At 64.6% G+C, this 115,343-nt stretch carries 89 protein-coding genes, 5 tRNA genes, 3 rRNA genes and 1 riboswitch (1 of these 98 only partly in view); of the genes, 56 read left to right on the forward strand and 41 right to left on the reverse strand.

Features of this window, described 5'->3' with window-relative positions:
* Positions 1 to 10 precede the first annotated feature (10 nt).
* From EWM63_RS04865 to glyA, 5 genes are all read right to left on the reverse strand, one after another.
* Entirely contained in the window at positions 11 to 571 is a 561-nt protein-coding gene (locus tag EWM63_RS04865; RefSeq protein WP_130185527.1) for a PilX N-terminal domain-containing pilus assembly protein, read from the reverse strand.
* A 2-nt stretch (positions 572 to 573) separates the two neighbouring features.
* On the reverse strand, positions 574 to 1,497 hold the full coding sequence (locus EWM63_RS04870; RefSeq protein WP_130185528.1) for a PilW family protein: 924 nt from the start codon (positions 1,495 to 1,497) through the stop codon (positions 574 to 576).
* Positions 1,494 to 2,039, reverse strand: a complete 546-nt coding sequence (gene pilV / locus EWM63_RS04875) for a type IV pilus modification protein PilV (protein WP_130185529.1) — start codon at positions 2,037 to 2,039, stop codon at positions 1,494 to 1,496. Before pilV ends, EWM63_RS04870 begins: the two co-directional genes overlap by 4 nt.
* A 244-nt stretch (positions 2,040 to 2,283) precedes the next feature.
* Positions 2,284 to 2,751, reverse strand: coding sequence for a transcriptional regulator NrdR (gene nrdR, locus EWM63_RS04880; protein ID WP_130185530.1), 468 nt, complete (start codon positions 2,749 to 2,751; stop codon positions 2,284 to 2,286).
* A 74-nt stretch (positions 2,752 to 2,825) separates the two neighbouring features.
* A complete protein-coding gene (gene glyA, locus EWM63_RS04885; RefSeq protein ID WP_130185531.1) occupies positions 2,826 to 4,070 on the reverse strand; it encodes a serine hydroxymethyltransferase in 1,245 nt (414 codons plus the stop codon).
* Between the two features lie 109 nt (positions 4,071 to 4,179).
* Positions 4,180 to 4,302: riboswitch (ZMP/ZTP riboswitch) on the reverse strand.
* A gap of 193 nt (positions 4,303 to 4,495) precedes the next feature.
* Here glyA and EWM63_RS04890 point away from each other — a divergent pair.
* From EWM63_RS04890 to EWM63_RS04955, 14 genes are all read left to right on the forward strand, one after another.
* Complete coding sequence (locus EWM63_RS04890) at positions 4,496 to 5,248, forward strand: SDR family NAD(P)-dependent oxidoreductase (RefSeq protein ID WP_130185532.1); 753 nt, start codon at positions 4,496 to 4,498, stop codon at positions 5,246 to 5,248.
* A 165-nt stretch (positions 5,249 to 5,413) separates the two neighbouring features.
* Positions 5,414 to 5,821 carry a tol-pal system-associated acyl-CoA thioesterase gene (gene ybgC, locus EWM63_RS04895; RefSeq protein ID WP_130185533.1) on the forward strand — a complete coding sequence of 136 codons (408 nt, stop codon included), beginning with the start codon at positions 5,414 to 5,416 and terminating at the stop codon, positions 5,819 to 5,821.
* Positions 5,822 to 5,905: 84 nt separating this feature from the next.
* Positions 5,906 to 6,598: a protein TolQ gene (tolQ, locus tag EWM63_RS04900; protein WP_130185534.1), complete on the forward strand. Its 693-nt coding sequence runs from the start codon at positions 5,906 to 5,908 to the stop codon at positions 6,596 to 6,598.
* A 17-nt stretch (positions 6,599 to 6,615) separates the two neighbouring features.
* The gene (locus tag EWM63_RS04905) at positions 6,616 to 7,056 is read left to right on the forward strand and encodes an ExbD/TolR family protein (protein WP_229487733.1); all 441 of its coding nucleotides are present in this window, start codon (positions 6,616 to 6,618) and stop codon (positions 7,054 to 7,056) included.
* Positions 7,057 to 7,059: 3 nt separating this feature from the next.
* Entirely contained in the window at positions 7,060 to 8,043 is a 984-nt protein-coding gene (tolA, locus tag EWM63_RS04910) for a cell envelope integrity protein TolA (RefSeq protein ID WP_130185535.1), read from the forward strand.
* Between the two features lie 8 nt (positions 8,044 to 8,051).
* Positions 8,052 to 9,314, forward strand: a complete 1,263-nt coding sequence (tolB, locus tag EWM63_RS04915; protein WP_130185536.1) for a Tol-Pal system beta propeller repeat protein TolB — start codon at positions 8,052 to 8,054, stop codon at positions 9,312 to 9,314.
* A 51-nt stretch (positions 9,315 to 9,365) separates the two neighbouring features.
* Positions 9,366 to 9,896 (forward strand): peptidoglycan-associated lipoprotein Pal, encoded by a 531-nt coding sequence (gene pal, locus EWM63_RS04920; RefSeq protein WP_130185537.1) that lies wholly within the window; start codon positions 9,366 to 9,368, stop codon positions 9,894 to 9,896.
* A gap of 92 nt (positions 9,897 to 9,988) precedes the next feature.
* On the forward strand, positions 9,989 to 10,735 hold the full coding sequence (ybgF, locus tag EWM63_RS04925; protein ID WP_130185538.1) for a tol-pal system protein YbgF: 747 nt from the start codon (positions 9,989 to 9,991) through the stop codon (positions 10,733 to 10,735).
* 119 nt (positions 10,736 to 10,854) lie between these two features.
* Positions 10,855 to 10,930, forward strand: a tRNA-Lys gene (locus EWM63_RS04930).
* 58 nt (positions 10,931 to 10,988) lie between these two features.
* A tRNA-Lys gene (locus EWM63_RS04935) sits at positions 10,989 to 11,064 on the forward strand.
* A gap of 23 nt (positions 11,065 to 11,087) precedes the next feature.
* Positions 11,088 to 11,163, forward strand: a tRNA-Lys gene (locus EWM63_RS04940).
* Positions 11,164 to 11,352: 189 nt separating this feature from the next.
* Entirely contained in the window at positions 11,353 to 13,563 is a 2,211-nt protein-coding gene (locus tag EWM63_RS04945) for an OsmC domain/YcaO domain-containing protein (protein WP_130185539.1), read from the forward strand.
* 233 nt (positions 13,564 to 13,796) lie between these two features.
* The gene (locus EWM63_RS04950) at positions 13,797 to 14,504 is read left to right on the forward strand and encodes a hypothetical protein (RefSeq protein WP_130185540.1); all 708 of its coding nucleotides are present in this window, start codon (positions 13,797 to 13,799) and stop codon (positions 14,502 to 14,504) included.
* A gap of 71 nt (positions 14,505 to 14,575) precedes the next feature.
* Entirely contained in the window at positions 14,576 to 14,974 is a 399-nt protein-coding gene (locus EWM63_RS04955) for a hypothetical protein (RefSeq protein ID WP_130185541.1), read from the forward strand.
* A gap of 19 nt (positions 14,975 to 14,993) precedes the next feature.
* Here EWM63_RS04955 and EWM63_RS04960 read toward each other — a convergent pair whose 3' ends face one another.
* Positions 14,994 to 15,824, reverse strand: coding sequence for a sulfurtransferase (locus EWM63_RS04960; RefSeq protein ID WP_130185542.1), 831 nt, complete (start codon positions 15,822 to 15,824; stop codon positions 14,994 to 14,996).
* 489 nt (positions 15,825 to 16,313) lie between these two features.
* On the opposite strand from EWM63_RS04960, the gene EWM63_RS04965 reads away from it, so the two are divergent.
* The 4 genes from EWM63_RS04965 (at position 16,314) to EWM63_RS04980 (ending at position 22,044) form a co-directional block, all read left to right on the forward strand.
* A complete protein-coding gene (locus EWM63_RS04965) occupies positions 16,314 to 19,319 on the forward strand; it encodes a reprolysin-like metallopeptidase (protein WP_229487734.1) in 3,006 nt (1,001 codons plus the stop codon).
* A gap of 144 nt (positions 19,320 to 19,463) precedes the next feature.
* On the forward strand, positions 19,464 to 20,036 hold the full coding sequence (locus EWM63_RS04970; protein WP_165390753.1) for a cohesin domain-containing protein: 573 nt from the start codon (positions 19,464 to 19,466) through the stop codon (positions 20,034 to 20,036).
* 145 nt (positions 20,037 to 20,181) lie between these two features.
* A complete protein-coding gene (locus EWM63_RS04975) occupies positions 20,182 to 21,369 on the forward strand; it encodes a DesA family fatty acid desaturase (RefSeq protein ID WP_130185544.1) in 1,188 nt (395 codons plus the stop codon).
* Positions 21,370 to 21,444: 75 nt separating this feature from the next.
* A complete protein-coding gene (locus tag EWM63_RS04980; RefSeq protein ID WP_130185545.1) occupies positions 21,445 to 22,044 on the forward strand; it encodes an IMPACT family protein in 600 nt (199 codons plus the stop codon).
* Between the two features lie 18 nt (positions 22,045 to 22,062).
* Here the strand turns inward: EWM63_RS04980 and EWM63_RS04985 are convergent, their stop codons facing one another.
* The 3 genes from EWM63_RS04985 to EWM63_RS04995 all read right to left on the reverse strand — a co-directional run bounded on the left by EWM63_RS04985 (position 22,063) and on the right by EWM63_RS04995 (position 26,646).
* The gene (locus tag EWM63_RS04985; RefSeq protein WP_130185546.1) at positions 22,063 to 23,184 is read right to left on the reverse strand and encodes a DUF418 domain-containing protein; all 1,122 of its coding nucleotides are present in this window, start codon (positions 23,182 to 23,184) and stop codon (positions 22,063 to 22,065) included.
* 236 nt (positions 23,185 to 23,420) lie between these two features.
* The gene (locus EWM63_RS04990; protein WP_130190195.1) at positions 23,421 to 25,358 is read right to left on the reverse strand and encodes a helicase-related protein; all 1,938 of its coding nucleotides are present in this window, start codon (positions 25,356 to 25,358) and stop codon (positions 23,421 to 23,423) included.
* Between the two features lie 67 nt (positions 25,359 to 25,425).
* Positions 25,426 to 26,646 (reverse strand): MFS transporter, encoded by a 1,221-nt coding sequence (locus tag EWM63_RS04995; RefSeq protein WP_130185547.1) that lies wholly within the window; start codon positions 26,644 to 26,646, stop codon positions 25,426 to 25,428.
* 218 nt (positions 26,647 to 26,864) lie between these two features.
* On the opposite strand from EWM63_RS04995, the gene EWM63_RS05000 reads away from it, so the two are divergent.
* From EWM63_RS05000 to EWM63_RS05025, 6 genes are all read left to right on the forward strand, one after another.
* Entirely contained in the window at positions 26,865 to 27,407 is a 543-nt protein-coding gene (locus EWM63_RS05000) for a DUF5625 family protein (protein ID WP_130185548.1), read from the forward strand.
* Positions 27,408 to 27,609: 202 nt separating this feature from the next.
* A complete protein-coding gene (locus tag EWM63_RS05005) occupies positions 27,610 to 28,029 on the forward strand; it encodes a hypothetical protein (RefSeq protein ID WP_130185549.1) in 420 nt (139 codons plus the stop codon).
* Positions 28,030 to 29,499 carry an ATPase domain-containing protein gene (locus EWM63_RS05010; RefSeq protein WP_130185550.1) on the forward strand — a complete coding sequence of 490 codons (1,470 nt, stop codon included), beginning with the start codon at positions 28,030 to 28,032 and terminating at the stop codon, positions 29,497 to 29,499. It abuts the gene before it with no gap.
* Positions 29,500 to 29,503: 4 nt separating this feature from the next.
* The gene (locus tag EWM63_RS05015) at positions 29,504 to 30,784 is read left to right on the forward strand and encodes a hybrid sensor histidine kinase/response regulator (RefSeq protein WP_130185551.1); all 1,281 of its coding nucleotides are present in this window, start codon (positions 29,504 to 29,506) and stop codon (positions 30,782 to 30,784) included.
* A gap of 361 nt (positions 30,785 to 31,145) precedes the next feature.
* A complete protein-coding gene (locus EWM63_RS32000) occupies positions 31,146 to 31,730 on the forward strand; it encodes a PEP-CTERM sorting domain-containing protein (RefSeq protein ID WP_207221243.1) in 585 nt (194 codons plus the stop codon).
* 12 nt (positions 31,731 to 31,742) lie between these two features.
* The gene (locus EWM63_RS05025) at positions 31,743 to 32,336 is read left to right on the forward strand and encodes an FxDxF family PEP-CTERM protein (RefSeq protein WP_130185552.1); all 594 of its coding nucleotides are present in this window, start codon (positions 31,743 to 31,745) and stop codon (positions 32,334 to 32,336) included.
* Between the two features lie 50 nt (positions 32,337 to 32,386).
* On the opposite strand, the gene EWM63_RS05030 is transcribed toward EWM63_RS05025, so the two are convergent.
* Entirely contained in the window at positions 32,387 to 34,636 is a 2,250-nt protein-coding gene (locus EWM63_RS05030; protein WP_229487735.1) for a xanthine dehydrogenase family protein molybdopterin-binding subunit, read from the reverse strand.
* 20 nt (positions 34,637 to 34,656) lie between these two features.
* Positions 34,657 to 35,133, reverse strand: a complete 477-nt coding sequence (locus EWM63_RS05035) for a (2Fe-2S)-binding protein (protein ID WP_130185554.1) — start codon at positions 35,131 to 35,133, stop codon at positions 34,657 to 34,659.
* Positions 35,134 to 35,262: 129 nt separating this feature from the next.
* Between EWM63_RS05035 and EWM63_RS05040 the strand changes: the two genes are divergently transcribed.
* The gene (locus tag EWM63_RS05040; RefSeq protein ID WP_130185555.1) at positions 35,263 to 37,053 is read left to right on the forward strand and encodes an amidase; all 1,791 of its coding nucleotides are present in this window, start codon (positions 35,263 to 35,265) and stop codon (positions 37,051 to 37,053) included.
* Between the two features lie 21 nt (positions 37,054 to 37,074).
* Here the strand turns inward: EWM63_RS05040 and EWM63_RS05045 are convergent, their stop codons facing one another.
* From EWM63_RS05045 to EWM63_RS05055, 3 genes are all read right to left on the reverse strand, one after another.
* Positions 37,075 to 40,281: a calcium-binding protein gene (locus EWM63_RS05045; RefSeq protein WP_130185556.1), complete on the reverse strand. Its 3,207-nt coding sequence runs from the start codon at positions 40,279 to 40,281 to the stop codon at positions 37,075 to 37,077.
* Between the two features lie 179 nt (positions 40,282 to 40,460).
* Positions 40,461 to 45,170 (reverse strand): beta strand repeat-containing protein, encoded by a 4,710-nt coding sequence (locus tag EWM63_RS32270; protein ID WP_130185557.1) that lies wholly within the window; start codon positions 45,168 to 45,170, stop codon positions 40,461 to 40,463.
* Positions 45,171 to 45,338: 168 nt separating this feature from the next.
* Entirely contained in the window at positions 45,339 to 45,854 is a 516-nt protein-coding gene (locus tag EWM63_RS05055) for a hypothetical protein (protein ID WP_130185558.1), read from the reverse strand.
* A 116-nt stretch (positions 45,855 to 45,970) separates the two neighbouring features.
* Between EWM63_RS05055 and EWM63_RS05060 the strand changes: the two genes are divergently transcribed.
* From EWM63_RS05060 to EWM63_RS05075, 4 genes are all read left to right on the forward strand, one after another.
* A complete protein-coding gene (locus tag EWM63_RS05060) occupies positions 45,971 to 47,401 on the forward strand; it encodes an L-cystine transporter (protein WP_130185559.1) in 1,431 nt (476 codons plus the stop codon).
* A gap of 120 nt (positions 47,402 to 47,521) precedes the next feature.
* The gene (locus EWM63_RS05065) at positions 47,522 to 48,286 is read left to right on the forward strand and encodes a histidine phosphatase family protein (RefSeq protein ID WP_130185560.1); all 765 of its coding nucleotides are present in this window, start codon (positions 47,522 to 47,524) and stop codon (positions 48,284 to 48,286) included.
* A gap of 14 nt (positions 48,287 to 48,300) precedes the next feature.
* Entirely contained in the window at positions 48,301 to 49,215 is a 915-nt protein-coding gene (locus EWM63_RS05070; RefSeq protein ID WP_130185561.1) for an NAD(P)H-hydrate dehydratase, read from the forward strand.
* Between the two features lie 104 nt (positions 49,216 to 49,319).
* Entirely contained in the window at positions 49,320 to 49,655 is a 336-nt protein-coding gene (locus EWM63_RS05075; RefSeq protein ID WP_130185562.1) for a hypothetical protein, read from the forward strand.
* 88 nt (positions 49,656 to 49,743) lie between these two features.
* Here the strand turns inward: EWM63_RS05075 and EWM63_RS05080 are convergent, their stop codons facing one another.
* The 4 genes from EWM63_RS05080 to EWM63_RS05095 form a co-directional block, all read right to left on the reverse strand.
* Complete coding sequence (locus EWM63_RS05080; protein WP_130185563.1) at positions 49,744 to 51,159, reverse strand: OmpP1/FadL family transporter; 1,416 nt, start codon at positions 51,157 to 51,159, stop codon at positions 49,744 to 49,746.
* Between the two features lie 374 nt (positions 51,160 to 51,533).
* Positions 51,534 to 54,755 (reverse strand): efflux RND transporter permease subunit, encoded by a 3,222-nt coding sequence (locus EWM63_RS05085; protein ID WP_130185564.1) that lies wholly within the window; start codon positions 54,753 to 54,755, stop codon positions 51,534 to 51,536.
* A gap of 17 nt (positions 54,756 to 54,772) precedes the next feature.
* The gene (locus EWM63_RS05090; protein WP_130185565.1) at positions 54,773 to 55,918 is read right to left on the reverse strand and encodes an efflux RND transporter periplasmic adaptor subunit; all 1,146 of its coding nucleotides are present in this window, start codon (positions 55,916 to 55,918) and stop codon (positions 54,773 to 54,775) included.
* Between the two features lie 289 nt (positions 55,919 to 56,207).
* The gene (locus EWM63_RS05095; RefSeq protein WP_130185566.1) at positions 56,208 to 56,630 is read right to left on the reverse strand and encodes a divergent PAP2 family protein; all 423 of its coding nucleotides are present in this window, start codon (positions 56,628 to 56,630) and stop codon (positions 56,208 to 56,210) included.
* A gap of 131 nt (positions 56,631 to 56,761) precedes the next feature.
* Between EWM63_RS05095 and EWM63_RS05100 the strand changes: the two genes are divergently transcribed.
* A complete protein-coding gene (locus EWM63_RS05100) occupies positions 56,762 to 57,802 on the forward strand; it encodes a DUF475 domain-containing protein (protein ID WP_130185567.1) in 1,041 nt (346 codons plus the stop codon).
* A 48-nt stretch (positions 57,803 to 57,850) separates the two neighbouring features.
* Entirely contained in the window at positions 57,851 to 58,225 is a 375-nt protein-coding gene (locus EWM63_RS05105; RefSeq protein ID WP_130185568.1) for a DUF8785 domain-containing protein, read from the forward strand.
* 109 nt (positions 58,226 to 58,334) lie between these two features.
* Here the strand turns inward: EWM63_RS05105 and EWM63_RS05110 are convergent, their stop codons facing one another.
* Complete coding sequence (locus tag EWM63_RS05110) at positions 58,335 to 60,527, reverse strand: coiled-coil domain-containing protein (RefSeq protein ID WP_130185569.1); 2,193 nt, start codon at positions 60,525 to 60,527, stop codon at positions 58,335 to 58,337.
* A 110-nt stretch (positions 60,528 to 60,637) separates the two neighbouring features.
* On the reverse strand, positions 60,638 to 61,627 hold the full coding sequence (locus EWM63_RS05115) for a serine/threonine protein kinase (RefSeq protein ID WP_207221246.1): 990 nt from the start codon (positions 61,625 to 61,627) through the stop codon (positions 60,638 to 60,640).
* Positions 61,628 to 61,720: 93 nt separating this feature from the next.
* On the opposite strand from EWM63_RS05115, the gene EWM63_RS05120 reads away from it, so the two are divergent.
* A complete protein-coding gene (locus EWM63_RS05120; protein WP_130185571.1) occupies positions 61,721 to 62,413 on the forward strand; it encodes a UPF0149 family protein in 693 nt (230 codons plus the stop codon).
* A gap of 94 nt (positions 62,414 to 62,507) precedes the next feature.
* On the opposite strand, the gene orn is transcribed toward EWM63_RS05120, so the two are convergent.
* A complete protein-coding gene (gene orn / locus EWM63_RS05125; RefSeq protein ID WP_130185572.1) occupies positions 62,508 to 63,104 on the reverse strand; it encodes an oligoribonuclease in 597 nt (198 codons plus the stop codon).
* A gap of 47 nt (positions 63,105 to 63,151) precedes the next feature.
* Between orn and EWM63_RS05130 the strand changes: the two genes are divergently transcribed.
* The 14 genes from EWM63_RS05130 (at position 63,152) to EWM63_RS05195 (ending at position 79,962) form a co-directional block, all read left to right on the forward strand.
* Positions 63,152 to 64,444 carry a M48 family metallopeptidase gene (locus EWM63_RS05130; RefSeq protein WP_130185573.1) on the forward strand — a complete coding sequence of 431 codons (1,293 nt, stop codon included), beginning with the start codon at positions 63,152 to 63,154 and terminating at the stop codon, positions 64,442 to 64,444.
* Complete coding sequence (locus tag EWM63_RS05135; protein ID WP_130185574.1) at positions 64,441 to 64,785, forward strand: 4a-hydroxytetrahydrobiopterin dehydratase; 345 nt, start codon at positions 64,441 to 64,443, stop codon at positions 64,783 to 64,785. The genes EWM63_RS05130 and EWM63_RS05135 overlap by 4 nt, the downstream gene beginning before the upstream one ends.
* Positions 64,782 to 65,678 (forward strand): ribosome small subunit-dependent GTPase A, encoded by an 897-nt coding sequence (rsgA, locus tag EWM63_RS05140; protein ID WP_130185575.1) that lies wholly within the window; start codon positions 64,782 to 64,784, stop codon positions 65,676 to 65,678. Before EWM63_RS05135 ends, rsgA begins: the two co-directional genes overlap by 4 nt.
* A gap of 9 nt (positions 65,679 to 65,687) precedes the next feature.
* Positions 65,688 to 68,507 (forward strand): ATP-binding protein, encoded by a 2,820-nt coding sequence (locus EWM63_RS05145; protein WP_130185576.1) that lies wholly within the window; start codon positions 65,688 to 65,690, stop codon positions 68,505 to 68,507.
* A gap of 110 nt (positions 68,508 to 68,617) precedes the next feature.
* Positions 68,618 to 69,541: an ornithine carbamoyltransferase gene (argF, locus tag EWM63_RS05150; protein WP_130185577.1), complete on the forward strand. Its 924-nt coding sequence runs from the start codon at positions 68,618 to 68,620 to the stop codon at positions 69,539 to 69,541.
* 20 nt (positions 69,542 to 69,561) lie between these two features.
* On the forward strand, positions 69,562 to 69,957 hold the full coding sequence (locus tag EWM63_RS05155) for a VOC family protein (protein ID WP_130185578.1): 396 nt from the start codon (positions 69,562 to 69,564) through the stop codon (positions 69,955 to 69,957).
* A gap of 19 nt (positions 69,958 to 69,976) precedes the next feature.
* Positions 69,977 to 71,209, forward strand: a complete 1,233-nt coding sequence (locus EWM63_RS05160; protein ID WP_130185579.1) for an argininosuccinate synthase — start codon at positions 69,977 to 69,979, stop codon at positions 71,207 to 71,209.
* Between the two features lie 118 nt (positions 71,210 to 71,327).
* Entirely contained in the window at positions 71,328 to 73,142 is a 1,815-nt protein-coding gene (locus EWM63_RS05165) for a methyl-accepting chemotaxis protein (protein ID WP_130185580.1), read from the forward strand.
* Between the two features lie 32 nt (positions 73,143 to 73,174).
* On the forward strand, positions 73,175 to 73,627 hold the full coding sequence (locus tag EWM63_RS05170; RefSeq protein WP_130185581.1) for a chemotaxis protein CheW: 453 nt from the start codon (positions 73,175 to 73,177) through the stop codon (positions 73,625 to 73,627).
* Positions 73,624 to 74,940 (forward strand): CheR family methyltransferase, encoded by a 1,317-nt coding sequence (locus tag EWM63_RS05175; RefSeq protein ID WP_130185582.1) that lies wholly within the window; start codon positions 73,624 to 73,626, stop codon positions 74,938 to 74,940. The genes EWM63_RS05170 and EWM63_RS05175 overlap by 4 nt, the downstream gene beginning before the upstream one ends.
* A gap of 10 nt (positions 74,941 to 74,950) precedes the next feature.
* Positions 74,951 to 75,526 carry a chemotaxis protein CheW gene (locus tag EWM63_RS05180; RefSeq protein WP_130185583.1) on the forward strand — a complete coding sequence of 192 codons (576 nt, stop codon included), beginning with the start codon at positions 74,951 to 74,953 and terminating at the stop codon, positions 75,524 to 75,526.
* Entirely contained in the window at positions 75,523 to 77,814 is a 2,292-nt protein-coding gene (locus EWM63_RS05185) for a hybrid sensor histidine kinase/response regulator (protein ID WP_130185584.1), read from the forward strand. The genes EWM63_RS05180 and EWM63_RS05185 overlap by 4 nt, the downstream gene beginning before the upstream one ends.
* Positions 77,811 to 78,839 carry a chemotaxis-specific protein-glutamate methyltransferase CheB gene (cheB, locus tag EWM63_RS05190; RefSeq protein ID WP_130185585.1) on the forward strand — a complete coding sequence of 343 codons (1,029 nt, stop codon included), beginning with the start codon at positions 77,811 to 77,813 and terminating at the stop codon, positions 78,837 to 78,839. The genes EWM63_RS05185 and cheB overlap by 4 nt, the downstream gene beginning before the upstream one ends.
* A gap of 58 nt (positions 78,840 to 78,897) precedes the next feature.
* On the forward strand, positions 78,898 to 79,962 hold the full coding sequence (locus tag EWM63_RS05195) for a diguanylate cyclase domain-containing protein (protein ID WP_130185586.1): 1,065 nt from the start codon (positions 78,898 to 78,900) through the stop codon (positions 79,960 to 79,962).
* Here the strand turns inward: EWM63_RS05195 and murB are convergent.
* On the reverse strand, positions 79,923 to 80,951 hold the full coding sequence (gene murB / locus EWM63_RS05200) for a UDP-N-acetylmuramate dehydrogenase (protein WP_130185587.1): 1,029 nt from the start codon (positions 80,949 to 80,951) through the stop codon (positions 79,923 to 79,925). The two genes, EWM63_RS05195 and murB, sit on opposite strands and share 40 nt — an antisense overlap.
* A gap of 146 nt (positions 80,952 to 81,097) precedes the next feature.
* On the opposite strand from murB, the gene EWM63_RS05205 reads away from it, so the two are divergent.
* A complete protein-coding gene (locus tag EWM63_RS05205; RefSeq protein ID WP_130185588.1) occupies positions 81,098 to 81,583 on the forward strand; it encodes a YajQ family cyclic di-GMP-binding protein in 486 nt (161 codons plus the stop codon).
* A 33-nt stretch (positions 81,584 to 81,616) separates the two neighbouring features.
* Complete coding sequence (locus EWM63_RS05210) at positions 81,617 to 82,888, forward strand: nitronate monooxygenase (protein WP_130185589.1); 1,272 nt, start codon at positions 81,617 to 81,619, stop codon at positions 82,886 to 82,888.
* Between the two features lie 183 nt (positions 82,889 to 83,071).
* Here EWM63_RS05210 and EWM63_RS05215 read toward each other — a convergent pair whose 3' ends face one another.
* The 16 genes from EWM63_RS05215 to EWM63_RS05290 all read right to left on the reverse strand — a co-directional run bounded on the left by EWM63_RS05215 (position 83,072) and on the right by EWM63_RS05290 (position 104,546).
* Complete coding sequence (locus tag EWM63_RS05215) at positions 83,072 to 84,523, reverse strand: DUF3482 domain-containing protein (protein ID WP_130185590.1); 1,452 nt, start codon at positions 84,521 to 84,523, stop codon at positions 83,072 to 83,074.
* Positions 84,520 to 85,962: a DUF2868 domain-containing protein gene (locus EWM63_RS05220; protein WP_130185591.1), complete on the reverse strand. Its 1,443-nt coding sequence runs from the start codon at positions 85,960 to 85,962 to the stop codon at positions 84,520 to 84,522. Before EWM63_RS05220 ends, EWM63_RS05215 begins: the two co-directional genes overlap by 4 nt.
* 223 nt (positions 85,963 to 86,185) lie before the next feature.
* Positions 86,186 to 86,677, reverse strand: a complete 492-nt coding sequence (locus tag EWM63_RS05225; protein WP_229487736.1) for a hypothetical protein — start codon at positions 86,675 to 86,677, stop codon at positions 86,186 to 86,188.
* Positions 86,678 to 86,805: 128 nt separating this feature from the next.
* On the reverse strand, positions 86,806 to 87,219 hold the full coding sequence (locus EWM63_RS05230) for a hypothetical protein (RefSeq protein ID WP_130185592.1): 414 nt from the start codon (positions 87,217 to 87,219) through the stop codon (positions 86,806 to 86,808).
* Between the two features lie 194 nt (positions 87,220 to 87,413).
* Positions 87,414 to 88,178, reverse strand: a complete 765-nt coding sequence (locus EWM63_RS05235; protein WP_130185593.1) for a YfaP family protein — start codon at positions 88,176 to 88,178, stop codon at positions 87,414 to 87,416.
* Between the two features lie 2 nt (positions 88,179 to 88,180).
* Positions 88,181 to 88,975, reverse strand: coding sequence for a YfaP family protein (locus EWM63_RS05240; protein ID WP_130185594.1), 795 nt, complete (start codon positions 88,973 to 88,975; stop codon positions 88,181 to 88,183).
* On the reverse strand, positions 88,972 to 90,657 hold the full coding sequence (locus EWM63_RS05245; protein WP_229487737.1) for a DUF2300 domain-containing protein: 1,686 nt from the start codon (positions 90,655 to 90,657) through the stop codon (positions 88,972 to 88,974). The genes EWM63_RS05240 and EWM63_RS05245 overlap by 4 nt, the downstream gene beginning before the upstream one ends.
* The gene (locus EWM63_RS05250) at positions 90,654 to 95,168 is read right to left on the reverse strand and encodes an alpha-2-macroglobulin family protein (RefSeq protein ID WP_229487738.1); all 4,515 of its coding nucleotides are present in this window, start codon (positions 95,166 to 95,168) and stop codon (positions 90,654 to 90,656) included. The genes EWM63_RS05245 and EWM63_RS05250 overlap by 4 nt, the downstream gene beginning before the upstream one ends.
* A gap of 8 nt (positions 95,169 to 95,176) precedes the next feature.
* Complete coding sequence (locus EWM63_RS05255; protein ID WP_130185596.1) at positions 95,177 to 95,857, reverse strand: DUF1175 family protein; 681 nt, start codon at positions 95,855 to 95,857, stop codon at positions 95,177 to 95,179.
* Positions 95,836 to 97,425, reverse strand: coding sequence for a DUF2138 family protein (locus tag EWM63_RS05260; protein WP_130185597.1), 1,590 nt, complete (start codon positions 97,423 to 97,425; stop codon positions 95,836 to 95,838). The genes EWM63_RS05255 and EWM63_RS05260 overlap by 22 nt, the downstream gene beginning before the upstream one ends.
* A 597-nt stretch (positions 97,426 to 98,022) precedes the next feature.
* A complete protein-coding gene (locus EWM63_RS05265; protein ID WP_130185598.1) occupies positions 98,023 to 99,042 on the reverse strand; it encodes an IS110 family RNA-guided transposase in 1,020 nt (339 codons plus the stop codon).
* Between the two features lie 371 nt (positions 99,043 to 99,413).
* Positions 99,414 to 99,526 (reverse strand): 5S ribosomal RNA (gene rrf, locus EWM63_RS05270).
* 129 nt (positions 99,527 to 99,655) lie between these two features.
* A 23S ribosomal RNA gene (locus EWM63_RS05275) occupies positions 99,656 to 102,531 on the reverse strand.
* Positions 102,532 to 102,738: 207 nt separating this feature from the next.
* Positions 102,739 to 102,814 (reverse strand) — tRNA-Ala (locus tag EWM63_RS05280).
* A gap of 27 nt (positions 102,815 to 102,841) precedes the next feature.
* A tRNA-Ile gene (locus EWM63_RS05285) sits at positions 102,842 to 102,918 on the reverse strand.
* A gap of 97 nt (positions 102,919 to 103,015) precedes the next feature.
* Positions 103,016 to 104,546: ribosomal RNA gene (locus EWM63_RS05290) — 16S ribosomal RNA — on the reverse strand.
* The 16S, 23S and 5S rRNA genes sit together here with 2 tRNA genes alongside, the layout of an rRNA operon.
* Positions 104,547 to 105,081: 535 nt before the next feature.
* Here EWM63_RS05290 and EWM63_RS05295 point away from each other — a divergent pair.
* From EWM63_RS05295 to EWM63_RS05305, 3 genes are all read left to right on the forward strand, one after another.
* Complete coding sequence (locus EWM63_RS05295) at positions 105,082 to 106,476, forward strand: sensor histidine kinase (RefSeq protein ID WP_130190198.1); 1,395 nt, start codon at positions 105,082 to 105,084, stop codon at positions 106,474 to 106,476.
* 77 nt (positions 106,477 to 106,553) lie between these two features.
* Entirely contained in the window at positions 106,554 to 107,315 is a 762-nt protein-coding gene (locus EWM63_RS05300; protein ID WP_130185599.1) for a LytR/AlgR family response regulator transcription factor, read from the forward strand.
* Between the two features lie 101 nt (positions 107,316 to 107,416).
* Positions 107,417 to 108,202: a sensor histidine kinase gene (locus EWM63_RS05305; RefSeq protein WP_307720824.1), complete on the forward strand. Its 786-nt coding sequence runs from the start codon at positions 107,417 to 107,419 to the stop codon at positions 108,200 to 108,202.
* A gap of 108 nt (positions 108,203 to 108,310) precedes the next feature.
* On the opposite strand, the gene EWM63_RS05310 is transcribed toward EWM63_RS05305, so the two are convergent.
* The 3 genes from EWM63_RS05310 to EWM63_RS05320 all read right to left on the reverse strand — a co-directional run bounded on the left by EWM63_RS05310 (position 108,311) and on the right by EWM63_RS05320 (position 111,112).
* On the reverse strand, positions 108,311 to 109,396 hold the full coding sequence (locus EWM63_RS05310) for a porin (protein WP_130185601.1): 1,086 nt from the start codon (positions 109,394 to 109,396) through the stop codon (positions 108,311 to 108,313).
* Between the two features lie 130 nt (positions 109,397 to 109,526).
* Positions 109,527 to 110,174 carry a class I SAM-dependent methyltransferase gene (locus EWM63_RS05315; protein WP_130185602.1) on the reverse strand — a complete coding sequence of 216 codons (648 nt, stop codon included), beginning with the start codon at positions 110,172 to 110,174 and terminating at the stop codon, positions 109,527 to 109,529.
* A complete protein-coding gene (locus tag EWM63_RS05320; RefSeq protein ID WP_130185603.1) occupies positions 110,171 to 111,112 on the reverse strand; it encodes a CysB family HTH-type transcriptional regulator in 942 nt (313 codons plus the stop codon). Before EWM63_RS05320 ends, EWM63_RS05315 begins: the two co-directional genes overlap by 4 nt.
* A gap of 182 nt (positions 111,113 to 111,294) precedes the next feature.
* Between EWM63_RS05320 and EWM63_RS05325 the strand changes: the two genes are divergently transcribed.
* The 5 genes in view from EWM63_RS05325 to EWM63_RS05345 are tightly spaced (at most 26 nt apart) and all read left to right on the forward strand, a layout consistent with a single transcriptional unit that may run on beyond the window.
* Positions 111,295 to 112,986 (forward strand): nitrite/sulfite reductase, encoded by a 1,692-nt coding sequence (locus tag EWM63_RS05325; protein ID WP_130185604.1) that lies wholly within the window; start codon positions 111,295 to 111,297, stop codon positions 112,984 to 112,986.
* Positions 112,979 to 113,530, forward strand: coding sequence for a DUF934 domain-containing protein (locus EWM63_RS05330; RefSeq protein ID WP_130185605.1), 552 nt, complete (start codon positions 112,979 to 112,981; stop codon positions 113,528 to 113,530). Before EWM63_RS05325 ends, EWM63_RS05330 begins: the two co-directional genes overlap by 8 nt.
* Positions 113,531 to 113,549: 19 nt before the next feature.
* A complete protein-coding gene (locus tag EWM63_RS05335; RefSeq protein WP_130185606.1) occupies positions 113,550 to 114,266 on the forward strand; it encodes a phosphoadenylyl-sulfate reductase in 717 nt (238 codons plus the stop codon).
* A 26-nt stretch (positions 114,267 to 114,292) separates the two neighbouring features.
* On the forward strand, positions 114,293 to 115,234 hold the full coding sequence (gene cysD / locus EWM63_RS05340; RefSeq protein ID WP_130185607.1) for a sulfate adenylyltransferase subunit CysD: 942 nt from the start codon (positions 114,293 to 114,295) through the stop codon (positions 115,232 to 115,234).
* A protein-coding gene (locus EWM63_RS05345; RefSeq protein ID WP_130185608.1) for a sulfate adenylyltransferase subunit 1 crosses the window boundary here: on the forward strand, positions 115,234 to 115,343 show its 5' portion. 1,210 nt of this gene lie beyond the right edge of the window; the window shows 110 of its 1,320 coding nt (coding positions 1-110); its start codon is at positions 115,234 to 115,236; the stop codon falls past the right edge of the window. Before cysD ends, EWM63_RS05345 begins: the two co-directional genes overlap by 1 nt.

Consider the following 115,343-nt stretch of genomic DNA (forward strand, 5'->3'; position numbering starts at 1 on the left):
CTCCTCCCGCTCAATCGCCGGGCCGGCGCCAGGCCGACTGCAGCACGACCTGCACCGCCTCGCGGTTGCCGAAGCCGATTGCCGTCACGCGGTAGTAGTAGCGGGGCGCGGCGCCGGCCTCCTCGCCCGGCCGGTGGTAAGGCCGCCGTTCGATGATGTAGCGGGGCCGCCGCATCGGCAGCGCGCCCTGCCCTGTCTGCATGGCCGCACCGGTGAAATGGCCCAGTGCGACGCCGGCATCCCCGGCAGCCAGGTCGACCGATTGCCACGGCGGCGCGCCTGCGCCGTCGTCCGGCCCGCACAGGCCCAGGGCCGCACCGGCGCCGCAGCCGGCGGCGAAATCCCCCGGTCCCGCCAGCACCGCCTCGCGGCTGGAGGCCGCCTCGTCGATATCGCGTTCCGCATCCATCAGCGCATCCTCCGCAGCTTGCAGCGCCACGTGCCGGTCCCGCTCCGCACGCGCCGCCTTTTCGCCCATCAAAGCCATGCCGGCCGCCGTTGCCGCCAGCAGCAGTACCGCCGCCAGCATCACCAGCGCCACCACCAGCGCGATCCCGCGTTCGCGGCGCATCGTCAGCCATCCCGGTTACGCAGCAACACGGTTTGTTCGAACACGCGCCGGGCACGCAGGCGCAACGGCGCGGGCAGCGTGGCCTCGTCGACCACGGTGCCGGGATCGTCCGGCTGGGGCGGGGTACCGAACAGGTGGTAGCGCACCGGCAGCGAGCCGGCCCGCGACTGCGCTTCGCCGTGCAGCAGCAGCGCCATGCGCACGGAAGCGATCCGTTTCCAGTGCGTGTAGCGGCGCAGATCCTGCGCCTGTTCCGCCGGCGTGCCGTCCGCGAGCGCGAGACCTTCATCGAGGGCATTGATGGCGGTGGCGTTCAGGTAGCGCTCGGGAATGCCGTCGCGGTCCATGTCGAGGCCATACAGCACCTGGAAGGAATCGACGCCGCGCACGATGGCGTCGGCATTCCAGCCGCCCGATTGCGCCTGGTACTTGCATCGCAATTCCGTTTCGCCATCGTCGGCGATGCCCACATAGAAAATGCTCCAACCCGGCTCGCCGGCACCGATCGCGAAACCTGCGCAGTCGACCAGCGAACCGTCGCCGCCGGCGCTGCCATGCCCGCCGAAACGCACGGCCAGCACGTCGCTGCCACGCAACGCTGCGGCACCGGCCGGCAACGCGCCCTCGAGGCCGGCGGCCATTCGCGGCAGCGTGCGGTTGTCCAGGCCGCCGATGCCGGCGGCACTGTCCAGGGGCGGCACGCCGCTGTCCAGGTCGGCCCAGGCGGCTTGCCGCAAGGCCTGGCCCACCAGTTCCAGCGCATACCGGCCGCCATCGTCGAGCCGGGTGCCGGCCGCGTGGTGCACGAAATCCCGGTTCGCCAGCAGCAGCATCGCCGATGCCGCCAGGGTGACGAACAGGCCAAGACCCAGGGCGACCAGCATCTCGGCCAGCCCGATACCGGCTTGCCGGCACCGGCCGTTCATGGCCGCACTCCCGCCACGACGATCGCCACCCCGGGCACGGCGCCACGCCCGCCGTCGCGCCGCGGCGTGCCGTCCGGGTGCCTGCCGCGCCAGCCGATCTTCACGACGATCGGGTCGTCGGGACCGCCGCTGCATTCCCAGCGCAGCTGGCCGCCCACGTACATCTGCGCATCGCGGCAGATGCGTGCCCGCCCGGCCGGCAGCGTCGCACGCACCTGGCGTTCCAGTTCGTGGATATCCAGCCGGGCAATGCGGGCGGGATCGCACGGGTAAAGGCGGCACGGGTCGTCCGGCGCGGCGGGCACGGGTGCGGCATGCGCGTCGTAATCGACACCGAGGTAGATGGCGGTTACCTGCCCGGCGTTGGCGCGCATGCGGTCGGCCATCGCCACGGCCAGCTGCGTGGAAGCGGACAGCAATGCCGATTCATGCCGCGTGCGCATCGCGTGCAACTGCATGGCCATGCCCCCAACCATGCCCGCGCCCAGCACCAGCAGGGCAACCAGCACTTCGACCAGCGTGAAACCGGCAGCATCGCGCATGACACCTCCCAGTCAAGTCAGCCGTACAAGTTACCCGGCAGCGGACTGGAGCGGTTGCGCGCTCTCAAGGATGAGTCGGTTTGACTGAAATTTCTGCGGAGAATTTGCGCAGGCAGCTTGCGCCAGCGCAGGAAACAAGAGGGAACTTCGCGCGGCGCGATGGCCGCCGGTGGGAACAATGACGACCATGGCGGCAACGACAGCGACGGGCGCGATGACCGACGTGGTCAATGCCGGGAGAACGTCACTCCTGCCGCTTGCGCTCCTGCCCCGCCTCTTCGATCGCATCCTGGAACTCCGCCAGGTCTTCGAAGTTCTTGTAGACGGAAGCGAAGCGGATGTAAGCCACCTTGTCGAGCCGCTTCAGTTCGGCCATGACGAGTTCGCCAATATGGTTCGAATCGACTTCGCGCTTGCCGCTCGTGAGCAGCTTTTCCGCGATGGCCTTGACCGCATCGTCGACGGCCGCGGCGGCGACCGGGCGCTTGCGCAAGGCAAGCATCAGGCTGCCGCGCAGCTTGGCTTCCGCGTATTCCATGCGGCTGCCGTTCTTCTTGACCACGAACGGCATCGAAAGTTCAATCCGTTCATACGTCGTGAAGCGCTTGTCGCACTTGCCACAGCGCCGCCGGCGCTTGATCGCATCCCCTTCCTCCGATACGCGGGTATCGAGGACGTGGATTTCATCGTGCTGGCAGAACGGACATTTCATGGATGGACCAGGTGAGGATCAAAAAAAGGCGCCGGACCTTCCGATCCGGCGCCCCGATAGTAACAACGCGTTGCTTATGCGTAAACCGGGTACTTGTCAGCCAGCACCTTGACGGCGGCCTTCACGCGTTCGATCGTGGCGGCGTCCTGCGGGTTGTCCAGCACGTCGGCGATCAGGTTGCCCACTTCTTCCGCTTCCGCTTCCTTGAAGCCACGCGTGGTCATTGCCGGGCTGCCCAGGCGGATGCCCGACGTGACGAACGGCTTTTGCGGGTCGTTCGGGATGCCGTTCTTGTTGCAGGTGATATGGGCCGAGCCCAGGATCGCCTCGGCTTCCTTGCCGGTCAGGTTTTTCGCGCGCAGGTCCACCAGGAACACGTGCGATTCCGTGCCACCAGACACGATGCGCAGGCCGCGCTTGATCAGGGTCTTCGCCAGCACGTCGGCGTTCTTCACCACCTGCTGCTGGTAAGCCTTGAATTCTTCGGTCAGCGCTTCCTTGAACGCCACGGCCTTGCCGGCAATCACGTGCATCAGCGGGCCACCCTGGATGCCCGGGAAGATCGCCGAGTTGATGATCTTCTCGTGCTCGGCCTTCATCAGGATGATGCCGCCGCGCGGGCCGCGCAGTGACTTGTGCGTGGTGGACGTGACGAAGTCGGCGTGCGGCACCGGGTTCGGGTACAGGCCGGCGGCGATCAGGCCGGCGTAGTGGGCCATGTCGACCATGAAGTAGGCGCCAACGGCCTTGGCCACGGCGGCGAAGCGTTCAAAGTCGATCTTTTTCGAGAAGGCCGAGGCGCCGGCGATGATCAGCTTCGGCTTGTGCTCGTGGGCCAGCTTTTCCATGGCCGCGTAGTCGATGTCTTCCTCGGCGGTCAGGCCATAGGACACCACGTTGAACCATTTGCCGGACATGTTCAGGCCCATGCCGTGCGTCAGGTGGCCACCTTCGGCCAGCGACATGCCCATGATCGTGTCGCCCGGCTTGAGCACGGCGAAGAACACGCCCTGGTTGGCCTGCGAACCGGAGTTCGGCTGCACGTTGGCGGCTTCGGCGCCGAACAGCTGCTTGACGCGGTCGATCGCCAGCTGTTCCACCACGTCCACGTATTCGCAACCGCCGTAGTAGCGCTTGCCCGGGTAACCTTCCGCGTATTTATTGGTCAGCTGCGAGCCTTGCGCTTCCATGACTGCCGGCGACGTGTAGTTCTCCGACGCGATCAGCTCGATATGGTCGTGCTGGCGCTTGTTCTCGTTCTGGATGGCGCCGAACAGTTCCGGGTCGATGGCGGCGAGGGTGTGATCTTTTGCGAACATGAATAAACTCCGATGAGGACTGGCAGATAGGATCGAATGACGAAGGCCGGGTAAATGAGGAACCAACTCCACAGGCAGCCCGGCCGCACGCACATCCGCGCGATTCCATCTTGGCTGCCCAGGCGAACGGCGTTGTGACATCTCACGTTCCCCGGTGGAACTCCACCTTTCGCGCGCAATGCCAGTGAAACTTCGCGGCATCGCAGGCTTTTCGCCAGTTACGTGAGACATAAATGGAGCCGAGATTGTATGTGAAGTGCAGAATCTGAGCAAGGAAGCGGGCCGTCCAGCTCAAGGCGGCTGCATTGGTAGCGCGAACACAATCCTGTCGTTTCCGCTACAATCCAGGGTTGACCGGGCCTGGTGTCCATCCCGGCCGCCATGCACCGAAATTCGCGCCAACCGCACTTCGAGGAAAACCGAACATGATCGTCTTCATCACCGGCGCAACCGCCGGCTTCGGCGCCGCCATGGCGCGCATTTTTGCCACCAACGGCCACCGCGTGCTGATCGCCGGCCGCCGCGAGGACCGGCTGCAGGCCCTTGCCACCGAGCTGGGCCCGAACGTGCGCGTCGTGCCGCTCGATGTGACGGACAAGGCCGCGATCCATGCCACGCTGGAGGCTTTGCCGGCCGATTGGCGCGACATCGACGTGCTGGTCAACAATGCCGGCCTGGCGCTGGGCGTGCGGCCGGCCCATGAAGCCCAGCTGGAGGATTGGGAAACGATGATCGCCACCAACTGCCGCGGCCTGGTCACGATGACCCGCGCCATCCTGCCCGGCATGGTGGAACGCAATACCGGCCTCGTCATCAATATTGGCTCGATCGCCGGCCGCTACCCCTACCCGGGCGGCAGCGTGTATGGCGCCACCAAGGCCTTTGTTGAACAGTTCACGCAAAACCTGCTGACAGACCTCGTGGGTACCGGCGTGCGCGCCACCAATATCGCGCCGGGCCTGTGCGGCGGCACGGAGTTTTCGAACGTGCGCCTGAAGGGCGACGATACGGCCGCCGCGAAGATCTACGAAGGCACGACGCCGCTCACGGCAGACGACATCGCCGCGACCGCCTACTGGATCGCCACCCTGCCGCCCCACGTGAACATCAACCAGATCGAACTGATGCCGACGTGCCAGGCACCCGGGCCACTGGTCATCAAGCGCGTCCAGGCATGACGATGTTGCCTGAGTGAACGAATCGTAAGCGATTGTTACAAAGTTTGGTCGTTCGCAGCAAATTTGTTTAACTGATCAGCTTGACATTGAGTCAGCAAACTTTTGGCAACAGTTCGTGCCAAATGGCGTAGAATGTTGCCTAATAACACTTGTAGCGATTCCACCATGTTGTCAGAGTTTACCTGGGAAGTCCGTATCTATTACGAGGATACAGACGCGGGCGGCATCGTTTATTACGCGAATTACCTGAAATTTTTCGAACGCGCGCGTACCGAATGGTTGCGTGCGATCGGCGTCGGCCAGCAACAGCTGCTGGAAGAACATGACGCGATGTTCGTGGTGAAGAACGTGAGCGCGGACTATCATGCGCCGGCCAAGCTGGACGATGTTCTAAACTTAACACTAGTTATCGAGAAGCTTGGCCGTGCCTCCGTCGTGTTCCGGCAGCAGGCCTGGCGCGGCACCACGCTGCTCAACACCGCGCACGTCAAGGTGGGTTGCGTCGATTCCGCGCTGCGCCCGCGTGCCCTGCCCGACGATGTGATTGCCGGCATGCGTGCATATGTAGTGTAACCAACATAAGCAAGCAAACTAACGTCACGCTGCACCACCGTTCGCGTACCCTTTGCCGTACTTATCATTCTAACTAATTTATAAATGAACGGTTCTCAAGATCTTTCCTTCATTGCCCTCATCTCCAACGCGCACCTGATCGTTCAGTTGATCATGGCGTTGCTGCTCGGCCTTTCGATCGTCAGCTGGACCTACATTTTCAAGAAGTGGTTCGACGTGCGCGCCGCACGCCGCCTGACGATCGACTTCGAGAAAACCTTCTGGGCCGGCGGCAATCTGCACCAGCTCTACCAGGCCGCCGGCAGCAACCGCGCCAACAATGGCGCGCTGTCGCGCATCTTCGAGGCCGGCATGGGCGAGTTCATCAAGGGCAAGCAGGCCGTGACCGCCAACCGTGAAACGTTCGATGCCGGCGCCCTGCTCGACGGCGCACGCCGGGCCATGCGCGCCGCGTTCCAGCGCGAGATGGACGTGCTCGAATCGCACCTGGCTTTCCTGGCCTCCGTGGGCTCCGTGTCGCCATACATCGGCCTGCTCGGCACCGTGTGGGGCATCATGAACGCGTTCCGCGGCCTGGCCAATGTGCAGCAGGCCACGCTGTCGGCCGTGGCACCCGGCATCGCCGAGGCACTGATCGCCACGGCGATCGGCCTGTTCGCGGCCATTCCAGCCGTGGTGGCCTACAACCGCTTTTCGCATGACATCGACCGCCTGGCGATCCGCTTTGAAAGCTTCGTCGAGGAGTTCTCCAACATCCTCCAGCGCCAGTCGCGCTAACCAGGAAAGGAGTCACCATGGCATCGTCCTTCAACAGCGGCAGCATGCGCGGCGGCCGCGGCCGCAAGCTCAAATCCGAGATCAATGTCGTGCCGTACATCGACGTGATGCTGTGCCTGCTGATCATCTTCATGGTGATGCCGAGCTCGAACAATCCGAGCTCGATCGACTTGCCGCATGCGGAAAAGTCGGTGCGGCCGCCGGATGCCTACATCCAGGTCACCTTGAAGCCCAACGGTGCGCTGTCGATCGGCATCGCGGGCAAGAATGCGGATGCGCCGGAAACGGCGCCGAACCGCGATGCGCTGGTGCGCAAGCTGGCGGTCCTGCACGAGGATCATCCCGACTATCCGGTGCTGATCGCTGGCGACAAGGAAAGCAAGTACGACGACGTGATCCAGCTGATTTCCGAAGCGAAGAAGATGGGCATCACCCGCGTCGGTCTGGCGACGAAGTAAGGCATGACGAACAAGGAAGCCACAGCGGGCGGCCCTTACCGGGTACCCCGGCACGACAGCGGCTGGCGGGCGTTCGGCCTGGCTTTGGCCACGCACGCGCTGCTGTTCCTGTTCCTGGGCATCGGTATCAACTGGCAGAGTTCGGAGCCGGTGGCGGTGGAAGCGGAAGTCTGGGACCTGACGACGCAGCAGGCGGCCCCGCCGCCGCCGGCCGCCGAGGAACCGGACCCCGCGCCGGAACCCACCCCCACGCCCGAGCCTGAACCGGCTCCGCCGCCACCCGCCCCGACGCCGGCCCCGCCGCCGCCGCGCGAGGTGACGCCACCGAAGCCCGATCCGGAGATCGCGCTGAAGAAGGAGCGCGAGAAGAAGAAGGAAGAGGAAAAGCGCCTGGCGGCCGAAAAGGCCGAGGAGAAGCGCAAGCAGAAGCTCGAGGACGAGAAGGAGCGCAAGCTCGCCGAGCAGAAGAAGAAGGAAGAAGACAAGAAACAGCGCGAGGAAGAGGAAAGAGAACGCCGGCTGGCCGAGGAAAAGGCCGAGAAGAAACAGGCCGAGGAAGACAAGAAGAAACAGCTGGCCGCGAAAAAGGCGGCGGAAAAGAAGGAAGCCGACCGCCTGGCGAAGATCCGCTCGGAAGAAATGCGCCGCATCACGGGCGCGGCGGGCGGCAGTTCGGGCACGGCCGAGAAATCGACCGCGCCGCGGATGGACAGTGGCTACGTGGCCGCCATCACGGCCAAGATCAAGAGCAATATCAGCTACGCGGGCAGCCAGGATGTTCCCGGCAATCCGCGTGCCGAGTTCAAGATTTCGCAATTGCCGACTGGGGAAATCATTTCGGTCCGAAAGATCAAGAGCAGCGGGATTCCCGCCTACGATGCCGCCGTGGAGAACGCGATCAACAAATCGTCGCCTCTGCCGAAAAAGAAAGACGGCACGGTGGAACGGGATATCAATGCCAACTTTAATTTGAAAGACTTGCCTTGACGCGAAACATGAAAAAACTCAATACCTTGTTCCTTACCGCCGGCATGCTGGCCAGCCTGACCGCCCAGGCGCAACTGCGCGTGGAAATCTCGGGTGTCGGCAGCAACCAGATTCCCGTGGCGGTCGCCGCCTTCGTCGACGAAGGCCAGTCGCCCACGCAGATTTCCAAGGTCATCAAGACCGACCTGGAGCGCAGCGGCGCCTTCAAGGTGATCGATGCCGGCACGATCAGCGATATCAACAGCGTCGATGCCGCGTCCTACAAGGCGCGCGGCGCGGACGCCCTCGTGGTCGGCACCGTGCAGAAGCAGCCGAACGGCACGTACGACGTGCGCTACAAGCTGATGTCGACGATCCAGAACGCGAAGATCTCGCAACTGGACCAGCAGGCGCCGGCGCAATTCACCCGCCTGTCGGCGCACAAGATCGCCGACGACGTCTATGAAAAACTGACCGGCGTGCGCGGCATCTTCGCCACCCGCATCGCCTATGTCACGCAACAAGGCCGTTCGTACCGCCTCGAAGTGGCGGATGCGGATGGCGAAAACGTGCAGCTGGCGCTGTCGTCGAACGAGCCGATCATTTCGCCGTCGTGGTCGCCGGACGGCACCAAGGTCGCCTATGTGTCGTTCGAGCAGAAAAAGCCGGTGATCTACGTGCAGAACCTGATCACCCGCCAGCGCACCGTCATCGCCAACGAGCGTGGCAGCAATTCGGCGCCTTCCTGGTCGCCGGACGGCAGTCGCATCGCGCTGGCGCTGTCGAAAACGGGCAATACCCAGGTCTACATCGCCAACAGCAGCGGCGGCGGCATCCGCCGCATCTCGAACAGCAGCGGCATCGATACCGAACCGCAGTTCTCCGCGGACGGCCAGTCGATCTACTTCACCAGCGACCGCAGCGGCGGCCCGCAGATCTACCGCATGAGTGCGAACGGCGGCGATGCGCAGCGCGTGACGTTCAAGGGTAACTACAACATCAGCCCGCGCATCTCCTCCGATGGGAAGTCGCTGGCGTATATTTCCCGGCGCAACGGCAACTTCCAGCTCTATGTCATGGATCTGGCAAGCGGCCAGGAGCTCCGTTTGTCGGATAACACGAACGACCAGGCCCCCAGCTTCGCACCGAACGGCAAGTACATCCTGTACTCGACCGAATCGGGCGGGCGCAAGGCCCTGGCGGTGGTGTCGGTGGACGGCCGGGTCAAGCAGCGCCTGACCATTCAGGCCGGAGCAATCAAGGAGCCCACCTGGGGTCCTTTCATGAAGTAAAAGAAGTAAAACAGGCAGTAAAGACCTTTCACAACGACCAGGAGAATCAACATGCGTAACGTAAAAAGCATCGCCTTCATCATCAGCAGCGCCGCCCTGCTGGCAGCTTGCTCGAGCCCCGTCAAGGTTTCCGAGCCGGCACCGGTAGTGGAAAGCAAGCCAGCCGAAGCACCAGCGGCAGCGCAGGACACCCGTGCCGTGGCACCGGTGGAAACCAAGTCGATCGACCCGCTGGATGACCCGCAAGGCGTGCTGGCGCAGCGCAGCGTGTACTTCGACTTCGACAGCTATGTCGTGCGCGAAGACGGCAAATCGGTGGTGACCAACCACTCCGGCTACCTGACCAAGAACACCGGCCGCAACATCCTGATCCAGGGCAACACCGACGAACGCGGCGGCGCCGAATACAACCTGGCCCTGGGCCAGAAGCGCGCCGAAGCCGTGAAGCGCTCGATGGTCGCGCTGGGCGTGTCCGAAGGCCAGATCGAAGCCGTTTCGCTGGGCAAGGAAAAGCCGAAGGCAACGGGCAGCAACGAAGAAGCGTGGGCACAGAACCGCCGCGCCGACATCGTCTACAAGTAATCGCCGCTCACGATCCAGACATCGTACAGACGGGGCAGCGCGCAAGTTATACTGCGCGCTGCCCCGTTTTTTTCATTGAAAGCGTTTAGAACATGATCAAATTCGCAAAGACGGCTGTCGCGCTGGCCGTTGCCACCTTCTCCCTGCATGCCGCCGCCGGCGTTTTCGACGACGACGAAGCGCGCCGCGCCATCCTCGACCTGCGCGCGAAGGTGGAAGCGCTGTCCAAGGAACTGGCCACGCGCCTGGACACGAAAGCGGACAAGACATCGACGCTGGACCTGATCGCCCAGCACGACCAGACGATGCAGGAAATCGCCCGCCTGCGCGGCCAGGTCGAAGTGCTGCAGAACGAGATCGAAGTGGCCTCGAAGCGCCAGAAGGACCTGTACGCCGACATGGACAAGCGCCTGCGCGCGCTGGAGCCGCGCCAGGTGGAAATCGATGGCCAGACAGCCTCGGTCGACCAGTCCGAACAGAACGCCTACGACGCGGCCATGCAGCAGTTCAAGGAGGGCGACTACGAAGGCGCCGCCACGGCGCTGCAAGCCTTCGTGCGCCGCTACCCGGCTTCCGCCTATGCCGCCAACGCCCAGTACTGGCTCGGCAACGCCCATTACGCGAACCGCGACTGCAAGGCGGCCATTGTTGCCCAGCAGGCCGTGGTGAAGAATTACCCGGACAGCCCGAAGGCCGCGGACGCGATGCTGAACATCGCCAGCTGCCAGACGGAGCTGAAAGCCGTCAACAACGCCAAGAAAACGCTGAACGAGCTGATCAAGGCCTACCCGAACACCGCGGCCGCGCGCACGGCCAAGGAACGCCTGGGCGGCAAGTAAGCGCATCTACGGTCGGGTTCGCTCCAGCGCATGGCGGCCCGGCCCTTCCGGCATAATTCGATGCTCCTAAGCATTTGACAGGAACGGCCGGGCCATCCTATAATCCCGCTTCTTTCGGAGGGTCGTTAGCTCAGCTGGTAGAGCAGCGGACTTTTAATCCGTTGGTCGCAGGTTCGAATCCCGCACGGCCTACCACTCGAAAGACGCAGCGAAGTTGCATTGTTATTGTTGCGAGTTGTGCATGTTTTGCAAAGGGTCGTTAGCTCAGCTGGTAGAGCAGCGGACTTTTAATCCGTTGGTCGCAGGTTCGAATCCCGCACGGCCTACCATTGCAAATATTGTGTTTTACCTTGGGTCGTTAGCTCAGCTGGTAGAGCAGCGGACTTTTAATCCGTTGGTCGCAGGTTCGAATCCCGCACGGCCTACCAAGATTTCGCGAAAACGCCAACCTCCGGGTTGGCGTTTTTGTTTTCCGGGCCCTGCCCGGCCGGCGCGCCGCGCCAAGGCTGCCTGCCACGACGCGGGCCTCAGGGACATTACTCATCAGCAAGTGATGTCCGCCCGCTTCGCGAAAAGGCGGATAATGGCGGCTAAATCAATCTATCTGGAATCTTCCCATGGAAATCAAGGTCAACTTCCTCGACAAGCTTCGCCTGGAAGCCAAGTTCGACGACTTCACCGTCATTGCCGACCAGCCCATCCGCTACAAGGGCGATGGTTCGGCACCGGGTCCGTTCGACTACTTCCTCGCCTCGTCGGCGCTGTGCGCGGCCTATTTCGTGAAGTTGTACTGCAATACCCGGGATATCCCGACCGAGAATATCCGCCTGTCGCAGAATAATATCGTCGACCCGGAAAACCGCTACCAGCAGATTTTCAAGATCCAGGTGGAATTGCCGGCCGATATCTCGGAAAAGGACCGCCAGGGCATCCTGCGTTCCATCGAACGCTGCACGGTGAAGAAAGTGGTGCAGGCAGGTCCGGAATTCGTCATCGAAGAGGTGGACAATCTCGATGCGGACGCGCAGGCCTTGCTGACGCTGAATCCTTCCTCCGACGCGGCCACGTATATCGTCGGCAAGGATCTGCCGCTCGAGCAGACCATCGCCAATATGTCCGCCCTGCTGGCGGGCCTGGGCATCAAGATCGAGATCGCGTCGTGGCGCAATATCATCCCCAATGTCTGGTCGCTGCATATTCGCGATGCCCACTCGCCGATGTGCTTCACCAACGGCAAGGGTTCGACGAAGGAAAGCGCGCTGGCGTCGGCACTCGGCGAATATATCGAGCGGCTGAGCAATAACCACTTCTACGCGGGCCAGTACTGGGGCGAGGAAATCGCCAATGCGCCGTTCGTCCACTATCCGAACGAACGCTGGTTCAAGCCCGGCCGCAAGGATGCGCTGCCGCCCGAGATCCTCGACGACTACTGCCGGGAAATCTACGATCCCGATGGCGAATTGCGCGCCTCGCACCTGGTCGACACCAATTCCGGCAATGCCGCGCGCGGTATCTGCTCGCTGCCGTATGTACGCCATTCGGACGGTGAAACCGTGTATTTCCCGACCAACCTGATCGAGAACCTGTACGTCAGCAATGGCATGAGCGCCGGTAACACACTGGCCGAGGCGCAGGTGCAATGCCTGTCCGAGATCTTCGAACGGGCGGTGAAACGCGAGATCCTCGAAGGCGAAATGGCCTTGCCCGACGTGCCGCAGGCAGTGCTGGCGAAATACCCGGGCATCCTGGCCGGCATCGCGGGGCTGGAGGAACAGGGTTTCCCGGTGCTCGTGAAAGATGCTTCGCTGGGCGGGAAATACCCGGTCATGTGCGTAACGCTGATGAACCCGCGCACGGGCGGCGTGTTCGCCTCGTTCGGCGCGCACCCGAGCTTCGAGGTGGCACTGGAACGCAGCTTGACGGAATTGCTGCAGGGCCGCAGCTTCGAAGGCCTGAACGATCTGCCGCGGCCCACGTTTGCCAGCCATGCCGTCAAGGAGCCGAACAACTTCGTCGAACACTTCATCGATTCGAGCGGCATCGTGTCATGGCGCTTCTTCAGTGCCAAGGCGGACTGCGAATTCGTCGAATGGGACTTTTCCGGCCACGGCGAGAATTCCAACGCCGACGAAGCCACGACGCTGCTCGGCATCCTCGAAGAGATGGGCAAGGAAGTCTACATGGCGGTGCATGACGGCCTGGGCGCGATCGCCTGCCGCATCCTGGTGCCCGGCTATTCGGAAATCTATCCGGTCGAAGACCTGGTCTGGGATAACACCAACAAGGCGCTGCTGTTCCGCGAGGATATCCTGAACCTGCATCGCCTGGACGACGCCACGCTGGAAGACTTGCTGGACCGCCTGGAGAACAACGAACTGGATGAATACTCCGACATCGCCACGCTGATCGGCATCGAGTTCGATGAAAACACGGACTGGGGCCAGCTCACGGTGCTGGAACTGAAGCTGCTGATCCACCTCGCGCTGAAGCAGTTCGAACAGGCGCATGAACTGGTGGGCGCCTTCCTGCAATACAACGACAACACGGTCGAACGCCGCCTGTTCTACCAGGCCCTGGAAGCCGTGCTGGAAGTGACACTGGACGATGACCTGGAACTGGACGACTACGTGGTCAATTTCCGCCGCATGTTCGGCAACCCGCGCATGGATGCCGTGCTGGGCTCCGTCGACGGCAGCGTGCGCTTCCATGGCTTGACGCCGACGAGCATGAAACTCGAAGGCCTCGACCGCCACGAGCGCCTGCTCGACAGCTACCGGAAGCTGCACGCGGCGCGGGCGAAGGCAGCCGGTATCGCTGGCCAAGGGTAGACCTGCCTTAGCAATAACACTGCCTTCCTTCACTACGAGAGACTGGAGCACGGCAGCCAGCACCCGACAAAACGCCAACCTTGAGTTGGGGTTTTCTTTTGCGACATACATCGGGCGTCGACCACCCGGCACCGGACACATATCCTGCTCAGCCAATAGTTGACTTTCAGCAACCCCACTGACAAGCGCCGCTTTTATGCTGGTAGCTCTGCTACTTCTCCGAGGGCCGCGATATGAATACTAATGTGCAGCAAAATCAAGAAATCGAGTTTGAAAAGATTATTAAGTCATTGGAGGCCCAGTTTGCAAACGCTGGGGCACATCTCACGATTGACTCGGCAGCCAGACAACTCTACGCAAGAGAAATCAAACGCATGGCGGATACCTTGCGAAGCCAGGCAAACAAAGGAAGTATTTCTTGGGAAAAGGCAGCAGTGCGTGCGCAGGAATCGCGAAACCTGGTCATGGAAATCGTACGCAACCGTAGCACGCCTGTCGGCCGTGCAATCGCACAGAAAATCAAGGCGACAGGTTACACGCTGAATGATTTAATTGCGCGGCAAACTATCCGATTGCACGGCGAACGCGCCATATTCTCGAAACTATCACCTGCCAAGCAAAACGCCATCTACGCTGAAATCATCTCTTCCGCAGGCAGGTCGAATGCAAAGGTTACGCGTGCCATGTCACGCATGGCATATGCCGGACGGGGACTGATTGTTGTCGCACTTGGACTTTCGGTGTACAACATCGCAACAGCTACCAATAGAAGTGCTGCGATAAAGCAGGAAGTTGCCGCGAATAGCGCGGGAATTGCTGGCGGCATGGCAGGTGGGGCACTCGCCGGGCTAGCCTGCGGCCCGGGCGCACCCGTGTGCGTCACAGTCGGCGCATTTGCGGGCGGAGCATTGGCTGCCTTCGGCTCGACATTTATTTGGTAGTCAAAATGGAGCGGCTTCCCCTTACACGCTTTGCATTGCGGCTTCTACGCCCGGCGGATGATGCTGTCCCGGTGAGCGAAATTATCATCGACGGCATACCCAGCGACGTAACGATTGCTGGTGCCACGCTCGAGGCAGCGCTCGACTGGGGTGATGGCTATCTAATGTTCGTAACCGACGATGTGCCGAATGAGGAAATGTTGCGTATCTATCTGCTTCGGCCTGATTTAACCATCATCGATTCAGCCGTACTAGGGGCGATGTATTCGACAGGATCGTTTTCAAACCTGCGCATTCCTACCCCATATATGGTGCAGTTCCAGTTTTTTGGTGGAGCCCCATGGCAATTGACCCTTCGACCCGAGGGCCTTGTTACGCTTCCTTTTTTTTCGGATCCAAAAGGGGTGAGGCGGCCTTTCGGTTTCCGCCGTTTTTTTACACTGTCGAGCAATCCTCAACCTGCCGGGTAAATGGTTGCAAAGCGAATCTTCAGCCCATGCCGGCCGCGCACCGTGCGCCGCCAGCGGCATCGCTGCTCCACTCCAGCCACCCGCCGTCATACACGGCGATGTCTTCCCACCCCATCAGCCACGCATGGAAGAAGGCCATCGAGGCCCGCCAGCCGGTACCGCAATAGAACGCGACACGCCGGCCGGGCGTGATGCCGGCCGCTTCCCACATGGCGGCGATCGCGGCGGCCGGCCGCATGCGCCCGTCGGCAAGCTGGTAGGCGCTCATGCTGTTGACGTCGCCGTCGGCGCCTGCCCTGCCCCATGAGGCGCCGGGAATGTCACCGCGCGCGGCGATATAGCTGTATCCCGACACTTTTCCAAGGAATTCGGCTTCGCTGCGGATGCTGGCCAGGACCGCATCCGGCCGCGCCAGCAAAGCGCGCGCCTCCGCCATGCCGATCAGGTATTCGGGATGTGCGGGATATGGCGCCCCAAAACTGGTCACCGGAACCGGCACGTGCGCCGCTCCCGCTTCGCAGGCATATCCGCCGGCGTGCCACGCGGCAAACCCGCCATCGAGCAGCCGCACGTCGGCCACGCCCGCGTACAGCAACAGGTGCGCCACGCGCGCGGCGGCCAGGTTGTTGCGGCCGTACAGGATCACGGTCGTATCGTGCCGGATGCCATGCGCCAGCAGCACGCGCAGCAGCGCTTCGTCCGGCACCTTGTTCCACAGGGGGCCGCCTTCGAATGCGCAGGTATCGAGGTAGCCGGCGCCGGGAATGTGCGCCGCCGTGAACCCGTGCAATGCACCGCATCCCGCTTCGAACAGGCGCCAGCCGGCAGCGATCGCGCCATCGGCAATCATGGCCGCGAGCTGCCCGCGCTGACGAGCTGGCGGCCTCGCACCAGGTCGGCACGCAGGCAGGTTTCGGACAGGGGATGCACGCGGTTCAAGGCTATCGGGGGCTGGAATCGGCCGCACAGCGCGGCGCATGGAAAAAGCCGGCCATTGTATCGCGCCCCGGTGCCGGCCCGTACCCGAAAGATGCCGGCGCACCTCCCTTGCATGGCGCAATCCGGTCGCGGCGGCCGGCGAAAACCGGCAACAAAGACCTTTCGCCACGCCCGCAAGGCGAGCTCTGACAAGGTTTTCATCGTCTTTACAACGTGTCTGAAAATTATGCTTGAGTTATGTAACAAACCGGCAATAGTATTGTTGAGTTGTATTGACTTATTTTTATCATCGCCAGAATGACGACCGCCGCACCGACGGCGGAAAGCAAGGGAAGCAGCAGAAAGAGGCAACACAAGAAGACCACCGCGTAGAGCAAACCAAGTCGTGAAAGGACATTGCATGAGAATCAAGCCGTCGACCCCGCCGCACCACGGCGGGCTGCAGCAGATGCGCAACGTGCCGGGTGTGAAATCCTCCCTGGCCCTCTGTATCGCCCTCGCCTTTACCGCCGCCGCGCCGATCGCGCACGCTGCGCAGACGGCCACAACCGCAGTGTCCATCCAGCGCGCCGCGCCCCACTGGCAAAGCGTCGCCGTGCCGACCGCCTCGCTTTCCACCGGCAATGCCGTCAAGAAGCCCGCCCTGAAACTCAAGCGTTTCCACGCCAGCACGCTGGACAAGCTTGGCATGAAGGGCCTGGCGGCCGGCGCACCGGCCGAACGCGGCGACGGCGAAGTGCCCACCACGCTGACGATCTCGCTGCCCCATCCGGACGGCGGCTACCAGCGCTTTGCCCTGGTCGAATCGCCGATCATGGAAGCGGGCCTGGCGGCCAAGCACCCCGACATCAAGACCTACCGCGGCAAGGGTATCGACGACCCGTCCGCCACGCTGCGGATGGACATGACCAAGCTGGGCCTGCATGCTTCCGTGCGCTCGCCGAACGGCGGCTGGTACGTCGACCCCTACTACCACCTCGACGACAGCCTGTATGCCAGCTATTACGCCCGCGACCTGACCAACCAGCACGGTCCGCTGGTGGAAGCGGCGCTGGGCGAGGCACAACTGACGCTGTCGCGCGGCTTCTACAAGGAAGGCGACAACCTCGAGGTGCGCGGCCTGAACTTCGCGCCCGGCGCAACGGTCAACGTCACCGTGCGCGCCGAAGGCGAGACCTCCGCCCTGCAGACCGCGGTCGCCACCGCCGACGCCAATGGCGTTGTTTCGCTTACGCTGCCGGCCGGCAGCAGCGGCGCCTTCGAGGTCGTCGCGAGCGATGGCCGTGCCACCAGCACCGCGTCCTACCACGTGGTCGATGCCGCCGCGCCGGCCAGCGCCGTCACGGGCAACCAGCTGCGCACCTACCGGCTCGCGCTCGTGACCGATCCTTCGTATGCCAGCTACTTCGGCGGTTCCGCCAACGTCACGGCCGCCAAGGTCACGCTGATCAATCGCGTCACGCAGATCTACGAAGACGAAACCTCGATCCGCCTCGTGCTCATCGATGGCAACGATGCGCTGAACCTCGATACGGATGCGCAGATGACGGGCGCCAACGGCCCGTGCGGCGGCGCCGCCTGCTACACCACCAGCCAGGCATCCGGCTGCGGCAGCGCCACGTTGAACCGCAACCGCATCGTCACCGGCCTGCTGGTCGGCGCCAGCAATTTCGATATCGGCCACATCGCCTTCGGTCTGGACGGCGGCGGCATCGCCAGCCTGGGCGTTGTCGGCGGTAACGCGAAAGCGCAGGGTTGCACGGGCGTGCCAACGCCGGTGGGCGACTATTTCGCGGTCGACTACGTGGCGCACGAAATTGGCCACCAGTTCTCCGGCAACCACACGTTCAACGGCGTCAACGGCAGCTGCGCCGGCGGCAACCGCAATCCGGAAACGTCGGTCGAAACGGGCAGCGGCTCGTCGATCATGGCGTATGCCGGCATTTGCGGATCCGACAACGTGCAACCGCACAGCGATCCGTACTGGTCGCAGCGCAGCTTCGATGAAATCGTCGCCTACACATCGAGTGGCGAATCCACGCTCAACGAGGTGCAGACGGCTGCGCTGCGCAACTTCACCGCGAACGGCGCGCAGTTCCAGGTCAGCTGGAACGGCGCCCTGTCGGCGCCCATCGTGCGCGGCACCAACTACACGCCGGCGGGCATCAAGGCGGCGATCGAGGGCATCGCCGGCTGGCCGGCCGGCGCCACCGTCACGGTCAGCTCGGTCAACAACAACGGCTTCACCGTCACGTTCGGCGGCGCGCTGGCCGGCACCAATACCGCCCAGCTGGGACTGGCGAACTTCTCGGCTGGCGCCAGCGGCATTGCCGGCGAAATCACCGCCGGCGGCCTGACCCGCCGCGGCGGCAGCGTGTCCGGCACCGGCAACAGCGCGCCGCTGGTCACGGCGCCGGCCAGCTACACGATCCCGGTGCGCACGCCGTTCGCCCTGACTGGCGACGCCACCGATGCCGATGGCGACACGATCACCTACCTGTGGGAGCAGAACGACCATGGCGGTGACGAAGGCACGGCGCTGCTCGACAACGTGAAGACGAACGGCCCGCTGTTCAGCCAGTTCGGCAAGCGCGCCGTCGTGACCAGCGCGGACACGATCAAGTACAACTCGCCCGGCGAGAACCACGTGACGACCAATCCGACCCGCGTGTTTCCGGACATCGACCAGATCCTGGCGAACAATACCAATGCGCAAACCGGTGCCTGCCCCACGCCGGCCGCCACGCCGACCGCCGCCAATATCGAGTGCTTCGCCGAATTCCTGCCGACGCCCGATTATGTTGGCTACCCGGGCGTCAACGCCAGCCCGGCATCGCTGAACTTCCGGGTGACGGCGCGTGACGGTCGTGGCGGCGTCAGCAGCGCCGACACGCAGCTCGTGCTGGCGCACGCGGCGGGCCCCTTCCTGGTGACCGCGCCCAACGCGGCCACCACGCTCGAGGCCGGTTCGACACAGACCGTGACGTGGAGCGTGGCCAACACCAACACGGCCCCGGTCGGCGTGCAGAACGTGAAGATCTCGCTGTCGACCGACAGTGGCAAGACCTGGCCGCACACGCTGTCCGCCAGCACGCCGAACGATGGCAGCGCCACGGTAACGCTGCCGGCGCTGTCCACGGCAAAGGCCCGCGTCAAGGTGGAGGCGCTCGGCAACGTGTTCTTCGACGTGTCGAACGTGGATTTCACGATCAACCTGTCGGGCGACATCAACGCTGATGGCGTCGTAGACTGTGCAGACTTGGGCATCATCCGTTCCGCGTTCGGCAAGCGTACCGGCCAGCCCGGCTTCGACGCCCGCGCCGACGTTGTCAAGGATGGCGTCATCGACGCACGCGACCTGAACTACGTGGCCCGTCGCGTCGCACAGGGAACGTCCTGCAACTGACCGCTGTCCAGCTCGAACGGACCTGGTTGCCGCGCCAAGCGGATGGCAGCCAGGCTCCGGCCGGGCCCGGAACATGTGCCAGACCGGCCGGGTTTCCCGGCTGGCATCACCGATCACTGCCCACGGGCAAAGAGGAGAAACAAGATGAATGGATGGAAGAAATACCTGGGCGCTGCGCTGCTGAGCGCAGCCAGCATCCAGGCCTATGCGGCGACGTTGACCCCTGTCGCAACGCCGAATATGGCAACCGTCGGCCAGGTCATTGAACTGGACGTGGAACTGACGGACGTGACCGACCTGTACACGTACCAGTTCTCGCTGTCGTTCGACCCGACCGTGCTGCAGATCAGCTCGGTCGTGCTGGGCGATATCTTCAGCGGCTACCCCACGGGGCCCGCCGTCAGCGGCTACCTCGACAACGCGGCCGGCACGCTGTCCTATGTTGCCCACTCGCTGGTGGGCGCCAGCCTGCCCGGCGTATCCGGCAACGGCAGCCTGGCAACGATCACGTTCCAGGCGGTAGGTGCCGGCAATTCGGCGCTGACGCTCTCCGACGTGCTGCTGATCGACAGCGGCGAGCTCGACATTGCTACCACGATTGCCACGGGTTCGATCCAGGTATCGGCCGTGCCGGAACCTTCCACCTACCTGATGCTGGGCGTGGGCCTGGTCGGCGTGGCGGTACTGCGCCGGCGCCAGCTGGCTGCGCGTTCCTGACCGGCGACCGGAGCGCCTGCCGGGCTGCTCGCGCAGCCCGGCTTTTTTTATGGCTGCCCGCTTTGCGGAACCGGGTTGATGCGCACGCATCGACGCCGCCGCCGAAATTGACTATGCTGGACTACCTTCTCCGGAAAGGACCAGCATGGATGCCTTCCTCGCTTTCCTGTCGCAAGGCCTGCTCGACTGGAGCACCATCGCGATCGTTGCCTGGACGCTGGCGCTGACGCATGTCACGATCGCCGCCGTCACCATCTACCTGCACCGCTGCCAGGCGCACCGCGCGTTGACGCTGCACCCGGTGGCCAGCCATGTCTTCCGCTTCTGGCTGTGGCTTACCACCGGCATGGTCACGCGCGAATGGGTGGCCGTGCACCGCAAGCACCATGCGCGATGCGAGCTCGACGGTGACCCGCACAGCCCGGCCGTGTTCGGCATCCGCCGCGTGCTGACGCAAGGCGCCGAACTGTATCGCACCGAAGCCGCGAACCCCGTCACGGTGGTGCAGTATGGTGCCGGCACGCCCGATGACTGGGTCGAGCGGCATGTGTATTCCCGCTTTGTCTGGCAAGGCGTCGGCCTGTTGCTCGTGATCGAGGTGGCACTGTTCGGCGTCGTCGGCCTGACCGTGTGGGCCGTGCAGATGCTGTGGATTCCCGTGACCGCGGCCGGCATCGTCAACGGCCTGGGGCACTGGTGCGGCTACCGCAGCTATGACGGCCCCCATGCCGCCACCAATATCGTGCCGATCGGCCTGCTGATCGGGGGCGAGGAACTGCACAACAACCACCACACCTATCCCACGTCGGCGCGGCTGTCGTCGCGCTGGTTCGAGTTCGACGTCGGCTGGCTGTACATCCGGCTGCTGCAGGCCTGCGGGCTCGCCCGCGTGACGCGCGTGGCGCCGCGCCCCCGGCGCATGCCCGCCAAGCCGGTGGCCGACCTGCGCACGCTGCACGCCATCATCGATAACCGGCATGAAGTGATGGCCCGCTATGCGCGCATGCTGCGCCGGGCGTTCCGGCAGGATGCACGGCAACCGCACGAGGTGGTATTCGACAAGCGCTTCATGGCCCAGGTGTACCGGCTGTTGAAACGCGATCCGGGGCTCGTCACGGGCGAACAGGCCGCTTCGCTGGCGTTGTTCCTCCACCATCGGGGCGCCTTGCTGACAATGCAGCAACTGCGCGCCGAGCTGGCCGAATTGTGGCAGCGCCAGCACGCGGCACCGGAAGAGCTGCTGGCCCATCTGCGGCAGTGGTGCGAACAGGCCGAACGTTCGGGCATCGGCATGCTGGGCGAGTTCGCGGCACGCCTGCGCAGCTACGCCTGAGCGGCGGGCCACCAGACCTTCCGGCACGGCCGGGCCGCCGGTTACAATCGGCGGTCCGCCCTCCTCCCGCCACCGATGCCGCACACCCTCGCCGCCCCCTGTTCCGCCGAACTCCTGATCAAGAAAAGCCGCTTCATCGCCTGCGTGCAACCGATGACCGACCGTACCGCCGCACAGGCGGTCGTGGCGCGCCTGAAGGCCGAGCACCCCGGCGCCGCACACGTGTGCTGGGCCCTGCTGGCCGGCGGCCAGTCGGCCGCCGTCGACGATGGCGAACCCAGCGGCACAGCCGGCCGACCGATGCTCGACGTGCTGCGCCACCAGGACCTGGAAGGCGTGCTGGCCACCGTGGTGCGCTATTTTGGCGGCGTCAAGCTCGGTGCGGGGGGCCTCGTGCGGGCCTATACCGATGGCGTCGCCCAGGCATTGCTGAAGGCCGAGCGCATCGCCATTGTCAAGTCGCGCGAGCTGCGCTGCTCGGTGCCTTATGCACTGGAGGGCTTGTTGCGGCGCGAGCTCGATGCCGCGGGGGCCAGCCTGCTGGAGGCAGCGCATGGCGATGACGTGGCCTTTCACTTCAGCCTGCCGGAAGACGCGGCGGAAGCGCTCGTTACCCGCCTGAACGAAGCGGGCAATGGCCGGGTGCTGTGGGTGAAAGACCCGCGTCAGGAGTAAAGGGTCGGGAGTAAAGTCTCAGGCCGCCGCCGCGCGGGCGCGGCCGCTGCCGATCCACGTGGCGCGGTGCCACAGCGTTTCCAGCGGCCCCTGCTTGTGGCGCCGCAGCCACCAGGCCGAGAACAGGCCCTGCAGCACGGCGAGCACCACACCGATCAGCAGGCACACGGTGGCGCCGGTATAGGCATACAGGCCGAACCCGAAGTGGTAGTACAGGGCGGTGCCGACCACGGACTGCGCCACGTAGCTGGTCAGGCTCATCCGGCCGAGCGGCGCAAACGCACGCAGTGCCCGGACCAGCGTGCCGCGCTGGTACAGCAGCGCGAACGCGGCGACGATCACGCCCATCAGCGCGAAATTCGACCAGGACTTGACGATCACCAGCAGCGGCCGGCGCAGCGCGCCGCCGGACACCGCGGCATCGAGGCCCAGCGTGGTTGCATACAGCGCCGCGAAGCACACGATGGCCACCACCAGCATGCGGCGCCAGAAGGCGCGGTTCGCGTCGGACAGGGCAAACACGCCGGCGCGCCCAGCCAGCATGCCGAGCATGAACAGCGCCGGAATCTGGAAGAAGCGGCCGTTTTCCCAGCTCCACAGTACCGCGGCGGCCTTGCCGGTCGTGATGTTGCCGAGGTAAGTCTGCAACAGCGTTCCGCCCGTCATGTATTCCTTGGCACGGCCGAAGTATGCCCAGGATGCCGGATCCGCCAGCCTGGCGTCCGGCTGCGGCAGCGCCTGCAGCACGGCGACCCAGAGCCAGGGCTGCAACAGCAGCAGCGCCGCGATGGCCAGCACCGCCCGGCTGCCGAGCCGCGCCACCGGCAGCAGCGTGAACGACATCACGGCGTAGAACGACAGGATGTCGCCCTGGTAGAACAGCGAATTCACCATGCCGAAGCCCAGCAGCAGCACCATGCGCCATGCGAACCGTGGGCGGAAATCCTCGCCCACGGCGGCCCGGCGCGCAAACTGCAGGTGGAACGTTACGCCGAACAGCAGCGCGAAGATCAGGTAGGACTTGCCGCCGAACAGGAAGAACATCGTGTCCCAGATGCCCTTGTCCAGCGCCACCAGCCAGTCCGGCTGGCCGGCCGGCAGGTGGTACAGGTCGAAATGCTCGAGGTTATGCAGCAGCATGATCGACACGATGGCGAAGCCGCGCAGGGCATCGACGAGATCCAGGCGGGGGAAGTGGGCGGCATCGCGAACCTGTGGAAATAGCGGTGCCGCCGATTGTGGATGAAAACGTTGCCAATTACCAGCGCACGACACTCATCCACATGCGCATTTCAGCGCACGTGACAGGCCGATGTGCCATAAAAGGCTTTGGAAACCGGCGCCTGCACCGGTGCCGGGTGGCGCGACGCGGTGGATTACCGCCGCCGGTGGTGGCGCCGGCGCGACGACGTGTTCTGGTCCTGCAGCATCGTATCGACCCGCTCGGATGCTGCACGCGACAGTTCCAGCGCCAGCTCGATGTCCGGGAAATAGTCGGGCAGGCGGTAGCCCAGCCACGCATACGCGGAATACAGGCGGCAAGTGTCTTCCACTTCCTGCAGGGTCATGTGATACAGCTGGTGGTCGTCCGGCTGCAGCCGCGTGATGCGCTTTTTCGACAGCGCCACGCACCAGTGCTCCCACGCGCGCTGCAAGGCCAGCACCTTGGTCGAAACCGGCACCAGCGACAGCGCGAACTTGTCGGCGACCGACAGGGGCAGCGTGTCGAGCCACTGGGCCCGCTCCATCTGGTCCTCGGTGATGCGCGGGTAGAAGAAGCCGTCCGGCACGTCGATGTTGTGGATGAAGCGCTTGAGCAGCTTGGCCAGCGACGTTTCCTGCGTCACGGCCGCAATGCGGTGCAGGTGCTCCAGCGTGGGGGCCACGGCAAAGCCGCTCGTGTTCAGCGGCACCGGTTTTTCCTTCAGCAGCGAGCGCATCACCTCGTGGCTGTCGGCGTCGTAGCCGGCTACCAGGCCTTCCTCATGGATGCCGTAGCGCCCTGCCCGGCCGGCGATCTGGCGTGCCAGCGGCGCGGGGATTTCCTCTTCCTCGTAACCGTTGAACTTGACGGTGGACGTCATCACGATGCGCTGGATCGGCATGTTCAGGCCCATGGCGATCGCATCGGTGCCGACGACGATGTCGGCCTCGCCGTCACGGAAGCGCTGCGCCTGCGCCCGGCGCACCTCGGGCGACAGGTTGCCGTACACGGTGGCCACCGAATGGCCCATCTCGGCGACCATGTCGCGCCACATCAGCACGTCGCGCCGCGAGAACGCGATCAGCGCATCGCCCGGCCGCAGGTTCTTTACCTTGCGCACCGGGCCGTCTTCCATCGACAGCGGCCCCTTACGCTTCATCACGTGCACTTCGATCGGGCATTCGAGCCGTTCGGCCAGCGCTTCCACGGCGCGGCGCGCTTCCGGCGCCCCCACCAGGTACACGGTGCCGGCCGGCGCGCCGCACACGGCCGCTGTCCAGGCGGCACCGCGGTCGCGGTCGGCCAGCATCTGGATCTCGTCGATGACGGCCACGTCGACCGGCGTGCGGGTATCGAGCATCTCGACCGTGCTGGCGACATGGGTGGCATCTTCCGCGATCCGGCGTTCCTCGCCGGTCACGAGGCTGACGGCCAGCGGCTTGCCGTGCCGCGACACTTCCAGCAGGCGCTCGTAGTTTTCCAGCGCCAGCAGGCGCAACGGCGCGAGATAGACGCCGCTGGCGGCCTTGGCCAGCGCTTCCATCGCCTTGTGGGTCTTGCCCGAATTGGTGGGGCCCAGCAGCGCGATGAATTTGCGGGGCAGGCGCCGCGCCACGTCGAACGAGGCGGGATATTCGGCCAGGTTGATGCTCTGGCGGGTGCGCTCGGCATGCTGTTCCTCGCGCTGCCGCTCCGCGGCATGGCCCAGCCGCTGGCGGATGCGGTCGAACACGACCGACGCCGGTTCCGACGTCTGCACGTCGGCCAGTGAATGCAGGAAGTCCATCGGCGCCAGACCGAATTCCTCGCACTCGGCGCCCAGCTCGCGCACGAACGCGACCGTGCTGTCATGCAGTTCGCGCAGCGCGCGGTCGGTGGAGCGCTCGCGCACCAGCGCGGCGCGCGCCTCGGCATCGAGCTTGCGCCACTTCGATGGCTTGGCCAGCACACCCTGTGCCGGCACGAGGGCGTAGGGCACGCGCAGGCCGCCGGCGTCAGCCGTGCCATCGAAGCGCAGGAAGACCCTGCCCTCCAGTTTCAACAGCGCGATGCCGCGCTCCGCCAGGCCGAGCTCGATGCTCAACCGTTCGTCATCGTATTCTTCCGTCATTGCCGCGGTGGTGGTCGATCGGGCCACGAGTATAGCTCGCGGTCCGGGCGGCCGTTGCACTCATGGATCAGGCGGCGGGCACGGCGGCGCGCGTGCCGCTGTTGCGCTCGACCGCCAGCGCGATCGCCAGCACGGCGATGCCGCCCAGCGGCAGGATGGCGCCGACCAGCGCGGTCGACTGCAGGCCGTAACCGGCCGCGATCGTCATGCCGCCGGCCCAGGCACCCAGCGCATTGGCGATATTGAACGCGGAATGGTTCAGCGCGGCGGCCACCGTCTGCGCATCGCCGGCCACGTCCATCAGCCGCGTCTGCACGGCCGGTACCACGGCAATGCCGGTACCGATCAGGAACAGGTTCAGGCCCGTCAGCCACAGGTTCGCGCTCGTGTACGCAAACGCGGCCAGCACGAGCGCTTCCCAGACCAGCACGCCGAAGATGGCGGCTGTCTGGTTACGGTCGGCCAGCCAGCCGCCGACCAGGCTGCCCACCGTCATGCCCACCCCGATCAGGCCCAGCAGCACGGAAATTTCCAGTGGCGACGCATGCGTAATCTGCTGCAGCGTCGGCGTCACGTAGGTATACATCGCGAACATGCCGCCAAAGCCGATCGCCACCATCAGCAGCGTCAGCCACACCTGCAGCCGGCGGAACACGCCGAGCTCGCCACGGATACTGGCGTTGCCGGCGGCAATGAACGGCAGGAACACGAACACCATCGCCACGGTCAGGAATGCCAGGCCGCCGACGATCGCGAATGCCGACCGCCAGCCCATCACCTGCCCCAGCCACGTGGCCAGCGGCACGCCGACAATATTGGCCACCGTCAGGCCCAGCATCACCCGGCCCACGGCCTGGGCACGCTTGTCGGGCGTGACGAGTGCCGCGGCCACGAGGGCTGCCACGCCGAAATAGGCGCCGTGCGGAATGCCGGCCACGAAGCGGGCCACGATCAGCAAGCCCGGCGTGGGTGCCAGCGCGCCCAGGATATTGCCGACGGCATACATCAGCATCAGGCACATCAGCATCATGCGACGCGGCATGCGCGCCATGAAGATCGTGATCAGCGGCGCGCCCACGACGACGCCCAGCGCGTAGGCGCTGATCATGTGCCCCATGTCGGGCAGCGTGGTGCCGAGGTCCTGCGCCACGAGCGGCAGGATGCTCATCGACGCGAATTCGCCGGTACCGATGGCCAGGCCGCCGATGGCCAGCGCCAGCTCGGCCATGCCGGCGCCCCGCGGCGCGATGATGGTGGGACTGTTATCGGAAAGTGTTACTTGTTGCATGCGTTAGTTCGACGAAAAAACCAAAGCCGGGCAGGATAGCACGGACCGTATTACTTTGCTTGCGCCGGCTCGGTGACGGAAATACTGATGAGAGAGAAATCCAGGCCACGAGCGTCAACCCGAGCATGCCGGCAGCACCGCGATTTCCCTGCTCGTGGCTGCTCGACATGCGGCGTTGGCGGCGCTACCATTTCCTGAATGAAATGACCGGAGTCGCCGTGGGGCCTATCGCCTACTCGCTGTGTGCCAAGCCCGTGATCGGGCCACTGATGTTCATTACCGCGCAGTGCGCCTTTCCACCGCTGTTCCAGGGCGTTCCGCTGCGGCTGGACCAGGCCGGCGCAGTGGCCAGTGCCAGCTTCGCCGCGCCGGTGGATACGACATACCGATTGCTGATCCGGTTCACGTTCCCCAACCGGCAATCGATGAACGGGGACCGTATCGTCGGCAGCCGTCACGACAGGTACTGCGACGGGCGCCCTTATGGGCAGGTGCCGGCGTTCGCACGCGATGGGCTCGGGCAGCCGATTCCGCTACACATCGTCATCCGGCGTGCCAGCGATGCCGCCACCGTGATCGAGCGCACCGTCGAGTCGCTGTGCATCAACGCCCACGGTGCCGACCTGACCAAGACCCGCGGCATCGCCAGCGTGACACTGCCGCGCGGCAAATACAGTGCCAGCATCACGAACGTGACGCAACAGCCTGGCCTGGCTGGCGTACATGCAGAAGTCATGCTTGCCGGGCCCCGGATGAAGTAGGCATTTCCTGAAATGCGCGCCTTGGGGCGAACATGCCGGCCTTGCGTTATCGAATCAACAATGCGAGGATTGTGCAGCACACAATAAGTTGCACGATAAGTCCTGCGTGCCCTGTCTCTCTCAGAGGCGCAGCTATAATGGCGGCCACCGGCGACGAGGCAAGCGCCTCGATCGCCCAGCACACCTATACTGATCAGCATGCATGGATAACAAAGACGAGAAGCGCCGGCAACTGATTCGCGCGATGCTGGCCCAGGCCGGTGGCGCGGACGCCGCGGAGCGGCACCTGCTGCCATGGCGCTCGCTGGCAGTGCACCTGAGCCCCCTGATCGGCGAGATCGGATTCGGGGCACTGTACGGGCGAACGGGGCGGCTGCTGGCACAGCAGCATGCGTGCCTGACCATTGTCCCGTCATCGCAGCCGCTGGACGCATTGTTCCAGACACTGAATGATGACCTTGCCAGGGTGGAGCCGGCGCAATCGGCGCTGGCGAACGAAGCCCTGTTGACCACGTTCACCCGCCTGCTTTCCGAACTGATCGGCGAAGCATTGACGACACAATTGATCGATACGGCGTGGAACGGCGCACAGGCACCAAACAATGCAGGGGAGCAGAAGTAAATGACCGACAAAGTGAGCTTGGGAATGCTGGAGACCGGTGTGCCGGGGTTGGATACCCTGCTGGGGGGCGGACTGGGCGAGTATTCCTTCAACCTGATCGCCGGCGCTCCCGGCAGCGGCAAAACTACGCTGGCGCACCAGATGATGTTCGCGCTGGCCACGCCCGACCGGCGCGCGCTGTTCTTCACCGTGCTCGGCGAGCCGCCGCTGAAGATGTTGCGCTACCAGCAGCAGTTCAGCTTCTTCCAGCTCGACAAGGTCGGCAGCGCGATCCGCTACGTCAACCTGGCCGACGACCTGCGCAGTGGCGATTTTTCCGGCGTGCTGGACCGCATCATGCGCGAAGTCGAGGATTTTTCACCCAGCCTCGTGTTCGTCGATTCGTTCCGCTCCGTCGCGCAGACAGCGAAGAGCGGCAGTGAAGGCATCGCCGACCTGCAGCATTTCATCCAGGAACTGGGCACGCGGATGACCAGCTGGCAAGCCACCACGTTCCTGATCGGCGAATACGTGCACGTGGAAGCGGAAGCGAATCCGATCATGACGGTGGCCGATGGCGTTCTGGCGCTGTCACAGTCCCAGCAGGACAACTCGATCGTGCGCAAGATCCGTATTGTCAAGATGCGCGGGCAGGCGCACATGAGCGGCATGCACACGTTCCGCATCGGCGACGATGGCGTGCGCGTCTTCCCGCGTGTGCTGCCACAGCTGGCGGCGGACCGGCTGCCGGGTGTTCCGGTGGACCGGGAGCCGCGCCGCATCTCGATCGGCATCCCATCGCTCGACCTGCTGCTGCACGGCGGCATTCCGCAGGGCCACTCGATCCTCGTCAGCGGCCCATCGGGTTCGGGCAAGACCATCCTGGGAACACAGTTCCTCGCCGAAGGCGTCAGCCAGGGCGAGAAAGGCGTGGCCTGCTACTTTGAAAAAGGCACCGCGCGCTTGCGCAACGCCGCGCTGGCCGCCATGGTGCAGGCCGGCCATGTGCGCATCGTCGAAAGCCGTGCGCTCGACCTGACCGCCGACGAACTGCTGCAGGAGCTGCTGACAGCGATCGACGAAACCGGCGCGACGCGGGTGGTCATCGATTCGCTCTCCGAGTTCCTGCTGTACCTCGCGCCGGAATTCCGCCGCGAGTTCCGCCTCACGGTGTTCCGCATCCTGTCCAGCCTCGCGAAAATGGGGGTGACCGTGATCGTCACGATGGGCACCGAGGACCGCTTTACCGAGCTGCGCTTCTCGGATGACGAAATCGCCTTCCTGACCGACGGCATCATCGCCACCCGCTATGTCGAGATGGAAGGCGAGCTGACGAAGGTCATTTCCGTCGTCAAGCTGCGCGGCTGCTCGCACAGCACCGCGCTGCGCGCGTTCCGTATTACCGACGCGGGCATCGAGGTCGACGATACCAGGGTACGCTTCGCGGGGATGCTGTCCGGCCGCCCGTCGGCGCAGCAAGACGGCGGCTAGCGCAATGGCGGACATGGACCAGCCCCGGCACGACGATCCGCAGCACGTGGCGGAACTGCGCCTGGCGCTGCGCCAGGCGCGCTTCGAGAACAGCCTGCTGCGCGAAGCCAATTCCCACCTGGTGCAGGCCACCGTCACCGCGCAGACGCTGCAGGACGAGGCGGAGGCGGCGAACCGGCGCCAGAACGAATTCCTGGCGATGCTGGCCCATGAACTGCGCAATCCCCTTGCGCCGATCAGCATGGCTGCCGCGATGCTCGAGCGCATGCCCGACATGACGCCCGAGCTGTCCGCGCTGCGCAGCGTGATCAGCCGCCAGACGGGGCACATGGCGCGCCTGCTCGACGACCTGCTCGATGCCGCCCGCATCAGCAGCGGCCGCATCACGCTGGACGTGGCCCCGGTCACGCTGGCCGACGTGATCGAGCGCGCCGTCGAGACCGTGCAGCCGCGCATCGCCGACAGTGGCCAGCGGCTCGACGTGCGGGTGACGGCCCCGCAACTGACGCTCAATGGCGACCGCGTCCGCCTGATGCAGGTGTTCTCGAACCTGCTGGCCAACGCATCGAAGTACACGCAGGACGGCGGGCGCATCGTGCTGGAAGCCGGTGCCGGCCCGGCCGGCGTGCAGGTGACGGTCAGCGACAACGGCACCGGCATCGCCGCCGACGTGCTCCCCCATATTTTCGACCTGTTCACCCAGGGGCCGCGCTCGCTGGCGCGTTCCGAAGGCGGCCTGGGCGTGGGCCTGAACGTGGTGCGCAACCTGGTCACCATGCATGGCGGCACCGTGCACGCCCAGAGCGGCGGCCCGGGTCACGGCAGCCGGTTCACCGTCGAGCTGCCGGCGGGCGACCCGATGCCGGCGGCGCCCGAGCAGGATGCGGCCATGGCGCCCCACGCCTCATGCCGCGTGCTGCTGATCGAGGATAACGTCGACGTGTGCGACACGCTGAAGGGCTTCCTGATGCTCGACGCGCACGACGTCATCGCCGCCTACGATGGCAACGCCGGCCTGGCGCTGGCGCAGGAAGGCGGATTCGACGTGCTGATCTGCGACATCGGCCTGCCGGGCATCGACGGCCTGCAAGTGATCCGCCGCCTGCGCGCCGGCGGCGACCGGGTCTTCGCGGTGGCGCTGTCCGGCTACAGCCAGCCGCAGGACCGCGCCAAGGCGCTGGCCGCCGGTTTCGACGAATACCTGGTCAAGCCGGTGCGGCCCGACAGCTTGCTGGAACTCATCGATTCGGAACCGTGCCGGTCGCGGCGCAGCCCCCGCGCCTGACTTTCTGTAGCAAAAAAGACACGAAAATCACCACCATGTCCGGGCATTATTTGATAACGCTATCAACGATAGCTTCCTGGACCTGCTTTCGTTTTACCATGAGCTCATGCGTCGGGTGAAGCAACTATCCGCACCGGCGCAGGGCTCGCGGCCCTCGCAAGATACCTGCTGCAGGATCGCATCGCTTCGGTCGATGCATTCGCTGCAGGCATCCCGATGGTGACCGCGATCCGAATTGGTAGCGCTATCTAAATCAGTTTTACCTCCCCGGCGCGCTCGCCGTTGGCGGGTGGGCCACAAGCCCGCCTGTCGACGGCGGTGCCGCGACCGGATCGAACGTTACGATAGGAGCACTTCTTCGATGCAGAAAACCTTCCTGCGCCGCGCCCTGCTCGGCGCCGCATTGCTGGCCGGCCTTGCGCAACAGGCCGGCGCCACCATTACCACCGTCACCGGCGACACGACCGGCGGGCCGACCTGGGACCGGATCGACGAGAACCCCGGCAACTGGCCCTTCAACCCGACGTATCCTGGTACGACGTACCGCGCATTCGACGTCAATGTCCTCGAGTATGTGGACAACATCAATTTCGCCACGACGTGTACCTTCGACTGCTCGATGTATATCTATACCGGCACCTTCGACGCGGCGGCGCCCACCGACAATTTCTTCTTCGCCAACGGTTATGGGGCAACCGATAACGCGGTCTATTTCTACGGGCCGCTGGAAATCGGCCACTACACGATCCTCGTGACGGGTCAGGATGCCACGTATTACGGCGCCTTCAGCACCACCGTTTCCACCGTCGGCATCGGCACGTTCGAGATCAGCCCGATCAATCCCGTGCCGGAACCCTCTACCTGGCTGATGCTCGGCGCCGGCCTGGCCAGCCTCGGCGTCGCTGCGCGGCGCCGCGCCGCCGCCTCCCTCAATACCGCAGACTGACCAGGAGACCCCATGAACAACATGCTCCGCAATACGATCGCCGCCGCGCTGCTGCTGGCAGGCTTCCTCCAGCATGCGGCCGCCGAGATCGTGACGGTGACCGGCGACACCATCGGTGGCCCCACGTTCATCCCGCCGGGCAGTCACGGCGAAGAACCGTCTCCATCGATCACCGCCGTGGCCTATCGGGCCTTCGATGTCGTGACCACCGTCGGCCCGAGCCCGTTCAACTGGGAGAACTCGTTCCTGACGAGCTGCGAATTCAGCTGCGCCACCTTCCTCTACAGCGGTCCGTTCGACCCGGCCGATTCGCGCACGAACCTGATGACGACCGCGGACAATGCCACCAATTTCTCCTCGATGCAGACGTTCCTGGAGCCAGGCAAGCACTATACCTTTGTCGTCACCGGCTACGTCGACGGCGATGCCGGGGCGTTCAGCATCACGGCCGGCGGCCCGGGTGGCATCAGCATCACGGCCGGCGGCCCGGGGAGCATCAGCCCCGTGCCGGAACCTTCGGCCGGGCTGATGCTGCTGGGCGGGCTGGCGGGCATCGGCGCGCTGGCACGGCGCCGCGCCCGGCGGGATCAAACGGTCACGGCCTGACGGACGTGGTTTGATTCGGCATGGCCCGAGCGACCCGGGCCATGCGTCGATCAGGCCTTCTTGAGCGAGGCCGCGACGGGCAGCTTGCGAATACGCTGCCCGGTTGCCGCGAAGATCGCGTTGCACAGCGCGGGGGCGATGCCCGAAGTACCCGGCTCGCCGATGCCGCCCGGCTCGTCGCGGCTGGCCACGATGTGCACCTCGACCTTCGGCGCCTCGTTCATCCGCATCATCCGGTAGTCGCCGAAATTGGTCTGCACCACCTTGCCCCCTTCCAGCGTGATCTCGCCCCACAGCGCCGCCGTCAGGCCGAACACGATGCCGCCTTCCATCTGCGCCACGATGCCGTCCGGATTGACCGGCTGGCCGCAATCGAGCGCGCACACGACGCGGTGCACGATCACGTCGCCTTCCGGCCCCACCGACACTTCGGCGATCTGCGCCATGTAGCTGCCGAACGCGAACTGGGCGGAGATGCCGCGGCCCACCTTGCGGCCCGCCACCGCCTTCATCGGCTTGCCCCAGCCCGCCTTCAGCGCGGCCAGGTTCACCACGCCCAGCAGCCGTGGCGACTTGTCGAGCAGCGCGCGGCGGTAGGCCACCGGATCCTGCTTCGCCGCATGTGCCAGTTCGTCGATGAAGCTTTCCACGACGAACACATTGTGCGTTGGCCCCACGCCGCGCCAGAACGCGGTCGGGATCGGCGGCTCGTGGCGCAGGTATTCCACGCGCAGGGCCGGGATCTCGTACTGCAGGTCGGCGGCACCCTCGACGGCGTCCGGGTCGACGCCGTTCTTCACGGCCGGCGGCGCGAAGCGCGCCATGATCGACGAGCCCGTCACACGGTGGAACCAGGCCTGCGGCCTGCCCTTGTCGTCCAGCCTGGCGGCGATGCGGTCCACGTAGTAGGGGCGGTACATATCGTGCTGGATGTCTTCCTCGCGGGTCCACACGAATTTCACGGGGCCGGGCTTGGCCTGCGCCTTGGCAAAGGCCACGGCCTGCGTCACGTAGTCGACTTCCAGCCGGCGGCCGAAGCCGCCGCCCAGGTAGAAGTTATGCACCTTCACCTTCTCGAGCGGCAAGCCGGTCAGCTTGGCGGCGGCGCCCTGCGCCAGCGTGGGCACCTGCGTGCCGCAGTACAGGTCGCAGCCATCGGCGCGCAGGTCCACGGCGCAGTTCATCGGCTCCATCGTCGCATGCGCGAGGAATGGCGCTTCGTAGACGGCCTCGATCTTGCGGCCATCCTTGGCGTCGCCTTCGAGCGCCTTCAGCGCGTTGCCCTCGTCGGTGGCCACGGCCCCCGCGGCCTTGGATTTTTCCATCATGTCGGCCACGATCGAGGCCGTGGTCACGCCGGCGTTGGCGCCGAAATCCCATTGCGGCGCCAGCGCGGCCAGGCCCTGCTTCGCGGCCCACATATTGGTCGCCACGACCGCCACCGCGCTGCCGATCTTGAGCACCTCGCGCACGCCCGGCACGGCCAGCGCCTTCGGGTCGTTCGATGCAATCAGCTTGCCGCCGACCACGGGGCATGCGGCCACGGCGGCGATGCCCATGTCCGGCAGCTTCACGTCGATGCCGAACTGCGCGCTGCCATCGACCTTCGGCGGCGAATCGAGGCGGGCATGCCTCTTGCCGATCAGCGTGTAGGCATCCGGATCCTTCAGTGTCACCGTCTTCGGCGCCTCCAGCTTGGCCGCCGCGTCGACCAGCTCGCCGTAATGCAGCGTCTTGCCCGCCCCGTTCGTGACGGTACCGTTCGCCACGCGCAGCGTATCGGGCGCCACGTTCCACGTTTGCGCGGCGGCCTGCACCAGCACGGCGCGGGCGGCGGCGCCCGCTTCGCGCAGCGGCTTCCAGGCACCGCGGATCGATGTCGAACCACCCGTCACCTGGCCACCCAGCAGCGGGTCGCTGTACAGGTTGTTGTCGGCCGGCGCGTGTTCGAGTTTCACCTTGGCCAGGTCCACGCCCAGTTCCTCGGCGATCAGCATGGGGATCGACGTGTACGTCCCCTGCCCCATTTCCACCTTGTGCATGATCAGCGTGACCAGGCCCTCGCGGTCGATGCGGATGAAGGCGTTCGGCGCCAGGTTCGGCGCCACTTCCGAAACCGCCGTGGCGGCATGGCCCACGGCTTTTTCCGGCGGTGCCTCCTGGCGGTCGTTTTCCTTGCGGTTGCAGCCAGGCAGCACGAAAGCCACCAGCAGCCCGCCCCCGGCGGCGGCGCCCACGCGCAGGAAGCGGCGACGGCCCAGCGCTCGCTGGTCCAGTTGTTCGTTCAATGTTTCATCCATGTTTCCCATTGCGCGCCCCTTCATTTGGCCACTGCCTTGACGGATACAGTGCCTGCCGCGATCTTGATCGCGGTGCGGATCCGGCCATAGGTGCCGCAGCGGCAGATATTGCCGGACATGGCGTTGTCGATGTCGGCATCGCTCGGCTTCGGCGTGGCCGCCAGCAGGGCAGTCGCGGCCATCACCTGGCCGGACTGGCAGTAGCCGCATTGCACCACGTCGATCTGGCGCCACGCATCCTGCACCTTCGCGCCGACCGGGTCGTTGCCGATCGCTTCGATCGTGACGATCTTCTTGCCGGCGGCGGCCGAGACCGGCGTGACGCACGAGCGGATCGCCTGCCCGTCCAGGTGCACGGTGCAGGCGCCGCACAGCGCGACGCCGCAACCGAACTTCGTGCCGGTCAGGCCGGCCACGTCGCGCAGGGCCCACAGGATGGGCATATCGTCCGGCACATCGAGCGCTGTGTCGGTGCCGTTGATGTTGAGGGTGGGCATGCGGGCTCCTTCTTGATGTTGATGGTACAAACGTGGAACTATAGGGCAATGGACGCCGCCTTGTCGCCCCGATGATAGACTTTGCCATGCATTCCGCTTTTTCCGCCGCCAATCAAACTCCCGTATGAGATGACCGACCGCCGCCGCTTCCTCGTCAATGCCCCGCTCGGCCTGCTGGCCGCCGCCAGTGCCACCACCACCATCGCCGTTGCCGCCGAACCGCCGGCAACGGCAGGTGCACCGCCCACCTTCGGCGCGCTGCCGCCCGCCGGACCGCAGGTCACGCCGGCCACGTTCGCGGAAGCGGAAAAACTGGTGCAGGTCGCGCTCACGCCGGCCCAGCGCCAGATGGCCGCACAGGCCTGGCCGACGACCCTGGCCGGCCTGACGGCACGCCGCACCGGCCCGAAGAAGGTTGCCATCGATGACAGCGTGGCACCGATGTCGCGCTTCGATCCGGTTTTGCCGGGCACGAAAGCCGGCCCGGCGCGGGCCCGCTTCGTGCGCAGCTTTGCCGATCCCGGCCCGCTGCCGGCCAGCGATGCCGACATCGCCTACGCCAGCGTGGCGCGGCTGTCGCGCTGGATCGAAGCAGGCAAGCTGACGTCCGAACGGCTCACGCAGATCTACATTGCACGCTGCCGCCAGTTCGATCCGCGCCTGCGCGCCATCATCACGCTGCTGCCCGAGGCGGCGCTGGAACAGGCGCGCGCGGCCGACCGCGAAATCGCCGCGGGCCGCTACCGCGGGCCGCTGCACGGCATTCCCTTTGGCCTGAAGGACTTGCTCGATACGGCCGGCATCGCCACCACGTGGGGCGCCGAACCGCTGAAGGAGCGCACGCCCGTCACGGATGCGACCGTCGTCACGCGCCTGCGTGAAGCCGGCGCCATCCTGCTGGCCAAGCTGTCGCTGGGTGCGCTGGCCATGAACGACATCTGGTTCGGCGGCCAGACGATGAACCCGTGGCTGCCCGAGGAAGGCGCGTCCGGCTCCAGTGCCGGCCCCGGCGCGGCGATGGCGGCGGCGATGGTGGCGTTCACGATCGGCAGCGAAACGGGCGGCTCGATCGTCAGCCCCAGCACGCGCTGCGGCGTGACCGGCCTGCGTCCCACCTTCGGCCGCGTGCCGCGCACCGGCGCGATGACACTGTGCTGGTCGCTCGACAAGCTGGGGCCGATGACGCGCTCGGTGGAAGATGCGATGCTGGTGCTGCATGCGATCGACGGCCCGGATGGTGACGACGTGGCCAGCGTGCCGGCCCGGCTCGATTTCGATCCCGCCGTGCCGGTGCGCGGCCTGCGCGTGGGCTACCTGCCCGAATGGATGAAGGAAGGAACGGACATCGACCGTGCCGCGCTGGCCCTGGTGCAGAAGGCCGGCATGAAGCCCGTGCCGGTGGCGCTGCCGGACTGGCCGTACGGATCGCTGAACACGATCCTGTTCGCCGAAGCGGCCGCCGCGTTCGAGGAGTGGACGTTTTCCGGCAAGATGGAGATGCTGTCCGAACAGACGCCGGATGCGTGGCCGAACCTGCTGCGCGAGGCGCGCTTCCTGTCCGCCGTCGATTTCGTGCAGGCCGACCGCATGCGCCGCATGGTGGCGCAGCGCATGGCCGACATCTTCCGGCAGATCGACGTGCTGCTGGTGCCGTCGCTGCGCGACGAGATGCTGGTGATCTCGAACCATACCGGCCACCCGTCGCTGACGCTGCGCACCGGTTTCGTGAAAGTGGGCGAGGCGCGCAGCGACTGGGCGCCCCACCCCGCGCGCCCGCTGCCGAAGTTTTCTCCGCCGCGCCGCGTGCCGCATGGCGTCACGCTGATCGGCCGCCTGTTCGACGAAGGCACGCTGGCACGCGCCGGCATGGCCCTGGAACGGCTGGCCGGCGTGGCAAACGAGCGCCCGCCGGGGTTCTAGACACCGGCGAGCGCGGAACGGCTAGCCGCCGAAGCTGCCGAAGGCGAAGTCGCCCGCCTCGGTGGCCTTCACGCCGGTCAGCGTCGCCACCAGCGTCAGCTCGGTGGCCGATGCGATGCCGTCGGCATCAAGCGGCCGGTAGGCGAACACGGCGGACGCCTTGCCGTCATCCACCACGAACAGCGTCGCCGCGCCCGCGGCGGTAAGCGCCTTCGCGTTCGCCGTCACGATCACCAGCTCGCCATCATCGATCACGTTGTCGCCGTTGCCGATATTGCCGGCGGCCGCATCGATCACGATCCGGTCGATGCCGGTGGCGAAATCGGCGATCGTGTCGGCCTTGTCGAGATCCAGGTGGAACGTGTCCGCACCGGCACCGCCGGCCAGCGCATCGGCACCGCCGCCCCCTGCCAGTGTGTCGTTGCCGGCCCCGCCGGAGAGTTTGTCGTTGCCGGCCACGCCTTCCAGCCAGTCGTCGCCGGCGCCACCGTCGAGCGTGTCGTTACCGCCTTCGCCGAGCAGGGCGTTGGCGCGGGCATCACCGACCAGCCTGTCGTCGAAAGCCGATCCGAAGATGGTCTCGATGTTGCGCAGCGTATCCGTGCCCCGGTCGCCGTCGCTGGCCTTGCCGGTGGCGAGGCTGGCCGTCACGGCGCCGCCCGCATAACGGTAGTCCGCGATGTCGTTGCCGATGCCGCCGTCGAGGATGTCATTGCCGCCGCGCCCCGCGAGGATGTCGTCGGTCGCGCCGCCGGTGAGCGAGTCATTGAATGCGGTGCCGCGCGCGAACTCGATGCCAACCAGCGTGTCGGTGCCGCCAGCGCCATCCTGCGCGGTACCGGCGGCCAGGTCGACCACCACGCCGGTCGACGCATGGCCGGCATAGTCGACGGCGTCCCAGCCGAGACCACCGTCGATCGTGTCGTCGCCGGCTGCGCCGTAGAAGATTTCGATGTCGCGGCCACGGTTGTCCGATCCCGTCAGCACATCGTCGTACCGGGTGCCGACGATGCCTTCGATATTGCGCAGCGTGTCCGTATCGCCGTCCGCATCGGTGGCTGTTCCCGCGCCCAGGTCGACCGTCACGCCGGTCCGGCTCGTGTTGATGTATGTGACATAGTCGAAGGCGCCGGCACCGTCGAGCGTATCGCTGCCGGCATTGCCTTCGAGCCATTCGGGGCGCGGCCCATCCGATCCGGTGATGCTGTCGTCGTACCAGCTGCCCACCACTTGATTGATGTTCAGCAGCACATCCGTGCCGGTGGCAGTGACGCCCAGGCCCTGGCCGAGATCGACCGCGACCGCGGCCGACTCGGTGCCGTAGCCCGCCATGTTGTAGTCCCAGCCACGGATCGCGCCGCCATCGATCGTGTCGCTGCCGCCGCCGGCGTCGAAATATTCGGTGCCCGTGCCGGATGCGCCGGTCAGCACGTCGTCGAACGCGGAACCGAGCACGCCATGGATGTTGGTCAGCGTATCGGTCCCCCCTTCGTCATCGGCCGCCTTGCCGGTTGCCAGGCTGACCGTTACGGCACCGCGTGCCGACCGGTAATCGGCGTAGTCCAGGTAGCCGTCGTTCGCGCCGCCGTCGAAGAAGTCGTTGCCGGCACCGCCGATGAACTCGTCGTGCCCGGCCCCGCCCAGCAGCGTGTCGTTGCCGGCGCCGCCGGAAAGCGTGTCGCTGCCGCCATTCCCGCTCAGCTTGTCGTTACCGGTCAGGCCGCTCACCCGGTTGGCGCCGGCATTGCCGTTGCCCGTGAAGTTGCTGTCGCGCCCGGCGGTCAGGTTTTCGACATCCGCCCCCAGCGTGTAGGCGGCCAGCATCGAGATCACCTGGTCCGTGCCCGCATCGCCGGCCTTTTCGATGACGACGTCGCTCTTGTCGTCGACCACGTAGCGGTCGCTGCCGGCGCCGCCGGTCATGGTGTCCTTGCCCGCGCCGCCATCGAGGATGTTGGCCGCGGCATTGCCGGTCAACTTATTGTTCAACGCATTGCCATCGCCCCGCAGTGTGCCAGTGCCCAGCAGCACGAGGTTTTCGACGCCGTCGCCCAGCGTATAGTCGCGGTCGGCCTTCACGGTGTCGTTGCCGCCATTCGCGGCTTCCGTGATGATGGTGCCCGGGTGCCGCACCACGTAGGTATCGTTGCCCTGCCCTCCGGCCAGCGTGTCGCCGGTGCCGCCGCTATATAGCGTATCGCCCCACTGCGAGGGCAGGTCGGACGTCAGGTCGGCGAACGTGTGCCACGTGCTGTCAAACCAGAGGTGTTCCACGTCGAGCATGTCGATGACGGCACCGGTGACCTTGCTGGTCAGCCGCAGGCCCGTTTCGCCGGTGCGCTCGCGGCCGTAATTGCCCAGCGGCTCGACCAGCAGCAGCCGGTCTTCGCCGGCGCCACCCCGGACCGTGGCGCTGCCGCCGTTCGCCACGATGCGATCGTCACCGGCGCCGCCCAGCAGCAGGTCGTCGCCCTCGCCGCTCCATAACGAGTCGTTGCCGTTGCCGCCGTCGAGGCTGTCGTTGCCCACGTTGCCGACGAGGCCGTCGTTGCCTTCGCCGCCATGCAGCGTGTCGTTGCCCTCCTCGCCCCACATCGAATCGTCGCCGCCGCCACCGTCCTGGCGATCGTCGCCTTCATCGCCTTGCACCGTGTCGTTGCCGTTTCCGCCGTTCAGGCTGTCGTTGCCCACGTTGCCGACGAGGCCGTCGTTGCCTTCGCCGCCAAGCAGCGTGTCGTTGCCCTCCTCGCCCCAGAGCGAGTCGTCGTCGGCACCGCCGTCCAGGCGATCGTTGCCTTCATCGCCCTGCACCGAGTCGTCGCCATTTCCACCGTTCAGGCTGTCATTCCCTTCGCCGCCCTGCACGTAGTCGCGGCCGTCGCCGCCCAGCAGTGTGTCATTGCCACCGTACCCCCAGAGCGAGTCGTCGCCGACACCGCCGTCCAGACGGTCGTTCCCTTTGTGGCCAACGAGCTGGTTCGCCAGCGTGTTGCCCGTCAGCGTGCCAGCCTTCGCTCCGTTGTAAGACAGATTTTCGACGTTGTTCGGTAGCGTGTAGCGGTCCAGCGAAGTCGCCACGCCATCGGTCCCCTCGCCGGCCGCCTCGAGCACTTTCACGTTGGCGGCGTGCACGTGGTACCAGTCATTCCCCCGGCCGCCGACCAACACGGTCCCCGGCTTTTCGGCTCGCAGGCTGTTATCGCCGTCATGTCCCCAGATTGTTGCCATCGCTACCCTTTTGTTGATTTTTGAGAATGCTCAAATGGTAACAAAAGAATTAACAGTAAGCATCAAATAATGTCGCAACCAGCGTTTTACGGCGAGCCGGAATGGTTGGGAATCGCCGCGCAGCGCAAAAAAAAGCCGCCCGGCTTGCGCGGGGCGGCTTTTCGGAAGGGACAGGACGCTTATGCCATGAACAGGTCGAAGTCGACCAGCGACGCATCCTGCACGCCAGTCAGCGTGGCGATCTGCGTCAGTTCGTTGGATGCCACGACGGCATCGCTGCCGCCCGATACGAACTTGAACACTGCCGTCGATTGGCCGTCGTCGATCGCGAACAGGGCGATGTCGCCCTTGGCATAGGCCTGGGTCGCGCTGCCGATCGCCTCCGCGACGGCTTTCGTCGTCAGCGCGCCGGCGTCGTTGTCGAACACCACCATGCCGGCGTCGGCGGAAAAGCCGCCCGTCGATGCCCATTGCACGACGCCGTCACCGGCGAGCGTCACGCCTGTGACGTCGAACGATACAGTGTCGCTGCCGGCCGTGAAATCGACGACGGTGTCCAGCGAACCGAGATCCAGGCGGAACTCGTCGTTGCCGGCGCCGCCCGTCAGCGCATCCTTGCCCGCGCCACCCACCAGCGTGTCGCTGCCCGCGTCGCCGGAGAGACGGTCGTTGCCGCGGCCGCCGGTGATCAGGTTGTCTCCGCCATTGCCGGTACCGGTGAAGGCCGCGGTGCCGGTGAAGACCAGATTTTCGACATGGTCCGCCAGCTTCCAGGATGTCAACGACGTCCGCACGGTATCGCTGCCTTCGCCGGCCAGTTCGGTCACCTTGTCCGACTTGCTGTCGACGATATATTCGTCGTCGCCGGCACCGCCCGTCATCGCGTCGTTGCCGGCACCGCCGTTGAGCAGGTCGTTGCCGGTACCGCCATCGAGCTTGTCGTTGCCCGAGCCGCCCAGCAGGCTGTCATCGCCGTCCAGGCCGGACAGCGTGTTGGCTGCGGCATTGCCTGTCAGCGCATTGGCTTCGCCGTTGCCCGTCACGTTCAGCGCCGCCTTAGACGTCACGGTCGCGTTCTCGACGTTTTCCACGAGCACATAAGGCGTACCGGCCGTGGTGATCGCGATCTGCAGCGTGTCATTGCCGCCGTCGGCGGCTTCCATCACCACGTCGCCCGTGTTGTCGACGACATAGGTATCGTCGCCACCCAGGCCCGTCAGCGTGTCGGCGCCCGCCTTGCCATCGAGCTTGTCAACGCCGTTGGTACCGGTCAGTTCGTCGGCCCAGGAGCTTGCCTGCGTCGATACCGTCAACGCGTCGAACGCCACGGTGCTGTTGGCAAACGTGAAGTTTTCGATACTGCGCGCAATGACTTTCAGCTTGCCGCTGGTCAGCTCCAGGTCGGTGGCCGTCGTGCGCTTGATGGTCCAGTCCTCGCGGTTCCCCTCCAGTATCGCCATGTCGCTGCCCGCGCCGCCATCGAGCGTATCGGCGCCACCATTGGCACGGAGTACATCGTCGCCATCGCCACCGGCCAGGCTGTCGGCGCCGGTGCCGCCGGTCAGCGTGTCGTTGCCCGCCAGCCCGGTCAGCTTGCCGCCGCCATTGCCATTGGTGATCTCGTTGGCTTCGGCATTGCCGGTGAGCGCCGCCTTGGCCTTGCCCGTGTACAGCAGGTTTTCCACGTTTGCCGCCAGCGTCAGCGTACCGGTGGCGCTGGAGCTCACCGTGTCGCGGCCGTTGCCGGCCAGTTCGATGACCTTGTCGCCAACCACATCGACGATATAGGTGTCGTCGCCCGCACCACCGTCGAGCTTGTCCGACCCCTTGCCGCCGTCCAGCGTGTCGTTGCCGGTGCCGCTGGTGAGCGTGTCGGCCTTGGCCGTGCCGGTCAGGTGCTGGCCGACGGGCGCTGCGCTGACCGTCAATTCCGCCAGCGTGACGGGTGCACCGTCGGCAAAGACGAAGCGCTCGACATTGTTTGCCTGGATGACTGTGCCGTCCAGGCCGGTCAGCGTGAGTGCCGCACCCACGCTGACCGGGGTGTAGTTGCCGATCGCGCCAGCCAGGTACAGGGTATCGGTGCCCGTTCCGCCGTCCACGAACGCCGGGCCGGTGCCGACGTACAGCGCGTCATCGCCGGTGCCGCCAATCAGCGTGTCCTGGCCGCCATTGCCGCGCAGCGTATCGTTGCCGTCGCCGCCGTACAGCGCATCGTTGCCGCTGTCACCCGCGAGCGCATTGTTCAGCGCATTGCCGTGGCCCTGGCGACCGATGCCACCGGTGATCACCAGGTTTTCCACGTTGGCGGCCAGCGTCACGTCGACGCGGGCGATCACGGTATCGATGCCGCCATTGGATTCCTCGACGATCACGATCCCGTCGTTTGCCACGATATAGGTGTCGTGGCCCTGGCCACCGGCCAGCGTGTCATTGCCGCCGCCGCCGTCGATCGTGTCGTTACCGGCGCCGCCGCTGATCGCCTGGCTGGTTTCATCCGCGCCCAGGTCGGCGAAGTAGCCGGCGTTGTCGCTGCCCGCCGTGCCTTCGAGCGTGCCCAGCACGACCAGTGTGACGATCTTGCTGGCCGAGCTGACCTGGCCCAGCGCATCCGTCGCGATGGCGCTGAAACGGTGCTCGCCGGCCTTCAGGCCAGCCAGTTCCACGCTCCATTTGCCACCCGCGTCGATAGTGACCGCCGCCACCTCCTCGCCGGCGTCATACAGCGTGACCGAGGCGCCCGCGTCGCCGGTGCCGGTCACCAGCAGGTCGCCGGTACTGAACTTGCCTTCGTCGATCACGGGCGCATCGGCGTCAGCGGCTTCGCCGGCAGCGGAAAATGCCATCGTGGCAGCACTGGCCGCCTCGGTGGCGCTGCCGGCGGCCTGTACGGTGAATTGCGGGGCGGAGGGCGGCTGGCCGGTGCTGCTCGACGCAACGAACTCGGCGGCACCGTCGACATCGGTCATCTGTTGCCAGACCCGGCTGACGCCGTCCGCCGTGGTGGTCCAGCTGACGACCAGGCGGCCGTCGGCCGCTTCGGCCACGGTGGGCGCGGTCACCTTGCCGGTCACCGCGACCTGGTTGACCTGCCAGGCGGCGCTGAGGGCACTGCCCTTGGCGTCGTAGTGGCGGCCCATGACCATCGTGGTGCCGTCGGTTGCGACGCTGTCCCAGACAACGATGAAACCGCCATCGCGCAAACCGGTTACAGTGGCTTCGTGCTGGTAGCCGTTGCTGGCCACCGTGATCGGGGTACCGACGGGCTTGCCGGCCGCGTCGAAACGCTGCACCATCACGGCATCGTCCGCAGTGGCCGCCATGCCGTCATCCTGGATCCAGGTGACGACCGTACCGGCCACGACCGTTGCTTCGGCACCGTACAGCGTGGCGATGCCGACGCTGCTGACGACACCCGTCGAGGCCAGTTTCACTTCGGCCCCGATCGCCTCGCCGTCCCAGCGGAACTGCTGCACCAGCACGCCATGGCTGCTGCCATTCGTCGACTGCCAGGCCACCATGTAGCCGTTGTCCTGCTCGGCAATCGCGGCGCCCGCCTGGTTGCCGGCCACCGTGGTATTCACGATGACGTCGGCCTGGGCCTCGCCATCCCAGCCGAAGCGGGCAACGCGCACATCGGTCGTGCCGTCGGCACCGGCCGCGTGCCACGTCACGGCGAAGCCGCCGTCGACGGTGGCCGTGACGGCCGGCGCCAGCTGGTCGCCGGCGCGGCCCAGTACCACCTCGGTACCGTTCATGCTGCCATCGGCATTGAAGCGTTGCAGCGCGACGTCCCACCCATTGGCAGTGGCGCTCTGGTAGACGGCCACCCAGCCGCCGTCGTACAGCGCGGCGACAACCGGTGCCACCTGGTTGCCCGCGCTGGCGGTGTTGATCTGATTGACGGTGCCCAGCGGCGTGCCGCTGGCGTCGAACTGGCGGAAGTACACGCCGCTGCCGTCGGCATCGCTGCCCTGCCAGGCGATCACGTAGGAGCCGTTGGCCAGCCCGGTGACGGATTGCGCCTGCGCATCGGCCGCCACGAGGCGGTCGATGCCGGCCAGGTCCACCGTCGCGTCGGAAAATCGCAGGTGCCGAATACCGATCAGCGTGTCGATGCCGTCTTCGCCGGCACGCAGGTCGGTCACCGTGACCTGGCCATTGGGCTGGGTCACGACCGCATAGTCGCTTTGCTTGCCGCTGAACACAGCCGTGTCGTCACCCATGCCGCCAAGCAGCGTGTCGTTGCCGCCACCGCCGCGCAGCACGTCGTTGCCGCTGCTGCCGTCGAGCACGTTGCGGCCGCCGTCGCCGGTCAGCGTGTCTGCGAAGGCGCCGCCTTCCAGGTTTTCGATATTGCGCAGGACATCGGAAACGCCCGCCGTGCTCGCACTGGCTGTCAGCAGACTGGCAGTCACGCTGCCTGCCACGTCGGCATAGCTGGCCGTGTCGCTGCCGAGGCCGCCATCGAGCGTATCGCTGCCGCCACCGCCGGTCAGCACGTTGTCGGCGGCGCTGCCGACGATGCTGTCAGCGAATGCCGAACCGCGCACGCGTTCGATCGAGACCAGCATATCGGTTTCCACGAGATCGCCGCTCAGGATGGGCATGTCGACCGTCAGCACGGCAGTGCCCGCAGCCAGGTTGACATTGAGCGCACCGGGTGCGGCGCCGTAGTCGACGAGGTCGTTACCGGTGCCGCCGTCGAGCACGTCCTTGCCATCGGACCCGTGGAGCGTGTCGTCGCCTTCGTAGCCCGAGACCGAATCGTCGCCGGTATCGCCTGTCCAGCCGAAGCCGCCAGCGAAAACATCACCGGAATCCGTACCGTCCTGTACATCGTTGCCAAAACTGCCGAACACGAAAGGAGCGCCTGCCTTGAGCGTCATATATGCACCTGAGAAATTAATTTTCCACAGGGCAATTTACCACGGACAACAAAGAAGTGCATCAACTCGATTGCTAGTGCTGAGCTACCGCAAAGAAGTGTGTTGCCCTAAGGATACAAGGCATTGAATAAGTTACTTTCCCGTCAAGTTCTTGGCAATTCTGCCATCTCAGGTATCGATCTGCTTGTCTTCGGCTTGTGCTTCCTGCATGGCCTGTGGCTCGAGGTGTTCGGCGCCGATGTTGAGCCGGATGAAGATAGCCCATGCCACCAGCAACCCGGCGGCACACAGCCCGATCACGCCGGCGTGGGGCAGCAGTTCCGGATGCCCGTGCAGCGACTGGAATGCCGAGACCAGGCATTCGATCGACAGCGAGACGACCACCACGACCAGGAAGCGCGACAGGAAGCGCCGTACCCGCGTCGGCGTGCTGATACTGGCTTCGCGCTGGACCTCCTCCTCCAGCACGGTCTGGCCCAGTTCGAACGACGCGACAGCGATCGTCAACAGACCGACGCATTCCAGCACGCGCACGAAGCGGGGCGGCGTCTCGGCTTCGATGACGGCGGTCAGTGCATGCCAAAGTTCCCAGCCAGCCATGCCCATCAGGGCGACACCGCATAGCAGGAAGATCACCGCGATAACGATGTAGCCGGCACCGAACAGTTTTTGCAGAAGTTTCATTGCGCGCTAACGAATAAGGATATGCAGCAATATTCGCATGCCCTTCGCTCGACAGTCGCACGCGAGCCCAGGCGCAGCGGTAAAATCACTACAGCAATAAATTACCCAGGATCACCATGACACTTCCCGTTCTGCTCAATCTCGCCGCCGCCCTGCTCCTGCTGGCATTCCTGTACAGCCAGCAGCGCCGGCATGCCACGTTCACCGTGCGCGTCTTCACGGCGCTCGGCCTTGGCGTGGTGTTCGGTGCGGCACTCCAGGCGCTGCATGGCGCGGATAGCGCCATCATCAAGACCACGGGCGAATACCTGGACATCCTCGGCACCGGTTATGTGAAGCTGCTGCAGATGATCGTGATGCCGCTGATCATGGTATCGATCGTGGCGGCGATCCTGAAACTGCGCGACGCAAAATCGCTGGGCAAGATCAGTGCGCTGACGATCGGCACGCTGATGGCCACCACCGCCGTTGCCGCGGCGATCGGCATCCTGATGGCCAAGCTGTTCGGGCTGTCCGCGGCGGGTCTCACGTCGAGCGCGGCCGAGGTGGCGCGCGGGGCCTACCTGGAGGGCCGGCTGGCCGACGCACAGGCGATCTCGTTGCCGAACATGATCCTGTCGTTCATCCCGGCCAACCCGTTCCTCGACATGACGGGCGGTCGCAAGACGTCGACGATCGCCGTCGTCATTTTCGCCGTGTTCGTGGGCATTGCCGCGATCGGCATTGCGGACAAGAAGCCCGAACTGTTCGTCTCGTTCGACCATGCGGTGAAGGTGGCACACGCGATCGTGATGCGGATCGTGACCCTGGTGCTGCGCCTGACGCCCTACGGCATCTTCGCGCTGATGGCGCAGGTGGTCGCCACGTCGAGCTATGCCGACATCCTGGACCTGATCGGCTTCGTCGCCGCTTCCTACTGCGCACTGCTGCTGATGTTCTGCGTGCACCTGGCGATCGTGGCCGGCGCCGGGCTCAATCCCTTGCGCTTCGCGAAGAAGATCCTGCCGGTGCTGACGTTCGCCTTCACGTCGCGCAGCAGCGCCGGCGCGATCCCCATGAACGTGCAGACGCAGGTGCAGCGCCTGGGCACGCCGGAAGGCATCGCCAATTTTTCCGCATCGTTCGGCGCCACGATCGGCCAGAATGGCTGCGCCGGCATCTACCCCGCCATGCTGGCGGTCATGATCGCCCCCACCGTCGGCATCGATCCGTTCACCGTCTCGTTCCTGCTGCCGCTGCTGGCCGTGGTGACGATCGGTTCGGTCGGCGTGGCCGGCGTGGGCGGTGGCGCCACGTTTGCCGCGCTGATCGTGCTTTCCTCGATGAACCTTCCGGTGGCGCTGGCGGGCCTGCTGATCTCGATCGAACCGCTGATCGACATGGGCCGCACGGCGCTGAACGTTTCCGGCGCGATCACGGCCGGCACCCTGACCTCGCGCGTGATGGGCGAGACCGACGTCGCCATCTTCGAACGCAAGGACGATGACGACTACGAGGCCGATGCCGACACCGACGTCGATATCGAATCGAAAACCACCCCCGCCTGACAGCGCACCGCGGGCGCGGCGCGCCTGCCGGACGGCCGCGCGCGGTTGGGCCGCCATCTTGCGCCACGGTTTTGTGGTTTCGTCTAGTATTCGCAAACCGAATTACCAAGACGGACGGCGATGGAACAAAAATGGCCTCAGCAGATCTACATCGTGCGGCACGGGCAAAGTGCCGGCAATGTCGCGCGTGAAGCGGCCGAGGCCGCGTCGCAGTTTCTGATCGATATCGCCGAGCGGGACATGGACGTGCCTTTGTCCGAGCTCGGCGAGCGCCAGGCTGCCGCGCTGGGCCAGTGGTTCGGCGCGCTGCCGCCCGAACAGCGGCCGAACGTCGTGCTGTATTCCCCTTATGTCCGGGCACGGGAGACGGCGCTGGCCGTCGTGGATTGCCTCGATCGCGAAGAGTTGCTGGCGGTCGTGACGGACGAGCGGCTGCGCGAAAAGGAATTCGGCATTGTCGACCGCCTGACGCCGCTGGGCATCGCCGACAAGTTCCCCGAACTGCATGAGCAGCGCCGCCACGTGGGCAAGTTCTATTTCCGGCCGCCCGGCGGCGAAAGCTGGTGCGACGTGATCCTGCGCCTGCGCAGCGTGCTCGACATGATCACCCGCGAATACCGCGGCGAGCGCGTGCTGATCGTGGGGCACCAGGTGATCGTCAACTGTTTCCGATACCTGTTCGAGCGCATGGACGAGAGTGCGATCCTGGCCATCGACCGCATGGCCGACGTGCCGAATTGCAGCGTCACCTCCTACCGTTTCGATCCCGACGCCGGCAAGCGGGGCAAGCTCGTGCTCGATCTGGAAAACTTCGTTGCGCCGCTGACGTCGACCGGCACCCCGGTCACGAAAAGCAAGGACCAGCCGGCCGCGCCGAAAGCCTGATGACAGGAACATCCATGACAACCGAGATCACCGCCGGCACGTTACGGGAATGGGCCTTGCCCGAGCCCTCGTTCGACGACGACAAGGAGGGCCGCGGCCATGTGCTAGTCATTGGCGGTTCGCGTGAAATGCCCGGTGCCGTGATGCTGGCGGCCACCGCCGCGCTGCGGGCCGGTGCCGGCAAGCTGACCATGGCCACGGCGGCTTCGGTGGCGCCGCTTGTCGCGGCGGCGATCCCCGAAGCGCGCGTGATCGGCCTGGCGGAGACGAACGGCGGCGGATTCACGCTCGAGGCGGCGCGCCGGCTCGGCGAACTGGCCGGCAAGGCCAGCGCCGTGCTCGTGGGCCCCGGCATGCAGGACGATGCCGCCACGGCGGAACTGGTGCATGCGCTGCTGCCGCGCTTTGCCGGCACGCCGCTGATCCTCGATGCGGCCGCGATGGGCGCGGTGCGCGCGCAAGGCGAACCGCACCTGCTGGAAGAGCCGAAGGACATGGAACATTTCGCCTTCAGGGAGCCGGTGTTGATGACGCCCCATGCGGGCGAACTGTCGCACCTTACCCGGCGCGACAAGAAACAGATCTGCGACGCGCCGCTCGAGGCGGCGCAGGAGGCCGCACGGCGCTGGAACGCGATCGTGGCGCTGAAAGGCGCCACCACCGTGATCGCTGCGCCGGACGGCCGGCAATGGCAACACCAGGGCGGCAATGTCGGCCTGGCGATTTCGGGCTCCGGCGATACGCTGGCGGGCATCATCGCCGGCCTCGCGGCGCGCGGCGCACCGCTGGAACAGGCAGCTGCATGGGGTATCGCGCTGCATGCGTCCGCCGGTGAGCAGCTGTCGATCCGGTATGGCGTGCTGGGTTACCTGGCACGCGAGATTTCGGCCGAGATTCCGGCCCTGTTGCGTACGCTTGCCCCAGCCTGAGGGGACGGCGGCTATTACTATCAGGCACATCACGAACGGCAACCATCCTGGCGCTCTCACGCTATCTGATGGTCTCGCCAATTTATCCACTGAAAGGAGTCGAAATGATCAAGTTGAGTAAATCGTCCGCCCTGATCCTGGCCGCAGCGCTGGGTACCGCCGCACTGACCGGCTGCAAGAATCGCGATGCGGACCAGCCGGCCGCAACCGATACGACGGCACCTGCCGTGACGCCGGATACGAGCACCACCCCGGCCGCACCGGCCACGCCGCCAGCCAGCGGCACCAGCGGCGACATGGGCACGACCGGTGGCACCACCACCACGCCGCCGGCCGACACCACGACCACGCCGCCGGCAGGTACCACCACGACGCCGACCGATGGCGCCACCACGGCTCCCGGCACTACGGGCGGCACTGGCACCACGCCGAACCAGTAATCCGGCATCCGTTAAAAAGCCGGCACCTCTTGCGAGGTGCCGGCTTTTCTCATGCCTCGGCCACGGCATGCGCCGTGGCGGTACTTGATCAGAACTTGTAGTTGTACGCCGCGCCCAGCATGTTCATGTGCGTGCTCCACGTGCCGCGCGTGGTTTCGCCATTGCCCGTGCAGGTCAGCAGGCCTGGGCGGCAATCGTTCGTGTACGCGCCGCTGGCTTTCTTGAAGTCCAGGTACGTGTAGGCCACGTCGATCGACGAATTGGCCGACAGCTTCCAGTTGGCGCCGAACGACAGCTGGTTGCGGTCGGAATCGGGCAGCGCGGCGTGGCGCAGCTCGTCGCTGCGCACCGGTGCTTCATCATGCGCGATACCAGCGCGCAGCAGCACGCGGTCGTTCAGCTTGTAGTTCGCACCCAGCGCCACGCGCACGGTGTTCTTCCATTGCTGGCGGATGACCAGGTCACCGTTGTCGGTGCCCAGGAATTCGATGTTGATGTTCTGCATGCGCGAGTTGCGTGTCCAGGTCACATCGAACATGCCGGCCAGGCGGTCATCGAACTCGTGGTAGCCGTTCACGGACAGCGTCTCCGGCGTGCGCAGCTTCACGCGCGCGGCCGAATCCTCGTGGTGCGAGCGCTCTTCGATGATGGCGTTGACCACGCGGTCGGTCGTCACATTGGAAAAGTCCCAGTCCGCACCGCCGCCCAGCTTGTGGTCGATGTGCGAGCGGTAGGCGATGCCGAAACGGGTGCCCGGTGCCGGCTGGTACAGGTAGCCCAGGTTGAAGCCATAGCCCCAGTCCTTGCCCTCGACTTCGGCGCGGCCATCGCGGATCGCCGCCAGGGCGGCCGGATTGCCGCCCAGCGCAACGATCTGGCGGAGCAGCGCGGCGCCGGTGCCAGCCGCCTGGGCGGCGGCCACCGAACCCGGCACGTCCACGTTCTGGCCCAGGCGGGCCTTCATGAATTCGGCCGTGATGCCGAAGCCGATCGAGTGGCGCTCATTGAGCTTCCACGCGACGGACGGGTTCAGGGCGATCGCGGTCAGCTTCATGTCGGTCAGCGCGTAACGGCCGGCCCAATCCCAGTCGTACGACAGGTTGGCGCCATAAGGCACGAACATGCCGAAGCCGGCGGTGAGCTGGTCGTTGATCTTCTGGCTGTAGTACAGCGAAGGCGCCGCCACCGCGGTCGGTGCGTACTCGTCCTGCAGTTTCTGGCCACCGGTGCTGGTGCGGGTAAAGCGGGTCGAACCGCTGTCCGAGTAGGTGGAATGCGGTACCAGCCCGGTCACGCCGGTCATGAGCTGGCGGCCTTCCAGGCGCGACAGGCCGGCCGGGTTGGCGAAGATGGTGGAAGCATCGGCCGCCTCGGCACCGTTGGCCTCGGCTGTACCTTGCGACGACACGCTTTGCGAGCCGAAGCGGTAGCCGGATGCGCCAGCCGTCGCGGACACGGTCGCCACGGCGGCCGCGATAATCAGGGTCAGATATTTTTTATTCACGGTAGTCTCGCTGTCTATTCTTACCATTCGGGTTATTGCCTCCCTATAAGTCCGGGATTGCGCTGGCGAGCATACTACACCACGCGAAATTTTGATACGAGCGTTCACTTTCTGCATTGCAACATGTATCAAATCCGTTTTTGTAACAATTTGCTTGATGAATCCGCTAGACAGGACCCGTCTTTTCGGCTTGATTTCTTTGTGACAACAGTATTGCTAGCGACTGTATAACTGCTGAGCTGGTCGCTAAACAACGCTGGATGGCTTTGGGGACAGTCCCCCTGAAGGGGACAGTCCCCATCCTTTTTACAACAATTTGAGTAGGCAAAAAAAGGGGCCGCTTGTGGCGGCCCCAACGGAGAAAGACAGTGTGATCAGGCAGCTTCGGCCATCGGTGGCGGGGTCTTGTTGCCCCGGCCGGTGATCTTGTGGACGCCCTTCATGATGACCCGGTAGACCAGGCGCACGAAGGTCAGCGCCAGGATTGCCTCGATGAACGTCAGCACGCCGGCAACCGCCACGTTCCGGCGCTCGGCGCGGCGGTTGAATTTCGCGAACATGCGATCGCGGGTGATTTCGATGCTGTCGTAGAACGTGGGCACCATCAGCAAGGTCAGCACGGTGGACGTGATCGTACCGCCGATGATCGACACGGCCAGCGGTCGGTAGAACTCGCCGCCTTCGCCGTGGCCGATGGCCACCGGCAGCATGCCGGCGATCAGCGCGAACGTCGTCATCAGGATCGGGCGCAGGCGCATGCGGCCGGCATACATCAGCGCATCCTCGCGACCGTAACCCTCTTCCTCGCGCTTGCGGGCAGCATCGAGCAGCAGGATCGCATTTTTCGCCACCAGCCCCATCAGCATGATCACGCCGATCAGGCTCATCAGGTTGATCGTGCCCTTCGTCAGCAGCAGCGCGACGACGACGCCGATCAGCGACAGCGGCAGCGACAACATCACCGCCACCGGCGCCGTGAACGAACCGAACTGGATCACGAGGATCAGGTACATCAGACCGATACCGGCGACAAGCGCGATACCCATCTGCGTGAACACTTCCTGCATGTCCTTGCCCGAACCGGCCACGGCCAGGCCGTAACCCGGCGGGAAGTCCATCGACTTCGCCAGCTTCATCGCATCGGCCGTCACCTCGCCGGGCGAGCGGCCCTGCACGTTGGCCGACACGGAAATCACCCGCTTGCCATCCTTGTGCTGGATCTTCGACGGCCCCTTGCCCATCGTGACGGCGGCGATCTGGTCCAGCGGCACCATCTGGTTCGTGCCGGTCACGGCGATCGGCAGGCGCTCGATATTGGCCGCATTGGTGCGGTCTTCCGGCGCCAGGCGCACGGCCACGTCGCGGGTTTCGCCCGTCGGATCGACCCAGTCGCCCACTTCGATGCCGGCGAAGGCCACGCGCAGCGCCGTGGCGGCGTCGCCGGCACTGATGCCCATCGAGTTCGCCAGGCCACGGTTCAGTTCGATCTGCAGCTCATCCTTCGGGTCCTGCTCGGACAGGCTGACGTCGACCGCGCCCGGCACCTTCTTCAGCTCGTCCATGAACTTGCTGGTCAGTTCCATCAGCTTGCGCGAATCCTCGCCCATGAATTCGATCTGCACGGGCTTGCGGGCACCGTTGTTCAAGTCTTCCAGCACCGTGTATTCGGCGCCGACCAGTTGCGCCAGCTTTTCACGCAATTCCGTGGCCACTTCGGTGGCCGAACGGTCGCGTTCCTTCTTCTTGCCGATGTCCACATAGATCCGGCCGCCCGTCAGGTTCACGTAGGTGCTGGTTGCTTTCGTTTCCTTGATGGAATGCGCCATCTCGGCCGCCTTCACCATCTTCAGCTTCGAGTACTCCAGGCTCGAGGACGATGGCGTGCGCACGTCGATCATGATGGTGCCGAAGTCCGTGGTCGGCAGGAACGAGCCGCCGCCGAACTTCATCTGCAGGCCGATGGCCGCGACAAAGCTGGCGATGGCGATCGCGGCCATCCAGCGGCGGTGGTGCAACGCCCAGGCGATCACGTTGCCGTAGCGGTCGGCCTGGTGGTCGAACCAGTTATTGAAGCGCTGCAGCAGCTTTTCAAAACCCTTGCGTGGCGCATCGTGGTGGCCCGGCGGGTCGCCCCAGTAGGCCGACAGCATCGGATCGAGCGTGAACGAGATCAGCAGCGAAACGGCGACGGACGCGGTGACGGTCAGCGCGAACGGCCGGAACCATTCGCCCGTGATGCCCGGCATGAACGCCACCGGGATGAACACGGCCATGATCGAGAACGTGGTGGCGGCCACGGCCAGGCCGATCTCGTTGGTGCCGTTGATCGCGGCGGTGCGGCGGTCCGAGCCCATCTGCATGTGGCGCACGATGTTTTCCCGCACCACGATCGCATCGTCGATCAGCACGCCGATGGCCAGCGACAGGCCAAGCAGTGTCATGAAGTTCAGCGTGAAGCCGCACAGCCACACGCCGATGAAGGCGGCAATCACGGAGGTCGGCAGCGACAGCGCCGTGATCAGCGTCGAACGCCACGAGTTCAGGAAGGCGTACACGACGAAGATCGTGAGCCCGGCGCCCAGCACCAGCGCCTCGATCACGTTGTTCAGGCTGCTCTGGGCATCCTCGCCGCCATCGTTCGTGATCTCCAGCGTGGTGCCCTTGGGCAAGGTGGGCTCGATTTCCTTGACCATCGCATGGATCAGCTTGGACACGGACACCGTCGATGCATCGCGCGAGCGGATGATCGAGATACCCACGTTGGGCTGGTTCGAGCGCATCGACAGGCCGTTGACCTCGGCGAAGGCATCTTCGATCGTCGCGACCTGGCCGAGGCGCACCAGTTCATCGCCATTACGCTTGACGACGACCTGCTGGAATTCCTCCGGCCGTTCGATGCGGCCCACCAGGCGGATACTCTTTTCGTCCAGCGCGCCGCGCAGCTTGCCGACCGGCGCATTGGTGTTTTGCCTGTCCAGCGCATTGACCACGTCGGTGATCGACACATTGTATTCGCGCAACTTCTCGGCCTTCAGCAGCACCGACAGCTCGCGCCGCAGTGCGCCATCGACATTGACGGTGGCCACGCCATCGATGCCGCGGAACTTCTCGGCCAGCACATCCTCGGCCAGGCGCGAGATCTCGGCATGGCTCTGCGCCGTGGACGACAGCGACAGCTGCATGATCGGCTGGGCCGACGTGTCGATGCGCTGCAATATCGGCTCGCGCATTTCCTTCGGCAGCTTGTAACGCACCGAGGCGATCGCATTGCGGATATCGTCCGACGCTTCGATCAGGTTGCGCTCGAAGGTGAACTTGATCAGGATCGTGGCCGACCCTTCGGCGGCCGTGCCGTTGATTTCGGTGACGCCGGTGATGCTCTGCAGCGATTTCTCGATACGGTTCAGCACTTCCCGCTCGACCGTCTCGGGCGAGGCGCCGGGGTACGGGATGGCGACGACGATGAACGGAATCTCGACGTCCGGATCCTGGTTGACGCGCAGCTTGCTCAAGGCCAGCAAGCCGACGCACATCAGCGTGAGGATCAGCACCACCGTCGCAACGGGGCGCTTGATACTGAAGTTGGAAAGGAACATGGTTCGGTATCCTGGGCTCAGTTGCCTTTGTTGGCGGCGCTGCCGCTGGCCGATGCAACGCTCTTCGCCGCGGTCAGCTGGACCGGCTGGCCGTCCTGCACGGTCGAGCCGGGAGCACGCAGCACGGTATCGCCGGCGGCCAGGCCCTTCGTCACCTGCCACTGGCCCGTGCGTTCATCGCGCGAGCCGATCGCCAGGGTGACCTTGGAAAGCTTGTTGTCCTTCACGCGCCAGACATAGCGGTCGTCGCCGGCCTGCACCATTGCGGACTCCGGCAGCATCAGCGCGTCGGACGATGCCGCTTCGACGTGGCCCTCGGCATACAGGCCGGCCACGCGCGGCTGCGCCGAACCGGCGAAGTCGACCAGCACCTCGACCTGGCGCGTGACAGCGTTTGCAGCCGGGTCCACGCGACGCACCTTGCCCTGGAAATTCTGGCCCGGATAGCCATTGACGCGGAACAGCACCGGCTGGCCCACCTTGACCACGCCGATCTTGTCGGCCGACACCAGGCCTTCGAAGCGCATGCTGTTCGGGTCGATCACCTTGATGAGTTCCTTGCCGATCTGCGCGGTATCGCCATTCGACACCTTGCGGTCGCTGACGATGCCGTCAAACGGCGCGCGCACCAGCGTGCGATCCAGTTGCTGGCGCGCTCCCACGGCACGCGCCCTTGCCGCGGCCATCTCGCTTTGCGCGGTATTCAGGCGCACCTCGGCATCTTCCAGCGCCTGCATCGATGTCATGCCGGAGGCGCGCAGCGTCTTGTTTCGTTCGAGCATGCGCTGGGCCTGGTCGACAACCTGCTTCGCGTTGCGCACGCTTTCCTCGCTCGAGGCCAGGCTGTCGCGAATCGACGTGTCGTCCAGCCGTACCAGCAAGTCGCCCTTCTTCACGGGCTCGCCGTTTTCCTTCAATACCTGGAGCACGATGGCCGAGACTTCGGCGCGCAGGTCGGCGCGGCGTTCCGGCTGGATCGAGCCGGTGATGACGGGACCGGAAGCCAGCGCATTGCTGTGCACCGTCAGCAGATCTTCCGGTGCGACGAGAAGCCTGGCTGTCTTCTTCTCCTCCCCTTTTGCGGCCCCATCGGCACCGGGTGGTTTTCCGCAGGCGACGAGGCTCGTGGCGACGGCGAGAGCGATCAAGGTATTTCGCAACATGAAGATCTCCGAGAGTTTTGGACTGCTGGCGTTGAATACAGCTTATTGACTGCGTTATGTTTTTTGTACTACCGGGAGCGCCGAGTATGTCCAGTGCGACAGGCAGTGTCAATTCACCCCGGGCCAGACTGCGCGAAAATGTGGCTGGACTGCTGAAATACATGGATAGACTGCGGGATAGACTGCGGGACAGACTGCAGAGACCATTCCCGGCACGCGCCCGGCCGCGCGTGCTGGACAATAAACGGCAGGCGCCCGGCACCGCCCGCCATGGGGTATGCCGCCGCGATCAGCCCCGGCCAAACAAGGCGTGCACCAGGTGACCGATCGCGATGCCGGTCGCCAGGCCGCCGCAGATTTCAACGACCGTGTGACCCATCCGTTCCCGCAGCCATTTGTGCGCCGCCTGCCCATCGGCCAGCCGGTTGATGGCGGCCGCCTGGCGGCCAACGTGCTGGCGCAGGCTGTTGGCATCGATGATCACGATGAAGCACAGCGTGACCGCCACGCCAAACGCCGGATGGCCAATACCCTCGCGCAGCGCGATCAGCGTGGCCATGCTGGATACTACGGCACTGTGGTTGCTGGGAAAGCCGCCATTCCCCACCAGGTTGAATGCCCATTTGCGGGCACGGACACTGTTGATCAGGAATTTGATGGGACCGACGGTAATCCAGGTAAGCAATGGCGTGACGAGGTAGGCAATATCCATGAGTAACTTTCGAATTCCTTTTTGGCAATTCTTCATTATCGCAGAAGCTGGCTCCCCGAAGGAAGCGGCTCAAGTAAAATCGCCGGGCGCTTATTTCAATACCAATAAAACATTTGAAAAAAGGATGGGGCATGAAGCATTTCAGGATTTCAATCATCGTTACGGTGATATTGATGATATTGGCCGGCTGGTGGGGCTACAGCCAGCGCGGCATCGGCGGGCTGCTGTCCGCCCTCTGGATCACCGGCGTCCTCGGCATCATGGAAGTGTCGCTGTCGTTCGATAACGCGGTGGTCAACGCCTCCGTGCTGAAGGACTGGAACGCGTTTTGGCAAAAACTGTTCCTGACCGTGGGTATCCTGATCGCCGTGTTCGGCATGCGGCTCGTGTTCCCGCTGGCCATCGTGGCCGTCGCCACCGGCCTCGACCTGTTCCAGGTATGGACCATGGCCACCACGCAACCGGCCGAGTATTCGCGTCACCTGATGAGCGTGCATGCCGAAGTGGCGGCATTCGGCGGCGCATTCCTGTTGCTGGTCTTCCTGAACTTCATTTTCGACGAGGAAAAGGACGTGCACTGGCTCGACTGGATCGAGAAAGCCGCGGCGAAGATCGGCACCGGCAGCCTGTCTGTACTGCTGGCGCTGCTGGCGATCCTCGTCTGCGTCGAACTGGTCGAGGAAACCCACCGCTTCGCGGTGCTGTACGCCGGTATCACGGGGATCGCGATCTACCTGGGTGTCAGCTGGCTGTCCGGCCTGCTGGAAGAAAAGGAGCACGACGGCGAAGGAAATGGCGAGCTGGGCAAGGCCGTACAACGCGGCAGCATCGGCGGCTTCCTGTACCTGGAAGTGCTGGATGCCTCGTTCAGCTTCGACGGCGTGATCGGTGCCTTCGCGATCACCAGCGACGTGGTCATCATCATGCTGGGCCTGGCGATCGGCGCGATGTACGTTCGCTCGCTGACCGTCTACCTGGTGCACAAGGGCACGCTGGACGAGTTCATCTACCTGGAACACGGCGCCCACTACGCGATCGGCATCCTGGCGGTGATCATGCTGGCCAGCGTCAGGTACCATGTGCCGGAATGGTTTACCGGACTTTCCGGGGTGGCATTCATCGTCGTGTCGCTGTACTCGTCGGTGAAGTACCGGAAACAGATGGTGAAATAACTTGCGCATGCAGTAAGATCGCAGCATTTCAACTTTGACCAATTCGCCATGATCCGACGCACCCGACGTAATCCGTTCCTGATCCTCATTGGCCTGCTCGTGGCGGCCGCCCTGCTGTTCTGGGTATGGGCCATGGCCACGCTCAACTTCTCGTACTCGGAAGGCGAGCGTAACGGGTTCCTGCAAAAGTTCTCGAAAGTGGGCTGGTTCTGCAAGACGTGGGAAGGCGAAATGCTGCTGACCTCGATGCCGGGCGCGATTCCGGAGAAATTCCTCTTCAGCGTGCGCGACGACGCCGTCGCCGCCCAGCTGTCGGCCGCCATGGGCAAGCGCGTGACGCTCACGTATGCCCAGCACAAGGGCGTGCCGACCAACTGCTTCGGCGAGACCGAGTACTACATCGAGAAAGTGGCGATCCAGTAAGGGGGCCAGGGAGCCGGTACCCGCCACCGGTTTCCACCCAGCAAAACTGGGGACGGACCCTGGTTTCCAAGAAATATTGCTTGGAAACCAGGGTCCGTCCCCAGTTTTTTTATGCCTCCAGCTTGCGCTGCACGGCGTTCAGCGCGCGCTGGGCGGCTTCGTAACGGGTGGTTTCCTGTTCCAGCAGCGCCTGTTTGGCGGCGGCCAGCGCGGCGGTGGTGTCGGCGGCCTTGCGCTGCATGTCGGCATGGGCGCGGGCTGCGTCCAGCAGCGATTTTTGATGGGCTGCCTTGTCGCGCGCGGCGGCCGCGGCGGCCGCTTCCAGCATTTCACGTTCGCGCAGCATGGCGGCGGCGGCCAGTTCGGCGTCGGCGCGTTCCCGCGCGGTCGAGGCGATGGCGATCTCCGAGGCCATCCGGCTTTCGATGGCGGAGGCCGTTTCTTCCTCGGCCGCGGCGGCGGCGCGCTGTTGCGCCGTGTGCTGTTCCAGCAGCGCCAGCGCGGCTTCCTCGCGGGCGATGAACGCGCGTTCCGCGTCGATCTGCGCCTGCACGGCGGCGGCCTTGGCCTGCTCGGCGCGGGTGCGCTCGCGGTGTACTTCGGACAGTTCGGCACCGAGGCGGGCCTGGGCGGCGGCGGCCTGGGCCGACTCTTCCTTCTGCTGCACTTCGAGGTCGCACTGCTCGGCCATCATGGCCAGCGCGGCGGCTTCGGCACGTTCGGCCTCGGCGCGGCGGGTTTCCGCGGCGGCGTTGCGGGCGAAGGCTTCGGCCTGCTCGCGCTCGGCGGCCGCGCGTGCTTCGGCGGCGGCAGTGGCGCGCTCTTCTTCGACCAGCCGGTGCTTCAGCGCGGCGATCGCTTCTCCTTCGGCGGCGGCGCGGGCGCGCTCGGCGGCCAGCAGGCGCTCGGCGGCGGCAGCCTTTTCACGGGCCAGCTCGTTGGCGGCATCGAGCGCCGCGGCATGCTCGGCCAGCGTGGCCACTTCGGCGCTTTCGGCATCGTTCTTCGCACGCGCCAGTTCGGCGGCGGCGCGCGACAATTCGTCGCGCTCCTCGGCCAGCCGGGCAGCGCGCTGCTCTTCCTCCGCGACGGCATGGGCGGCATCGGTAGCGGCCTGTTCGGCCTGCTGGCGCAGCTTCGCCTGCTCCATGGCATGGCGCTCGGCATCGAGCTTGCCGCGCGCCTCGAACTCGGCCTGCTGTTCCGCCTCGACGCGGCCCATCGCCACCGCATGCAATTCGCGGTCGGCGGCGATGCGCGCTTCGGTGGCGGCCATGATGCGCGCGTCGGCATCGCGCCGCGCCTGGGCGGTGGTGGCAGCCATCGCTTCCAGGCGTTCGCGGTGCTGGGCGGCATCGCGGATTTCCTTTTCGGTCTGGAGGCGCAGGTGCAGCGACAGGGCCGCGCTGCGGTCCGATTCGGCCTTGGCCAGCGCGATCGCTTCGCGCTCCTGCTCCAGGTGCGCCAGCGCGCGCGCCTCTTCGGCCGCGTGCACTTCCGCGGCCGCGCGGGCAAAGGCCGATTCCAGCGCCACCCCGTCGGCGCGCTCGCGCTGGCGGGTCGCCTCCAGTGCTTCGGCTTCGGCCTGGGCCAGTTGCTGCGCGGTCTGCCGGGCGGAGAATGCCTGGCGCTCGCGTTCGCGGGCCAGCGTGGCCATGCGCGCATCGGCGGTGGCGATGCCGATCACTTCTTCCTTCGCGGCCTGCACGGCGGCCACGCGCTCGGCGGCCTGCAGGCGCGCTTCGTTGGTCTGCTTCTTCAGTTCCTCGGCGGCGAGCTCCGCCTGTTCGGCAAAATGCGCCTCCGCTTCCATCTGCTCGGCGGCGCGCCGGCGGCTTTCCTCCTCGGCGCGGGCACGCACCTCGGCCGCCTGGCGGATCTGGTTGTCGGCTTCCACGCGGGCGCGCAGCTCGGCCGTTTCCTGCTTGACGGCTTCCAGCTTGGCCACGCTGGCCTGGGCGGCGGCACGCAGGCTTTCCAGCCGCTCGCGGTTGGCGGCGATCACGTCTTCGGCGGCCTGGGCATTCTGCAGCGCGACCGCGGCCGCGGCGTTATCCATCGCGGCACGGTCCTCGGCCAGCGCCCGGGCACGCGACTCGGCATGCGCGCGGCTCTCCGCCGCGCAGGCAGCCTTGGCCTCGGCCTCCACCCGCGCGATCGCCTGCTGGATGGCGCGCATTTCCGCGTCGGCGCGGTCCGACTTGACGTCGCCGCCGGCCGCTTCGGCCGGTTCGGCCAGATCGTGGTCTTCCTCGTCGGCGGAATAGGCGATGTGCAGGGATTGGGCCAGTTGTGCTTGCATGACAGTCTCGCTCGAGGGTTGCGGGATTTCCGAGCTGTCATTATCCCGGCCGTTATCGCACGGCCAGCGGCCGATCAAAGCCGGTTTTTACCGCCAATTCAAGGCTTGGACTATACGGGCCACAACGGCGGCTCATCCATGAGCGCCACCTGCTCGCGCAGTTCCAGGATGCGGTCCTGCCAGTAGCGTTGCGTATTGAACCACGGAAAGGCGGCGGGGAATGCCGGGTCGTCCCAGCGGCGCGCCAGCCAGGCGGCATAGTGCATCAGACGCAGCGTGCGCAGCGCTTCCACCAGGTACAGCTGGCGTGGATCGAACTCGGCGAAATCCTCGTAGCCGGCCAGGATGTCGGACAGTTGCCGCACCATCTCGTGCCGCTCGCCGGACAGCATCATCCACAGGTCCTGCACGGCCGGGCCCATGCGGGCATCGTCGAAGTCGACGAAGTGCGGTCCGGCATCCGTCCACAGCACGTTGCCGCCATGGCAATCGCCATGCAGGCGCAGCACCGAAACGTCACCGGCCCGTTCGTAGCAGCGGTGGATGCCGTCCAGCGCCTGGTTGGCCACGCTGCGGTAGGCCTCGACGAGTTCCGGCGGCAGGAAACCGTTGGCGAGCAGGTAGTCGCGCGAGGCGATGCCGAAGGTGTCGATGTCGAGCGCGGACCGCTCGGTGAATGGCCGTGTCGCGCCCACGGCATGGATGCGGCCGATGAAGCGGCCCGTCCACTCCAGTACCGCGGGGTCGAACAGCTCCGGCGCCCTGCCCCCGTGCCGCTCGAACACTGCAAAGCGGAAGCCGTTGAACGCATGCAGCGTGCGCCCGTCGATCGCCAGTGGCGGCACGGCGGGAATTTCCTGCGCGTGCAACTCGGCCAGGAAGGCGTGTTCCTCGAGGATCGCGGCGTCGCTCCAGCGCGCCGGCCGGTAGAATTTGACGACGACGGGCTTGCCATCCTCGATGCCCACCTGGTAGACACGGTTTTCGTAGCTGTTCAACGCGAGCAGGCGCCCGTCGCCGAACAGGCCCACGGCCGCCAGCGCGTCGAGCACGCAGTCGGGCCCCAGTGCGGAGAATGGATGAGTGGAAGGAGTCGTCATGCCGCCATTGTAAGGCGGCGAGGCTTGCCACGGCATGGCGACCTGTCCGTAACGCGCGTATACTGTCGGATTACCTTAGAAGAAAGCACATCCATGCAACTCGACCAGCCTCTCAACGAAAAAGAACTCGACGACCTGGACCAGTTCCTGCTGGGCGAGCGCACGCCCGAGGATGCGATGACGCTCGACCACCTGCACGGCTACATGACGGCCATCGCGATCGGCCCGGAAACCATCATGCCGACCGAGTGGATCCCGCGCATCTGGGGCGACGACGGCAAGCAGGCGCCGAAATACAAGAATGAAAAGGAAGCGGACCGCATGTTCAACCTGATCATGCGCTTCTATAACGAAGTGACGATCACGTTCGAGGTCGCGCCGAAGGAATTCGAGCCGCTGTTCGTCGAATACGAGCACGAAGGCAAATCGCTGATGAATGCCGAAGCATGGTGCTGGGGCTTCTGGGAAGGCATGGAACTGCGCCCCGGCTCGTGGGACGAGATCTGGGATTCCGAGATCGGTGCCCTGATGCGCCCGATCTACCTGCTGGGCGCCGACGAGATCGAGGAAGAGGAACTGCCGGAAGTGGAAGACCCGGTCAAGGCGCACAAGCTGGCGCTGGAAATCGAGGCAAACCTGCCGGCGATCCACAAGTTCTGGATCCCGCGCCGCAAGGCACCGGTGAGCACCGTCAAGCGCGAGGAACCGAAGGTGGGCCGCAACGACGATTGCCCTTGCGGCAGCGGCAAGAAGTACAAGAAGTGCTGCGGCGCGGAAGCGCAGTAAGCCGGTCCGCCGGGGGCCGCGATTGCGTCACGGCCCCCATAGCGCCGATACCTCGGCGCCTGCCTGTCACAGCTTGCGCATTACAGCTTGCGCATCACAGCTTGATGAAGTGCTCGCGGTAGTACTTCAGTTCCTCGATCGATTCGAGGATGTCGGCCAGCGCGGTATGCTTCTGCGCCTTCTTGAAGCCGGACACCACTTCCGGCTTCCAGCGGCGGCACAATTCCTTCAGCGTGGACACGTCCACGTTCCGGTAATGGAAGAACGCTTCGAGCTTGGGCATGTAGCGCACCATGAAGCGGCGGTCCTGGCCGATCGTGTTGCCGCACATCGGCGCTTTGCCGGCCGGCACCCACTGCTTCATGAACGCGATCAGTTCGGCCTCGGCCTGCTCCTCGGAAATCGTGGAGGCCTTCACGCGGTCGATCAAGCCCGAACGGCCGTGCGTGCCCTTGTTCCAGGAATCCATCGCGTCGAGCGTGGCGTCGGACTGGTGGATCGCCAGCACCGGGCCCTCGGCCAGCACGTTCAGGTGCATGTCGGTGACGACGATCGCCACTTCGATGATGCGGTCGGTATCGGGTTCGAGGCCCGTCATTTCCATGTCGACCCACACCAGGTTCATTTCATTGGGGCGCTGCTGCGGCGTGGCGACAGGTGTGCTGACGGAAGTATCGTTCGCTTGTGACATAATTCTCTCTTGGCCTAACTAAACCGCCATTTTCTCACAGGCACAGAATGTCTTCACACGCGTTTTCACTATTGTTTGTGGCGTTTTTGACGCTCACGCTGGCCGTGCGCTTCTGGCTGGCGTCGCGCCAATTGCGGCACGTGCTGGCTAACCGCGGCGCCGTGCCTGCCGAGTTTTCCGAAAAAATTCCGCTGGCGGCGCACCAGAAGGCGGCCGACTATACGGTCGCGCGCACCAAGTACGGCATCGTGACGATGTTCGTCAACGCCGCGGTGCTGCTGGGCTTCACGCTGCTGGGCGGCCTGCAATGGCTGTCGGTGGCCGTGTTCGGGCTGACCGGCGGCGGCATGGCTTACCAGATCGGCCTGCTGGTGGCGTTTGCCGCGATTTCCGGGCTGATCGACGTGCCCATCGACTGGTACCGCCAGTTCCGGCTGGAAGAACGGTTCGGCTTCAACAAGATGACGCCCGGCCTGTTCGTTGCCGACATGGTCAAGGGCCTGGGGCTGGCCGTGGTGCTCGGCCTGCCGCTGGCGTGGATCGTGCTCACGCTGATGTCCAGCGCCGGCGACCTGTGGTGGCTGTATGCCTGGTTCGTGTGGAGCGGCTTCCAGCTGCTGATGATGGTGCTGTTCCCCACCGTGATCGCGCCGCTGTTCAACAAGTTCACCCCGCTGGCCGATGAAACGCTCAAATCGCGCATCGAAGGCCTGATGAAGCGCGTCGGCTTTGCCTCCAAGGGCTTGTTCGTGATGGATGGCAGCAAGCGCAGCGCGCACGGCAACGCCTACTTTTCCGGGTTTGGCGCGGCCAAGCGCATCGTGTTCTTCGATACGCTGCTGTCACGCCTCGCGCCGCAGGAAATCGAAGCGGTGCTGGCGCACGAACTGGGCCACTTCAAGCTCAAGCACATCGTCAAGCGCATCGGACTGATGTTCGCGCTGTCGCTGGCCTTCCTGGCGCTGCTCGGCTGGCTGAAGAACCAGGTGTGGTTCTACACGGGCCTGGGCGTGTCGCCGCTGATTGCCCCCGGGCAGAACAACGACGCGCTGGCGCTGATCCTGTTCATGCTGGCATTGCCCGTGTTCACCTTCCTGCTCGGGCCACTAGCCTCGCTCAGCTCGCGCAAACACGAATTCGAAGCCGATGCGTTCGCCGCGCAGCATACCGATGCGCGCGACCTGGTCTCCGCGCTGGTCAAGATGTACGAGGATAACGCGTCCACGCTGACGCCCGATCCGCTGCACTCGGCATTCTACGATTCGCACCCGCCGGCATCGGTACGGATCCGGCACCTGAACCGGCACCCGGGCGGGCAACTGAACACGGCGCACGCATGATCACGACCACGGATCAATTGCGCACGCTGCGCTGCGCGCACGCCACCGACCCGCTGGACGCCGCCGAGGCGGCACGCCTGCTGGCGCTGCTGGATGGCTGGGCGATCGACACCGGCCGTCTGACCCGTGCCTATGCCTTCGATGACTATTACCAGACGATGGCGTTCGTGAACGCCATTGCCTACATCGCCCATTGCGAAGACCATCACCCTGAACTGGTGGTGGGTTACAAGAACTGCGTGGTGCGCTTCGAAACGCACTCCGTGAAAGGATTGTCCCTGAACGATTTCATTTGTGCCGCCAAGGCGGACGTGCTGGTACGGGTGGCGGGCCGCCCATGAAGAAGGAACAGCGCACTGGCATCATCATCGCCGCCCATGGCCGCCATTACCTGGCCGAAGCGGATGGCACCCGACTCCAATGTGTCACGCGCGGCAAGAAGACCAACGTGGCGGTCGGCGACATCGTCGACCTCACGCTGACCTCCCCCGACCAGGCCGTGATCGACAAGATCCAGGAGCGCAAGACGCTGCTGTACCGCTCCGACCAGTACAAATCGAAGCTGCTGGCGGCGAACGTGACGCAGCTGTTCATCGTCGTCGCCACCGAACCCGGTTACACGGACGACCTGGTGTCGCGCGCGCTGGTCGCCTCCGAGGCGGCCGGCATCGCCGCGCGGCTGATCCTGAACAAGGTCGACGTCACCGAGAACCTCGAACACACGCGCCGCCGCCTCGAGATGTACACGGCGATGGGCTACCCGGTGCACGAGGTATCGGCCAAGGGCCGACCGCAGGAAACCGTCGACGCACTGGCGCCGCTGATGGCCGAACAGTCGACGATCCTCATCGGCCAGTCGGGCATGGGCAAGTCGTCGCTGATCAACCTGCTGATCCCCGATGCCGACATCGCCACCCGTGAAATCTCCGCCGCGCTGGACACCGGCAAGCACACCACCACGTTCACGCGCCTGTACCACCTGGACAGCCATGCCACGGTGATCGATTCGCCCGGCTTCCAGGAATTCGGCCTGTACCACCTGTCCGAAGGCATGCTGGAGCGGGCATTCAAGGATTTCCAGCCCTACCTGGGCGGCTGCAAATACTACAACTGCCGGCACCTGCAGGAACCGCAATGCGCCGTGCTCGACGCCGTGCGAACAGGAAAGATCGCGAAGATGCGGCATGAACTGTACGGGCAGTTGTTGCACGAGTCGGCGCAAACCCTTTACTGACCTGCCACCATGGACCTGTTCACCGGCGACGAAGCACTAGCGCACTGGGAGCAGGCCCTGCCAGGGCTGGCCGGCGCGACGCGCCTGCCGGTGCTGGTGCCGCTGGCCTGGCACCTGCGCCAGCGCGACACGGGCCGCGCCGGCGCGCTGGCGGACGAAGCCGAGGCCCTGCTGCCGGATGCCGATCTCGGCGCGCGCGGCGTACTTGGCGCCCGGCTGCAACTGCTGCGTGCCGAAGTGCGCTGGCTGGTGGGCGAGCTCGATCGGGCACAGGCGATGGCCGAAGGCGCGCGCGATGCGTTCTGCGCCATCGGCGACATGGCCGGCTGCGCCGATGCGCACTGGCTGTGTGCCTGGATCGCCGTCGACCGGGGCGACCATGTGTGCCGTGACCGCGAACTGGAACGCTGCGCCGCCGCGGCACAGGTGGCCGGTGATGCCGACCGCGCCGCCATCGCCGAAGCGGCCTGCGCCCGCTGGGCCGTGCTGCGCGATCTCGAGATGGCGCGCGAGCGCTGGGGCGAGCATTTCGCCACCGACCGGGAACGCGCCCCGGCCCTGGACTGCTGGGTCAACGACTTTCTCGGCATGGCCGCCAGCCAGTCCAGCGATTTCGGCGCCGCCGCCCGCCATTACCTGCGCACGCATGAAACCGCGCTGGCGACGGGGCAGGTGCGCACCGCGATCATTGCCGCCACCAACATCGGCGAAAAATTCTCCAACCTGAACGACCACCACGCGGCACTCGAATGGATGCAGCGCGCGCTGGACATGGCGCGGCCGAAAGAATGGCCGCGCAGCATCGCGGCGGCCCTGCTGCATACCGGCGATACGCTGCGGAGGCTGGGCCGGCTCGATGCCGCCGGCGAACTGTTGCGCGAAGCGCTCGACCTGCTGCAACCCTATGTACACAGCCGCCTGTATGCGATCGCACTGCAGTACACGGGCGACCTGTGCCTGGCCCAGCGCGATTACGCCGGCGCGCTGGCAGCATTCGATGGCTTGTCGCTGCGCGCCAGCGCGCTGGACCAGGCCGACTTCCGGATGGTGGCGCGGCGCGGCTGTGCCCACGCGCTGTGCTTCCTCGACCGGCCAGCCGAGGCGCTGGCGCTGGCGCAGGAGGCGGTCGACCTGGCCGCGGACCACCACAACGTCTACAACCAGGTGGCCGGGCTGCGCGTGCTTGCGCTGATCCACAACCGGCATGCCCTGCCCGGCCCCGTCGGCATGGCGGAAGCAAGCCCCGCGCTGCATTACCTGCGCCAGGCATTGCTGGTGGCCGCCACGATCGAAGGCTACATCGTGCCGGGCGACCTGTACGACGCGCTGGCCGAGCAATACGCGCGCGTGGGCGATTACTGCGAAGCGTACATGACGGCGCGCGCCGCCAGCGCTGCGCGCGAGAAGACGCACACGCAGGATGCCACGCGCCGCGCGATCGCCATGCAGCTGCACCGCCAGACCGAGAAAGCACGCGCCGAAGAACGGCACCATCGCGCGCTGGCGATGTCCGAGGCGGGCCGCGCCGAACTGCAGCAGCAGACCAGCGCGATCCTGCAGCGGCTGTCCGCGATCGGCCAGGAGATCACGATGCACCTCGACGCCGCCGGTGTCTACGACGTGCTCGATCGCTACGTGCATGCGCTGCTGCCCGCCTACGCGTTCACCATCATGCTGCAGGCGCCCGATGGCGCCGCGCTGGCGCTGGCATTCGGCACCGAGGCGGGGGAAGCGCTGGCGCCGTTCACCATCGCACCGGGGGACCATGCCGCGTGGAGCATGCGCTGCGTGCGCGAACGCCGCGAGATCGCCGTCGACGACCTGGCGCAGCATCCCCCGGCCGTGGATGGGTGCGCGCACTGCGCCAGCGCGCTGTTCGCGCCGCTGCTGCTGGGCGAGCGCGTGCTGGGCGCGATGAGCGTGCAGGCGCGACAGCGCGCCGCGTATGGCGAACGGGAACGCCTGATCTTCCGCACGCTGTGCGCCTACGGCGCCATCGCGCTCGACAATGCGCAGGCCTACCGCCAGTTGCAGGAAGCGCAATCGCAGTTGGCGGCGCATGAGAAGCTGGCGGCGCTGGGCGCGCTGATGGCCGGCGTGGCGCACGAGCTGAACACGCCGATCGGCAACAGCCTGCTGATCGCCAGCACGCTGGAACAGAAGACCGTCGACCTGGAGAACGCGCTGAACGGGCCCGGGCTGCGCCGTTCCGAACTGGCCGCCTACATCGGCGATGCGCGCAAGGCGGCGGAACTGGTGATGCGCGGCCTGCGCAGCGCCGCCGACCTCGTCGCCAGTTTCAAGCAGGTCGCCGTGGACCGCACCACCGAACAGCGCCGCCGTTTCCACCTGCACCAGGTGACGCACGAGATCGTGGCCACGATAATGAACCGCATCCGTGCCTCGGGCCACCGCATCGCCTTCACCGTGCCGGAAGGAATCGAGCTGGACAGTTACCCCGGCCCGTTCGGCCAGGTCATCACGAACTTCATCAACAATGCGCTGCTGCACGCCTTCGACGACCGCGCCGGCGGCACCATGCGCCTGACAGCCGCCCCCGGACCGGACGGCAGGGTCACCATCGTGTTCGCCGACGATGGCGCCGGCATCGCGCCCGAACACCTGTCGCGCATCTTCGATCCGTTCTTCACGACCAAGCTGGGCCGTGGCGGCAGCGGCCTGGGCCTGTCGATCAGCTACAACATCGTGACCGGCCTGCTGGGCGGGCAGATCACGGTATGCAGCAGCACCGCCGGCACGACGTTTACGGTGGAACTGCCGCTGGTCGCGCCCGCTCCCGTTCCGGGTGATCGGCCGCCGATCTATTAGTCACCGGCAAAACCCCTTATAATGATTTGCCAACTTGCCGCGAAGGCCCGGCCATCCGGCGAGCCGATTCAAGTGTGCAGCCTCACCGCGCCGCCCAATCCGTTGTGAACATGTCTACAAAACCGATCAAGCATTACCTCCAGTTTTCCGACTTCACCCTTGAAGAATACGAATACGTGATCGAACGCGCGCACATCATCAAGCGCAAGTTCAAGAATTACGAGATTTACCATCCGCTGGTCGATCGCACGCTGGTCATGGTGTTCGAAAAGAACTCCACGCGCACGCGCCTGTCGTTCGAAGCCGGCATGCACCAGCTGGGCGGCGCGGCAATCTACCTGAACACGCGCGATTCGCAACTGGGCCGCGGCGAGCCGGTGGAGGATGCCGGCCAGGTGATGTCCCGCATGTGCGACATCATCATGGTGCGCACGTTCGGCCAGGAGATCATCGAGCGCTTCGCCGCCAATTCGCGCGTGCCGGTGATCAATGGGCTCACCAATGAACATCACCCGTGCCAGGTATTCGCCGACATCTTCACCTATTACGAGCACCGCGGCCCGATCACCGGCAAGACGGTGGCCTGGGTGGGCGATGCCAACAACATGCTGTATTCCTGGCTGCAGGCGGCCGAGGTGTTCGGCTTCCACGTGAACGTGTCCACGCCGAAGGGCTATGACATGGACATGTCGCTGGTGTCCACCAACCGCTTCTCGCTGTTCGACAATCCGTCGGATGCCTGCGAAGGCGCCCACCTGGTCAATACCGACGTGTGGACCAGCATGGGTTACGAGGAAGAGAACGCGGCGCGCCTGAAAGCCTTCGACGGCTGGATCGTCGACGGTGCCAAGATGGCGCGCGCAGCGCCGGACGCCCTGTTCATGCACTGCCTGCCAGCCCACCGTGGCGAGGAAGTCTCGGCGGAAGTCATCGATGGCCCGCAATCGGTGGTGTGGGACGAGGCGGAGAACCGCCTGCACATCCAGAAGGCGCTGATCGAATACCTGCTGCTGGGCCGCCTCGACGGCAAATAACACACCCGCGAAGCCATGCCATGATCGACCACATTGGAATCATCGTCACCGATTTTCCCAACAGCCGCGCGTTCTACGAGAAGGCGCTTGCACCGATCGGCTATGCCATGCTGATGGAACTGGGCCCGGAGATCACGGGTACCGTTCGCGTCGCCGGCTTCGGCATCGTGCCCAAGCCGGACTTCTGGATCTCGGAAGCGAAATCCGGCAACTCCCCCGGCAACCCTGTCCACGTGGCCTTGCGCGTGGAAAGCCGCGCGCAGGTCATCGCCTTTTACGAGGCCGCGCTGGCAGCGGGCGGGCGCGACAACGGAGCCCCCGGCATCCGTGCCCACTATCACCCTAATTACTTTGGCGCCTTCGTGCTGGACCCGGACGGGCACAACATCGAAGCGGTATGCCACGACCCTGTTTGAAGCAGATTGGAAATTTGAAATGAGCGACATTAAAAAAGTAGTTCTCGCCTACTCCGGCGGCCTGGACACCTCCGTGATCCTGAAGTGGCTGCAGGATAACTACCACTGCGAGATCGTTACCTTCACGGCCGACCTGGGCCAGGGCGAGGAACTGGAGCCGGCGCGCGCGAAAGCGCTCAAGTTCGGCATCAAGCCGGAAAACATCTACATCGACGACGTGCGCGAGGAATTCGTGCGCGACTTCGTCTTCCCGATGTTCCGCGCGAACACCGTGTACGAGGGCGAATACCTGCTGGGTACGTCGATCGCCCGTCCGCTGATCGCCAAGCGCCTGATCGAGATCGCCAACGAAACCAACGCCGATGCGATTTCGCACGGCGCCACCGGCAAGGGCAACGACCAGGTGCGCTTCGAGCTGGGCGCTTACGCGCTCAAGCCAGGTGTGAAAGTGATCGCGCCGTGGCGCGAATGGGATCTGCTGTCGCGTGAAAAACTGCTGAAGTATGCGGAAGATGCCGGCATCGCCGTCGACATGAAGCACAAGAACGGCGGCGCGCCTTACTCGATGGATGCCAACCTGTTGCACATCTCGTTCGAGGGCCGCCACCTGGAAAACCCGAGCGCCGAAGCCGAGGAATCGATGTGGCGCTGGACCGTGAGCCCGGAGCAGGCGCCGAACGATGCCGAGTACCTGGACATCGAATACGAAAAGGGCGACATCGTGGCCCTGAACGGCAAGCGCATGAGCGCCGCCGAAGTGCTGACGGAACTGAACCGCCTGGGCGGCAAGCACGGCATCGGCCGCCTCGACCTGGTCGAGAACCGCTACGTGGGCATGAAATCGCGCGGCTGCTATGAAACGCCAGGCGGCACCATCATGCTGAAGGCGCACCGTGCGATCGAGTCGATCACGCTGGACCGCGAAGTGGCGCACCTGAAGGATGACCTGATGCCGCGCTACGCTTCGCTGATCTATAACGGCTACTGGTGGGCGCCGGAGCGCGTAGCGCTGCAGACGCTGATCGACCACACGCAGCAGACCGTGAACGGCTGGGTGCGCGTGAAGCTGTACAAGGGCAATGTGATCGTCGTCGCCCGCGATTCGAAGACCGATTCGCTGTTCGACCAGACCATCGCCACGTTCGATGAAGATGGCGGCGCCTACAACCAGGCCGATGCCGGCGGCTTCATCAAGCTGAACGCGCTGCGCATGCGCATCGCCGCCAACGCCCGCCTGAAACGGGGTCAGTAAGCTTTGGCATAATCTGCCTTTGAGAAACAGGGGCTGCCGCACGGCAGCCCTTTTCATTTCCGCCTCGCCCGGAAAGTGATACATTGCCCACGACACGAACTCTTCGGATGCGACCGCGATGATCCAGAACATGAGCATCAAGAACAAGCTGTACGCCGGCTTCGGCGCCATTCTCGCCATCATCCTGATCCTGCTGGCGATCGCCTACAGCAACTTCGCGGAACTGCGCGAAGCCAACGAGTGGGACCGGCACACCATGAAGGTGGTCAATGCGGTCGACCGGGTCAGCCTGGCGGTGACGGAGGTGCAGGTCGAGGCGCGCGGCTATTACCTGACGGGCTTGCCCGCCCGGCGCGCCAAGGTCCGGGAGGCGGTCACCCACGTGCCTGCCGCTATCACGACCCTGCAAAAACTGGTGGCGGACAATCCGGCGCAGGCGGCGCGCGCGGCCAGGCTCGAATCCATGACGCTGGAATGGGTGCGCGATGTACTCGAGCCGCAGGTCGCGCTGCGCGAACGGCTCGGCAATACGCCGGGCGCGGCCGACGAGATCGGCCGCATGCCCCAGTTCCAGCAAGCCAGCCCTGTCATTTCCGGCGTGCATGCGCTGCTGGACGAGGCGCGGAAAGAAGAGAACGCCCTGCTGGCCCAACGTTCCGAGGCGGCGGCCGAGCTGCGCCGCGACATGAATTTCATCTTGCTGGCGGGCGGTGCGGCGTCAGTCCTGCTGGGCATGCTGATCGTCTGGGCGCTGACCCGCGCGATCATGGGCCCGCTGACGAACCTGACCAACGTCGTGGGCCGTATCGCCGGTGGCGACCAGGGTGCGCGCGTCGAAGTCGTCACGCGCGACGAACTGGGCCAGGTCGGGCAGGAATTCAACCGCATGGCGCAATCGATCCAGGACAACCAGCAGCGTGAACGGGCCGCCACCGACGAGTTGCGCGCCAAGGTCGATTCGCTGCTCACCGTGGTGTCGCGCGCCGCTTCCGGCGACCTGACGGGCAAGGTCGAGGTTACCGGCAACGATGCGATCGGCCAGCTGGGCCACGGACTGGCGCGCATGTTCGACAACCTGCGCCTGCTGCTCAACAATGTGCAGAAGGCCGGCATCCAGGTCACCACGTCGGCCACCGAGATCGCCGCCTCGGCCAAGGAACAGGAAGCCACCGGCGTGGAACAGGCGCAGACCAGCGTGGAGGTGCTGTCGACCACAAAGGAAATCTCGTCGAACACGTCGCAATTGCTGAAGACGATGGAAGACGCCACCGCCGTAGCCGACTACACCACGTCGGCCACCGCCGAGGCGCAGGAAAACCTGCGCCGCATGGATGCGACGATGCAGAACATGGTCTCGGCCACGGATTCGATCAACGCCAAGCTGGCCGCGCTGTCGGAAAAAGCTTCCAACATCAACAGCGTGCTGACGACGATCACGAAGGTGGCGGACCAGACCAATATCCTGTCGCTGAACGCCGCGATCGAAGCTGAAAAGGCCGGCGAGGCGGGCCGTGGCTTCGCCGTGGTCGCCACGGAGATCCGCCGCCTGGCGGACCAGACCTCGGTATCGACCTGGGATATCGAGCAGATGCTCAAGGAAATGCAGTCCGCCGTGTCGGCCAGCGTGATGGGCATGGACAAGTTCTCCGAAGAGATCCGTCGCAACGTGGGCGAAGTGCGCGCCGTGACCGACCACCTGTCGGGCATGATGGACCAGGTGCGCAAGCTGGCGCCGCAATTCGACGCCGTGTTGCAAGGCATGCAGGCGCAAGCCGTGGGCGCGCAGCAAATCTCGGAAACGATGATGCAGTTGAACGATGCCACGCAGCAGACGGTGGAATCGCTGAAGGCGACCAGCGAGGCCGTGCACCAGCTGCAATACGCCGCCAGCGACCTGCAATCTTCCGTGGCAACGTTCGCGGTCAACGTCTGATCCCACGAACCCGAAGCCTCGAATCTGATCTCATGAAAGTACTGGTCTTCCACATCGGGCCCGACCGCTACGGCTTGCCGCTGGCGTGCATCCGCCGCGTGCTGCCGTTGATGGCGCTGAAGGCCGTGCCAGGCGCGCCGGACGCGGTGGCCGGGCTGATGAACCTGCACGGCAGCGGCATTCCGGTACTCGATGTGAGCCGCCTGGCCGGCGCCGCGGCGGCGGCCAGGCAGGCCGACACGCGCATCGTGCTGGTCGACTACACCGCGCCGGGCGGTACCGTGCACGGCCTGGGCCTCGTGGCGGAGCGCGTGCAGGGCGTGCAGGACGTTGATGACGCGGCGCTGGCGCCGGCGGGCGTGCTGGCCGCGCCCTTCCTCGACCGCGTTGCCGGCGATGCGCAGGGCATCGTGCAACTGGTGGAGCCGGACCGGATGCTGCCGGACGCGCTGCGCGCCCTGCTGTTCCAGGATGCGCCGCCATGAACACGCTGCAGCGGCTGCGTGCGGCCACGGGGCTGAACCTCAGCCGCGAAACCGTCGAGCGGGCCATGCGCAGCCGGATGGGGGCCAACGGCATCGAGGATCGCGCGCAGTACGAGGCAAGCGTCGACGAAACCGAGCTGGCGGCACTGGTCGAACTGGTGGTGGTGCCTGAATCGTGGCTTTTCCGCGATCCGCAGGCGTTCGCCGTGGCGGCCGAATTCACGAAGCAGCGGCTGGCCACCGGCGGGCGGCAACTGCTGCGCATGCTGTCGATCCCGTGCGCCGGCGGCGAGGAGCCTTACACGCTGGCGATGGCGCTGGTCGATGCGGGCGTGCCGCCAACGGCATTCGCGATCGATGCCGTCGACCTGTCGACGGCCTGCATCGCCCGCGCCCAGGAAGGGCTGTATGGCCGCAATGCCTTCCGCGGCAAGGACCTCGATTTTCGCGACCGTCATTTCACGCACGAAGGCGACGACCTGTACCGCATCGACCCGGCGTTGCGGCGCCGCGTGCGTTTCCGCCAGGGTAACCTGCTGACGAGCGAACTGGCGCCGCCCGGTACCTACGACGTGATCTTCTGCCGCAATCTGCTGATCTATTTCGACGCGCCGACCACCGCCGCCGCGATCGCCCGGCTGGCGGCGCTGCTGGCCAACGACGGCGTGCTGCTGGCCGGTTACGCCGAGGTGCCGTCCTTCGTGCGCAACGGTTTCATGACACTGCCCTACCGGCAGGCCTTCGCACTGCGCAAGCATACCTCGCCGCAGAATGGGCCTTACGCCCTGCTGCCCTTGCCGGTCAACGAGGTCGGCAACGAACGGCGTTGCAGCCCTGGCCCCGAGGCCGCGCCACGCGAGCGTCGCGTGGCGCCGCGCAGGCCGACGCCGGTACCTCCCCCGATGCCGGCACAGGCGCCCGCGCCAGCCTTGCGCCCCGCCCCGCGCCCAACCCCGCCGCCACCTGCCGTCGCCGGCGGCTCGCCGCTGGCGGGTACGCTGGAGGATGCCGCCCGGCTCGCAGACCTGGGCCAGCCACGCGAGGCGCAGGCGCTGTGCCGCACCCTGACAGCACGCGAGCCGGACAACGCGGGCGCCTGGTTCCTTCTGGGCCTGCTCACGGAAGATGACGCGCCGGACGAGGCGCAAGCGCACTTGCGGCGCTGCATCTACCTGGAACCGGATCATTACGAGGCGCTGTGCCACCTGGCATTGCTGGCCGGCCGGCAGGGCGACAACGCGGCCCGGGAAACCCTGCGGGAACGCGCGGCGCGCGTGTGGCGCCGCCGCCAGGCCAGCAAGTCTCCATCATGAGTAAGAAACGATGAGCACACCGATTCCACCAGAAGAGCGCCGGCACGATGCCGGCCGCGCGGTCGACGATGCCTACCTGCACGAGTGGGCCGAACACTTCCGCGCTCCGCTCGCCAGCGCGGAACGCGCCGATGCCTCCGCCGTGGCCTTTCGCATCGGCGCCGAATGGCTGGCGTTGCCGACGGCGATGCTGCTGCGCGTCGCGCCGCATGCGGTGCCGCACCGGGTGCCGCACCGCACCGCGCACGGCATGCGCGGCCTCGTCAATGTGGGCGGACAGCTGTACCCGTGCATCGCCCTGGCCGAGCTGCTTGAGATCGATGCCGACGGCGGCAGCGTGCGTACCGGCCGCCACACGTTCGCGCGACTGTTGCTGGTGCAATGGGAAGGCCGGGGCTACGCATTGCCGGTCGCCGACCTGTACGGCATCGTGCGCTACGCCGGCACCCGCGTACAGCCGCCGGCGGCCACCATCAACAAGGGCGCGCAGCGCTACCTGTCGGGCGTGCTGGCCGAAGGCGACCTGCGTATCGGCCTGCTCAACGCGGCCATGCTCGGCCCGCAGCTCGCGAGGGCATTGCGATGAGCGACGACCTGTCCCAATTCTCGATGCTGGAACTGTTCCGCATGGAGGCGGAGAGCCAGACCCAGGCACTGACGGATGGCTTGCTGGCGGTTGAACGCCATGCCGACCCGGCCGACCTGGAAGCGATGATGCGGGCTGCCCATTCCATCAAGGGCGCCGCGGCGATCGTGGGACTGGATGTCATCGTGCAGCTGTCGCATGGCATGGAAGACGCGTTCATCGCCGCCCAGCATGGTTTGCTGAAACTGACGCCGAACCGCGTCGACGTCCTGCTGGCCGGCGTCGACCTGATCGTGCAATGCTCGAACCTCCAGGAAAGCGGCTTGCAGGGCTGGCTGGCGGCCAACGGCGACACGATCCGGCGCACGATGGATGCCATCCGCGGCATCGCGTTCCTGCCGGAGCCTGTGGCGCCCGCCCCCCCTTCGGCCCCTGCCCCTGCCCCTGCCCCTGCGCCAGAATCCGCACCCGCACTTGCATCGGCACCGGCACCGGTGACGTCCATCGCGGCGGCACCGGTCACGCCGGAACCGCCGCCCCATGCCGCGCCCGAACCGCGCGGCGGCAAGCCGGGCGTGCAGTCGGACCGGCTGCTGTCGCTGGCCGGCGAAGCGCGCATCGCCGCGCACCAGATGCTGCCGTTGATCCAGTCCATGCAACGCCACAAGCGCCACCAGGCCGCGCTGTTCGCAGCGCTGGACGATCTGCAGGAAGCGATCGGCCGCAACGGCGACCCGGTGCTGCGCGAGAAGGCCGCGCAGGTCCTGCAACGCGGACAGCCGCTCAAGCAATTCATCCTGGGCCACGTGGCCGACATGGAACAGTACGAACGCCGCCTGCTGACCGTGGCGCAGGGCATGGTGGAAGAAGTGCTGGCGCTGCGCATGCGGCCGTTCCGCGACGGAGTGCACCATTTCCCCCGCATGGTGCGCGACCTGGCACGCAGCCTCGGCAAGGATGTGCGGCTGGAGATCCGCGGCGAGGAAACGCTGGTGGACCGCGATATCCTGGCCCGCATCGAAAGCCCGCTCAACCACATGCTGCGCAACGCCGTGGACCATGGCATCGAGCTGCCGGCACTGCGCGAACGCGCCGGCAAGCCGCCCCATGGCACCATCGTGCTCGAGGCCAGGCACCGGGCCGGTATGCTGAACATCGAGATCTACGACGATGGCGGCGGCGTCGACCCGGAACGCATCCGCGCTGCGGTGGTGGCGCGCCGCATGTCCACGCAGGCGATGGCGGACACGATGTCGCACGCGGAACTGATGGAGTTCCTGTTCCTGCCGGCGTTCAGCCTGAAGCAGGAAGTGACGGAGATCTCCGGTCGTGGCGTTGGCCTGGACATCGTGCACGACGCCATCCGCGAGCAGAATGGCACCGTGCGGCTCGAATCGGAACGGGGCCGCGGCTTCCATACCCACATCACGCTGCCGCTGACACAGTCGATCGTGCGCTCGCTGGTGGTGGACGTGGGTGGCGAGGCATACGCGCTGCCCATCGTGAAGGTGGAACGCGTGCTGCAGGTGCCGCGCACGGCCATCCACACGCTGGAGAGCAAGCAGTTCTTCGAGTACGACGGCGCCAACGTGGGGCTGGTCTCGGCCGCCCAGGTGCTGCAACTGGGCGAGATGACGCTCCAGGAACTGCTGCCGGTAATCGTGGTGGGCACCGGCGCGCACCGCTACGGCCTGGTCGTCGATGCGATCCGTGGCGAGCACAGTCTTGCCGTGCACAGCCTCGATCCGATCTTCGGCAAGCTGCGCGACATTGCCGCCGCCGCCCTGTTGAACGATGGCGAACCGGTGCTGATCCTCGACGTATCCGACCTGCTGATGTCGATCGATAAATTGCTGGCCGAAGGCGGCCTGCATCAATTGGCGCGCGCCGGTGGCGCGGCAAGGCGTAGAATGAAACGCATCCTCGTCGTCGACGATTCGCTGACCGTGCGCGAAATGGAGCGCAAGCTGCTCTCGGGCCGCGGCTTCGAGGTGGACATCGCCGTCGACGGCATGGATGGCTGGAACGCGGCGCGCTCCGGCGATTATGACCTGGTCATCACCGACGTCGACATGCCGCGCATGGATGGCATCGAACTCGTCAACCTGATCAAGAAGGACCCGCACTTGCATACGCTCCCCGTGATGATCGTGTCGTACAAGGACCGGCCGGAAGACCGCGCGCGCGGGCTGGCCGCCGGCGCCGATTACTATCTCACCAAGGGCAGTTTCCATGACGAGACCCTGCTCGATGCCGTGGCGGACCTGATCGGGGACGCGTTCCGATGAAGATCGGTATCGCCAACGATGTCGCGATGGCGGCGGAAGCGCTGCGCCGCGTGATCGCCGGTACCAAGCTGCATCAGGTGGTGTGGATCGCCCGCACGGGCCTGGAAGCGGTGCGCATGTGCGCCGAGAACCGCCCCGACCTCGTGCTGATGGACCTGAACATGCCGGAACTCGATGGCGTGGAAGCGACGCGGCGCATCATGGCCGAATCGCCATGCGCGATCCTGGTGGTCACCGGCCGGCCGCAGGACAGCGTGAACCAGGTATTCCGCGCGCTGGGCGCCGGCGCCCTGGACGTGACCGCGACGCCGATCCTGATTCCCGGCCACGACCAGGGCGCCGCCCAGTTGCTGGCCAAGCTGCGCACGATGGAAAAGCTGATCCGCCACAGCGGCGGTACCCATGGCATGCAGCCCCGGCTCACCCTGCAGCTGGCTGACCGGGCCATCACGAACGTGCGCACGCTGGTGGCGATCGGCGCCTCGACCGGAGGGCCGGTGGCGGTGGCACGGATCCTGGCCGGCTGGCAGGCGCCGCCCGGCTGCACGATCGTCGTGGTACAGCATATCGACGAGAACTTCGCCGATCCCTTCGCCAAATGGCTGGGCGACCAGCTGACGATGCCGGTGCGCCCCATCGAGCACGGCGACCCGCTGATGAGTGGCACCGTGATGATTGCGAAAAGCAATGACCACCTGGTACTGGATGAAAATCACCAACTAGGTTACGATGCGGTGCCGAAGGATTATGCCTACCGCCCGTCGGTCGACGTGTTCTTCCGCTGCGTGGCGCAGCACTGGCGCGACGATGCCGTCGGCATCCTGCTGACGGGCATGGGTCGTGACGGCGGCGAAGGCTTGCTGGCCATGCGCCGCGCCGGCAAGACCACGGTAGCCCAGGACCAGGCCACCAGCGCCGTGTACGGCATGCCGCGTGCGGCGGCCGAGCTCGATGCGGCCCAGCTGATCCTGCCGCTGGAAAAAATCGGCCCGTTTTTACGCAGTACCACTGGAGGCAAACCCTAGGGCAGTAACCCTGAACGCCGCCAGCGTTCAACCTTACTGATCAATTTTAGGAAGCCCGATGTCGCAGGCCTTCACCGCTGGCGCGGAACCCCGATTTTCCCTGACCGCCTTCAAGGTGCGCGTACTGCTTGTCGACGACCAGTTGCTGGTCGTGGAGGCCGTGCGCCGCATGCTGGCCGACCAGCCCGACATCGAATTCCATTTCGTGACCGATGCCTCGAGCGCGGTCGATTGCGCCGCGCGGCTGCAGCCGACCGTCATCCTGCAAGACCTGGTGATGCCTGGCTGGGACGGCTTCGACCTGATCAGCCGCTACCGTGCCACGCTGGAACTGGAGCATGTCCCCGTGATCGTGCTGTCGGCCCGCGATGAAGCCGCATCGAAAGCGCATGGCTTCGCGGTCGGCGCCAACGATTATCTGGTGAAGCTGCCGGACCGGCTCGAACTGCTGGCCCGCGTGCGCTACCATTCCGGCGCCTACATCAGCCGCCTGCAGCGCGACGAGGCGTTCCGCTTCCTGCGCGAGAGCCAGAACCGCCTGGCCGAAGCCAATATCGAACTGCAGAAGCTGGCGGCGCTGGACAGCCTGACCGGCATCGCCAACCGCCGCCGCTTCGACGAACTGGTGCAGCACGAATGGCAGCGCGGCCAGCGCGAACGCCGCCCGCTGTCGCTGCTGTTGTGCGATATCGACTGCTTCAAGCTGTACAACGACACCTTCGGCCACCTGGCCGGCGACCTGTGCCTGAAGAAGGCGGCGGCCGTGATGACGGCCTGCCTGAAACGGCCGGCCGACCTGGCAGCGCGCTATGGCGGCGAGGAATTCGCGCTGGTACTGCCGGACACGGATGAAGCCGGCGCACGCAGCGTGGCCGAGGACTGCCTGCGTGCGCTGGCCGAACTGGGGATCGAGAACCCGCAGGCGCCGCATTGCGTCGTCACGATGTCGATCGGCGTGGCGACGCTCGTGCCCACGGCCGATACGTCCCCGGCCGAACTGGTCGAAGGCGCCGACCGGGCGCTGTACTCGGCCAAGGATGGCGGGCGCAACCGCGCTGCCAGCGCCGTATTCGGCCAGACCGGTCAGATAAAGACGGGTTCGGGTTCGAGCAGCACGCCGTAGCGTTCGCGCACATCGGCCTGGATTGCCTCGGCGAGCCGCCGCACATCAGCGCCGGTGGCACCGCCGTTGTTGACGAGCACCAGCGCCTGCTTCGGATACACGCCGGCTGCGCCCAAGCTTTTCCCCTTCCAGCCGCACTGGTCGATCAGCCAACCGGCGGCCAGCTTTTCGGTGCCGTCGTCCTGCCGGTGATGCACGAGGTTCGGGAACTTCTCCAGCAAGGCGGCGCACTGCGCGGCGCCCACGACCGGGTTCTTGAAGAAGCTGCCGGCATTGCCGATCACGGCCGGATCGGGCAGCTTGCGGCGCCGGATCGCGATGACGGCATCGGCCACTTGCCGCGCGGTGGGTTCGGCGGTTCCCATCGCCGCTACCTCATTGGCCAGTTCGGCGTAACGCAGGTTCGGGCGCCACATGCGCGGCAGCGCGAACGTGACGTCGACGATGACCAGGCCGCGGCCCGCCTCGTGCTTGAAGACGCTGTCGCGGTAGGCGAAACGGCAGGCCGCACCATCGAACGTGGCCAGCGCCCCCGTGGCGGGATCGAATACCGTGAGGCTGTGGAACACGTCCTTTGTTTCGAGGCCGTAGGCACCGATGTTCTGGATCGGCGCCGCGCCCACCGTGCCGGGGATCAGCGCCAGGTTTTCCAGGCCGCCGAGGCCCTGGGCCAGGGTCCACTCCACGAAACCGTGCCAGTTCTCACCGGCCTGCGCGCGCACCAGCACGTGTTCGCCGGTTTCGCCAACGACCGCGCGGCCGCTGCTGGCCATGTGCAGCACCAGGCCGTCGAAGTTGCCCGTCAGCAGCAGGTTGCTGCCACCGCCCAGCACCAGCCGCGGCAGGCCCGCCAGCGCGGGATTTGCCAGCACCGCCGCCAGCTGGGCCGTCGCAGAGATCCGGACATAGTGCGAGGCACGGGCATCGATGCCGAAAGTGTTCAGGTCGCGCAGGGAAAAATCGTGCTGGAGGATTGGTTCGGGATGCATGGACGGCTGACTCGGTTTCTCGAAATTTGCTCGATTATAGAGGGAAGCAAAAAAAACGACCGACCGTTCGCAGCGTGCGTCCGTTAAAATGTCGCCATCTCTGCGCGGCATTGCCGCGAGCAACAAAAAAATCGAAAGGAACCATCATGCCATCGTTTGACGTCGTATCCGAGGCGGACATGATCGAGGTGCGCAACGCCGTCGACCAGTCCAACAAGGAGATCACCACCCGCTTCGACTTCAAGGGCAGCGACGCGCGCGTGGAACAGAAGGAACATGAGCTGACGGCATTCGCCGACTCCGACTTCCAGCTGAGCCAGGTACGGGACGTGCTGACCAACAAGCTTGCCAAGCGCAAGGTCGACGTGCGTTTCCTGGACGAAGGCAAGATCGAGAAGATCGGCGGCGACAAGGTCAAGCAGGTGATCAAGGTGAAGAACGGTATCGAGACGGAAACGGCCAAGAAAATCACCAAGATCATCAAGGAAAGCAAGATGAAGGTGCAGGCCAGCATCCAGGGCGAATCGGTGCGCGTGACCGGCGCGAAGCGCGACGACCTGCAGGCCGCGATGGCGCTGCTGCGCAAGGAAGTGGCCGATACGCCGCTCGAATTCAACAACTTCCGCGATTGACGCGGCGCGTGCCGGCAATCACTGAGGACAGCAATGAAACGTGTTGATGATTTCCGCCTGCGGTTCGGCGACAACGAGTATGTACCCATCATGATCGGCGGCATGGGCGTGGACATTTCCACGTCCGAACTGGCGCTGGAGGCGGCGCGCCTGGGCGGCATCGGTCATATTTCCGACGCGATGGTGGAAGATGTTTCCGACCGCCGCTTCGATACCAGCTTCGTCAAGGAAAAGACCAAGCTGTACAAGTTCAACATCAATAACATGGACAAGGCGGTGGTGCAGTTCGACCTGAACCGCCTGGCCGAGGCACAGCGCCTGCATATCGGCAGGACCATGGAAGCGAAGAAGGGCCCCGGCCTCATCTTCGTGAACTGCATGGAAAAGCTGACGATGAACGGCCCGCGCGAAACCCTGCGCGTGCGCCTGAATGCGGCGCTGGATGCGGGCATCGACGGCATCACGCTGTCCGCCGGCCTGCACTTCAATTCGTTCGGCCTGATGGCCGACCACCCGCGCTTCCGCGAAGCGAAGCTGGGCATCATCGTCTCGTCGGTGCGGGCGCTGCAGATCTTCCTGCGCAAGAACGCCAAGCTGGATCGCCTGCCCGACTACGTGATCGTCGAAGGCCCGCTGGCCGGCGGCCACCTGGGCTTCGGCCTGGATGACTGGCAGGACTACGACCTGCACACGATCACCGGCGAAGTCCTCGCCTACCTGAAGGGCGAAGGGCTGGAGATTCCCGTGCTCGCCGCCGGCGGCATCTTCACCGGCAGCGACGCCGTGTCATTCCTCGAGATGGGCGCGGCCGGCGTGCAGGTGGCCACGCGCTTCACGATCACGAAGGAATGCGGCCTGCCGGACAAGGTGAAGCAGGAATATGCAAAAGCTTCCGAAGAAGACGTGATCGTCAACGGCATCTCGCCGACCGGCTATCCGATGCGGATGCTGCGCAACACGCCGGCGATCGGCGCCAACACGCGCCCGGGCTGCGAATCCTACGGCTACCTGCTGGACGCGACCGGCAACTGCTCGTACATCAACTCGTACAACCGCGAGGTGACGGCGAACGGCGGCAGCGACAAGGGCGTGAAGGTGATGGACAAGACCTGCCTGTGCACGCACATGCGCAACTTCAATTGCTGGACGTGCGGCCACTACACCTACCGCCTGAAGGACACCACGCACAAGCTGGCTAGCGGCGACTACCAGTTGCTGACGGCCGAACACGTGTTCCGCGATTACCAGTTCAGTACCGACAACCGGATCGCGTTGCCGGAACGCGAGGAAGCCCAGGCGGCCTGAGCGTTTCAGCGCATCGATAACGGCGCGATCCGCACGGGTCGCGCCGTTTTTGTTTTCCTTCGCGCCGTTTTTGTTTCCCTTTGCGCCGTTTTTGTTTCCCTTTGCGCCGTTTTTGTTTCCCTTTGCGCCGTTTTTGTTTCCCTTTGCGCCGTTTTCTTTGCGCCCCGTGCTTGCCTGGTCCTGTCAGCCGGCGATCGGCGTTGCCGGGTACAGCCGCGTCAGCACCTGCCGCGTGATCGCTGCCAGCAACCCCGTGGCCGCCGCGATGTCCGGCTCTTCCTGCTCGCGCAGCGTGCGCCAGAGCGCCGTGACCTCCGCTTCGCGCAGCGCGACAGCCTGCTCAACTTCATCCTGCCAGAACGCCGGCGCTTCGCTTTCCACGAAGTTGCCGCGCCCGCGTCCGAAGTGGGCCACTGCCAGGTAGCGCAGCACGTTCGTGACCAGCAAGGTGCGCAGGAAGGCGTCGGACAGCGTGATCGATGGCGTATTGCGATCGGTGCCCGCATTGAAGCCCCAGGCGGCACCGGCGAACGTGAGCGCGCCGATCACCCCGCCCAGCAAGGCGCCGGTACCGAGTGTGAGCCCGCCGGCGGCCAGGTCGGCGGACAGCCCGGTCGCGGCCCCGGACACGATCGCCCCCAGCAACGCGGCCTGGCCCTTTTCGACAGGCGCCCTGACGACGAAATTGTTGCTGACCCGGGCGTTGATCGTGGTGGCCGCGCTGGCGTCGAGCCGGTGCAGCGACAGCAGGCTGACCGTCGCTTGCCCGATGCCGAGGTTCAGGCGCGCGACCAGCGTGTTCATCGCCCGTTCCTGCCGCTTGCGGTCGTCGCCCTTGCCGATGCCGACCAGTTTCAATGCCGAACCCAGCATGTTTTTCTCCGCGGTTTCCACCAGCTGGCGATCGCGCACGGCATCGTGCAGCTGCTGCGCGATCACGGCCATCGAGTGGTGGAAGCGCTGCGCATTCTGTGCTTCCCAGGCCGCCAGCAGGCGGCCATGCGCCTGCCTTTTTTCGTCCGGCACGAGCTGGCCCAGCGCTTCGTAGAACACGTGCTCGTGCACCCAGCAGCGGGCGAAGGCGTCGAGCGGCAGCACATCGCGCACGGCACCGTACTGCCGCATGTGTTCGCGCCAGCGCAGCTGCTCGGCTGCTTCTTCCGGCGCCGGCCGGGGCGGGCCCATTTGATTGAGCAGCACCAGCACGGGCTTGCCCAGCCATTCGAGGATGCGCATTTCGGATGGCAGGTAGCCGGCATCCTCCGGCCGCTCCGCCGAATTGACGAGGTACAGCACGATGTCCGCATCATCGCGCGCGGCACGTAGCGCCTGCTGGCTGAGCCAGAACGGGCGGTCGCGGTAGCGGTCGATCACCTCGCGCAGGAACCAGCCGATCGGGTTGCCGGACATGCCCAGGCGTTTCATCAGCCGCACCGAGTCGCCGAAGCCCGGCGTATCCCACAGCACCAGCCGGTCGCCGCCTTCGGTGGCCTGCAGCGTGTGCGATTCGGCGAGCGCGGTCACGTGCGCCGCATCGCGCACCTCGCCCACGTCCATGCCCAGCAGCGTGCGCGCCAGCGTGGTCTTGCCGTTGTTCGTGTGGGAGATCAGGGCCAGCTGGATCGTTTCGCTCATGCGCCCTCCTCCCTGGCCGGCAGCTGCGGCGCGAGCAGGTTCACGACCGTGGGATCGGCGCCGTGGAACACACAGAACTCGCGCCACAGTTCGACCCGGTCACGCACCCGCTGCGGATCGGGGGTGCGGCTGCTGAACGCCGATTCATCGAGCAGCACGGTGCGTTGCGGCAGCACGCGCATGGCATGGGCGATGAATGCGCCGTGGTTTTCCTTCTCGGGCGTGGCAGCCAGGCTGAACAACAGCGCCGTCGATGTCACACCTGGCTCGCGGGGATCGATGTCGCGCAGCGCGGCGCCGGGGTCGGCACCATACGGGACCGCCGCCAGCAGGCGCACGCGGGCACGCTCGCCCAGCAGTTGCGCAGCCATGGCCTCGAGGCCGCGGGTGCGGGCCTCGTCCACCGTGAAGCTGTACGGAATCACGCGCAGCATGCCGGCTTCGCCGCCGGCGGCATCGTTCAGCTGGCGGAAATACGGCTGCTCCAGGTCGAGCGGAAAGCGGCGCTTCAGCACCGATGCCCTGGCAGCCGCGAACGCGGCGAGCACGAGGCGCGGCAATACCACCAGCAACAGCAAGGTCCCGGCATACAGGTGCGCCCAGCGGGCCCCGTCGCTGGCCGCCGCCGGCGCGCCGGCGCTGAAATGCAGCGCCTGCACGTCGGCCAGCGTGAAGCCCTGCAAGCCGAACGCGGTCATGGCCGGCCAAAACAGGATCGCCAGCAGTTCATGGACCTGCGCCGCGCCCAGGAACGTGCTTTCCCAGCCGGCGCCATATTGGGACAGCATGCCGCGTGCATACAGCGACACCAGCGCCCCCACCGCGAACAGCGCGGCGGACAGGTGGACCGTGCGCGACAGCCGTGCCCCGTTCAGGCGCGCGCTCAACTGCGCCCAGTCGGCCATGAAGGCATGCAGGCATGATGCCAGCGCGTGCGGCATCTTGCGCGGCATCGCGCCCTTGCCCACGGCAAGGTGGCGGATCCATGTGGCCCGCAAGCGCGTGACTCCCGCCTTGGGTATGCACAGCCATACCAGCATCGCCACGTAGACGAGCAGGTTCCAGCCGACGATCGCCAGCAGCGGCGCGGACAGCAGGTCGACCCGGTGCGGATCGGTGATCCTGTCCAGGCCCGCGCCCAGCACAAAGGCCAGCAGCGGCAGCAACCAGGCGGTGGCGTGCAAGCCCGGGGCGCGCTTCGCAAACGCGGCAAAGGCCGGGTGCCGCTGGGACAGTTTCTTGATGACCTGTTCGGAACGCTGCTGCAGGAAATGCTCGGACGTTGCTTCGGCCTTGGTTTCCGAAGCCTGCCACCGCGCCAGTTCGCGGGCGGTGCGGTTGGCATAGCGGCGGTCGTCGTCGCTGAGGATTTCGCGCTTCCGGTCAGTGGTTTCGATCGCGCGCACGAGAACCACGCTGCGGGCCAGCTCTTCGTTCATGGGCATCCTTATGGTTGAATCCGGATTGTAACGCCCATGGTGCTCGACAGCTGCCCGCACGGCAGTGCACGTTGCATCGGCTCCGTTCAGTCCATCAAGGGTGTGTGGGCGCAGCGTTGCCCGCCCCCGGTGTGCGGACCGGGGCCGGGCTGGCGCGACGGGCTGGCGGGGTCATGCGCCAGCACACGCCCAATGGATGGGCGCCTACCGGCGCAGTGCCTGGTCAGCGCTGCTGGATCTTGTCCGTGCCGCGGCTGCCGGAATCGGATGGCGCTTCAGACGGGCTGCCCTGGCGCTGCTGGTTGTTGGCGTCGCCCGATTGCCGGTTGCCGGAAGGCCCGGTCGGCGACTCCTGCGATCCCGCGCGCTGCTTCTGTTCCAGCCCGCCGCGGCCCGACTGCCGCGGTGCTGCTTCGCGGTCTTCATCGGATTGGGCCTCATTGCGCACGGCCTGCTGGCGGGCGCTCCAGCCGGCCTGCTGGGCGCCTTCGCCGCCCCGGCTGCTGCCGACGTTCTCGTCGGGCTTGCCCTGCAGTTCCCCACGATCGCGCAGCGACGTTCCCTGCTGCTCTGCCGATGCCGATTGCACGTTCGCACCGCCGCCCTGGACTGTGCCGGGGGCCACGCCCTGCAGGCTGCCTTCGGCCACCGTGTTCTGGTCTTTCGTGGTTTGCGAGCGGACGCGCTTGTCGTCCGGACTGTCTTTCTTCGACATGATGTGCTCCTCCTGTGGCGACGCCGACCCGGCGTCAACAGGGCGATCATGCGCTTGCCATTCGCATGGCTGTATCGGCGCAGCCTGTGCGGCCATGTAGGACAAGCCTTACCTGTTGCAAGCCTGAGTCAATGCATGGCCGGCACGGGAACCGTGAGCTGGATGCCGGCGTAATACTGCCTGGAACCCTTGAACTTCGTCAGTTGCATCCCGCGGTTCTTTTTGGCAAACGAGCAGTGCACCCAGCCGGAACTGGCGGCGCCCGGAACGAAGTTCTCCAGGATGAGCTGGTCGAAATCGAGGTGCGCCGAAATCCATAGCGCCACTTCATGGACGGTATGGCCGGCCACGTGGAAGTCGGCGGCCTCGCCCATGCCGGGCCGGGCACATCCGGCAGTATCCCGGGACCATGCACCGATCAGGGCGTTATCGGGGAGAGGAAGATGCGGGGAAGGAAGATGCGGCGATGCGGGCGGAGGCGACGCGGGGCCGGCGCACGCGACAATGCCGACCAGCACGCAGATCCATGCGCCGGCAGGCACGAGCCTTCCCGATCGGACGGGGTTTTCCCGATGCGCAATGACCACCTTCCTGCGCCATCCAGCGTGGCAAACGACGGTACCAGTCGATTCTAGCAGGGCGGCTTGCAGGAATATACCGATGCGCCGTAAAAGCCACTCGGCATGGTTCACCGCTTCAGGGGGGATGACGCGGATGGACGGGCGTGGCCCGCGTTTCAGGGGAACACGAACGACTTCACCAGCGTCAACTCGCCCGCGGCACGCAACGGCACGCGGAACACCTGCTGTTTCTCGCGTGGCGTGTTTTCGTTCGTGATGATGGCGACCTGTGCCACCGTGAGCGCCTGCGCAGGCTCGCCGCTGCCGTAGTAGTTGACGTAGACATGGTAGTTGCCCCTGGGCGGCGTGGCGCTGGAAAAGATTTCCGGGCCATAGCCGGTGGTGACGTCCACGTCGAGTGCGCCGCCATCGGCCAGCACGCGACTGCCATACCAGGCATGGCCGCCATCCGGTGTCACCACGTGCAGGTCGATGTCGGTGCCGGGGCTGTCCCACGACAGCACCACGCGCAGGCGCGCCTGCGTCTTGCCGGCGTAGGCATCGACGAACTGCGTGCGTGCCCGGCCATTGCCGTCCGGGGCGCGCACTTCCACGCTGTTGGCGCCGCTGCCGAAACCGTAGGGCCGGGCGAACGTGCCATCGTCCTGCACTTCGAGCGGCATCGACACGCCATTGACGACGAGCGTTGCGGGCTTGGCCTTGCGGGTCCCGGCGATGCGCCCGCGAATCTGCGCCGTGCCCGCCTGCCCCGGCTGCAGGTTGACGGCATTGGCCGGATAGTTGACACCCTGCGTGTACTGTTCCGTGGCGCCGGCGGAGTTGCGCCAGCCGCCCTTCGGCGTATCGATGGCAACCTGGGCCCAGGCGGAAAACGGAAGCAGGGGCAATACAGCCAGCAACTGGAGCGAGCGCAGTGTCATGGTTAGAATTTGAAGGTTTTCACGAGCGTGAGTTCGCCGATGCTGCGCAGCGGGACGACGAACGCCTCGCGCCGCTCGCGCGCCGTGTTTTCATGGAAGACCAGCGTGATGCGGGTCGTGATGATGGGCTGCTGCCGCGTCGATTCGTCGAAATGGTAGCCCGAATCGCCGAAGTTGCCCCAGTAGTTGATCCACACCTGGTAGGCGCCCCGCTGCGGCGCCGTCATGACGAAATTCTCCGGCCCGGGACCGTCGACCGTGTCCGCATCGAGGCCGCCGCCATTGGTCAGCGCGGGATGCGACCAGAACGCATGCTGGCCATCCGGTGTCACCACGTGGAGGTCGACTTCGGCCTGGTTGTCATCCCAGGCGGCGATCACGCGCAGCACGGGCTGCGGACGGCTGCGATCAGCCTCGTAGAATTGCACCCGCTTGACGCCGCGGCCATCCGCCCCGCGGATCTCCACGCTGTTGGAACCGGAACCGAACGAGTAGGCGCGCGCATAACGGCCTTCGTCGTCCGTGTACAGCGGCGTGGGATTGCCGTTCACGACGAGCTTCGCGAACGGCCGCTTGTTCCCCGCCTGTGCCAGGTGGCCCGTGATCATGCGCCGGTTCTTCTGGCTGCCGCGGTCGATCAGCGAATACGGATAGTTCCTGGCCAGCTCCTGCGACTTGTCCGTCAGGCCGGCGCGGTTCCAGCCGCCGGTGGGCGCGGCCAGCGTGCGATCCTGTGCGCCGGCTGCCGCCGGCAGAAGGAACAGTGTCAGCAACACCGATGCGGTGCATGGTTTCATGGTGTCTCCGGATTCAGGTCGGCCAGCCGCCGCGCGAGCTGCTCGACATAGATTTCATCCTGGCCACGCGGATGCCGGCGCAAGCCGATGTGCAGGTATTCGTGGGCCAGCGTGATACGGTCCTCGCGCGTGGCCAGCGGGCGCATGAAGATGCGGTTGCGCGACTGCTCCGAGTACGGCGCGCCGACGGCTAGTGCGCAGACGCCCGGCAGGTCGGCCGGTCGTTCGTAGCCCGCCTCGGCGCGCAGCACGCGCTCCCAGCGCGGCAGCGCATGCGCCAGCCATCGCTCGTTCTTCACCAGGCGCGTGCAGGTGGTGCCGCTGTTGCCGGCGATCGTCAGTGCACCGCGCGGCCAAGCGCTTGCCAGCAGTTCGTCGAACCGCCGGCCTTCGCGCGCCAGCCGTACCGTCTGCACCCACGCGAGCGTATCGGGAGCCGCCGTGTCGCGGTGATACCTTACCGTTGCGCCGTCGATCACCAGCTGGTCGGTCCAGCGGGCTGCCTCCAGCGCCGCTGCCGTTGCGGGGTTCGGGCTGACGCGCTGCGTGGCGCTGCTGTCGGCGATACGCTGGCAACCGCCACCTTGCCGGGCATTCTGCTGCAGGTAGGTGCGCGCGGCGATCGCCAGCGCCCGCGCGGCCTCGGGCTCGGCGGTGCTCCCTTCCCGGTCCACCACGCGCGCCACGTAGTCGTTGACGCCGAAACGGCCGCGCAGGCGCGGCCTGCCGGTGCTATCGCGTTCGAGCAGCACATCGCCGGCGCCCTGCACGGGCAACGCGTTGCCATTCTCGAACCGGACGACATGGCGGCCATGCAGCGGCCCGGCGACCGCCGGCCCGGCGGGTCCTTGCACGCTGCGGATGGGGTAGCGCGTGAAGAAATCGACTTCGACGCAGCCGCTGTCCTGCGGGGTGGCGGCCGGCAGCGCGGCCGCCAGCCGCGGCGCCCAGCGGCGCAGGATGCCGGCGCTGGTGCCAGGGCCACCGAGCCACACGGGCGTGCCGTCCGCCAGCCAGCCGGCGGCACCGCCCAGGCGCTGCCCGGCGCCACCGCGCCCGGGCGTCTCGTGCCAGGAATACGTCTTGACCCGCAGCTGGCTGCCGAACCAGCGCACCGAGTCGGCGCCGCGCCCGTCCAGCACCACGCGCAGCAATGCCGCTTCCGCCAGGGCGCGCGGCTCGGCCGGCACGCGGTCCAGCGCCCGCAGCAGGCTGTCGAGCCGTACCGCGCGTTCCGGTGCCAGCGCGTCGGGCGTGGCGAGCCATGCAAGGTCGCCGGCCGGCACGCGGCCGAGCCGCTCCGTCCACCACGCGCGCCATGGCGCGGCGCCGATCATGAGCCGGCGCGGTGCAAAGAATGGCCCACATGACCGGGCCAGCGCCACGTCGCGCTCGATGGACTTGCCCGCGTTGCAGCAATACACTTCTTCCGGATCGCGGCCGGTGCAGCGATAGGCCGGCAGCGGCGTGCCGGTATCGACCGCATACACGTAGACGAACAGCTTCCACAGGCTGCCCAGCGGAACCTCGCGGGCACCGTCGAACGGAGGTGGCGCCGCACCACCGTCCTGCAGCTGCCTGACCTGCACGCGCCCTTCCTTCCACCAGGCGACGTCGAGCGTTGCCGCCGCCGACAGCAGCGGAACGGCGAACAGCACGGCGGGCAGCATCCTGCGCATCATTCGACTTTCAGCGTGCGGCGCGCGGCATTGCCTTCGATCGCCTTCTGCTCGGGCTCGTACACGCGGTAATAGCGCGCCGGCGGCAGCACGTAGCTGCCCTTCTGGGCAAACCGCAGCAGGTGGCGCACCACGGTTTCGCCAGCGAGCGCGTCGACCGGCACCGAATAGCCATCCGGCCGTTCCGTGTGGCGGGCACGCTCGAGCTGCTTCGGCGGCGTGCCTTCCAGCGCGATGCCCCACGTGGTCGGCTCCACGCTGGCACCCGGCGGCAGCGGTACTTCCACGAGGCCGAAGCGATGCCGGGCGCCGGAAGCCGGTTTCAGGCGGATCTCGTCCAGGTACAGTTCATCGGTGCGCAGTGCCTCGCCGGGCTTGACGGGTTCGGTGGCATAGCCGCCGTTGCCAGATTTTATGCGCAGGATGCGGCGCTCGACGGTCACCGCCAGCGTCGAGGTTTCGGCCGCGCGGCTGTCGTATTGCACCACGGCCGCCGCGCCAGCCGGCGCCGGGGCGGCCAGGGCCAGCTGGTCCGGCAGCGCCTTCGGGTCCATCCAGCGCCACTGCGCCTGGCCCGCTGCCGTCTCGACCTTGCGCCACTGGCCTTGCGGTGCAAGGTCGGCTCCCCTGCCGAAGGCCGGGCCGCCCAGTTTCTTCTGCACCCACAGCAATGTCAGCGCGCGGTCCATTGTCGGCATGTCGCCACGCACCGACGCCAGTGTCGCCTCGGCCTGGCTGGCGGGCGCCTCGCCAGCCAGCATCAGCAGCGCCTGCGCGGCCGGGGCGGGCGTGTCGCGCAGCGTTTTCCAGGCGGCCGCGATCCGCTCCTGCAGCGCCGGCGTGGCCACGATGCCGTTCTCCTGCGCCACGACCGCGACCAGCCCCAGCGCCAGCGCATGCGCGGCCGCATCGTCGCTGCCCAGCACCATGCTGGCCGATCCCGTGCGCGGGCGCGCGGCGGACGGCGCCGGCATTGCCGCCGCATCGTCGACCAGGCCCGACGCCAGCGTCTTCGTCGGCAGGCCCATGTCGTGCGCCATCCTTAGCGCCAGCGCGCGCTCGCCCACGCTGCCTTCCTGCACCTTGTCGCCATACACTTTCAGCAGGTTTTCCCAGTGCCCGGCGGGCAGGTCGATCTTCAGCGCGCGTGCCGCATACCAGTCGGCGTAGTAGGCATAGGCGGTCATCAGCGCGCTGTCCTGCGTGCCGTCGCCCCACCAGCCGAACACGGCGTCCGGCCCCGCCATCGACACGAGCCGAAGGCGCTGGTTCTGCAGGTGCGCCAGCAGCCGGTCGCGCAGCCCAGCCGCATCGGGCGGCAGGCTGTGCACCGCCATCGTCAGCGGGATGATGCGGCTGGCGGTCTGTTCGACACCACCGTACGGATAGTCGATCAGGTCGTCCGCGATGCGCGCGAAATGCGCGGCAGCGCCGTGCGCGAACGACACGCGCACGTTGCGCGCGTCGGCCGGCAGCTTCAGCGCCGTCGTCGTGCCTACCAGCGGAACGGCCTGCGAACGGGGACTGCTCCAGCCGGCGGGTTGAACCTGCAGCGTGGTGTCGAGCGCGTCGACGACCTTGCCGCCCTGCCTGACTTCGAGGCGCAGCGCGCCGTTGGCGCCCGTGAGCGGAAACGCCGCGTAATTGATGCCTGGTGCCGCGTCGATCTTCTCCATCTTCGTGGTGCCGCCGGCCGTCAGCGCGACTTCCAGCGCCGCTTTCGCGCCGCTCTGGTTGAACACGGCCACGGTGGCCAGCGGCGCGTCGCCGGCGCGCATCCAGCCCGGTGCGGCCCACTTGGCATAGAACGCCTTGTCCGAGCGCAGGTAAGCGGTACGCTGGCCAACGCGGCCCTGCGCATCCATCGCGCGGCCCGTAATGCGCCAGCGCGTCAGCGCATCCGGCATCGTGAACGTGACGCGCGCGCGACCGGCGGCGTCGGTCATCAGCGACGGCGCCCACAGCGCGGTATCGACGTTGTCGCGACGCGGCCGCTCCAGCACCTTCACGCCGCGCTCGTTGTAATTGTGGCGCGCGGGCACGCCGCCCAGCCGGCCCTGCGCCATGTCGTAGCTGATGAACGACAGGCTTGCCGTCGTGCGCACGTTGTTGCGGCGCGGGTGGTAGAAGAAGTCCGCGATGTCCGGCGCGATCTCCGGCTGCAGCACGTAGATCATCTCATCAACGACCCCCAGTGCCACCAGCGTGGCGACGGGCTTGCCGTCGAGCGTGGCCGTGACGTCGAGCGTGACTTTTTCGCCAGGCTGGTACACCGGCTTGTCCGTGGCGAATTGCAGCGCGATGCGCGGCTCGATGATCTGCAGGCCCGCGTTCTCGAACACGAACTCGCCGTTGCGCACGGCGGCGACGGAGAACGTGATGTTCGGACCATGCGCCTCCTGCACGGGGATACGCACGCGCCACTGGTTCGGCGCCACGCGCCGCGCCTGGAACCACGCGGCACCGCCCTGCAACAGGCCGTGGCTCTCCACCTTGTCCCGCTCCAGCGTCAGCAGAGCCTGGTCCGCGGGGGCAGAGAACGTGACCAGCGCTTCGGCCGTTTCGCCCGGCTTGTAGCGGGCGCGGTCCAGCACGATCTCGATGCTGCCCGGCGTGGCCTTCACGCCCGCGCCGCTGACCCAGTGGCTGGTACTGCCCACGAGGTTGCCCCGTTCGTCGCGCAGGCTCAGTTGATACGAGCCGGATACCGGGAATGTCACGTCCCACGTTTTCGCGGCGCCGTCGAACGGACCTTCCGTTTTTGTCTGCGTTTCAAGCTGCACCATTTCCCAGCGAACCGGCTTCGCACCGCCCTGCCCCAGCGCGGTCACGCCAAAGCGCACCACCTGGCCAGGATCGGAAAACTGGCGCGCCGCCTTCAACTGGTACGTGGTGGCCGAGCGGGCGATGAGCAGCTCGCGCGTGGTTTTCACGCGGTACGCGGCGCCGTCTGTCGCCAGCACGGTCAGGATGTAGCGCGAAGGATCGGCGGCCGGCGGCAGCGTGAAGTCCGCATTGCCGCTGCTGTCCGTCCGCAATTCTTCCGTCTTCAGGTCGACAGGGAACAGGCCGCTGTAGCGCAGCTCGCCTTCCACGAGTGTGTTCTGCTGGCCGCGCAGCGACAGCGTGAGTTTCGCGTTGCGCACCGGCTTGCCATCGGCGTAACGCAGCGCGATCGTGCCTTCGACACGTTCGCCCGTCTTGAATTCGGGCTTCGCCGGCTGCACGCTGATCTCGAAGTGCGGCTTGATGTACTCGGCCACGCGGAAAGCCGCGCCATACATGCCGCCCTGGTAGCTGAAGCGCAGCTCGTAGCCACCGGCGCCGGCCTGCACCGGCAGGCGGAAGCGGGTTTCGGTCCCCGTTTCCGGCGACAGCTGCAGCGTTTGCGTCAGCAGCGGCGTGCCGTTCGGGTCGAATACGGTCAGGCCGACGGGCGCCGCCGCGGCAGCCTGCGAAGCGCGCGCGGACGTGAACTCGCGGCCCAGGAACTTCACGTTGACTTCGTCGCCAGGCCGGTACAGGGGGCGGTCCGTCACCGCGTACAGCTTCGTATTGTAGATCTCGCTGTCATAGTAGAAATTCTCGGAAACGAACACGCCGCCGTCGCGATCCTCGCCCAGCACATAGGTGTGCTCCGGGCTGCCCCGCTCGAGCGCGGCGACGCCATCCTGGCCGGTGGTGCCGTACTGCAGCACGCCACTGCCGTCCGTCCACACGACACTGGTACCCGGTACGGCGGCGCCATTGTCGCGCCGCGCGCTCCACACGAGCATCTGGCCGGACGAGACCTTGGTCACGGCCACCGTGTTAGACACGAACACCAGCGTGGTCGCACGGTGCTCGCCGATGATCGCTTCGACCAGGTACAGCCCCGGCTTGCGCTTGCCGATCGGGATCATCAGGTTGCCGGCACCGGTGGGAATGAAGTCGCTGCTGGAGCCATCGAGCTTGACGCCCTTCGGCGGCTCGATGGGTTTCGCCTGCCAGATCGGATAGCGGAAGCGGTCCACCATGTCGAACCCCTTCAGCGGCTTGTACCGGGGGTTGTTCTGGAACGTGGTGGGCCGGCGGATCGCTTCGTTCGTGGCCAGCCCGGGCTGCGTGTGCGTGACGGCGCGGCGCGCATCGGCCGAGAACAGCTGGCGCCAGATCAGGCGCGACTGTTTCCACCAGCTGTCCCACAGGTAGCGCAGCGTGTTCGCCAGCCCTTCGCCCTGGTAATTGCCTTCAACCTGCACGCGGTGCAGGTTGCGCTGCTTCTTCAGGAACTCCAGCGGCTCGGGCACGCGGTACACGACGATGTCGGCACCCGAATACGCTTCTAGGTTCATGCGCGCCATGTCGCGGCCAGGCACTTCGAGCCGCACGCGCGCTTCTTCCGCCGGGCCGAAGCCCGTGTCCGCGAGCAGGAAGAACGGCTCGCCCTTGACCGGTGTGTAGTTGCTTGGCGCGTTGCCCTGCTCCTGCGCACCGACGCCGCGCGGCACGAGCGCGGAAAAGGCCAGCAGCACGCACAGCTTCAGGACAAGAAGGAAAGCCGGAACACGCCGGCGAAGTTGGGATTGTCGACCGTCGGTTGCCACCGCGTGTCCTTCCACATCGTAAGTTGTTGAACATCGACGGTCCGCAGACCGTTATCCATTGGGGTGACCGTGCCCGTGTGGTACGCGATGCGCGCACCCATCCACACCATCAGGTGCTGTTCGTCGCCCTGGTCGAAGAACAGCAGGTCGCCGGGCGACGCCATCGACAGTTCGCGGGAGACGAACCTGCTGTTGTTCTGCACCAGCGCGATCGCGGTGACGAAATGGCCGACCTTACCGTCGGACTGCACCCAGCGGTTGCGCAGTGCGGCCTGCGCCGGCGTCAGGTTCAGTTCCGGCGGCAGGCGCCGGTCGGTGCCGATACCGTTCGCGCGCAACCAGCGGGCATCGTGCACGGCAAGCGCCTCGTTGACGGCAAAACGCACGAGGCCCGCGCAGTCACGGTGTTGCCAGCGAGGCGAAGGTCCGCGCTCGACCTGGGCGCTGACGATGCGCAGCATCCACGCCTGGAATGCGCGGGTCTGGGCCTGGGTCAGCCGCGCCTGCGTATCGACGGCGCGTTTCAGGGCGAACGCCGGCGCTGCGGCGGCGGCGAGCGGCGCGGCCAGCAGGCGCAGGCAGCGGCGCCGCACGGTCAGCGATTGACGGCTTGCCATTCCAGTGGTTCCCAGGCGACGCCGGAGGATGGCAGCTTTTTCAGCACCAACCGGTAAGGCGGGTATTTTTTCAACGCGTTCAGGCGCGGTACCAGGTGCTCGTCCGCTGCTGCGCGCAACAGCGGTTCCTGGCTTTGCGGCAGGCTGCCGAACGCCTCGGTTTCGATCAGCCGGGCCAGCGATGCGGGGGCGATGACACCGATCGTGCGTGCGGCATCGGGCAGCAGGTCGGCCACCGCCGGCGCCCGCTTGCGCTGCACTGCGAGTACCTGGTCGACCAGTTTCCCGTCCGCGGAAAACACGACCAGCTTGCCCGCCATGGCCAGCGTTGCCTTCGCCTCGCCCTGCCTTGTCGCCACGGTGCGCTCCCAGCGGACGGCACCTTCCGCCCTGGCCGCGGCTGCATCGCCCTTGCCGGCCATCGTTGCCGAAAACAGGCTGCCGAGCAGCGCCTCGGTATTGGCCGCTGCGGCCGGAGCGCGGCTTGCGACAAAGACTGGCGTGTGCAGGCGCGAGCCGCCATACCAGCAGGCGGCAGCGGGACCGCTCATCTGATCGGCGAGCGGCAACAGCGGCGCGTTGGCATCGATGCGCTCCAGCACGGGCTGCATGGCTGCCCAGTCGGCCGGCACGATGAAACAGGCACTCGGGTTATGCGGCAGCACGTGCCACAGTGCGGTCGCGTCATAACCGCCCTTCTTCAGCTTGCCTGCGTCCAGCAGCGCATGTGAAGCCCATGCTCCCTTGCTGAAGTCGAACCGCAGCGCTTCGAACGCGCCAAAGAATGGCTGGTAACCGAACGACAGGAAATCCGCCTTGACGGCGATGCTGTGGCCATCGGTCGCGCCGCGCGCCAGGCGGAACTGGTCATGAAAGACACGCTGCCGTGCGCCATCCTTCGACAGCAGGTCGATCACGGCTTTGCGGGCGGTCTCGTCGACGTTCTTGCCGTCGTCGCCCCCGTACAGCATGCCCGGATGGGACAGGACGACGAGCCGATCGCGGTGAGCCGCCAGCAGCAGCGTGCGGTTGTAGGCATAGTCGAGCGCGAACACGCGCACGTCGGCACCGTCGACGGACAGCTCGCCGGCGATGCGCATCTGGCTGTCCTTCAGCGCAACCTTGCCTGCTTCCTCGACCAACCGGGTGAGCTGGTTGCGCGAGACGGCAATGGCAAAGTGCTTCAGCGTGCCATCGGCATCGCGCCACAGCGCCACGTCCGCCGGCTGGTCCAGCACCATGCGCAGCAGCTGGTCGCCCCAGCCCAGTTCATGTTCATAGGCGATGCGCCGCAGGCTGCCTTTCAGGCCCAGCCGGTCTTCGTTCTGCTCGTAGTAGAAGAGGAACTCCTCGCGCAGGACGTCGCGCGCCAGCGGGATCTTCAGTAAATCGCGCGGCAGCGTGGACAGGCTCTTCGTGACGATCAGCGCATCGGGCTTCGACAGGTCGATGCCCAGGCTGTTGACCGGCCCCGCCCAGTGCCCCCAGCCGAACGTGCGGTAGGCCACCAGGGCAGCGGCGACGATGGCCACGCCGGCGACGGCTTTGATCAGCGTTTTCTTTTGCATTACGCGCCCGTGGGTTGAAACTTGCTATTTTTAATTACTAATTTTACCACGGATTAATTGCATTTAAGTAATCATTCTGGGCTTGTATGTAAGGCGCGACAGTGTGCTGCTATCAACAATCATCGATAGCGACGGGTCAAAGGTACATGCCGCTTTGTCGGTCAGAGGCTATTGAATGCGCGTCGCCATAGCAAAAAACCCCGCCGACATATGCTGGCGGGGTCTTACCCTGTACAGCCCAAAAACCGGTGACAGACACCCAATATTTTGAAACATTTCCAGAAAACCGGTGTCTGTCACCGTACATGGACGCCCCCGGTATGCCAAGCTTTCTTTTCATGACGGCTTTAGGTAAAGATTGCACCCGTACATTCGGACTTTGATGTGGCCGATGCCACTGTCCCTGATGGGATTTGCTGGTCGACGCCCCGGCGGTTTAACGCACTCGAAGTGCTTGGTGACAGACGGGCTTAGCCAACCACGGTCTTACCTGGTTTGCCATCACTGCTTGATCGCTTGTGCAATCGGTGGAATGTACCGGCACTGCTTCCAAAAACTGTTTGCCTCCCTTCGACAAGGGACCCTTAACCGGGTCGATTACGCGGCAGCGTAATCGACCCGGAACTCTCTGTCATGTGCTAACAACGCCCACACTGTTCTTGCATTTTTGTTGGCCAAGGCCACGGCAGCGATATTCTTGTGTCGCCGGCTAAGTAGCGAATGAAGCCAGTCTTGCTTGATCTTGTTGGCTGCGTGCCGGATTACTGCTCGGGCGCCATGAATGAGCAACGTGCGCAGATACGTATCGCCTCGTTTGCTGATGCCAAGAAGGTTGGTTCGGCCGCCCGTTGAATGCTGTTTCGGCACCAGGCCAAGCCATGCAGCGAGCTGTCGGCCGTTGGCGAAGTGCTTGGCGTTACCGATCGCTGCCACCAATGCGCTCGCTGTAATCGGACCAATGCCCGGTATCTTCTCTAGTCGCTGAGACATCGAATTCGAGCGATGCCAATTCTGGATCTCCAGCTCGAATTGCTTAACTCGCTTGTCCAATACGTTCAAGTGATCAAGAAGTTCGAGGATGGTCTGGCGGAACGCGCCGGGCAGTTCATCCTTCGCTTCATCGAGCAATGTCGGCACCCGCTCCTTAAGCAGGGCCAGGCCCTTTGGCACGATCAATCCAAACTCCGCCAATAGCCCGCGAATCTGATTAGCCTGCGCCGTGCGCTGCTTGACGAATCCTGCCCGGGCCGTGTGGACAGCAAGGATCGCCTGCTGTTCGATATTCTTGATCGGCACGAAACGCATGCTTGGTCGTTGTACTGCTTCGCAGATCGCTTCTGCATCTGCTGCATCGTGCTTGTTGGTCTTCACGTACGGCTTGACGAACTGCGGAGCTATCAGCTTGACCGTGTGCCCCAGGCTTTGCAGTTGCCGCGCCCAGTAGTGCGCGCTGCCACATGCTTCCATTCCGATCAGACACGGTGCCATGTTGGCGAAAAATTCCATTACCTTGCCACGCCTCAGCTGGATACGCTTCTCCACCTTGCCAGCCGCATTTACACCGTGGAATTGGAAAACTTCCTTTGCCAAATCAACACCGCATACCGTAATCTTCATGGTGACGCCCCCCTCTAGCTAAGTGGTTTCTCGACAACTCCACTTTGGCACATTGATGCCGTTTTAGGGTGGGGGCGTCCATCCCATTGGTTTTCGAGAAACTTTTTGAGCCGAAAAGCGAAAAACCCCGCCAGCACACGCTAGCGGGGTTTTTCTATGTAACAGCCTGACGATAACCTGCTTTCACACTGGTTGCAGCACTATCATCGGCGCAAAGTCGTTTCACGGTCCTGTTCGTGGAGCGAGGTCGGGCAGTGCCCGGCCGAGCAAAAAACCGGAACCTTGCCGAAGTCCGCAACATACTGCTGAAGTGGCATTCCAAATGCGAAAAACCCCGCCAGCACACGCTAGCGGGGTTTTTCTATATAACAGCCTGACGATAACCTACTTTCACACTGGTTGCAGCACTATCATCGGCGCAAAGTCGTTTCACGGTCCTGTTCGGGATGGGAAGGGGTGGGACCGACTTGCTATGGTCATCAGGCATGACTTGTACGATCGATTGCTCTCAATGGAGCAGCAATCGATCTCAATCTGGAAGAAGTAAGTTGGGTAACTCTCATCAAAGAGTAAATGCAAGGAACCATGATTGGTTCATAACCGTCAAGGTTATAGGGACAAGCCGTACGGGCAATTAGTATCAGTTAGCTTAATGCATTACTGCACTTCCACACCTGACCTATCAACGTCCTGGTCTCGAACGACCCTTCAAGGAGCTCAAGGCTCCGGGAAATCTCATCTTAAGGCAAGTTTCCCGCTTAGATGCTTTCAGCGGTTATCTCTTCCGAACTTAGCTACCCGGCAATGCCACTGGCGTGACAACCGGTACACCAGAGGTTCGTCCACTCCGGTCCTCTCGTACTAGGAGCAGCCCCCTTCAAATTTCCAACGCCCACGGCAGATAGGGACCAAACTGTCTCACGACGTTTTAAACCCAGCTCACGTACCACTTTAAATGGCGAACAGCCATACCCTTGGGACCGGCTACAGCCCCAGGATGTGATGAGCCGACATCGAGGTGCCAAACTCCCCCGTCGATATGAACTCTTGGGAGGAATCAGCCTGTTATCCCCAGAGTACCTTTTATCCGTTGAGCGATGGCCCTTCCATACAGAACCACCGGATCACTATGTCCTACTTTCGTACCTGCTCGACTTGTCGGTCTCGCAGTTAAGCACGCTTATGCCATTGCACTATTAGCACGATGTCCGACCGTACCTAGCGTACCTTCGAACTCCTCCGTTACACTTTAGGAGGAGACCGCCCCAGTCAAACTGCCTACCATGCACTGTCCCCGATCCGGATAACGGACCAAGGTTAGAACCTCAAACAAACCAGGGTGGTATTTCAAGGTTGGCTCCACGAGAACTGGCGTCCCCGCTTCAAAGCCTCCCACCTATCCTACACAGATTGGTTCAAAGTCCAATGCAAAGCTACAGTAAAGGTTCATGGGGTCTTTCCGTCTAGCCGCGGGTAGATTGCATCATCACAAACACTTCAACTTCGCTGAGTCTCGGGAGGAGACAGTGTGGCCATCGTTACGCCATTCGTGCAGGTCGGAACTTACCCGACAAGGAATTTCGCTACCTTAGGACCGTTATAGTTACGGCCGCCGTTTACTGGGACTTCAATCAAGAGCTTGCACCCCATCATTTAATCTTCCAGCACCGGGCAGGCGTCACACCCTATACGTCCACTTTCGTGTTTGCAGAGTGCTGTGTTTTTATTAAACAGTCGCAGCCACCATTTTATTGCAACCCTGTCACCCTTCCACAGTAAAGTGGTCAAGCTACTGGGGCGTACCTTTTCCCGAAGTTACGGTACCAATTTGCCGAGTTCCTTCTCCCGAGTTCTCTCAAGCGCCTTAGAATACTCATCTCGCCCACCTGTGTCGGTTTGCGGTACGGTCTCGTATGACTGAAGCTTAGAGGCTTTTCTTGGAACCACTTCCGATTGCTACAGGATCAATGATCCTTCGTCCCAGTCCCTTGAATTACGTGCCCGGATTTGCCTAAGCACCTTCTATGAACCAGAAACTGACTATTCCAACAGTCAGACAACCTTCCGCGATCCGTCCCCCCATCGCATCATACGACGGTGCAGGAATATTAACCTGCTTCCCATCAGCTACGCATCTCTGCCTCGCCTTAGGGGCCGACTCACCCTGCTCCGATGAACGTTGAACAGGAAACCTTGGGCTTACGGCGTGCGGGCTTTTCACCCGCATTATCGCTACTCATGTCAGCATTCGCACTTCTGATACCTCCAGCATCCTTTACAAGACACCTTCGCAGGCTTACAGAACGCTCTCCTACCATATGCATAAATGCATATCCGCAGCTTCGGTGACTGGCTTAGCCCCGTTACATCTTCCGCGCAGGACGACTCGATCAGTGAGCTATTACGCTTTCTTTAAATGATGGCTGCTTCTAAGCCAACATCCTGACTGTTTTAGCCTTCCCACTTCGTTTTCCACTTAGCCAATCTTTGGGACCTTAGCTGGCGGTCTGGGTTGTTTCCCTCTTGACACCGGACGTTAGCACCCGATGTCTGTCTCCCAAGCTCGCACTCATCGGTATTCGGAGTTTGCAATGGTTTGGTAAGTCGCGATGACCCCCTAGCCATAACAGTGCTCTACCCCCGATGGTGATACTTGAGGCACTACCTAAATAGTTTTCGGAGAGAACCAGCTATTTCCAAGTTTGTTTAGCCTTTCACCCCTATCCACAGCTCATCCCCTAATTTTTCAACATTAGTGGGTTCGGTCCTCCAGTGCGTGTTACCGCACCTTCAACCTGGCCATGGATAGATCACTTGGTTTCGGGTCTACACCCAGCAACTAGCGCCCTGTTCGGACTCGATTTCTCTGCGGCTCCCCTATATGGTTAACCTCGCTACTGAATGTAAGTCGCTGACCCATTATACAAAAGGTACGCCGTCACGGAACAAGTCCGCTCCGACTGTTTGTATGCACACGGTTTCAGGATCTATTTCACTCCCCTCCCGGGGTTCTTTTCGCCTTTCCCTCACGGTACTGGTTCACTATCGGTCGATTACGAGTATTTAGCCTTGGAGGATGGTCCCCCCATATTCAGACAGGATTTCTCGTGTCCCGCCCTACTTGTCGCATGCTTAGTACCACCGGTCTGGTTTCGCGTACGGGGCTATCACCCGCTATGGCCGCAGTTTCCAATGCGTTCCACTACCAGTCCGACTATCACATGCAGGCTCTTCCCATTTCGCTCGCCACTACTTTGGGAATCTCGGTTGATTTCTTTTCCTGCAGCTACTTAGATGTTTCAGTTCGCCGCGTTCGCTTCACACACCTATGTATTCAGTGAGTGATGACCTATAAGGCCGGGTTTCCCCATTCGGAAATCTTCGGATCAATGCTCGTTTGTCAGCTCCCCGAAGCTTATCGCAGACTTCTACGTCCTTCATCGCCTGTAATCGCCAAGGCATCCACCATGTGCACTTATTCACTTGTCCCTATAACCTTGACGGCTATAGCTACAAGCATTTACTACTGTGTTTGATGAGTTTTTTGTATGCGTCCTTTCGGACACTACCCTAAGTGTGCGATGTCTCGCACGCTTAATAAAACTTTACTTCTTCCAGATTGTTAAAGAACGAAACAGCAGTGATCTCTAAAAGATCAAATCTAAATCTCAGGACTTAGATTTGACATCTTAAACTTGGTGGAGGATGACGGGATCGAACCGACGACCCCCTGCTTGCAAAGCAGGTGCTCTCCCAGCTGAGCTAATCCCCCATGGGATACAACTTTGTGCTTGATACGTGGTGGGTCTGGTTGGGCTCGAACCAACGACCCCCGCGTTATCAACACGGTGCTCTAACCAGCTGAGCTACAGACCCGCATTGTTACCTAGCGGTGCTACTGTTTCTTCTTCATTCGACAGTCGATAAGTGTGAGCGTTTGATGCACGATCTTGACGATCCGTGCCGACTCTAGAAAGGAGGTGATCCAGCCGCACCTTCCGATACGGCTACCTTGTTACGACTTCACCCCAGTCACGAATCCTACCGTGGTAAGCGCCCTCCTTGCGGTTAAGCTACCTACTTCTGGTAAAACCCGCTCCCATGGTGTGACGGGCGGTGTGTACAAGACCCGGGAACGTATTCACCGCGACATGCTGATCCGCGATTACTAGCGATTCCAACTTCATGCAGTCGAGTTGCAGACTACAATCCGGACTACGATACACTTTCTGGGATTAGCTCCCCCTCGCGGGTTGGCGGCCCTCTGTATGTACCATTGTATGACGTGTGAAGCCCTACCCATAAGGGCCATGAGGACTTGACGTCATCCCCACCTTCCTCCGGTTTGTCACCGGCAGTCTCATTAGAGTGCTCTTTCGTAGCAACTAATGACAAGGGTTGCGCTCGTTGCGGGACTTAACCCAACATCTCACGACACGAGCTGACGACAGCCATGCAGCACCTGTGTTCAGGCTCCCTTTCGGGCACTCCCGGATCTCTCCAGGATTCCTGACATGTCAAGGGTAGGTAAGGTTTTTCGCGTTGCATCGAATTAATCCACATCATCCACCGCTTGTGCGGGTCCCCGTCAATTCCTTTGAGTTTTAATCTTGCGACCGTACTCCCCAGGCGGTCTACTTCACGCGTTAGCTGCGTTACTAAGTCAATTAAGACCCAACAACTAGTAGACATCGTTTAGGGCGTGGACTACCAGGGTATCTAATCCTGTTTGCTCCCCACGCTTTCGTGCATGAGCGTCAGTCTTGACCCAGGGGGCTGCCTTCGCCATCGGTGTTCCTCCACATCTCTACGCATTTCACTGCTACACGTGGAATTCTACCCCCCTCTGCCAAACTCTAGCCTTGCAGTCTCCATTGCCATTCCCAGGTTAAGCCCGGGGATTTCACAACAGACTTACAAAACCGCCTGCGCACGCTTTACGCCCAGTAATTCCGATTAACGCTTGCACCCTACGTATTACCGCGGCTGCTGGCACGTAGTTAGCCGGTGCTTATTCTTCAGGTACCGTCATGAGGCACGGATATTAGCCGTACCCTTTTCTTCCCTGACAAAAGAGCTTTACAACCCGAAGGCCTTCTTCACTCACGCGGCATTGCTGGATCAGGGTTGCCCCCATTGTCCAAAATTCCCCACTGCTGCCTCCCGTAGGAGTCTGGACCGTGTCTCAGTTCCAGTGTGGCTGGTCGTCCTCTCAGACCAGCTACTGATCGTCGCCTTGGTGAGCCTTTACCTCACCAACTAGCTAATCAGATATCGGCCGCTCCAGGAGCATGAGGTCTTGCGATCCCCCACTTTCATCCATAGATCGTATGCGGTATTAGCGTAACTTTCGCTACGTTATCCCCCACTCTTGGGCACGTTCCGATATATTACTCACCCGTTCGCCACTCGCCACCAGGCCGAAACCCGTGCTGCCGTTCGACTTGCATGTGTAAAGCATGCCGCCAGCGTTCAATCTGAGCCAGGATCAAACTCTTCAGTTTAATCTCTGTTTTTCCGATACTGCTATCGGAGGTCACTCACTCAAGATACTGACGAACCATCCGAAGATGATTACGTTTATTTCTTGTGTAAGCGTTTGTTGCTATATTTTGAGCATTCCGGACCGAAGTCCGGAGGCACATCGCATCAAACGCCCACACTTATCGACTGTTGATTGTTAAAGAATTCTTCGCTTTTCAGCGGTTCTGCATTTCGGGATCAACCCGTCGACAAATCGTTGTGTTTGTCAGCAGCAGAGAGGCAAGATTATCGAGTGTTTCGTGCGATTCGTCAAGCTTCTTTTTTGCCCCGCTTCAACTTGCTTGCTTCACTTTCGTGTCAGCGCGTTGCTGCGAGGGACAGAACTATAGCAATCCCGCTGCCGCCGCGCAAGCACTTTTTGCGCCTCCAACCATCCCAAACTTTCCCGCCTCAGGTCCGCAATTGTGCAGCCTGTCGCATGGCACTCGCCGTGGTGGACAGTTTTGCGTAACGTTATCTACACTTGCTCCCCTATATAGAGAACGAAGGCCGTCGATGTTCCCCACGCCAAAAACACAGGAAACCCTGAAGACCGTCCTGGCTTCGCTGCACAAGGGCTTCGACCAGACTGCGACCTGGGTTACGCAATTATCTTGGTGGAAGTTTTTCCTGTTCGCGGCGCTGGCATTGATCGCCGCGTCGATCCTGCAGGACGAACTGTTCTCGCCAAATATGGATGAGGACGTGGCCATCCGTTCGCACAAGCGCCCGAGTGCCGGCAGCGATACCAGTATCGTCATCGATGACAGCGGCATTCACTTCAATCCACGCGGCGGCAAGTTGCGCAATCCGGCGCCGGCCGAGCCGGTGGGACCTCCCGATGCCACCGAATTGCCGGACGCGCCTGCGCCACCCGATGCCCCCGAGGCACCTGATGCGCCAGATGCGCCCGATGTACCGGATGCTCCCCCTGTGGCGCCGGCGGCCGGGGCAGCCCCAGCGGCGCCCGCCGCCCCGGTCGCTCCCCTGGGAAAAACCAGGACCGCGCCCGTCGTGACCAATCTCCCGGGCGAGGAAGTCCATATCGAGTTGCCGCCACAGATCGGCGAAGAACTGTCCAACGCACTCGAGGAAGCCGTCGACAATGCGGCCGAGGAAAAAGTGTCGCGTTATCACGAGCAGGCGTCGACGTGGTTCCAGAGCTTTGTCTTTTTGCTCGTCCTCACATTGTTCGGCATGAAGGCGCTGATGGGCGGAAAAAAGCGCGCTGAAGCGGAAACGCAGAGCGCCAATGCCGCCGCCGAGCGCGCTGCCATGCAGCGCCAGCTGTCCGAAGCCAAGATGCAGATGATGCAGGCGCAGGTCGAGCCGCATTTCCTGTTCAACACGCTGGCCTCGGTCGAACACCTGATCGAGACCGATCCGCCACGCGCCTCGGCAATGCAGCGCAGCCTGATCAAGTACCTGCGCGCTGTGCTGCCCCAGATGCGTGACAATACGCTCATTACCAATCTCGGTCGCGAGGCGGACATGGTGCTGGCTTATCTGGCGTTGCTGAAGATGCGCATGGAGGAACGGCTGACGATCGATTTCGACATTCCCGATGGCTTGCGCAGTGCCGCGTTCCCGCCGATGATGCTGCAATCGATGGTGGAAAACGCCATCAAGCATGGCCTCGAAGGCAAGCCGGAGGGCGGCACGCTCAAGGTGCGGGCCGACGTTGCGCACAGCAAGCTGCGCGTGATCGTCGCGGATGATGGACTCGGTTTTGGCGCCAAGCCCAGCGACGGCACGGGCCTGGGCCTGATGACGATACGTGAACGGCTCAAGCTGCTGCACGGCGATGGGGGCCAGTTGCGCATCGAGCCCAACCAGCCGAGCGGCGTGATCGCCACAATCGAAGTGCCCTACCAGTTGTCGGATGTGGCCCGCAAAGGAGCCGCTCAATAATGGTGGGTCAATGAAGGCATTGCAAGGGGCACCGATTCATTGAATAATTGGCATCCCTGCCCTCACATCTGCAAACCATGCCTACCGCGATATTAGCCGACGACGAACGTTTGATGCGCGACCAGTTGCGCATGCGCCTGGGCCAGGTGTGGCCGGAACTGGAGATCGTGGGCGAGGCAAAGAACGGCGACGAAGCGATCGAACTCGTCGACGAGCTGAAGCCGGACTTCACGTTCCTCGATATCCGCATGCCCGGCAAGACAGGCATGGAAGCGGCTGCGGCCATCGGCAACAAGAGCCATGTCGTGTTCGTGACCGCCTACGATGCCTATGCGGTGGAAGCGTTCGAGCGCGGCGCCGTCGATTACGTGCTCAAGCCGCCCGAGCAGGAACGGCTGAAGATCACCGCCGACCGGCTGAAAGACCGGCTGAACAAGCCGGTTGGCGATGTCAACGCGAGTGTCACGGCAATGCTGTCGCAGCTTGCCGAGAAAATCGCCGCGCCAAAACCGAAATTCCTGCAATGGATACAAGCCAGTATCGGCCAGGACTTGCGCATGATTCCCGTCGAGGAAATCCTGTTTTTCCGTTCCGACGAAAAATACACGTGCGTGCAGACCGACAAGTTCGAAGCCTTGATCCGCAAACCCGTGCGCGACCTGGCCGACGAACTGGATCCTGCGCTGTTCTGGCAAATCCACCGCGCAACCCTGGTCAACGTGAACGCGATCGAGGGCGTCACGCGCGATATTCGCGGCCGCCACCTGGTGATGATCAAGGGCCGGCCGGAAAAGCTGGAAGTCAGCCGCAGCTTCCTGCACCTGTTCAAGCAAATGTAATTACACCTGCGCAACTGCGCCACGTCAATCTTTCCCGAACCCGGCTGTATTAGGGTTTTCAAGCGGCTGCCTGCTTTCAGCCGAAGGGGGATCAGATGTCCATGTCACGACCATTGCTGGCAGCCGCGCTGCTCATCGCCATGCGGCTTGCCTGGCGGCTCGATGCGCGGCCAGCCACGTTCGCCGCGCAGCGCGAGGCCGATGCACGCGCGCGGATGGCCGGGCGCCGCGCCACCGACTATGCGCTGGAGAATATCCGCGAAGAGGAACGCACCCATATCGCGCGCGAGCTGCACGACGACCTGGGCCAGTTGCTGGCCACCCTGCGCGTGGACATGAGCTTGCTGATGCAGCGACCGGTGACCGACGAGGCCACGCGCGACCTGCTGACCGGCATGGACGGGCGGCTGCTGTCGGCGATCACGTCGCTCCGGCGCATCGCCAGCAACCTGCGTCCGCATGCGCTGGACGAAGGTGGCCTGTATTTCGCATTGCAGTCGCTGCGGCACGAATTCGAGGAACGCCATGGCGTGGCGTGCGAACTCATCGCCCGCGAAGACGAGCTGGTGCTGAGCGACCGCTACAGCACTGCAATCTTTCGCATCGTGCAGGAGTCGCTCACGAATATCGCGCGACATGCGCAGGCCGGCCACGTGCGCATCACCCTGCGTCGGCAGCGGAACACGCTTTTCCTGAGCATCGAGGACGACGGCCGGGGCATCGCCCAGGCAGACATGGAAAAGCCCACATCCTTCGGCCTGCTCGGCATGCACGAACGCGTCTGGGCGATCCGTGGCGATATCTCGATCACCGGCAGCCACGGCGGCACCAGGATTGCGATCCATCTTCCCTTGCCGGAGGAAGCGGGTGTACAAGCCTGCCGATGATTTACCGGCGCGCCTGAACGCCCCTCACGGCTTGCTTTCGGATAGCTCGTCACAAAAAAAAACGCCCGGTTCGCACCGGGCGTCCTGCTGTATTTCAGGCTTGCGATATCAGAACGTGTGGCGGATACCCAGGTTGAAGCCGGTGTCGCCGCTGCCCACTTCGTTGTTGTTCCCCACGGTATAGCCTGCACCATTCTTGTTGTCGATCTTCGCGTATGCCACATAGGCGCTGGTGCGCTTCGACAGATCGTGCGTGTAGCCAACGGCCCACTGGCGCGCGTCCTGGTTGTTGGCGGTCTTGTCGTTCTTGTTCATCCAAGAAGCGATGATCTTGCCGGAACCGACCGGTACCTGCACGCCCAGCAGTGCATCGTCCGCTTCGAGCGAAGCGCGCGGTGCCACGGCGTAGCCGAAGGCATTGGCCACCGGGATCGGCGAGCTGTTCAGGCCCTTGTCGCGCTCGAAGGCGGCGAATACCTTGACGACCTTGAAGTCATAGTTCACGGCCAGCAGCGTGTTCTTGCCGTTCTCGCGGTTGGCGGCCGGCGTGGTGCCGGTCGCGACCGCGTCGTTATTGCGGTTGTTGTACACCAGGCTCGCGTTCAGTGGGCCTTGCGCGTAGTTGAAGCCGATCGAGAACAGACGGCCTGCTTCGCTGTCGCCGGCCTGCTCGCCCAGCGCATACATGCCTTCGATCGAGAAGCCGGACCACTTCGGCGTGGTGTACACGATCGCGTTCGACACGCGGGTGTTCACGCCGCCAGCAGGGAACAGGTTCTTGGCGCTGCCCGCATAGCCGGCGCCGAACGGATCGGCGACTTTCGACAGGGCGTTGTACAGCGGGTTGTACTGGCGGCCCAGCGTCAGGGTACCCAGCGTCTTGCTGGACAGGCCCACGAATGCCTGGCGGTTGAACAGCGTGCCAGCGCTGTCGACCGTGCCGTCGTCCAGCTTGTAGCCCGATTCCAGCGTGAAGATCGCGGACAGGCCGTTGCCCAGGTCTTCGGTACCGCGGAAGCCGATACGCGACTGGCTGCCGATGCCGCTGGTCACCTTGGTGACGCTGCCAGCCGCACCGCCGGTCTCACGAACGATACCTGCATCAACGATACCGTAGATGGTCACGTTCGACTGGGCGGAAGCGGTGGCTGCGAAGCTGCCGGCGATGAGTGCGGCCAGGGTAAGTTTTTTCACTTTGATGTTCTCTTGTTGAGTTGGTCGGACTGTGAGACCGCTTTGGATCTGACGCGGCGTATCATGCCTTCCAAATACTTCAACAATATGACATCGATAAGTTGTTACCGAGTTACAACAGGCGTTGCCTTTATTTCAGCCGTGCTGTCAGCAGCCAATAATGCTCCAGCCGGTCGATACGGATTTCCTTCGTGGCTGTCGCCAGTTTCTTGCGCAGGAAGCTGTCGGTCGGGAAGTTCTTGAGGACCTCCAGCCGCTCGCCCGATGCCAGCAGGCGGAACTGGTAAGTGTTTCCTTCCAGATCGGTGCGAGCGATGACCGTGCTGCTGCCATCGACATAGACACTATCGAGCAGCACCAGCAGCACATCCTTGCCCAGCTTTGCGCGCAGCTGCGCTAGGAAACGCTCCTGCTCTTCCCGCTTCACGTGCGACCACCAGAAACCGGCGAACACGGCCGTGTACTGGCCTGGTGACAACGGCAGGTCCCAGGCATCGGCCTGCGCGAATGTCACGTTGCCCCCCTGCTGCCGCGAGCGCGCCAGGGCCAGCACTTCCTCGTTGACGTCCGTCGCATGCACCGAGGCGGCGGTCGGCGCGATCACGCGCGTCCAGTATCCGGTGCCGCAAGCCAGCTCGAGAACCTTGTGGCCGCGCAGCAGCTCGGCCACCTTGCCGCGCACCGCGGCCAGGTCGGCCTGTCGCTCCGGCTTGTCGTAGGCATCTTCGATGGCGGCCGCGTTCAGCGCGTAGAACTGCTTCAGTGTGACTTGATTCATAATTCGTAGTTTTCGTGCTCGCCCCGCATCGCCTGCTCGACCAGCTTGCGGTTCAGCGTGGGGGCCAATAATTCAATGAACGTATAAATATAGGAGCGCAGATACGCGCCCTGCTTTACCGCCACCCGCGAGACATTCATCCCGAACAGGTGGCCGACGGAAATGGCGCGCAGGTTGCGGTCCCGCTCGGCGTCGAACGCCATGCCCGCGATGATGCCGATCCCCATGCCCAGTTCGACATAGGTCTTGATGACGTCCGCGTCGATGGCTTCCAGCAGCACGTCCGGCTTCAGGCCGCGCAGCGAAAAGGCGTGATCGATCTTGCTGCGCCCGGCAAAGGCGCCATCATAGGTAATCAGCGGGTACGATGCGATGTCTTCCAGCGTCACCGACTTTCCCTTGAGCAAAGGGTGTTCGGCAGGTACCACGACCACATGTTCCCATTGGTAGCACGGCAGCGTGATCAGGTTGTCCACGCCGGCAATCGACTCCGTGGCGATCGCCAGGTCGGCCTGGTCGCGTTGTACCATCTCGGCGATCTGGCGCGGATTTCCTTGCAAGAGAGACAATCTTACTTTCGGGAACTTCACCATGAATGCCTGCACCACCTTCGGCAGCGTGTAGCGGGCCTGGGTATGCGTGGTGGCGATCGTGAAGCTGCCACTGTCCTGCGCCGCGTATTCCTTGCCGATCCGTTTCAGACTGTCGATTTCCTGCATGATCAGCTCGACCGACTGCAGCACCAGGCGGCCCGGCTCGGTCAGTCCACGGATCCGCTTGCCATGGCGGGTGAAAATATCCACGCCCAGCTCTTCCTCGAGCTCGATGATCGCTTTTGAAACGCCGGGCTGCGATGTAAACAGCGCCTTGGCGGCATCGGTCAGGTTGTAGTTCTGGCGGACGGCTTCCCGTACGAAACGAAGTTGATGAAGATTCATGTAGTTCCCGGCGGTAAGCCCGCTATTTTACGCTGAAGCTTATACCGCCTACGCATATAAGCAAATAAAGACTAAGTAGTTTGGAATAAAGCGTGAGTTTATTACGATAACGCCTACCTTGGGGACGACCTGCCGGTAGAGACCGCCGGTAAGCTCCACGCTTTGCGACTATAGGAACGCCAATGTACCAATACGATCAATACGACCATCTCATCGTGCGAGAACGCATCGCGCAGTACCGCGACCAGGTGCAGCGCCGGCTGTCCGGTGAGTTGACCGAAGAAGAATTCCTGCCGCTGCGCCTGCAGAACGGCCTGTACATGCAGCGTCATGCCTACATGCTGCGGATTGCCGTGCCCTATGGCCTGCTGTCGTCCGCGCAGATGCGCATGTTTGCCCATATCGCCCGCAAGTACGACCGCGGCTATGGCCACTTCACCACGCGCCAGAACATCCAGTTCAACTGGATCGAGCTGGAGCAGACGCCGGATATCCTGGCCGACCTCGCATCCGTCGAGATGCATGCGATCCAGACGTCGGGCAACTGCATCCGCAACGTGACCTCGGACGAATTCGCCGGCGTAGCCGCCGACGAGATCATCGATCCGCGCCCGTACGCCGAAGTGCTGCGCCAGTGGTCCACGTTCCACCCCGAATTCATCGCCCTGCCGCGCAAGTTCAAGGTGGCGATCAACGGCGCCCTGGAAGACCGCGCTGCGATCGCGATCCATGACATCGGCCTGACCGTGGTGAAGAACGACGCCGGCGAGATCGGCTTCAAGGTGATGGTCGGCGGCGGCATGGGCCGCACCCCGATCATCGGCACCACGATCCGCGAATTCCTGCCGCGTGAACACCTGCTGACGTACACGGAAGCGATCATGCGCGTGTACAACCAGTACGGCCGCCGCGACAACAAGTACAAGGCGCGCATCAAGATCCTGCTGAAAGCGATCGGCGCCGAGGAATTCGCGCGCCAGGTCGAAGAGGAATGGGCGGACCTGAAAGGCACCGAGGAAACGCTGACGCTGGAGGAAATGGAGCGCGTGATCGCCTACTTCCAGCCGCACCCCTACGAGCAGCTGGAAGCGATCGACCCGCGTGCCGGCCACGAAGACAACAAGGCTTTTGCCAACTGGCTGAGCCGCAATGTCAAACCGCACAAGCAGGCCGGCTACGCGGCCGTGATCCTGTCGCTGAAGAAAACCGGCGTGCCGCCGGGCGACGCAACCGCGGAACAGATGGACTTCATGGCCGAACTGGCCGACCGCTACAGCTTCGGCGAATTGCGTGTGACGCACGAGCAGAACATCGTGCTGGCGGACGTGAAGCAATCGCAGCTGTTCGACCTGTGGAAGGAAATCAAGGCGCATGGCCTGGCCACGCCGAACATCGGCCTGCTCACGGACATCATCTGCTGCCCGGGCGGCGACTTCTGCTCGCTGGCCAACGCGAAATCGATCCCGATCTCGGCGGCCATCGCGGAACGCTTCGACCACCTCGATTTCCTGCACGACATCGGCGACATCGAACTGAACATCAGCGGCTGCATCAACGCCTGCGGCCACCACCACGTGGGCAATATCGGTGTGCTGGGCGTCGACAAGGATGGCAGCGAATGGTATCAAGTGTCGATCGGCGGTGCGCAGGGCAACGCGACCGCGATCGGCAAGATCATCGGCCCGTCGTTCTCCGCGCACCAGATGCCGGAAGTGATCGACCGCCTGCTGCAGGTCTACCTGCGTGAACGCACGCCCGACGAGAAATTCGTCGACACCGTGCAGCGCCTGGGCATCGCCCCGTTCAAGGAACATGTTTATGCAACGCCCATCAACGAACCGGGCCGCCTGGTAGGAGAAGACGAATATGCCTAATCAGATTATCAAGGGTCAAGAGATCGTCAACGACGACTGGACCGTGCTGCGCCTCGAAGAAGGCCAGGAACCTGCCACTGTGGAAATCGCTGCAGGGAAGGTCATCGTGCCTTTGACAGTGTGGCAGGCGCAGAAGGAAGCGCTGGCCGCCCGCGCTGAAATCGGCGTGTGGCTGCAGTCCGACGAGCGTCCCGAAGAGCTGAAGGGCGAACTGGACAAATTCTCGGTCGTGGCCGTGAACTTCCCGAAGTTCACCGATGGCCGCGGCTACTCGATCGCCTACAACCTGCGCATGCGCCTCGGCTACACCGGCGAGCTGCGCGCGATCGGCGACGTGCTGCGCGACCAGCTGTTCCAGATGAAGCGCACCGGCTTCGATGCGTATGCACCGCGCCCGGACCGCAGCATCGAGGATGCGCTGAAAGGCCTGACCGTGTTTTCCGAAACCTACCAGGCATCGGTCGACGACAAGTTGCCGCTGTTCCGCCGCCATGCCCGCACGGCCGGCGCGCGCGAGCACAACGATGTCGGCGCCGGCATCTGAGGCGGTCAAAGGAAACCACATGAGCAAGCTCGATTCTCTCGTCGCGTCCACCAGGCAGACCCTGGAGCTGATCGCACGCGAGTACACGCCAGCCGTGTTCGCATCCAGCCTCGCCGCCGAGGACATGGTGCTGACGGACCTGATCCTGAAAGCGAAACTGCCAATCGGCATCTTCTCGCTGGAAACGGGCCGCCTGCACAAGGAAACGCTGGCAATGCTGGACCGCGTGAAGGACCACTATGGCTACGACATCGCGCTGTACCGTCCGCAGCCGGAAGCGGTGGAACAGTACGTGGCGCAGAACGGCCTGAACGCTTTCTATGACAGCGTGGACATGCGCAAGGAATGCTGCCGCATCCGCAAGGTCGAGCCGCTCGGCCGCGCGCTTGCCGGCAACAAGGCCTGGATCACGGGCCAGCGCCGCGCGCAGTCGAACACCCGGGGCTCGCTGCAGGTGCACGAGGACGATCCCGGCCACCTGATGGACAAGTTCAACCCGCTGGCCGACTGGTCCGAGGAAGACGTGTGGGAATACCTGCGCGCCAACGACGTGCCGACCAATGCCTTGCACGACCAGGGTTTCCCGTCGATCGGCTGCGAGCCGTGCACCCGCGCGATCCAGCCGGGCGAGGATGTCCGTGCCGGCCGCTGGTGGTGGGAAAACCCCGAATCGAAGGAATGCGGGCTGCACGTCGTTGACGGCAAGCTCATTCGGATCAAATCCGTGGCAGCATAAATACTGGCCACAACAAGAGAAGACACATGAACGCACTGGCAGAAAATAAGATCACCGGGCTGGAGGACGTGAACTCGCGTCACCTGGACACCCTCGAATCGGAAGCGATCCACATCCTGCGCGAAGTGGCCGCGGAATGCTCCAACCCCGCGCTGCTGTTCTCCGGCGGCAAAGACTCGGTGGTCCTGCTGCGCCTTGCCGAAAAGGCTTTCCGCCCCGGCAAATTCCCGTTCCCGCTCGTGCACGTGGATACCGGCCACAATTTCCCGGAAGTGATCGAATTCCGCGACCGCCGCGTGGCCGAACTGGGCGAACGCCTGATCGTCGGTTCCGTCGAAGAGTCGATCCGCAAGGGCACCGTGCGCCTGCGTAATCCGGCAACGGATTCGCGCAATGCCGCGCAAGCCGTCACGCTGCTGGAAACGATCGCCGAACACGGCTTCGACGCCTGCATCGGCGGTGCCCGTCGCGACGAGGAAAAGGCCCGCGCCAAGGAACGCATCTTCTCGTTCCGCGACGAATTCGGCCAGTGGGATCCCAAGGCGCAGCGCCCGGAACTGTGGGACCTGTATAACACCCGCGTGCACCCGGGCGAGAACATGCGCGTGTTCCCGATCTCGAACTGGACGGAACTGGACGTGTGGCAGTACATCGCCCGCGAAAAGCTGGCCCTGCCATCGATCTACTTCGCGCATGAACGCCAGGTCATTCCACGCAACGGCCTGCTGGTGCCGCTGACGGACATCACGCCGCCGCGCGAAGGCGAAACGGTGGAAACGCAGGTGGTGCGCTTCCGCACCGTGGGCGACATCTCGTGCACCTGCCCCGTATCGTCCGATGCGGCCGATGTCGATGCGATCATCGCCGAGACGGCCGTCACCCAGGTCACCGAACGGGGCGCGACGCGGATGGACGACCAGACCTCCGAAGCCTCGATGGAAAAACGCAAGAAAGCCGGATACTTCTGATGAACGCCATGACCAAAGAACAAATTAGCCAATCGCCGGACGCGGCATCGTCCCTGCTGCGCTTCATCACCGCCGGTTCCGTCGACGATGGCAAGAGCACCCTGATCGG

The sequence above is a fragment of the Pseudoduganella lutea genome (genome assembly GCF_004209755.1).
GTDB lineage: Bacteria > Pseudomonadota > Gammaproteobacteria > Burkholderiales > Burkholderiaceae_D > Rugamonas > Rugamonas lutea.

Coding starts and splice junctions, on each gene's coding strand:
- EWM63_RS04865 (WP_130185527.1), bottom strand. CDS start 571: ATGCGCCGCGAACGCGGGATCGCGCTGGTGGTGGCGCTGGTGATGCTG.
- EWM63_RS04870 (WP_130185528.1), bottom strand. CDS start 1,497: ATGAACGGCCGGTGCCGGCAAGCCGGTATCGGGCTGGCCGAGATGCTG.
- pilV (WP_130185529.1), bottom strand. CDS start 2,039: ATGCGCGATGCTGCCGGTTTCACGCTGGTCGAAGTGCTGGTTGCCCTG.
- nrdR (WP_130185530.1), bottom strand. CDS start 2,751: ATGAAATGTCCGTTCTGCCAGCACGATGAAATCCACGTCCTCGATACC.
- glyA (WP_130185531.1), bottom strand. CDS start 4,070: ATGTTCGCAAAAGATCACACCCTCGCCGCCATCGACCCGGAACTGTTC.
- EWM63_RS04890 (WP_130185532.1), top strand. CDS start 4,496: ATGATCGTCTTCATCACCGGCGCAACCGCCGGCTTCGGCGCCGCCATG.
- ybgC (WP_130185533.1), top strand. CDS start 5,414: ATGTTGTCAGAGTTTACCTGGGAAGTCCGTATCTATTACGAGGATACA.
- tolQ (WP_130185534.1), top strand. CDS start 5,906: ATGAACGGTTCTCAAGATCTTTCCTTCATTGCCCTCATCTCCAACGCG.
- EWM63_RS04905 (WP_229487733.1), top strand. CDS start 6,616: ATGGCATCGTCCTTCAACAGCGGCAGCATGCGCGGCGGCCGCGGCCGC.
- tolA (WP_130185535.1), top strand. CDS start 7,060: ATGACGAACAAGGAAGCCACAGCGGGCGGCCCTTACCGGGTACCCCGG.
- tolB (WP_130185536.1), top strand. CDS start 8,052: ATGAAAAAACTCAATACCTTGTTCCTTACCGCCGGCATGCTGGCCAGC.
- pal (WP_130185537.1), top strand. CDS start 9,366: ATGCGTAACGTAAAAAGCATCGCCTTCATCATCAGCAGCGCCGCCCTG.
- ybgF (WP_130185538.1), top strand. CDS start 9,989: ATGATCAAATTCGCAAAGACGGCTGTCGCGCTGGCCGTTGCCACCTTC.
- EWM63_RS04945 (WP_130185539.1), top strand. CDS start 11,353: ATGGAAATCAAGGTCAACTTCCTCGACAAGCTTCGCCTGGAAGCCAAG.
- EWM63_RS04950 (WP_130185540.1), top strand. CDS start 13,797: ATGAATACTAATGTGCAGCAAAATCAAGAAATCGAGTTTGAAAAGATT.
- EWM63_RS04960 (WP_130185542.1), bottom strand. CDS start 15,824: ATGATTGCCGATGGCGCGATCGCTGCCGGCTGGCGCCTGTTCGAAGCG.
- EWM63_RS04965 (WP_229487734.1), top strand. CDS start 16,314: ATGAGAATCAAGCCGTCGACCCCGCCGCACCACGGCGGGCTGCAGCAG.
- EWM63_RS04970 (WP_165390753.1), top strand. CDS start 19,464: ATGAATGGATGGAAGAAATACCTGGGCGCTGCGCTGCTGAGCGCAGCC.
- EWM63_RS04975 (WP_130185544.1), top strand. CDS start 20,182: ATGGATGCCTTCCTCGCTTTCCTGTCGCAAGGCCTGCTCGACTGGAGC.
- EWM63_RS04980 (WP_130185545.1), top strand. CDS start 21,445: ATGCCGCACACCCTCGCCGCCCCCTGTTCCGCCGAACTCCTGATCAAG.
- EWM63_RS04985 (WP_130185546.1), bottom strand. CDS start 23,184: ATGCTGCTGCATAACCTCGAGCATTTCGACCTGTACCACCTGCCGGCC.
- EWM63_RS04990 (WP_130190195.1), bottom strand. CDS start 25,358: ATGACGGAAGAATACGATGACGAACGGTTGAGCATCGAGCTCGGCCTG.
- EWM63_RS04995 (WP_130185547.1), bottom strand. CDS start 26,646: ATGCAACAAGTAACACTTTCCGATAACAGTCCCACCATCATCGCGCCG.
- EWM63_RS05005 (WP_130185549.1), top strand. CDS start 27,610: ATGGATAACAAAGACGAGAAGCGCCGGCAACTGATTCGCGCGATGCTG.
- EWM63_RS05010 (WP_130185550.1), top strand. CDS start 28,030: ATGACCGACAAAGTGAGCTTGGGAATGCTGGAGACCGGTGTGCCGGGG.
- EWM63_RS05015 (WP_130185551.1), top strand. CDS start 29,504: ATGGCGGACATGGACCAGCCCCGGCACGACGATCCGCAGCACGTGGCG.
- EWM63_RS32000 (WP_207221243.1), top strand. CDS start 31,146: ATGCAGAAAACCTTCCTGCGCCGCGCCCTGCTCGGCGCCGCATTGCTG.
- EWM63_RS05025 (WP_130185552.1), top strand. CDS start 31,743: ATGAACAACATGCTCCGCAATACGATCGCCGCCGCGCTGCTGCTGGCA.
- EWM63_RS05030 (WP_229487735.1), bottom strand. CDS start 34,636: ATGGATGAAACATTGAACGAACAACTGGACCAGCGAGCGCTGGGCCGT.
- EWM63_RS05035 (WP_130185554.1), bottom strand. CDS start 35,133: ATGCCCACCCTCAACATCAACGGCACCGACACAGCGCTCGATGTGCCG.
- EWM63_RS05040 (WP_130185555.1), top strand. CDS start 35,263: ATGACCGACCGCCGCCGCTTCCTCGTCAATGCCCCGCTCGGCCTGCTG.
- EWM63_RS05045 (WP_130185556.1), bottom strand. CDS start 40,281: ATGGCAACAATCTGGGGACATGACGGCGATAACAGCCTGCGAGCCGAA.
- EWM63_RS32270 (WP_130185557.1), bottom strand. CDS start 45,170: ATGACGCTCAAGGCAGGCGCTCCTTTCGTGTTCGGCAGTTTTGGCAAC.
- EWM63_RS05055 (WP_130185558.1), bottom strand. CDS start 45,854: ATGAAACTTCTGCAAAAACTGTTCGGTGCCGGCTACATCGTTATCGCG.
- EWM63_RS05060 (WP_130185559.1), top strand. CDS start 45,971: ATGACACTTCCCGTTCTGCTCAATCTCGCCGCCGCCCTGCTCCTGCTG.
- EWM63_RS05065 (WP_130185560.1), top strand. CDS start 47,522: ATGGAACAAAAATGGCCTCAGCAGATCTACATCGTGCGGCACGGGCAA.
- EWM63_RS05070 (WP_130185561.1), top strand. CDS start 48,301: ATGACAACCGAGATCACCGCCGGCACGTTACGGGAATGGGCCTTGCCC.
- EWM63_RS05075 (WP_130185562.1), top strand. CDS start 49,320: ATGATCAAGTTGAGTAAATCGTCCGCCCTGATCCTGGCCGCAGCGCTG.
- EWM63_RS05085 (WP_130185564.1), bottom strand. CDS start 54,755: ATGTTCCTTTCCAACTTCAGTATCAAGCGCCCCGTTGCGACGGTGGTG.
- EWM63_RS05090 (WP_130185565.1), bottom strand. CDS start 55,918: ATGTTGCGAAATACCTTGATCGCTCTCGCCGTCGCCACGAGCCTCGTC.
- EWM63_RS05095 (WP_130185566.1), bottom strand. CDS start 56,630: ATGGATATTGCCTACCTCGTCACGCCATTGCTTACCTGGATTACCGTC.
- EWM63_RS05100 (WP_130185567.1), top strand. CDS start 56,762: ATGAAGCATTTCAGGATTTCAATCATCGTTACGGTGATATTGATGATA.
- EWM63_RS05105 (WP_130185568.1), top strand. CDS start 57,851: ATGATCCGACGCACCCGACGTAATCCGTTCCTGATCCTCATTGGCCTG.
- EWM63_RS05110 (WP_130185569.1), bottom strand. CDS start 60,527: ATGCAAGCACAACTGGCCCAATCCCTGCACATCGCCTATTCCGCCGAC.
- EWM63_RS05115 (WP_207221246.1), bottom strand. CDS start 61,627: ATGACGACTCCTTCCACTCATCCATTCTCCGCACTGGGGCCCGACTGC.
- EWM63_RS05120 (WP_130185571.1), top strand. CDS start 61,721: ATGCAACTCGACCAGCCTCTCAACGAAAAAGAACTCGACGACCTGGAC.
- orn (WP_130185572.1), bottom strand. CDS start 63,104: ATGTCACAAGCGAACGATACTTCCGTCAGCACACCTGTCGCCACGCCG.
- EWM63_RS05130 (WP_130185573.1), top strand. CDS start 63,152: ATGTCTTCACACGCGTTTTCACTATTGTTTGTGGCGTTTTTGACGCTC.
- EWM63_RS05135 (WP_130185574.1), top strand. CDS start 64,441: ATGATCACGACCACGGATCAATTGCGCACGCTGCGCTGCGCGCACGCC.
- rsgA (WP_130185575.1), top strand. CDS start 64,782: ATGAAGAAGGAACAGCGCACTGGCATCATCATCGCCGCCCATGGCCGC.
- EWM63_RS05145 (WP_130185576.1), top strand. CDS start 65,688: ATGGACCTGTTCACCGGCGACGAAGCACTAGCGCACTGGGAGCAGGCC.
- argF (WP_130185577.1), top strand. CDS start 68,618: ATGTCTACAAAACCGATCAAGCATTACCTCCAGTTTTCCGACTTCACC.
- EWM63_RS05155 (WP_130185578.1), top strand. CDS start 69,562: ATGATCGACCACATTGGAATCATCGTCACCGATTTTCCCAACAGCCGC.
- EWM63_RS05160 (WP_130185579.1), top strand. CDS start 69,977: ATGAGCGACATTAAAAAAGTAGTTCTCGCCTACTCCGGCGGCCTGGAC.
- EWM63_RS05165 (WP_130185580.1), top strand. CDS start 71,328: ATGATCCAGAACATGAGCATCAAGAACAAGCTGTACGCCGGCTTCGGC.
- EWM63_RS05170 (WP_130185581.1), top strand. CDS start 73,175: ATGAAAGTACTGGTCTTCCACATCGGGCCCGACCGCTACGGCTTGCCG.
- EWM63_RS05175 (WP_130185582.1), top strand. CDS start 73,624: ATGAACACGCTGCAGCGGCTGCGTGCGGCCACGGGGCTGAACCTCAGC.
- EWM63_RS05180 (WP_130185583.1), top strand. CDS start 74,951: ATGAGCACACCGATTCCACCAGAAGAGCGCCGGCACGATGCCGGCCGC.
- EWM63_RS05185 (WP_130185584.1), top strand. CDS start 75,523: ATGAGCGACGACCTGTCCCAATTCTCGATGCTGGAACTGTTCCGCATG.
- cheB (WP_130185585.1), top strand. CDS start 77,811: ATGAAGATCGGTATCGCCAACGATGTCGCGATGGCGGCGGAAGCGCTG.
- EWM63_RS05195 (WP_130185586.1), top strand. CDS start 78,898: ATGTCGCAGGCCTTCACCGCTGGCGCGGAACCCCGATTTTCCCTGACC.
- murB (WP_130185587.1), bottom strand. CDS start 80,951: ATGCATCCCGAACCAATCCTCCAGCACGATTTTTCCCTGCGCGACCTG.
- EWM63_RS05205 (WP_130185588.1), top strand. CDS start 81,098: ATGCCATCGTTTGACGTCGTATCCGAGGCGGACATGATCGAGGTGCGC.
- EWM63_RS05210 (WP_130185589.1), top strand. CDS start 81,617: ATGAAACGTGTTGATGATTTCCGCCTGCGGTTCGGCGACAACGAGTAT.
- EWM63_RS05215 (WP_130185590.1), bottom strand. CDS start 84,523: ATGAGCGAAACGATCCAGCTGGCCCTGATCTCCCACACGAACAACGGC.
- EWM63_RS05220 (WP_130185591.1), bottom strand. CDS start 85,962: ATGAACGAAGAGCTGGCCCGCAGCGTGGTTCTCGTGCGCGCGATCGAA.
- EWM63_RS05225 (WP_229487736.1), bottom strand. CDS start 86,677: ATGTCGAAGAAAGACAGTCCGGACGACAAGCGCGTCCGCTCGCAAACC.
- EWM63_RS05235 (WP_130185593.1), bottom strand. CDS start 88,178: ATGACACTGCGCTCGCTCCAGTTGCTGGCTGTATTGCCCCTGCTTCCG.
- EWM63_RS05240 (WP_130185594.1), bottom strand. CDS start 88,975: ATGAAACCATGCACCGCATCGGTGTTGCTGACACTGTTCCTTCTGCCG.
- EWM63_RS05245 (WP_229487737.1), bottom strand. CDS start 90,657: ATGATGCGCAGGATGCTGCCCGCCGTGCTGTTCGCCGTTCCGCTGCTG.
- EWM63_RS05255 (WP_130185596.1), bottom strand. CDS start 95,857: ATGGCAAGCCGTCAATCGCTGACCGTGCGGCGCCGCTGCCTGCGCCTG.
- EWM63_RS05260 (WP_130185597.1), bottom strand. CDS start 97,425: ATGCAAAAGAAAACGCTGATCAAAGCCGTCGCCGGCGTGGCCATCGTC.
- EWM63_RS05265 (WP_130185598.1), bottom strand. CDS start 99,042: ATGAAGATTACGGTATGCGGTGTTGATTTGGCAAAGGAAGTTTTCCAA.
- EWM63_RS05295 (WP_130190198.1), top strand. CDS start 105,082: ATGTTCCCCACGCCAAAAACACAGGAAACCCTGAAGACCGTCCTGGCT.
- EWM63_RS05300 (WP_130185599.1), top strand. CDS start 106,554: ATGCCTACCGCGATATTAGCCGACGACGAACGTTTGATGCGCGACCAG.
- EWM63_RS05305 (WP_307720824.1), top strand. CDS start 107,417: ATGTCACGACCATTGCTGGCAGCCGCGCTGCTCATCGCCATGCGGCTT.
- EWM63_RS05315 (WP_130185602.1), bottom strand. CDS start 110,174: ATGAATCAAGTCACACTGAAGCAGTTCTACGCGCTGAACGCGGCCGCC.
- EWM63_RS05320 (WP_130185603.1), bottom strand. CDS start 111,112: ATGAATCTTCATCAACTTCGTTTCGTACGGGAAGCCGTCCGCCAGAAC.
- EWM63_RS05325 (WP_130185604.1), top strand. CDS start 111,295: ATGTACCAATACGATCAATACGACCATCTCATCGTGCGAGAACGCATC.
- EWM63_RS05330 (WP_130185605.1), top strand. CDS start 112,979: ATGCCTAATCAGATTATCAAGGGTCAAGAGATCGTCAACGACGACTGG.
- EWM63_RS05335 (WP_130185606.1), top strand. CDS start 113,550: ATGAGCAAGCTCGATTCTCTCGTCGCGTCCACCAGGCAGACCCTGGAG.
- cysD (WP_130185607.1), top strand. CDS start 114,293: ATGAACGCACTGGCAGAAAATAAGATCACCGGGCTGGAGGACGTGAAC.